Annotated in this window: 111 protein-coding genes (1 of these 111 running past the window's edge); 89 read left to right on the top strand and 22 right to left on the bottom strand. The window is 61.2% G+C overall.

Translation table 11 applies throughout. The annotated features are described in order from the left end of the window. The 6 genes from ACTJK9_RS13345 to phhA form a co-directional block, all read right to left on the bottom strand. On the bottom strand, positions 1 to 462 hold the 5' end (the start) of the coding sequence (locus ACTJK9_RS13345) for an MFS transporter (RefSeq protein ID WP_440814308.1). It extends 726 nt beyond the left edge of the window; 462 of the gene's 1,188 nt are visible here — the first part of the coding sequence; the start codon lies at positions 460 to 462; the stop codon falls past the left edge of the window. Between the two features lie 95 nt (positions 463 to 557). Continuing rightward, positions 558 to 737, bottom strand: coding sequence for a hypothetical protein (locus ACTJK9_RS13340; RefSeq protein WP_011333012.1), 180 nt, complete (start codon positions 735 to 737; stop codon positions 558 to 560). A 73-nt stretch (positions 738 to 810) separates the two neighbouring features. Beyond that, positions 811 to 942, bottom strand: a complete 132-nt coding sequence (locus ACTJK9_RS13335; protein WP_007958347.1) for a hypothetical protein — start codon at positions 940 to 942, stop codon at positions 811 to 813. A gap of 258 nt (positions 943 to 1,200) precedes the next feature. Next, a complete protein-coding gene (locus ACTJK9_RS13330) occupies positions 1,201 to 2,394 on the bottom strand; it encodes an amino acid aminotransferase (RefSeq protein WP_440814264.1) in 1,194 nt (397 codons plus the stop codon). Then, complete coding sequence (locus ACTJK9_RS13325) at positions 2,394 to 2,750, bottom strand: 4a-hydroxytetrahydrobiopterin dehydratase (protein ID WP_166495453.1); 357 nt, start codon at positions 2,748 to 2,750, stop codon at positions 2,394 to 2,396. Before ACTJK9_RS13325 ends, ACTJK9_RS13330 begins: the two co-directional genes overlap by 1 nt. Before the next feature lie 117 nt (positions 2,751 to 2,867). Then, on the bottom strand, positions 2,868 to 3,659 hold the full coding sequence (gene phhA, locus ACTJK9_RS13320) for a phenylalanine 4-monooxygenase (protein ID WP_039765515.1): 792 nt from the start codon (positions 3,657 to 3,659) through the stop codon (positions 2,868 to 2,870). A 280-nt stretch (positions 3,660 to 3,939) separates the two neighbouring features. On the opposite strand from phhA, the gene ACTJK9_RS13315 reads away from it, so the two are divergent. The 54 genes from ACTJK9_RS13315 to flhB all read left to right on the top strand — a co-directional run bounded on the left by ACTJK9_RS13315 (position 3,940) and on the right by flhB (position 64,689). Continuing rightward, complete coding sequence (locus ACTJK9_RS13315; RefSeq protein WP_011333015.1) at positions 3,940 to 5,502, top strand: sigma-54-dependent phenylalanine hydroxylase transcriptional regulator PhhR; 1,563 nt, start codon at positions 3,940 to 3,942, stop codon at positions 5,500 to 5,502. Positions 5,503 to 5,706: 204 nt separating this feature from the next. Then, a complete protein-coding gene (locus ACTJK9_RS13310) occupies positions 5,707 to 6,447 on the top strand; it encodes a flagellar basal body rod protein FlgF (protein ID WP_007958343.1) in 741 nt (246 codons plus the stop codon). Between the two features lie 45 nt (positions 6,448 to 6,492). Then, complete coding sequence (flgG, locus tag ACTJK9_RS13305; RefSeq protein WP_039765524.1) at positions 6,493 to 7,278, top strand: flagellar basal-body rod protein FlgG; 786 nt, start codon at positions 6,493 to 6,495, stop codon at positions 7,276 to 7,278. A 53-nt stretch (positions 7,279 to 7,331) separates the two neighbouring features. Next, entirely contained in the window at positions 7,332 to 8,027 is a 696-nt protein-coding gene (gene flgH / locus ACTJK9_RS13300; RefSeq protein WP_085605729.1) for a flagellar basal body L-ring protein FlgH, read from the top strand. A 27-nt stretch (positions 8,028 to 8,054) separates the two neighbouring features. Then, positions 8,055 to 9,143 carry a flagellar basal body P-ring protein FlgI gene (locus ACTJK9_RS13295; RefSeq protein ID WP_039765528.1) on the top strand — a complete coding sequence of 363 codons (1,089 nt, stop codon included), beginning with the start codon at positions 8,055 to 8,057 and terminating at the stop codon, positions 9,141 to 9,143. An 11-nt stretch (positions 9,144 to 9,154) separates the two neighbouring features. After that, on the top strand, positions 9,155 to 10,447 hold the full coding sequence (gene flgJ, locus ACTJK9_RS13290; protein ID WP_440814260.1) for a flagellar assembly peptidoglycan hydrolase FlgJ: 1,293 nt from the start codon (positions 9,155 to 9,157) through the stop codon (positions 10,445 to 10,447). 21 nt (positions 10,448 to 10,468) lie between these two features. After that, complete coding sequence (flgK, locus tag ACTJK9_RS13285; RefSeq protein ID WP_440814257.1) at positions 10,469 to 12,514, top strand: flagellar hook-associated protein FlgK; 2,046 nt, start codon at positions 10,469 to 10,471, stop codon at positions 12,512 to 12,514. Positions 12,515 to 12,527: 13 nt separating this feature from the next. After that, on the top strand, positions 12,528 to 14,099 hold the full coding sequence (locus tag ACTJK9_RS13280) for a flagellar hook-associated protein 3 (protein ID WP_085611551.1): 1,572 nt from the start codon (positions 12,528 to 12,530) through the stop codon (positions 14,097 to 14,099). A 116-nt stretch (positions 14,100 to 14,215) separates the two neighbouring features. After that, complete coding sequence (locus ACTJK9_RS13275; protein WP_440814253.1) at positions 14,216 to 17,809, top strand: glycosyltransferase; 3,594 nt, start codon at positions 14,216 to 14,218, stop codon at positions 17,807 to 17,809. Positions 17,810 to 18,032: 223 nt separating this feature from the next. Further along, the gene (locus ACTJK9_RS13270) at positions 18,033 to 20,441 is read left to right on the top strand and encodes a calcium-binding protein (protein WP_085611549.1); all 2,409 of its coding nucleotides are present in this window, start codon (positions 18,033 to 18,035) and stop codon (positions 20,439 to 20,441) included. 98 nt (positions 20,442 to 20,539) lie between these two features. After that, on the top strand, positions 20,540 to 22,546 hold the full coding sequence (locus ACTJK9_RS13265) for a calcium-binding protein (RefSeq protein ID WP_085611548.1): 2,007 nt from the start codon (positions 20,540 to 20,542) through the stop codon (positions 22,544 to 22,546). A gap of 247 nt (positions 22,547 to 22,793) precedes the next feature. Next, positions 22,794 to 23,567 (top strand): glucose-1-phosphate cytidylyltransferase, encoded by a 774-nt coding sequence (gene rfbF / locus ACTJK9_RS13260; RefSeq protein ID WP_085611547.1) that lies wholly within the window; start codon positions 22,794 to 22,796, stop codon positions 23,565 to 23,567. Further along, entirely contained in the window at positions 23,549 to 24,631 is a 1,083-nt protein-coding gene (gene rfbG / locus ACTJK9_RS13255; protein WP_440814249.1) for a CDP-glucose 4,6-dehydratase, read from the top strand. The genes rfbF and rfbG overlap by 19 nt, the downstream gene beginning before the upstream one ends. Beyond that, complete coding sequence (gene rfbC, locus ACTJK9_RS13250) at positions 24,628 to 25,188, top strand: dTDP-4-dehydrorhamnose 3,5-epimerase (RefSeq protein ID WP_085611546.1); 561 nt, start codon at positions 24,628 to 24,630, stop codon at positions 25,186 to 25,188. The genes rfbG and rfbC overlap by 4 nt, the downstream gene beginning before the upstream one ends. Continuing rightward, positions 25,185 to 26,411 carry a methyltransferase domain-containing protein gene (locus tag ACTJK9_RS13245; protein WP_440814247.1) on the top strand — a complete coding sequence of 409 codons (1,227 nt, stop codon included), beginning with the start codon at positions 25,185 to 25,187 and terminating at the stop codon, positions 26,409 to 26,411. The genes rfbC and ACTJK9_RS13245 overlap by 4 nt, the downstream gene beginning before the upstream one ends. Next, positions 26,408 to 27,259, top strand: a complete 852-nt coding sequence (locus ACTJK9_RS13240) for an NAD-dependent epimerase/dehydratase family protein (protein WP_440814244.1) — start codon at positions 26,408 to 26,410, stop codon at positions 27,257 to 27,259. Before ACTJK9_RS13245 ends, ACTJK9_RS13240 begins: the two co-directional genes overlap by 4 nt. Continuing rightward, positions 27,256 to 28,329 (top strand): class I SAM-dependent methyltransferase, encoded by a 1,074-nt coding sequence (locus tag ACTJK9_RS13235; RefSeq protein ID WP_085699495.1) that lies wholly within the window; start codon positions 27,256 to 27,258, stop codon positions 28,327 to 28,329. The genes ACTJK9_RS13240 and ACTJK9_RS13235 overlap by 4 nt, the downstream gene beginning before the upstream one ends. Positions 28,330 to 28,346: 17 nt before the next feature. Continuing rightward, entirely contained in the window at positions 28,347 to 29,084 is a 738-nt protein-coding gene (locus tag ACTJK9_RS13230; protein WP_064378606.1) for a cephalosporin hydroxylase family protein, read from the top strand. 55 nt (positions 29,085 to 29,139) lie between these two features. After that, a complete protein-coding gene (locus ACTJK9_RS13225) occupies positions 29,140 to 32,055 on the top strand; it encodes a TIGR00180 family glycosyltransferase (RefSeq protein ID WP_440814240.1) in 2,916 nt (971 codons plus the stop codon). 30 nt (positions 32,056 to 32,085) lie between these two features. Then, positions 32,086 to 33,087, top strand: a complete 1,002-nt coding sequence (pseB, locus tag ACTJK9_RS13220; RefSeq protein WP_007958320.1) for a UDP-N-acetylglucosamine 4,6-dehydratase (inverting) — start codon at positions 32,086 to 32,088, stop codon at positions 33,085 to 33,087. Next, the gene (gene pseC / locus ACTJK9_RS13215; protein ID WP_085611540.1) at positions 33,084 to 34,241 is read left to right on the top strand and encodes a UDP-4-amino-4,6-dideoxy-N-acetyl-beta-L-altrosamine transaminase; all 1,158 of its coding nucleotides are present in this window, start codon (positions 33,084 to 33,086) and stop codon (positions 34,239 to 34,241) included. The genes pseB and pseC overlap by 4 nt, the downstream gene beginning before the upstream one ends. Positions 34,242 to 34,272: 31 nt before the next feature. Then, the gene (locus tag ACTJK9_RS13210; RefSeq protein ID WP_085648532.1) at positions 34,273 to 34,893 is read left to right on the top strand and encodes a pseudaminic acid biosynthesis-associated methylase; all 621 of its coding nucleotides are present in this window, start codon (positions 34,273 to 34,275) and stop codon (positions 34,891 to 34,893) included. Further along, positions 34,890 to 35,585, top strand: a complete 696-nt coding sequence (pseF, locus tag ACTJK9_RS13205; RefSeq protein WP_440814236.1) for a pseudaminic acid cytidylyltransferase — start codon at positions 34,890 to 34,892, stop codon at positions 35,583 to 35,585. The genes ACTJK9_RS13210 and pseF overlap by 4 nt, the downstream gene beginning before the upstream one ends. Continuing rightward, positions 35,582 to 37,084, top strand: coding sequence for a UDP-2,4-diacetamido-2,4,6-trideoxy-beta-L-altropyranose hydrolase (gene pseG, locus ACTJK9_RS13200; protein WP_440814234.1), 1,503 nt, complete (start codon positions 35,582 to 35,584; stop codon positions 37,082 to 37,084). Before pseF ends, pseG begins: the two co-directional genes overlap by 4 nt. Further along, on the top strand, positions 37,081 to 38,133 hold the full coding sequence (gene pseI / locus ACTJK9_RS13195) for a pseudaminic acid synthase (RefSeq protein WP_440814232.1): 1,053 nt from the start codon (positions 37,081 to 37,083) through the stop codon (positions 38,131 to 38,133). The genes pseG and pseI overlap by 4 nt, the downstream gene beginning before the upstream one ends. Positions 38,134 to 38,359: 226 nt before the next feature. Then, positions 38,360 to 39,286, top strand: a complete 927-nt coding sequence (locus tag ACTJK9_RS13190) for a ketoacyl-ACP synthase III (RefSeq protein WP_085611535.1) — start codon at positions 38,360 to 38,362, stop codon at positions 39,284 to 39,286. 86 nt (positions 39,287 to 39,372) lie between these two features. Then, complete coding sequence (locus ACTJK9_RS13185) at positions 39,373 to 40,665, top strand: motility associated factor glycosyltransferase family protein (RefSeq protein ID WP_440814230.1); 1,293 nt, start codon at positions 39,373 to 39,375, stop codon at positions 40,663 to 40,665. After that, positions 40,662 to 40,928, top strand: a complete 267-nt coding sequence (locus tag ACTJK9_RS13180) for a hypothetical protein (RefSeq protein ID WP_440814228.1) — start codon at positions 40,662 to 40,664, stop codon at positions 40,926 to 40,928. The genes ACTJK9_RS13185 and ACTJK9_RS13180 overlap by 4 nt, the downstream gene beginning before the upstream one ends. Before the next feature lie 243 nt (positions 40,929 to 41,171). After that, positions 41,172 to 42,032 carry a flagellin domain-containing protein gene (locus tag ACTJK9_RS13175; RefSeq protein ID WP_007958307.1) on the top strand — a complete coding sequence of 287 codons (861 nt, stop codon included), beginning with the start codon at positions 41,172 to 41,174 and terminating at the stop codon, positions 42,030 to 42,032. A 71-nt stretch (positions 42,033 to 42,103) separates the two neighbouring features. Next, the gene (locus ACTJK9_RS13170) at positions 42,104 to 42,460 is read left to right on the top strand and encodes a flagellar protein FlaG (protein ID WP_085611533.1); all 357 of its coding nucleotides are present in this window, start codon (positions 42,104 to 42,106) and stop codon (positions 42,458 to 42,460) included. Between the two features lie 80 nt (positions 42,461 to 42,540). Then, positions 42,541 to 44,007, top strand: coding sequence for a flagellar filament capping protein FliD (gene fliD / locus ACTJK9_RS13165; protein WP_085611532.1), 1,467 nt, complete (start codon positions 42,541 to 42,543; stop codon positions 44,005 to 44,007). Positions 44,008 to 44,136: 129 nt separating this feature from the next. After that, positions 44,137 to 44,535, top strand: coding sequence for a flagellar export chaperone FliS (fliS, locus tag ACTJK9_RS13160; RefSeq protein WP_007958302.1), 399 nt, complete (start codon positions 44,137 to 44,139; stop codon positions 44,533 to 44,535). 10 nt (positions 44,536 to 44,545) lie between these two features. Beyond that, positions 44,546 to 44,842, top strand: coding sequence for a hypothetical protein (locus ACTJK9_RS13155; RefSeq protein WP_007958300.1), 297 nt, complete (start codon positions 44,546 to 44,548; stop codon positions 44,840 to 44,842). Between the two features lie 172 nt (positions 44,843 to 45,014). After that, the gene (locus tag ACTJK9_RS13150) at positions 45,015 to 46,490 is read left to right on the top strand and encodes a sigma-54 dependent transcriptional regulator (protein ID WP_039765583.1); all 1,476 of its coding nucleotides are present in this window, start codon (positions 45,015 to 45,017) and stop codon (positions 46,488 to 46,490) included. Positions 46,491 to 46,600: 110 nt separating this feature from the next. Then, on the top strand, positions 46,601 to 47,812 hold the full coding sequence (locus ACTJK9_RS13145; RefSeq protein WP_440814224.1) for a sensor histidine kinase: 1,212 nt from the start codon (positions 46,601 to 46,603) through the stop codon (positions 47,810 to 47,812). Between the two features lie 5 nt (positions 47,813 to 47,817). Next, positions 47,818 to 49,209, top strand: coding sequence for a sigma-54-dependent transcriptional regulator (locus ACTJK9_RS13140; protein ID WP_440814221.1), 1,392 nt, complete (start codon positions 47,818 to 47,820; stop codon positions 49,207 to 49,209). A 128-nt stretch (positions 49,210 to 49,337) separates the two neighbouring features. Beyond that, positions 49,338 to 49,667, top strand: a complete 330-nt coding sequence (gene fliE / locus ACTJK9_RS13135; RefSeq protein WP_011333048.1) for a flagellar hook-basal body complex protein FliE — start codon at positions 49,338 to 49,340, stop codon at positions 49,665 to 49,667. A gap of 15 nt (positions 49,668 to 49,682) precedes the next feature. After that, on the top strand, positions 49,683 to 51,470 hold the full coding sequence (fliF, locus tag ACTJK9_RS13130) for a flagellar basal-body MS-ring/collar protein FliF (RefSeq protein WP_007958290.1): 1,788 nt from the start codon (positions 49,683 to 49,685) through the stop codon (positions 51,468 to 51,470). After that, on the top strand, positions 51,463 to 52,482 hold the full coding sequence (gene fliG, locus ACTJK9_RS13125; RefSeq protein WP_007958288.1) for a flagellar motor switch protein FliG: 1,020 nt from the start codon (positions 51,463 to 51,465) through the stop codon (positions 52,480 to 52,482). Before fliF ends, fliG begins: the two co-directional genes overlap by 8 nt. A gap of 4 nt (positions 52,483 to 52,486) precedes the next feature. Then, positions 52,487 to 53,293, top strand: coding sequence for a flagellar assembly protein FliH (gene fliH / locus ACTJK9_RS13120; RefSeq protein ID WP_440814219.1), 807 nt, complete (start codon positions 52,487 to 52,489; stop codon positions 53,291 to 53,293). Beyond that, a complete protein-coding gene (gene fliI / locus ACTJK9_RS13115; protein ID WP_039765593.1) occupies positions 53,283 to 54,641 on the top strand; it encodes a flagellar protein export ATPase FliI in 1,359 nt (452 codons plus the stop codon). The genes fliH and fliI overlap by 11 nt, the downstream gene beginning before the upstream one ends. Before the next feature lie 6 nt (positions 54,642 to 54,647). Continuing rightward, positions 54,648 to 55,097 carry a flagellar export protein FliJ gene (gene fliJ, locus ACTJK9_RS13110; protein WP_011333052.1) on the top strand — a complete coding sequence of 150 codons (450 nt, stop codon included), beginning with the start codon at positions 54,648 to 54,650 and terminating at the stop codon, positions 55,095 to 55,097. A 101-nt stretch (positions 55,098 to 55,198) separates the two neighbouring features. Continuing rightward, on the top strand, positions 55,199 to 55,498 hold the full coding sequence (locus tag ACTJK9_RS13105) for an STAS domain-containing protein (protein WP_011333053.1): 300 nt from the start codon (positions 55,199 to 55,201) through the stop codon (positions 55,496 to 55,498). Positions 55,499 to 55,503: 5 nt separating this feature from the next. After that, positions 55,504 to 57,207, top strand: a complete 1,704-nt coding sequence (locus ACTJK9_RS13100; RefSeq protein ID WP_085611529.1) for an ATP-binding SpoIIE family protein phosphatase — start codon at positions 55,504 to 55,506, stop codon at positions 57,205 to 57,207. A gap of 30 nt (positions 57,208 to 57,237) precedes the next feature. Beyond that, positions 57,238 to 57,585, top strand: coding sequence for an Hpt domain-containing protein (locus ACTJK9_RS13095; protein WP_085611528.1), 348 nt, complete (start codon positions 57,238 to 57,240; stop codon positions 57,583 to 57,585). Between the two features lie 105 nt (positions 57,586 to 57,690). Continuing rightward, complete coding sequence (locus ACTJK9_RS13090; protein ID WP_440814214.1) at positions 57,691 to 59,052, top strand: flagellar hook-length control protein FliK; 1,362 nt, start codon at positions 57,691 to 57,693, stop codon at positions 59,050 to 59,052. A gap of 224 nt (positions 59,053 to 59,276) precedes the next feature. Beyond that, positions 59,277 to 59,780 (top strand): flagellar basal body-associated protein FliL, encoded by a 504-nt coding sequence (fliL, locus tag ACTJK9_RS13085; RefSeq protein ID WP_440814211.1) that lies wholly within the window; start codon positions 59,277 to 59,279, stop codon positions 59,778 to 59,780. A 9-nt stretch (positions 59,781 to 59,789) separates the two neighbouring features. Then, the gene (gene fliM, locus ACTJK9_RS13080) at positions 59,790 to 60,758 is read left to right on the top strand and encodes a flagellar motor switch protein FliM (protein ID WP_003222890.1); all 969 of its coding nucleotides are present in this window, start codon (positions 59,790 to 59,792) and stop codon (positions 60,756 to 60,758) included. Positions 60,759 to 60,815: 57 nt separating this feature from the next. Beyond that, positions 60,816 to 61,274 (top strand): flagellar motor switch protein FliN, encoded by a 459-nt coding sequence (gene fliN, locus ACTJK9_RS13075; protein WP_011333057.1) that lies wholly within the window; start codon positions 60,816 to 60,818, stop codon positions 61,272 to 61,274. After that, the gene (gene fliO, locus ACTJK9_RS13070) at positions 61,275 to 61,733 is read left to right on the top strand and encodes a flagellar biosynthetic protein FliO (RefSeq protein ID WP_007951949.1); all 459 of its coding nucleotides are present in this window, start codon (positions 61,275 to 61,277) and stop codon (positions 61,731 to 61,733) included. Next, complete coding sequence (fliP, locus tag ACTJK9_RS13065; RefSeq protein ID WP_039765605.1) at positions 61,733 to 62,491, top strand: flagellar type III secretion system pore protein FliP; 759 nt, start codon at positions 61,733 to 61,735, stop codon at positions 62,489 to 62,491. Before fliO ends, fliP begins: the two co-directional genes overlap by 1 nt. Continuing rightward, the gene (gene fliQ / locus ACTJK9_RS13060) at positions 62,488 to 62,757 is read left to right on the top strand and encodes a flagellar biosynthesis protein FliQ (protein ID WP_007951951.1); all 270 of its coding nucleotides are present in this window, start codon (positions 62,488 to 62,490) and stop codon (positions 62,755 to 62,757) included. The genes fliP and fliQ overlap by 4 nt, the downstream gene beginning before the upstream one ends. 3 nt (positions 62,758 to 62,760) lie before the next feature. Beyond that, entirely contained in the window at positions 62,761 to 63,546 is a 786-nt protein-coding gene (gene fliR / locus ACTJK9_RS13055; RefSeq protein ID WP_085611525.1) for a flagellar biosynthetic protein FliR, read from the top strand. 3 nt (positions 63,547 to 63,549) lie between these two features. Further along, the gene (gene flhB / locus ACTJK9_RS13050; RefSeq protein ID WP_039765610.1) at positions 63,550 to 64,689 is read left to right on the top strand and encodes a flagellar biosynthesis protein FlhB; all 1,140 of its coding nucleotides are present in this window, start codon (positions 63,550 to 63,552) and stop codon (positions 64,687 to 64,689) included. A 225-nt stretch (positions 64,690 to 64,914) separates the two neighbouring features. Here the strand turns inward: flhB and ACTJK9_RS13045 are convergent, their stop codons facing one another. Then, a complete protein-coding gene (locus tag ACTJK9_RS13045) occupies positions 64,915 to 65,289 on the bottom strand; it encodes a DUF6124 family protein (protein WP_440814207.1) in 375 nt (124 codons plus the stop codon). A 525-nt stretch (positions 65,290 to 65,814) separates the two neighbouring features. Here ACTJK9_RS13045 and ACTJK9_RS13040 point away from each other — a divergent pair. From ACTJK9_RS13040 to ACTJK9_RS12970, 15 genes are all read left to right on the top strand, one after another. Continuing rightward, the gene (locus tag ACTJK9_RS13040; protein WP_440814205.1) at positions 65,815 to 66,483 is read left to right on the top strand and encodes a hypothetical protein; all 669 of its coding nucleotides are present in this window, start codon (positions 65,815 to 65,817) and stop codon (positions 66,481 to 66,483) included. 186 nt (positions 66,484 to 66,669) lie between these two features. Next, entirely contained in the window at positions 66,670 to 68,799 is a 2,130-nt protein-coding gene (gene flhA / locus ACTJK9_RS13035) for a flagellar biosynthesis protein FlhA (protein ID WP_064378626.1), read from the top strand. 11 nt (positions 68,800 to 68,810) lie between these two features. Beyond that, the gene (flhF, locus tag ACTJK9_RS13030; RefSeq protein ID WP_064594406.1) at positions 68,811 to 70,151 is read left to right on the top strand and encodes a flagellar biosynthesis protein FlhF; all 1,341 of its coding nucleotides are present in this window, start codon (positions 68,811 to 68,813) and stop codon (positions 70,149 to 70,151) included. A gap of 113 nt (positions 70,152 to 70,264) precedes the next feature. Then, positions 70,265 to 71,095 (top strand): flagellar synthesis regulator FleN, encoded by an 831-nt coding sequence (gene fleN, locus ACTJK9_RS13025; protein WP_003222917.1) that lies wholly within the window; start codon positions 70,265 to 70,267, stop codon positions 71,093 to 71,095. Next, positions 71,092 to 71,832, top strand: coding sequence for an RNA polymerase sigma factor FliA (gene fliA / locus ACTJK9_RS13020; RefSeq protein ID WP_007951959.1), 741 nt, complete (start codon positions 71,092 to 71,094; stop codon positions 71,830 to 71,832). The genes fleN and fliA overlap by 4 nt, the downstream gene beginning before the upstream one ends. A 167-nt stretch (positions 71,833 to 71,999) precedes the next feature. After that, positions 72,000 to 72,371 carry a chemotaxis response regulator CheY gene (locus ACTJK9_RS13015; protein ID WP_003183998.1) on the top strand — a complete coding sequence of 124 codons (372 nt, stop codon included), beginning with the start codon at positions 72,000 to 72,002 and terminating at the stop codon, positions 72,369 to 72,371. A gap of 18 nt (positions 72,372 to 72,389) precedes the next feature. Further along, positions 72,390 to 73,178, top strand: a complete 789-nt coding sequence (locus ACTJK9_RS13010) for a protein phosphatase CheZ (protein WP_011333071.1) — start codon at positions 72,390 to 72,392, stop codon at positions 73,176 to 73,178. A gap of 54 nt (positions 73,179 to 73,232) precedes the next feature. Beyond that, positions 73,233 to 75,503 (top strand): chemotaxis protein CheA, encoded by a 2,271-nt coding sequence (locus ACTJK9_RS13005; RefSeq protein WP_440814201.1) that lies wholly within the window; start codon positions 73,233 to 73,235, stop codon positions 75,501 to 75,503. A gap of 49 nt (positions 75,504 to 75,552) precedes the next feature. Then, the gene (locus ACTJK9_RS13000) at positions 75,553 to 76,689 is read left to right on the top strand and encodes a protein-glutamate methylesterase/protein-glutamine glutaminase (protein WP_221398982.1); all 1,137 of its coding nucleotides are present in this window, start codon (positions 75,553 to 75,555) and stop codon (positions 76,687 to 76,689) included. Next, a complete protein-coding gene (locus ACTJK9_RS12995) occupies positions 76,689 to 77,429 on the top strand; it encodes a flagellar motor protein (RefSeq protein ID WP_064600715.1) in 741 nt (246 codons plus the stop codon). The genes ACTJK9_RS13000 and ACTJK9_RS12995 overlap by 1 nt, the downstream gene beginning before the upstream one ends. 12 nt (positions 77,430 to 77,441) lie before the next feature. After that, the gene (motD, locus tag ACTJK9_RS12990) at positions 77,442 to 78,332 is read left to right on the top strand and encodes a flagellar motor protein MotD (RefSeq protein ID WP_011333075.1); all 891 of its coding nucleotides are present in this window, start codon (positions 77,442 to 77,444) and stop codon (positions 78,330 to 78,332) included. Between the two features lie 43 nt (positions 78,333 to 78,375). Further along, complete coding sequence (locus ACTJK9_RS12985) at positions 78,376 to 79,164, top strand: ParA family protein (protein ID WP_249484143.1); 789 nt, start codon at positions 78,376 to 78,378, stop codon at positions 79,162 to 79,164. 2 nt (positions 79,165 to 79,166) lie between these two features. After that, positions 79,167 to 80,120, top strand: a complete 954-nt coding sequence (locus tag ACTJK9_RS12980) for a CheW domain-containing protein (protein ID WP_440814198.1) — start codon at positions 79,167 to 79,169, stop codon at positions 80,118 to 80,120. Positions 80,121 to 80,193: 73 nt separating this feature from the next. Then, positions 80,194 to 80,679, top strand: a complete 486-nt coding sequence (locus tag ACTJK9_RS12975; protein ID WP_007959223.1) for a chemotaxis protein CheW — start codon at positions 80,194 to 80,196, stop codon at positions 80,677 to 80,679. Beyond that, positions 80,680 to 81,072 carry a DUF2802 domain-containing protein gene (locus ACTJK9_RS12970; RefSeq protein ID WP_039769738.1) on the top strand — a complete coding sequence of 131 codons (393 nt, stop codon included), beginning with the start codon at positions 80,680 to 80,682 and terminating at the stop codon, positions 81,070 to 81,072. A 123-nt stretch (positions 81,073 to 81,195) separates the two neighbouring features. Here the strand turns inward: ACTJK9_RS12970 and ACTJK9_RS12965 are convergent, their stop codons facing one another. Both ACTJK9_RS12965 and fliK read right to left on the bottom strand, forming a co-directional pair. After that, on the bottom strand, positions 81,196 to 81,525 hold the full coding sequence (locus tag ACTJK9_RS12965) for an EscU/YscU/HrcU family type III secretion system export apparatus switch protein (RefSeq protein ID WP_440814196.1): 330 nt from the start codon (positions 81,523 to 81,525) through the stop codon (positions 81,196 to 81,198). Next, a complete protein-coding gene (gene fliK / locus ACTJK9_RS12960) occupies positions 81,522 to 83,096 on the bottom strand; it encodes a flagellar hook-length control protein FliK (protein ID WP_440814194.1) in 1,575 nt (524 codons plus the stop codon). Before fliK ends, ACTJK9_RS12965 begins: the two co-directional genes overlap by 4 nt. A gap of 197 nt (positions 83,097 to 83,293) precedes the next feature. On the opposite strand from fliK, the gene ccmA reads away from it, so the two are divergent. From ccmA to ACTJK9_RS12900, 12 genes are all read left to right on the top strand, one after another. Then, positions 83,294 to 83,929, top strand: coding sequence for a cytochrome c biogenesis heme-transporting ATPase CcmA (gene ccmA, locus ACTJK9_RS12955; protein WP_440814192.1), 636 nt, complete (start codon positions 83,294 to 83,296; stop codon positions 83,927 to 83,929). After that, positions 83,926 to 84,594, top strand: coding sequence for a heme exporter protein CcmB (gene ccmB / locus ACTJK9_RS12950; RefSeq protein WP_011333083.1), 669 nt, complete (start codon positions 83,926 to 83,928; stop codon positions 84,592 to 84,594). Before ccmA ends, ccmB begins: the two co-directional genes overlap by 4 nt. 78 nt (positions 84,595 to 84,672) lie before the next feature. Beyond that, positions 84,673 to 85,428 (top strand): heme ABC transporter permease, encoded by a 756-nt coding sequence (gene ccmC, locus ACTJK9_RS12945; RefSeq protein WP_039769743.1) that lies wholly within the window; start codon positions 84,673 to 84,675, stop codon positions 85,426 to 85,428. Further along, positions 85,425 to 85,601, top strand: a complete 177-nt coding sequence (ccmD, locus tag ACTJK9_RS12940; RefSeq protein ID WP_011333085.1) for a heme exporter protein CcmD — start codon at positions 85,425 to 85,427, stop codon at positions 85,599 to 85,601. The genes ccmC and ccmD overlap by 4 nt, the downstream gene beginning before the upstream one ends. Next, complete coding sequence (gene ccmE, locus ACTJK9_RS12935) at positions 85,598 to 86,053, top strand: cytochrome c maturation protein CcmE (protein WP_011333086.1); 456 nt, start codon at positions 85,598 to 85,600, stop codon at positions 86,051 to 86,053. Before ccmD ends, ccmE begins: the two co-directional genes overlap by 4 nt. A gap of 3 nt (positions 86,054 to 86,056) precedes the next feature. Next, entirely contained in the window at positions 86,057 to 88,045 is a 1,989-nt protein-coding gene (locus tag ACTJK9_RS12930; protein WP_064594418.1) for a heme lyase CcmF/NrfE family subunit, read from the top strand. After that, a complete protein-coding gene (locus tag ACTJK9_RS12925; protein WP_440814189.1) occupies positions 88,042 to 88,578 on the top strand; it encodes a DsbE family thiol:disulfide interchange protein in 537 nt (178 codons plus the stop codon). Before ACTJK9_RS12930 ends, ACTJK9_RS12925 begins: the two co-directional genes overlap by 4 nt. Then, on the top strand, positions 88,575 to 89,045 hold the full coding sequence (locus ACTJK9_RS12920; RefSeq protein ID WP_011333089.1) for a cytochrome c-type biogenesis protein: 471 nt from the start codon (positions 88,575 to 88,577) through the stop codon (positions 89,043 to 89,045). The genes ACTJK9_RS12925 and ACTJK9_RS12920 overlap by 4 nt, the downstream gene beginning before the upstream one ends. After that, entirely contained in the window at positions 89,042 to 90,244 is a 1,203-nt protein-coding gene (gene ccmI, locus ACTJK9_RS12915) for a c-type cytochrome biogenesis protein CcmI (protein WP_085611513.1), read from the top strand. The genes ACTJK9_RS12920 and ccmI overlap by 4 nt, the downstream gene beginning before the upstream one ends. Before the next feature lie 25 nt (positions 90,245 to 90,269). Then, entirely contained in the window at positions 90,270 to 90,677 is a 408-nt protein-coding gene (locus tag ACTJK9_RS12910) for a hypothetical protein (RefSeq protein ID WP_085611512.1), read from the top strand. A 236-nt stretch (positions 90,678 to 90,913) separates the two neighbouring features. Continuing rightward, entirely contained in the window at positions 90,914 to 91,126 is a 213-nt protein-coding gene (locus ACTJK9_RS12905) for a type II toxin-antitoxin system HicA family toxin (protein ID WP_085611511.1), read from the top strand. After that, positions 91,126 to 91,530 carry a type II toxin-antitoxin system HicB family antitoxin gene (locus tag ACTJK9_RS12900; protein WP_011333093.1) on the top strand — a complete coding sequence of 135 codons (405 nt, stop codon included), beginning with the start codon at positions 91,126 to 91,128 and terminating at the stop codon, positions 91,528 to 91,530. Before ACTJK9_RS12905 ends, ACTJK9_RS12900 begins: the two co-directional genes overlap by 1 nt. A gap of 46 nt (positions 91,531 to 91,576) precedes the next feature. Here ACTJK9_RS12900 and ACTJK9_RS12895 read toward each other — a convergent pair whose 3' ends face one another. Then, the gene (locus ACTJK9_RS12895) at positions 91,577 to 92,764 is read right to left on the bottom strand and encodes an MFS transporter (RefSeq protein WP_039769755.1); all 1,188 of its coding nucleotides are present in this window, start codon (positions 92,762 to 92,764) and stop codon (positions 91,577 to 91,579) included. A gap of 240 nt (positions 92,765 to 93,004) precedes the next feature. On the opposite strand from ACTJK9_RS12895, the gene ACTJK9_RS12890 reads away from it, so the two are divergent. Further along, positions 93,005 to 93,625: a DUF5666 domain-containing protein gene (locus ACTJK9_RS12890; protein ID WP_221398989.1), complete on the top strand. Its 621-nt coding sequence runs from the start codon at positions 93,005 to 93,007 to the stop codon at positions 93,623 to 93,625. A gap of 54 nt (positions 93,626 to 93,679) precedes the next feature. Here ACTJK9_RS12890 and ACTJK9_RS12885 read toward each other — a convergent pair whose 3' ends face one another. From ACTJK9_RS12885 to gcl, 8 genes are all read right to left on the bottom strand, one after another. Next, the gene (locus ACTJK9_RS12885; protein ID WP_085611508.1) at positions 93,680 to 94,678 is read right to left on the bottom strand and encodes a sulfate ABC transporter substrate-binding protein; all 999 of its coding nucleotides are present in this window, start codon (positions 94,676 to 94,678) and stop codon (positions 93,680 to 93,682) included. Positions 94,679 to 94,783: 105 nt separating this feature from the next. Continuing rightward, positions 94,784 to 95,608 (bottom strand): ion transporter, encoded by an 825-nt coding sequence (locus ACTJK9_RS12880; RefSeq protein WP_039769763.1) that lies wholly within the window; start codon positions 95,606 to 95,608, stop codon positions 94,784 to 94,786. A 21-nt stretch (positions 95,609 to 95,629) separates the two neighbouring features. Continuing rightward, a complete protein-coding gene (locus ACTJK9_RS12875) occupies positions 95,630 to 96,544 on the bottom strand; it encodes an urea transporter (RefSeq protein WP_440814182.1) in 915 nt (304 codons plus the stop codon). A gap of 145 nt (positions 96,545 to 96,689) precedes the next feature. After that, positions 96,690 to 98,105: a pyruvate kinase gene (pyk, locus tag ACTJK9_RS12870; RefSeq protein WP_440814180.1), complete on the bottom strand. Its 1,416-nt coding sequence runs from the start codon at positions 98,103 to 98,105 to the stop codon at positions 96,690 to 96,692. Beyond that, a complete protein-coding gene (locus ACTJK9_RS12865) occupies positions 98,102 to 99,376 on the bottom strand; it encodes a glycerate kinase type-2 family protein (protein ID WP_440814178.1) in 1,275 nt (424 codons plus the stop codon). The genes pyk and ACTJK9_RS12865 overlap by 4 nt, the downstream gene beginning before the upstream one ends. A gap of 129 nt (positions 99,377 to 99,505) precedes the next feature. Continuing rightward, entirely contained in the window at positions 99,506 to 100,399 is an 894-nt protein-coding gene (locus tag ACTJK9_RS12860) for a 2-hydroxy-3-oxopropionate reductase (protein ID WP_064594449.1), read from the bottom strand. 43 nt (positions 100,400 to 100,442) lie between these two features. Then, positions 100,443 to 101,225 carry a hydroxypyruvate isomerase gene (gene hyi / locus ACTJK9_RS12855; RefSeq protein WP_011333102.1) on the bottom strand — a complete coding sequence of 261 codons (783 nt, stop codon included), beginning with the start codon at positions 101,223 to 101,225 and terminating at the stop codon, positions 100,443 to 100,445. A 119-nt stretch (positions 101,226 to 101,344) separates the two neighbouring features. Continuing rightward, the gene (gene gcl, locus ACTJK9_RS12850; protein ID WP_440814175.1) at positions 101,345 to 103,120 is read right to left on the bottom strand and encodes a glyoxylate carboligase; all 1,776 of its coding nucleotides are present in this window, start codon (positions 103,118 to 103,120) and stop codon (positions 101,345 to 101,347) included. A gap of 268 nt (positions 103,121 to 103,388) precedes the next feature. On the opposite strand from gcl, the gene ACTJK9_RS12845 reads away from it, so the two are divergent. Continuing rightward, positions 103,389 to 103,829 (top strand): GlcG/HbpS family heme-binding protein, encoded by a 441-nt coding sequence (locus ACTJK9_RS12845; RefSeq protein WP_102686059.1) that lies wholly within the window; start codon positions 103,389 to 103,391, stop codon positions 103,827 to 103,829. Positions 103,830 to 104,027: 198 nt separating this feature from the next. After that, positions 104,028 to 104,486, top strand: a complete 459-nt coding sequence (locus ACTJK9_RS12840) for an REP-associated tyrosine transposase (protein WP_440814306.1) — start codon at positions 104,028 to 104,030, stop codon at positions 104,484 to 104,486. 112 nt (positions 104,487 to 104,598) lie between these two features. Here ACTJK9_RS12840 and ACTJK9_RS12835 read toward each other — a convergent pair whose 3' ends face one another. After that, on the bottom strand, positions 104,599 to 105,204 hold the full coding sequence (locus ACTJK9_RS12835) for a TetR/AcrR family transcriptional regulator (protein WP_007959290.1): 606 nt from the start codon (positions 105,202 to 105,204) through the stop codon (positions 104,599 to 104,601). A gap of 134 nt (positions 105,205 to 105,338) precedes the next feature. Between ACTJK9_RS12835 and ACTJK9_RS12830 the strand changes: the two genes are divergently transcribed. Further along, complete coding sequence (locus tag ACTJK9_RS12830) at positions 105,339 to 106,253, top strand: DUF808 domain-containing protein (RefSeq protein WP_440814171.1); 915 nt, start codon at positions 105,339 to 105,341, stop codon at positions 106,251 to 106,253. 64 nt (positions 106,254 to 106,317) lie between these two features. Here the strand turns inward: ACTJK9_RS12830 and ACTJK9_RS12825 are convergent, their stop codons facing one another. Both ACTJK9_RS12825 and ACTJK9_RS12820 read right to left on the bottom strand, forming a co-directional pair. After that, positions 106,318 to 107,106 (bottom strand): MlaA family lipoprotein, encoded by a 789-nt coding sequence (locus tag ACTJK9_RS12825; RefSeq protein ID WP_007959292.1) that lies wholly within the window; start codon positions 107,104 to 107,106, stop codon positions 106,318 to 106,320. Then, positions 107,099 to 108,397, bottom strand: a complete 1,299-nt coding sequence (locus tag ACTJK9_RS12820) for a serine/threonine protein kinase (RefSeq protein WP_085611502.1) — start codon at positions 108,395 to 108,397, stop codon at positions 107,099 to 107,101. The genes ACTJK9_RS12825 and ACTJK9_RS12820 overlap by 8 nt, the downstream gene beginning before the upstream one ends. 223 nt (positions 108,398 to 108,620) lie before the next feature. Between ACTJK9_RS12820 and ACTJK9_RS12815 the strand changes: the two genes are divergently transcribed. Further along, positions 108,621 to 108,989 (top strand): hypothetical protein, encoded by a 369-nt coding sequence (locus ACTJK9_RS12815; protein ID WP_440814169.1) that lies wholly within the window; start codon positions 108,621 to 108,623, stop codon positions 108,987 to 108,989. A gap of 104 nt (positions 108,990 to 109,093) precedes the next feature. Here ACTJK9_RS12815 and ACTJK9_RS12810 read toward each other — a convergent pair whose 3' ends face one another. Continuing rightward, a complete protein-coding gene (locus ACTJK9_RS12810) occupies positions 109,094 to 110,689 on the bottom strand; it encodes a glycoside hydrolase family 17 protein (RefSeq protein ID WP_440814166.1) in 1,596 nt (531 codons plus the stop codon). A 287-nt stretch (positions 110,690 to 110,976) separates the two neighbouring features. Between ACTJK9_RS12810 and ACTJK9_RS12805 the strand changes: the two genes are divergently transcribed. From ACTJK9_RS12805 to ACTJK9_RS12795, 3 genes are all read left to right on the top strand, one after another. After that, on the top strand, positions 110,977 to 111,828 hold the full coding sequence (locus ACTJK9_RS12805; protein WP_064594471.1) for a glycine betaine ABC transporter substrate-binding protein: 852 nt from the start codon (positions 110,977 to 110,979) through the stop codon (positions 111,826 to 111,828). A gap of 230 nt (positions 111,829 to 112,058) precedes the next feature. After that, complete coding sequence (locus ACTJK9_RS12800; RefSeq protein ID WP_011333111.1) at positions 112,059 to 112,370, top strand: DUF485 domain-containing protein; 312 nt, start codon at positions 112,059 to 112,061, stop codon at positions 112,368 to 112,370. After that, positions 112,367 to 114,025, top strand: coding sequence for a cation acetate symporter (locus ACTJK9_RS12795; protein WP_440814162.1), 1,659 nt, complete (start codon positions 112,367 to 112,369; stop codon positions 114,023 to 114,025). Before ACTJK9_RS12800 ends, ACTJK9_RS12795 begins: the two co-directional genes overlap by 4 nt. Positions 114,026 to 114,318 lie beyond the last annotated feature (293 nt).

Raw genomic sequence — 114,318 nt, 5'->3', positions numbered from 1 at the left:
ACTGGCGATGCCGTTCCACGAGATGACCTTGGCGGTGTTGGCGGCACCGACGCGGCCGATGCCCCAGCCGATCGATCCCGAGCCGACAAGACTTTCCGCGTTGCCCAGCACCAGGCGGCCGACGAACAGGCTGATCAGGCTCAGCAGCGGCAGGTTTGGCGTCCACGCCGAAATCAGCATGAACACACCGCTCAAACCACAACCGGCCAGACCGATCATCACCGCACGTTTGCTGCCCTGGTTGTCGATGATCTTCCCGGCACACGGGCGGCTGAGCAGGGTGGCGAGGTATTGCACGCTGATCACCAGCCCGGCGATGACCGCGCCGAAGCCCAGGTCGCTGTGCACATAACCTGGCAGCACCGCCAACGGAATGCCGATGTTCAGGTAGCCGATGAAGGTGAACAGGACGATGGAAACGACTTGCAGCGTGACCGCCAGGGGGCGCTGGGGTTCTGGCATAGAGGACGACATGAATTACGATCCACGGGAAGAGCAGAATAGATAGGCTGCTCATGATACCGATGCGGACGCGTCCGGGGCGGGGAAAAGTAAAACTATTTGGCCGGGGCGACCAATTGCGTGGTGACCAGGGCGGCCAGCGCGTTTTCTTCGCTGCCGAAACGGGCGAGCAGGGCGGCCTGTTTCTCGGGCGAGAGACGGCTCCAGATCTCGATCATCTTTTCGGTGGCACCGATCAGGGTCTCGGCCTGTTGTTCATCGAATTCTTTGGACATGGCAACTCAGGTTTCAGGCAGTGTGGAAAGCGCATGTTAGCGCTTTCCACACGGTCTGTACGGCGGGTGTTGCTTACTCTTCGCTGTCGGCCGGACGGCTCTCGGCGGCTTCTTTCGGCTCGGGCTGTTGGGCACCGGCTTGTTGCGTGGTCGTCTGCTCAGTTTCGTGCAGGCTTGGGAAGGGGAGATTCGGAATCTCGTGCATGGTTGCGCTCCTCGCTAAGTCTGTTGATAGATCTGGTAGATCCGCGCTTTCAGAAAGCCTGCGCAGGATACAGCAAGAAAAATGACAAACTCATTTTTAAATCCATTTGTTTCGACGGGCGGGATTGTCTAGACAAGTGCGACAGGGTGACGCAGGGCAGATGTGGGAGCGAGCCTGCTCGCGATGAGTGCTTGTCAGTCGACATTTGTGCTGACTGATGCACCGCTATCGCGAGCAGGCTCGCTCCCACAGTTGGGACTATTTGCAGACGTTGGCGATCGCTTCGGCCAGCAGGTCGAGACGCGTCGCATCAATCCCGGCAACGTTGGCCCGGCCCGAGCTGACCATGTACACGCTGTGATGCTCACGCAGGTTCTTCACCTGTTCCGGCGACAGGCCGGTGTAGGAGAACATCCCGCGTTGCACGCCGATGTGCGCAAAACGCTCGCGCAGGCCGTGCGGTTCCAGCGCTTCCACCAGACCGCTGCGCAACTGGGCGATGCGCAGACGCATGGCTTCCACTTCGTCGGCCCAGCGGCGTTTCAGCTCCGGGTCGGCGAGGATCGTGGCGACCACAGCCGCGCCGTGATCCGGCGGCGTCGACCACAGGTTGCGAGCGATGTGCGCCAACTGGCTGCGGATGTCGATGAGTTTGTCAGCGGTTTTCGCGCTGACGATCAACGCACCGGTGCGGTCGCGATATAAACCGAAGTTCTTCGAGCAGGAGCTGGTGATCAGCAGCTCGGGCAACTCGGCGGCGAACAGCCGGGTCGACCATGCATCCTGCTCCAGACCGTCGCCAAAGCCCTGGTAGGCAAAGTCGATCAGCGGCAGCAGGTCACGGCGGCGTACTACCTCCAGCACTCGCTGCCAGTCGTCGTGGCTCAGGTCGAAACCGGTCGGGTTGTGGCAGCACGCGTGCAGCAGCACCACATCACCTTTCGGCACTTCGTTGAGTACGGCGAGCATCGCATCGACGTCGAGGCGGTTATCGCTGCCGACGTACGGGTAATGGCTGATCTTGACCCCGGCGGCCGCGAAAATCGTTTCGTGGATCGGCCAGGTCGGGTTGCTCAGCCATACACCCTTGCCCGGCAGGCATTGGGCGATGAAGTCCGCCGCCAGACGCAGGGCGCCAGTACCGCCCGGCGTTTGGGTGGCGCCGGCGCGTTGCTCGGCGATCAGCTTCGAATCGACGCCAAGCACCAGCTCATTGATCACCTTGCCGAACAGCGGATTGCCGTGGCCACCGATGTAGGTCTTGGTGTCCTGGCTCTCGACCAGACGCGCCTCGGCGATTTTCACCGCCTCGGGGATCGGCGTCAGGACCTGGGCATCCTTGTAGACGCCTACGCCAAGGTCGAACTTGCGCGGGTTGGAATCCTGCGCGTAGGCCTCCATCAGACCGAGGATCGGGTCGCCGGGCACTCGGCCGATGGCGTCGAAGTGCATTACTTGCGTCCTTCTGCGGTCTTGGCCACTTCGTCAGTGCGCGCGGCCATGATGAAGTCGTTGCGATGCAGGCCTTTGATGGAGTGGCTCCACCAGGTCACGGTGACTTTGCCCCACTCGGTCAGCAGGCCCGGGTGGTGACCTTCGGCCTCGGAGATCTCGCCGACGGCGTTGGTGAACGCCAGCGCGTGTTTGAAGTTCTTGAACAGAAAGACTTTTTCCAGCTGCATGATGCTGTCGCGCACTTCGATGTTCCAGTCAGGGATCTGCTTGATCAGGATCGGCAGTTCTTCATCGCTGACTTGTGGGGCATCGGCACGGCAGGCTTCGCAATGGGCTTGGTTCAAAATGGACATGGTTTGATTCCTGAGATCGGATGTCTTTTTTATAAGAGCTGTTACGGTCGTCAATGTCGCCACGCTAAACCAAAGTGGCGACGACGGACAGACTCACTTGTAAGCAAAAGTCGCGGGTCACGCGGCTTTCGGTTTTGGCGGAAACTTCGGTGCGTGCAGACCCAGCTGCATGCCTTGCTTGACCATGGCCATGATGTCTTCGTGGGCCAGGTCGAACAGGCGCTTGAGGTTCGGCAGGACAAAGTACAGCGGCTGCAGGATGTCGATGCGATACGGCGTGCGCATGGCTTCCAGCGGATCGAAGGCCTGATGCTCGGGCTCGTCCGACAGCGAGTAAACAGTTTCTTTTGGCGAGGACAGGATGCCGCCGCCGTAGATGCGTTTGCCTTGCGGGGTGTCGACCAGGCCGAACTCGATGGTCATCCAGTACAGACGCGCCAGATAAACGCGTTCTTCCTTGGTCGCCTGCAGGCCGAGCTTGCCGTAAGTGTGGGTGAATTCGGCAAACCACGGGTTGGTCAGCAGCGGGCAGTGGCCAAAGATCTCGTGGAAAATGTCCGGCTCCTGCAGGTAGTCCAGTTCTTCACGGGTACGAATGAACGTGGCCACCGGAAACTGCTTGCTGGCGAGCAATTCGAAAAAGGTCTGGAAAGGGATCAGCGCGGGAACGCGGGCAACCTGCCAACCGGTGGTCTCGCCGAGCACCTTGTTGATCTCGCCCAGTTGCGGAATGCGGTCATGGGGCAGACCGAGTTTTTCGATACCGTCCAGGTATTCCTGGCACGCACGACCCTCGATCACTTTCATCTGGCGGGTGATCAGCGTGTTCCACACCGCGTGTTCTTCGGCGGGGTAGTCGATAAAACCTTGCGCATCGGGCTCGCGGGCCACGTATTGCGTCTGCTTCATACTGCTCTCCTGCGAGGGGAATTTCGTTCTTGTTATGTCCTGCGATGGACTGAGAAATACCCCGGAACGTTTGTTGTTGCAGCAGGTTGAAGACTGGTTGAGTAGGAAAAGTCTCTTTAATTCGTAAAATTTTCGTTACGCTTCGCGCGATAAGTCGTGTTTACGGTGACTGTCGGGTTTGAAAAGGCCAATGGCTGTCACATAATCTTGACGACTATCTTGCGCGCTGCGCAGAAAATTCCGGCGTCAGACCGGCTCTTCACCTGTTTCGGGCCTTTATATGCGTATCAAAGTCCATTGTCAGAACCGCATCGGCATCCTGCGCGACATTCTCAATCTGTTGGTGGAGTACGGGATCAACGTCGCCCGTGGCGAGGTGGGCGGTGAGCATGGCAACGCGATCTACCTGCATTGCCCGAACCTGATCAACATTCAGTTCCAGGCGCTGCGACCCAAGTTCGAGGCGATTGCCGGGGTGTTCGGCGTCAAGCGGGTAGGGTTGATGCCCAGCGAGCGGCGGCACATGGAGTTGAATGCGCTGCTCGGTGCGCTGGAGTTTCCGGTGCTGTCGATCGACATGGGCGGCTCCATCGTGGCGGCCAACCGGGCGGCGGCGCAGTTGCTCGGGGTGCGGGTGGACGAGGTGCCGGGGATTCCGTTGTCGCGTTACGCCGAGGATTTCGATCTGCCGGAACTGGTGCGCGCCAACAAATCGCGAATCAACGGCATGCGGGTCAAGGTCAAGGGCGACATCTTTCTGGCCGACATCGCGCCGCTGCAATCGGAGCACGACGACAGCGAGGCCATGGCTGGCGCAGTGCTGACGCTGCACCGCGCGGACCGGGTCGGCGAGCGCATCTATAACGTGCGCAAACAAGAGTTGCGTGGCTTCGACAGTATCTTCCAGAGCTCCAAGGTGATGGCAGCGGTGGTGCGTGAAGCGCGACGCATGGCGCCGCTGGATGCGCCGTTGTTGATTGAAGGTGAAACCGGCACCGGCAAGGAATTGCTGGCACGGGCCTGCCATTTGGCGAGCCCGCGCGGTCAGTCACCGTTGATGGCGCTCAACTGCGCGGGGTTGCCGGAGTCGATGGCCGAGACCGAACTGTTCGGCTACGGCCCCGGTGCCTTTGAAGGCGCTCGGGCCGAAGGCAAGCTCGGGCTGCTGGAGCTGACGGCGGGCGGCACGCTGTTCCTCGATGGTGTCGGCGAAATGAGCCCGCGCTTGCAGGTGAAACTGCTGCGATTCCTGCAGGACGGCTGCTTTCGGCGGGTGGGCAGTGATGAAGAGGTTTACCTCGATGTGCGGGTGATCTGCGCAACCCAGGTCGACCTGTCGGAGCTGTGCGCGCGCGGCGAATTTCGCCAGGATCTGTATCACCGCTTGAACGTGCTTTCGCTGCACATCCCGCCACTGCGCGAATGCCTCGACGGTTTGACGCCGCTGGTGGAGCACTTTCTTGATCAGGCCAGTCGGCAGATCGGCTGCCCGCTGCCGAAACTGGCGCCGGCGGCGATGGATCGGCTCAGTCACTACCACTGGCCGGGCAACGTGCGGCAACTGGAGAACGTGCTGTTCCAGGCGGTTTCGCTGTGCGACGGCGGCACGGTCAAGGCCGAGCACATTCGCCTGCCGGATTACGGTGTGCGTCAGCCGCTTGGCGATTTTTCCCTCGAAGGCGGGCTGGACGAGATTGTCGGGCGCTTCGAAAAAGCGGTGCTGGAACGCTTGTATTCCGAACATCCAAGCAGTCGGCAACTGGGCAAGCGGCTTGGGGTTTCCCATACGACCATCGCCAACAAGTTGCGTGAGTACGAAGTCGGCAAGGACGCGTCGGAGTGATCACGGCCGGATCGGGTGTTTGCCGCCAAGCGGCATGACACCGCCGGTTTTTCGTCTTCGATACATTTCCCTTCTCCCCGCAAAATCCCTCAAGTCCTTTGTTTACCGGGTCGTGGGCCGCCAGAAAAAAGTTGGTCTGCAAATTGCTTATGGCTCAGCAGTACAGCGGTGGGCGGCAAACGTCCGGCATGCAGAGGAAAGAGTGTGGACAAGTACCTTTATGTGGCAATGACCGGCGCCAGCCAGAACGCACTGGCGCAAAAGGCTCATGCCAACAACCTGGCGAACATCTCCACCAACGGTTTTCAGCGCGACCTGGAACAGGCGCGTTCGATGCCGGTGTTCGGTGACAGCTTTCCGGCGCGTGCGTTTGCCATGAGCGAACGGCCCGCCACCGACTTCACGCCGGGCTCGCTGGTGCAGACCGGTCGTGACCTCGACGTCGCCGTGTCGGGTAACGGCTGGATCGCCGTGCAGAACCCCAATGGCGGTGAAAGTTACGTGCGCACCGGCAGCCTCAATATCGATGCCCTCGGCGTGTTGCGTGCCGGCAACGGCATGCCGGTCATGGGCAATGGCGGGCCGATCGCCGTGCCACCGGAGCAGCAGGTGGAAGTTGGTGAAGACGGCACCATCAGTATCCGTGCGATGGGCGAGGGGCCGCGCGTCATGGCCGAAGTCGACCGGATCAAGCTGGTCAACCCGGACATCAAGAACATGAACAAGGGCCTGGACGGTTCGATTTACACCAAGGACGGCCAGCCTGCGCCGGCCGATGCCAACGTCAAACTGGTGTCGGGTTTCCTGGAGTCGAGCAACGTCAATGCCGTGGAAGAGATGACGTCGGTGCTGGCCCTGGCCAAGCAGTTCGAACTGCACGTCAAGATGATGAACACCGCCAAAGACGACGACCAGGCCATGGCTCGGGTCTTGCAGATCAGCTAATTATCAGAACGTCGCGCCGTAAAACAGGCGCACGAGGAGAATCGAATGCTTCCGGCTCTATGGGTTGCCAAAACCGGTCTGTCCGCCCAGGACACCAACCTGACCACCATTTCCAACAACCTGGCGAACGTGTCGACCACGGGTTTCAAACGTGACCGCGCCGAATTCCAGGACCTGCTGTACCAGATCAAGCGTCAGCCAGGCGCCCAGTCGACCCAGGACAGCGAACTGCCGTCGGGTCTGCAAGTGGGTACCGGTGTGCGCATCGTCGGCACCCAGAAAAACTTCACCGCCGGCAGCCTGCAAACCACCGAGCAGCCGCTGGACATGGCCATCGACGGTCGCGGTTTCTTCCAGATCCTGCAGCCGGACGGCACCACGTCCTACACCCGTGACGGTACTTTCCACCTCGACTCCAACGGCCAGATCGTCAACGCCAGCGGTTTCGCCCTGGAACCGGCCATCGTCATCCCGAACAACGCCCAGACCTTCACTGTGGGTCGTGACGGCACCGTGTCGATCACCACCGCCGGCAACGCCGCATCGCAAGTGATCGGCAACCTGCAAACCGCCGACTTCATCAACCCGGCCGGTCTGCAAGCGGTGGGCAACAACCTGTTCCTGGAAACCGCCGCTTCCGGTGCGCCGCAAGTCGGTACGCCGGGCCTGAACGGTTTCGGTACCACCCTGCAGAACACCCTGGAAACCTCCAACGTCAGCACCGTGGAAGAGATGGTCAACATGATCACCACCCAGCGCGCGTACGAGATGAACTCCAAGGTGATCTCCACCGCCGACCAAATGCTCTCGTTCGTAACGCAGAATCTGTAATCAAGTCTATGAGGCGGCCATGAGGCTGCCTGCAACACCGTGAGGTAAGGGTCATGAAGCGCTTTGTATCTGTTGTGGCATTGAGCGGGGTCGTCTCGCTCGCGGGCTGCGTCGCTCCGACGCCCAAGCCCAATGATCCTTACTACGCCCCGGTGTTGCCGCGCACACCGTTGCCGTCGGCCGCCAACAACGGCTCGATCTATCAGGCCGGTTTCGAGCAGAACCTGTACAGCGACCGCAAGGCGTTCCGGGTCGGTGACATCATCACCATCACCCTGAACGAGAGAACCCAGGCCAGCAAGAACGCCAACTCTCAGGTGGCCAAGAACAGCAAGACCGGCATCGGCCTGACATCGCTGTTCGGCAGCAGTGCGACCACCAACAACCCGATCGGCAGCAATGACCTGAGCCTGAGCGCCAGCTACGAAGGCGACCGCGCGACCAAAGGTGACAGCAAGGCCGCCCAGGGCAACACCCTGACCGGCTCGATCACCGTGACCGTTGCCGACGTTCTGCCCAACGGCATCATCGCCGTGCGTGGCGAGAAGTGGATGACCCTCAACACCGGCGACGAGCTGGTGCGGATCGCCGGTCTCGTGCGGGCCGATGACATCGCCACCGACAACACCGTGTCCTCGACCCGGGTCGCCGATGCGCGCATCACCTACTCGGGCACCGGTTCGTTCGCCGATGCGAGTCAGCCAGGCTGGTTCGACCGTTTCTTCCTCAGCCCGCTGTTCCCTTTCTAGGTGGCTACGTTGAATTTCAGAAGTCTCATGGTGGCCGCGTTCCTGTTGTCGGCGGCCTTCAATGCACAAGCCGAACGGTTGAAGGACATCGCCAGCATTTCCGGCGTGCGTTCCAACCAGTTGATTGGCTACGGCCTGGTGGTCGGTCTTAACGGCACCGGCGACCAGACCACGCAGACCCCGTTTACCCTGCAGACCTTCAACAACATGCTCTCGCAGTTCGGCATCAAGGTGCCGCCGGGATCGGGCAACGTGCAGCTGAAAAACGTTGCGGCAGTGTCGGTGAGTGCCGATCTGCCGGCGTTCGCCAAACCGGGTCAGCAGGTCGATATCACCGTGTCGTCCATCGGTAACTCCAAGAGCCTGCGCGGCGGCACCCTGTTGCTGACCCCGCTCAAGGGTATCGACGGCAACGTCTACGCCATCGCCCAGGGCAACCTGGTGGTCGGCGGTTTCGATGCTGAAGGTCGTGACGGTTCGAAGATCACCGTCAACGTTCCGTCGGCCGGTCGCATCCCGGGCGGTGCGTCGGTCGAGCGTTCGGTGCCGAGCGGTTTCAACCAGGGCAACAGCCTGACGCTGAACCTCAACCGTTCCGACTTCACCACCGCCAAGCGTATCGTCGACAAGATCAACGACATGCTCGGCCCTGGCGTGGCCCAGGCCATCGACGGCGGTTCGATCCGTGTGACCGCGCCGCTCGATCCGAGCCAGCGTGTCGACTACCTGTCGATCCTGGAGAACCTCGAAGTCGATCCGGGTCAGGCCGTTGCGAAAGTCATCATCAACTCGCGTACCGGCACCATCGTCATCGGCCAGAACGTGAAGGTGTCGCCGGCCGCCGTGACCCACGGCAGCCTGACCGTGACCATCACCGAAGACCCGATCGTCAGCCAGCCGGGCCCGCTGTCCAACGGCCAGACCGCCGTAGTGCCGCGCTCGCGGGTGAATGCCGAACAGGAAGCCAAGCCGATGTTCAAGTTCGGCCCGGGTACCACCCTCGACGAGATCGTCCGTGCGGTGAACCAGGTCGGCGCCGCGCCGGGTGACCTGATGGCCATCCTTGAAGCGCTGAAGCAGGCCGGCGCGTTGCAAGCCGACCTGATCGTGATCTGAGGACGCCGACCATGGATATGCGCAAAAGCGGTCTGGTCAGCAGCAGCGATTCGGGTTCGTACTCCGACCTCAATCGTCTGAACCAGCTCAAGGTCGGCGACAAGAACAGCGATGCGAACATGCGCAAGGTCGCGCAGGAATTCGAATCGCTGTTCCTCGGTGAAATGCTCAAGTCGATGCGTTCGGCCACTGAAGCGCTGGGCCAGGACAACCCGCTCAATACGCCGGCGGCCAAGCAATATCAGGAAATGTACGACCAGCAACTGGCGGTCTCCATGTCCCGCGAGGGCGGGGGTATCGGCCTGGCCGACGTGCTGATGCGCCAGATGTCGAAGAACAAACCGATGGCGCCGGGCGAGGCTGCGGCCGCGTCCGCCGCCAAGCAGGAAGAAGCCAAAGCCAAGGCCGCTGCCGTGGCCACGCCGATTGCCGCCGGCACCGTGGCTACGAATGGTCCGTTGTCGCGACTCAATGGCGAGCGTCCGTTGTGGGCGTCGCGTTCGGTGCATGCGCCGAGCACCGAACTGACCCATCGCAATGACATGGAAATGATCAACCAGCGTCGTCTGGCGTTGCCGCCGAAACTGGCGGATCGCTTGCTCGCAGGTCTGGTGCCGTCAGCCACGCCGGCGGCGACCACTCAACTGCCGCAACGCGCCACGACCGCCGCTGCCACCGGTTCCGGCCCGCTGTACAACGGCGACTGGCTGGACCGCGCCGAGGCAGATAAAGCCTCGGGCGGGCAGATGCAGATTTACGGCCGCGCCATGGCGCAGATCCCGCTGGCACCGGCAAAGAAAGCGTTCGGCAACGCCGACGAATTCGTCAACACCATGCTGCCGATGGCGCAGGAAGCCGCCGCGCGAATTGGCGTCGATCCGCGTTATCTGGTGGCTCAGGCTGCGCTGGAAACCGGCTGGGGCAAATCGGTCATGCGCGCCCAGGACGGTAGCAGCAGTCACAACCTGTTCGGCATCAAGGCGAGCAGCAACTGGAAGGGCGATTCGGCCCGGGCGATCACCAGCGAATTCCGCAACGGGCAGATGGTCAAGGAGACGGCCGAGTTCCGTTCCTACGCCTCGTACAAGGACAGCTTCCACGATCTGGTGACGTTGCTGCAGAGCAATAATCGCTATCAAGATGTGCTGAAGTCGGCCGATAACCCAGAACAGTTTGTACGCGAATTGCAGAAGGCCGGTTACGCGACCGACCCGAACTACGCGACGAAGATTTCGCAGATTGCCAGGCAGATGACGGTCAATCAGAACTACGCTGCGGCCGGCGTTTCAACAACGCCCTTATAAACACAAGGTAAGGTTTGAATCATGAGTTTGCTCAATATCGGGATGTCGGGGTTGGCCGCGAGTTCATCCTCTCTGGCTGTGACGGGTAACAACATTGCCAACGTCGACACCGCCGGTTATTCGCGCCAGCAAACCGTGCAGGGCACCAAGTCCTCGATTCAGTACGGTAACGTGTTCATCGGTACCGGTACGACCCTCGCCGACGTGCGTCGGGTGTACAACTCCTACCTTGAATCGCAGCTGCGTACCGCCACGTCGCTCAATAGCGAAGCCGCCGCTTTCGGTGCGCAGGCCACCGCACTGGACGGCTCGCTGTCCGACACCAACACCGGCCTGACCGGCGTGCTGCAGAAATTCTTCACCTCGATGCAAGGCGTATCGACCTCGGCCACCGACGACACTTCCCGTCAGTCGGTACTGACCGGCGCGCAGGCCCTGACCAGTCGCTTCAACGCGCTGGCCAAGCAGATGAACGATCAGAACGCCACGCTCAATGGCAACCTGTCCGACATGGCGTCCCAGGTGAACAAGCTGGCAACCTCGATTGCCACGCTGAACCAGAAGATCGGCGAGATCTCCACCAGCGGCGGCCAGCCGAACGATCTGCTCGACAGCCGTAACGAAGCCGTGCGTCAGCTCTCCGAGCTGACCGGCGCGCAAGTCGTTGAGCGTGGCACCAGCTTCGACGTCTACATCGGCAGCGGCCAGCCGTTGGTCATCGGCAATACCACCAATACCCTGAGCACCGTGCCGCTCAAGGGTGACCCATCGCGCATGGGCATCCAGATGGATCGTGGTTCGAGCACCATCGACATCACCTCGGCGATGACCGGGGGTGAAATCGGCGGTCTGCTGACTTATCGCAAGGAAGTACTCGATCCTGCACTCAACGAGCTGGGCCGTGTGGCACTGGTCGTTGCCGACCAGATCAACCGCCAGCAAGCCCAGGGCATCGACAAGAACGGTGACTTTGGCGCGGCGATTTTCAACGACATCAACAGTGCCGCCCTGATCAGCCAGCGCAGTATTGCCCAGTCCGGCAACAGCGCAGGTTCGGGCAACCTTGATGTCACCATCAAGGACACCGGCAAGCTGACCACCAGCGACTACCAGGTCACCTTCACCAGCGCGACCAATTACACGGTCAAGCGCTCCGACGGCACCGACATGGGTTCGTTCAGCACCACGACCACGCCGCCTCCGGTAATCGACGGCTTTACCCTGGCCCTGAACGGTGGTGCCCTGAGTGCCGGCGACACGTTCAAGGTCACCCCGACCCGCAACGCGGCGGCCAGCATCCAGACCGTGCTCACCGACCCGAAGAAAATCGCGGCAGCCGCACCGTTGACAGGCGTGGCCAGTGCCAACAACTCAGGCACCTACACTCAGCCGACGCTGACTGACGTCGTCGATATCTACAACCCGGCGTCCCAGGCGGAGCTGCAGAACGCGCTCAAGTATTCGACCCCGGTCAAACTGGTATTCGGTGCCACCACCAGTGGCAGCCAGACTTACAACATGGTTGATGCCAAGGGTGCCACGATCGGTTCCGGCGTCATCGTTCCCGGTCAGGCGAACACCCTGAACCTGAAGATCGGCATGGTCGACTCCACCGGTGCGCCGGTGATGGACACCACGGTCATCCCGAACGTGCAAAAGACCTTCACCGTGCAGACTACCGTGGGCGCGACGCCGAAGTCCGGCGAAACCTTCACCATCAACCTGACCGGCGCAGCTTCTTCGGACAACCGCAACGCCCAGGCACTGGTCGGTTTGCAGACCAAACAGACCGTCGACACCGGCACGGCGAGCAAGGGCATCAGCCTGACCGACGCCTACAACAAACTGGTGACCAACGTCGGTACCCAGGCGGCCCAGAGCAAGTCCGACGGTGCGGCCACCACGGTGATCCTGGATCAGGCCCAGGGTGCGCGGGACTCGCTGTCCCAGGTCAACCTGGATGAAGAGACCGGCAACCTGGTCAAGTATCAGCAGTACTACACAGCGTCTTCGCAGATCATCAAAGCTGCGCAGGAAACCTTCGCCACGCTGATCAACAGCCTTTAAGGAGCCGTAATTCATGCGCATTTCCACCGCCCAGTATTACGCGACACAAGCTGCCCAATATCAGCGCAACTACAGCAAGACGGTCGCGACCGCCAACGAAGCCAGCAGCCTGCAGCGCATCAACACCGCCGCCGACGATCCGATCGGGGCTGGTCGTTTGCTGCGCCTGGGTCAGCAGGCCGCGATGCTCGATCAGTACAAAGGCAACATCGACACCACCAAGAGCTCGCTGACTGTTCAGGAATCTACGCTGACGGCCATCACCGACGCCTTGCAGCGCGCCAAGGAGATCGGGCTGGCAGCCAACAACGGCATCGCCACCGACAAGGACCGCCAGGCTTACGCCGCCGAGCTGAGCCAGATCCAGCAACAAGTGCTGGGCCTGATGAACTCCAAGGACGCCAACGGCAATTACCTGTTTTCCGGTTCGAAAACCGATACCGCGCCGTACTCGCAGAACGCCGATGGCACCTACACCTACAACGGTGACCAGACCCAGATCAACCTGGGCATTGGCGATGGTTTGTCGGTGGCCACTAACACCACCGGTTGGGATGCTTTCCAGCAGACCATCAATACTGCGCGCACCCAGACCAACATGACGGCTCCGGCCGTTGATGACGGTCGCGTTGTGCTGACCAACGGTGTCGTTGGCAGCGCGGCGACTTACAACTCCAAGTTCACGGCCGGCCAGCCGTACACCGTGGACTTCATCAGCAGCACTCAGCTGAAGATTACCGATGCCTTGGGCAACGATGTGACGGCCGAAGCCAGCCAGAACGGTCTGATCAGCAACAGCAACGGCGCGAACCAGACGGTCAGCTTCCGTGGCGTCGACATGAAGTTGAACATCAACCTCAAGGCCGGCGACACCAACCCGGACGCGGTCATTGCCGGCCACAGCTTCCAGCTGTCGGCTTCGCCGGACTCGTTCACCACTTCGCGCAGCCCGGGCAACCCGTCGACCGCGGTCATCACCGGTTCCAGCGTGACCAACCAGGCAGCCTACGACGCGGCCTTCCCGTCGGGCGGCGGCGCAGTCCTGAAGTTCACCAGCGCCACTGCGTTCGACCTGTACGCGGCGCCTGTCACTGCCGACAGCAAGCCGATCTCGTCGGGTACCGTGGCTGGCGGCAACGCCACGGCAGCGGGTGTGACCTTCGCCCTCGGCGGCACGCCCGCGGCCGGTGACCAGTTCTCGATCCAGTCCAACAACCACCAGACCCAGAACGTGCTCGACACCCTGGGCCAGATGGTCACGGCGCTGAACACCCCGATCGACGGTGATCCGGTGGCCAAGCAGAAATTCCAGGGGGCAATGGAGTCGGCACTGGGCAACATCGACAGTGCCGCCAACCAGATCGGCAGTGCGGTGACGTCCATCGGTGCCCGCGGGCAGTCGCTGGATGACCAGAGCACCACCAACCAGAGCCTGCAACTGGCGAACGCCACCACCCAGGGCACGATCCGTGATTCGGATCCGGCCGAAGTGATGACCCGTCTGACCTTGCAGCAGACCATGCTGCAGGCCTCGCAACTGGCGTTCAGCAAAATCTCTCAGTTGGGCCTGTTCAACAAGATCTGATCCTGAACGGGCGCGCAAGCGCCCGTTTGCTCTGACCGCTCTGTATCAATCGTCTTTTTTTGCGGTTTCAAAGGGCTCGCTGTTCCGGGCGGGTTCCCGCCGCTTGCGAGTCCGCCGTGAATTCACTTCCCCTTGTCAGCCTCGTCATTCCTGCCTTCAATCCGCGCTTCTTCGAGCGGACATTGAACAGTGCTGTCAGCCAGACTTACAGCCCTCTGGAAATCATCGTCTGCGATGACAGTCGGGGTTCCGAGATCGAACGCATCGTCGCGTCGGTCATCGAGCAGTCCGGCGTCGAGGTGCGCTACGTGCGCAATCCGCGCACCCTGGGAATGATCGGCAACCTCAAGGCGTGCCTGAGTCAGGCGCAGGGCGAGTTCATCAAGTTCCTGTGCGACGACGATCACTTGTATGCCGACTGCATCCGGCAGCAGGCCCAGGAGATGATGCGTGAAGAGGTCAGGCTGGTACTGGCCCAGCGACTGTTCTGGGATGCGCAGGACATCATCCTGCCCGCGCGCCTGGAAAACACATCGTTGTCGCCGCACAGCGGTCTGTTCAAGGGCGACGATCTGCTGGGCATCTTCGAGAAATTCCCGGTCAACGTCCTCGGTGGATTCACCAACGCACTGTTCCGGCGTGCCGACGTTGAAGAGCTGTTGCCGGCGCTGACTCAGGAAGGTCACTGCTTCGTCGCGTCGCTGGATTTTGCCCTGTACGTCTGCCTGCTGCGGCGCGGCAATCTGGCCGTCTCCAACAACGTGCTCAGCGCCGAGCGGCTCTACCCGGAACGTCTGAGTGCGCAACAGCCGATGAAAGACGCGCTCGAGGTCGAGCGTGAGTGGATGCTGCAGATGCTCAAATCGCGCAGCGGCGAAGCCGCGCCGGCGCCGGGATGGGTTCGCTATGTTCCGCTGAGCAAGGCCGATGAGTCTCCGCGGGTCTGGGAAGAGCTGCCGCTGAGTCGCACCCTGGGCTCCAAACAGAGCCGTCAGGAGTGGAGTGTCGGCATCGACAGCTGGAGTTTTGCCGAGCTCTACGCTCAGTGGCTCAATTGCCGAGTGCTGACTGAAGGTCAGCGCACGTTGCTGCCGGAAACCCTGGCCGGCTGGTCGCATCAACCACGGATCGTGCCGATTGTCATCGACGGGCAGGGCAGTCGTGACAGTGTCGAACGCACACTGGCATCGCTTGCCGCTCAGGATTATCCGCCGGAGCTGATCCTTGTCCTGTCCGCCTCGTGTACCGAAACCGAGCTGGACGGGCGGGTGTTCCGCATGCCTTTGCAAGACGACGGCATGGAGCAGATCAATACGCTGCTGCCGCAACTGGCGGGAGCCGACTGGTTCTACCTGTTGCAGGCGGGTGATCGGCTGGTGGCGCCGGCGTTGCTGGTCATGGCCGAGCGCATCGTGCATTGCCCGTCACTGAAATGTCTGTACAGCGACGAGGGCAGCTTGCGTGACGGGGAGTCGGCAGAACCTGCGTTCAAGCCGGATTTCAACCTCGACCTGATGCGCAGCTACCCTTATGTGGGCCGGGCACTGGCTTTCGAGCGTGAGCGTTTTCTGGCGCTCGGTGGTTTTGCACCTGACTTCGCTCAGCTCGCGCCGCACGATGTGTTGTGGCGTCTGGTCGAGAGCGATAGCACACAGGTTGTCGGCCACATTGCCGAGGTCATGCTGGAGTCGCCTTTCGACCTGTCGAAGTGGCTGGCGGCCCCGGGCGTCCTCGAACAGAATCCGCGCGTGCTTGAAGCGCATCTGCAGCGTCTGGGTCTGGCCCACGACATTCGCCGTGGCAGCTGCGAGCTGCTCAATCGTGTCGACTATCATCACGCCCGGCGTCCGCTGGTGTCGGTCATCATTGTGACCCGGGACCAGACCGCCGCCTTGCAGCGTTGCGTCGAGACGCTGCTGGAAAAAACCGCCTACACCGAGTACGAGCTGCTCCTGGTCGATAACGGCAGCACCAGTGCCGAAGCGCTGGCCTGGCTGGACGGCATGGCGCAACTGGGCAGCGACCGGGTTCGCGTGCTGAGCTTCGCGCAACAGGGCAATGCAGCCGCCACGCACAACTTTGCGGTAGGGCAGGCCCGCGGCGAATACGTGCTGATGCTCAATACCTTTGCGGTGATCACCCAGTCCGACTGGCTGGACGAACTGCTCAATCATGCGCAGCGTCCGGAAGTCGGGGTCGTCGGCGCCAAGTTGTACAATCCGGACGGTTGTGTGCTGCATGCCGGCCTGATTCTGGGCATGCAAGGCGCCGTGGGATTGCCTTTCTATGGTCAGTCGTTGCAGGCGGACGGGTACATGTTCCGCTTGCAGGCGGTGCATGACCTGAGTGCGGTCGGCGGTGATTGCCTGATGATTCGCAAGTCTGTCTACGAAGCTGTCAACGGGCTCGACGAACAGGATCTGGCGCAGGCCCTCAATGTGGCGGATCTGTGTCTGCGCGTCGGCCGGGAAGGTTACCTGGTGGTCTGGACTCCTTATGCCATGCTGGCCCTGGGCGCGCGGCCGACGGCCGAGGCCACGGCAGAAGAAGAGCAACTGCAGATTCAGGAGCACGAAACGTTCTACAAGCGCTGGTTGCCACTGATTGCGCGCGATCCTGCGTTCAACGTCAATCTGGCGGTGCAGGGTGTCGGTGCGACCAGCTTCAGTCTGGAGCCGGGCCTGCGTACCGGCTGGAGTCCGTTTTCGCGCAAACAGTTGCCGAATGTGCTGGCGGTGCCCATCAACGCTTCCGCCATTGGTCACTATCGCATCAGCCAACCGATGATCGAACTGGAGGCGGCCAACCGTGCCGAGGGGCGGATCTGCTACGGTTTGCCTTCGATCATCGACATCGAGCGGCAGGCCCCCGATGTGATCGTATTGCAGGGGCGCTATTCGGAAAGTGCCATCGATGAAATTCCACCGCTGAAAAACTTTTTCAACGCCCGGCGGATCTACGAGCTCGATGACTATGTCATCGATGTCCCTCATCGCAACGCGCACATTCGCAACATGCCGAACAAGCAGGAAATGGAGCGGCTGGTGCGGCGGGCGATCGGTCTGTGCGATCGGGTGGTGGTGTCTACCCAACCGCTGGCCAACGTTCTGTCGGACATGCATCACGACATCCGGGTCGTACCGAACATGTTGTCGCGGCACTTGTGGACCGACTTGCGCAGCCAGCGTCGCACCTCGAAAAAGCCGCGGGTCGGCTGGGGCGGCGGCACCAGCCACCACGGTGATCTGGCGGTGATTGCCGATGTGGTTCGTGAACTGGCAAACGAGGTCGACTGGGTGTTCTTCGGCATGTGCCCGGATGACTTGCGTCCGTACATGCATGAATTCCACGGCGTGATCCCGCTGGATGTGTATCCGGCGAAACTGGCCAGCCTCAACCTCGACCTGGCCCTGGCACCGCTGGAGTTCCACATCTTCAACGACTGCAAGAGCAACCTGCGCCTGCTGGAGTACGGCGCGTGCGGCTACCCGGTGGTCTGCACCGATACCGAGGCCTATCAGGGTTACCTGCCGTGCACCCGGGTCAAGACCAACTCCACCGAGGAGTGGCTGCAAGCGATCCGCATGCACCTGGCTGATCCGGATGCCAGTTACCGCATGGGTGATCAGCTGCGTGAAGTCGTACTGCGCGACTACGTGCTGCGCGGCGACAACCTGCGGTACTGGGAAAACGGCTGGCTGGCGGACTGACCGGCACTGCTGAAAAAAAGGCGACTTTCGAGTCGCCTTTTTTGCGTCTTCAAGATTCTGTTTGTATCGGTGTCGATACTTTTTTCACCGCAGAGCCTCAAGAATCGGAATTTTCCTGTCGATACTTCTCTATTCGCTGACCTCGGACGGTTGCTGCTGGCGTGATCGGCCTGTGCCCGGGAGGCAGGTTTCCGGTTTCAACAACAATGCAAGGAAGAAGCAAATGTCAGTAATCAATGGAACAAGTGACGCGGACATCCTGTTGGGCACCGATGGCAATGACGAACTCTACGGACTGGAGTCGGATGATCAGTTGATGGCGACCGACGGATCGGATCTGCTCGATGGTGGGGAAGGCTTTGATACGGCGGACTACAGCGGGCTTCCTTCGGCGGTAAATGTCGAGATCGGCGCGGGTGCGTCGACTGTCACGGGTGTCGACGGCAAGAGCGATACCTTGCTCAATATCGAAAAAGTCATCGGTACCAATCTAAACGACACCTTCACCGCCAACCTCTCCGGTGTGACGCTGGACGGAGGCTGGGGCGACGATGTGTACATCGTCGGCAGCGAAGGCGTGACCATCCTCGAAGATGACCACGAGGGCTACGGCGGCCACGACGAAGTGCGTACCAGCCTCAATACCATCAAGATTAATGCCTCTATCGAGCAGTTGACCTTCACCGGAACCGGGGATTTCAAGGCCTACGGCAGTGACACCGACAACGAGATCGTCGGTGGCGCCGGCAACGACTGGCTGTGGGGCGGCGACGGGGCCGACCACTTCGTGGGCGGCGATGGTTTCGACACCGTCAGCTACAGCGATAGCCCGGAGGGCGTGAGATTCAATGACTACACCAACTTCGACTGGCTGACCTTCGCTTATGGGGACACCTTCACCGGTATCGAAGCCATTCAGGGCTCGGCCTTTGACGACGTGTTCTATTTCAATCAGCCTGAGGACCAGGCGTTTATCCTCGATGGTGGCGAGGGTTACGACACGGTCAGCTATCAATACTCCTATCCGGTGGATATCGAGATCGGCGGTAACTCCAGGTTGTTGAATATCGAAAAAATCATTGGCTCCGGTTTGGCCGATCACTTCACAGCCAGCATCGGTGGTGTGACTTTGGCGGGTGGCGGGGGGGATGATGTCTACACCATCAATAGTGCCGGCGTAATCATCGAAGAAATCGAGGGTTACTTGGGTGGCACCGATCACGTTTACACCAGCCTGTCGACGATGCATCTGGAGTCGTTCGTTGAAAATCTGACCTACACCGGGACCGGTGATTTCACCGGCTACGGCAACGACACCTGGAACTTCATCGTCGGCGGCAGTGGCAATGACGTGCTGTATGGCGGTGGTAACGGCGACAGCTTTGACGGTGGCGACGGTATCGATGTGCTCAGCTACGGTGACAGCAAAGTTGCCATGACGCTGAACTGGGCGACCCGAGAGTTCTCCGGGATTGCCGAAGGCGATATGTACATGAACATCGAAATCATCCGTGGCAGTGACTTCGGCGACACTTTCTACGCCAGTGGCAGGGTTTGGGAACTCGGCCTGGATGGCGGAGCGGGTCAGGATTTGCTCAGCTACAAATACGCCTACATGCCGATAGTTTTCGACCTCAGTGGTGCTGCCTACCAGCCATGGAATCCCGTACCTGTTTTTAACGGGATCGAGTTGATCGAGGGCAGTCAGTATTTCGATTATTTCATCGGTTCCGCCGGCAATGACACCTTCATCGGTGGGGGTGGTGGGGACGTGGTCGATGGCCGCGATGGTCACGACAGTCTCTGGTATCTCACCAGCGCGACAGCGGTCGAAGTCAACCTGCAAACCGGCATTAACATCGGTGGCGATGCGCAGGATGACCAGTTGACCAATATCGAAGGCGTGATGGGCAGCCATTTCAACGACACGCTGATCGGCAATGAGGTCGACAACTACCTGGAGGGCGGACGCGGCAGCGATCTGATCAATGGCGGTGACGGCAACGACACGCTCTACGGCGGACTGGTGTCGGACATCGGACCGTTCAGCCTTGAAGGCGGGGCCGACGATGCGCAGGCCGATCAGTTATATGGCGGTTTGGGAAATGACGTGATTGTCAGCGCTGAAAACGACCTTGGCACCCAGGCTTTCGGTGAGGCTGGCAACGACACCCTGACCGTGGTCAACGGCGTCGCCGATGGCGGCGTCGGCGACGACGTATTGACTGGCAAGGGCAGCACCTATTCGCTGTTCGGTGGTGAGGGGGACGACCGGTTGATTCTCAACCTTTTCGGCCAGCAAGAGTCCGGTGGCGTTGCTGATGGTGGTGAAGGGGATGACGCCTATGTGGTGAACACCTCTGGCCTGGTGACGATCAAGGATGGTGGCATCAGTCTGAATGACACCCTGATTCTGAACACCATCGCCAACGCCAGCCAATTGAACGTTACCCGCGTCGGCGACGACGTCTATCTCCACAGCGCCAACGACGGCAGCACCGGTGTCCCTGACAACGGCGTGAAGCTGGCGGACTGGTATGCGGGCTTCAACACCATCGAACACATTCAGACTGCCGACGGCCAGACCTACGATCTGGCGACGTCCGGTGATGCGTTCGCGATGTTCGGCTGACAGCAGAACCAGGCAGCTGTAATCGCAATGCGGTTGCAGGTGTGTGCTCTGCGGCCGAGAGGGCGAACCCGGTTTTCAACCACGCAAGGAAGTAGCAAATGTCAGTGTTTTATGGAACGAGTGAAGCCGATGTCATGGGCGGCAGTGAAGGCAATGACGAACTCTACGGACTGGAGTCGGATGATCAGATCTGGGGGACCACGGGGTCCGATCTGCTGGATGGCGGGGAAGGGTTTGATTCGGTGAGTTATCAGCCGATGTCGCAAAGCGTCAGCGTCGATTTCCGCGAGGGACTGGCCACTGTCACCAAGGCGGATGGCTCCGTCGATACCCTGGTCGGCATCGAAAAAGTCATCGGCAGCGCCCACAATGACACCCTCGCCAGTTCGATCGCCGGCGTCACGCTGGCAGGCGATAACGGCGATGATGTGTACATCGTCGGCAGCGAAGGCGTGTCGATTATCGAAGACGAGTACGGCGGTTATGACGAGCTGCGCACCAGCGTCAATACTCAGAAGATGGACCCGTTCCTCGAGAAGATGACCTTCACCGGCACCGGCGACTTCAAGGGCTACGGCAATGCCGGGGCGAACGTGATTATCGCAGGTGCCGGCAATGACGTTCTCTGGGGTGGTGACGGTGGTGACCAGTTCTTTGGCGGTGAGGGATTCGACACCGTCAGCTACACCGACAGCCTTGAAGGCGTCAGTATCGAGCTCTCCAGCATTTGGGGCGCCACCGGCATTGCATGGGGCGATACCTACTCGAGCATCGAGGCCGTGCAGGGTTCGAACTTCAACGACGTGATCTTCGCCGGCGCAAGCGCGATGGCCATGGACGGTGCCGATGGCTTTGACGCCGTCGATTACAGCCCTTCCAACGATGCGGTCAGCATCGAGTTTCGTGATGGCAAGGGCTTCGGTTCCGGCGGTTACGCCGAGGGCGACACCTTGATCAATGTAGAAAAGGTTGTGGGGACGAACCTGGACGATCACTTCACCGCCAACTCCGGTGGCGTGACCTTCGAAGGTGGCTGGGGCAGCGACGTCTACACGATCAACAGCGAGGGGGTGACCATCATCGAGTCAGACTCAGGCATGGGTTATGACGAGCTGTACACCAGCCTGTCGGTCATGAAGATGGACCCGTTCATCGAGAAAATGACCTACACCGGCACGGCCGATTTCACCGGTTATGGCAACGATTCCGACAACCACATCTTCGGCGGCAGCGGCAATGACCTGTTCTACGGTGGCGCCGGGCGGGATGTCTTCATCGGTGGCGCGGGAACGGACATCGTCAGCTATGACGACAGCGATACGGGTGTGGTGGTCAATCTGTGGAGGATTGGCCAGAACGGTACAGCTGAAGGGGACATGTATTACGACGTCGAAGGTCTGCGCGGCAGTCGTTTCAATGACGTGATGGATGCCGGCCGCGAGGACGCGATCCTGGAAGGTGGAAGCGGCGACGATGTGATCAACGGCAACGATGGCAACGATCACCTCTACGGCGGACTGAAATCCGGTCTCGACGGAGATGTCGCGCAGGCCGACATGCTGTCTGGCGGCTCGGGCGATGATGTTATCGTCAGCGCTGTGAATGACCTGGGTACAGTGGCCCACGGTGACCAGGGCAGTGACACCATCACGGTTCACAACGGCAGTGCCTTTGGTGATGACGGTTTTGATGTGCTCACCGGTACCGGCAACCATTATCTGTTGTCCGGTGGCAGCGGCAGCGACGTGCTGAACCTCAATCTCCCGGGGCAATCGGGCACTGGCGGCATCGCACTGGGCGGTATGGGTGACGATACCTACATCGTGAACACCACCGGGCTGGTATCGATTCAGGACGAGGGCTGGGATATCAATGACACCCTGATCCTGAACACCCTCGCCAATATCAGCCAGTTGAACGTCACCCGCATCGGTGACGACGCCTATCTGCATAGCGCCAATGACGGCAGCACTGGCGTTCCTGACAGCGGCGTGAAGCTGCAGGGCTGGTACGCCGGTTTCAACAACATCGAACACCTGCAGACCGCTGACGGCCAGGTCTACGATCTGCCGGCGACTGTCGACGGATTTGCGATGTTTGGCTGATCCATTCGCGTCATTGACGTAATGCGGTGAAAGGGATGAATCCGGCAACGGATTCATCCCTTTTTTCATGCCCGGATTTTCCCGCCGACGCCGGGCCTGTGGAGCTGGCGCGTTTCCTGCAAGTCCCCCTCAAATCGCCATAAAACGAGCGCTCGCGGTCATTCACCTGCGCCCGGACTGGCAAAGGTTCAGCCGCAAAGGCCTGCAACAGCGAGGCCAAGCCCTGTGACGTAGAAGAGGGGAGACGATGAAGGCAGTTATTTTGGCGGGTGGCCTCGGCACGCGCATCAGTGAAGAGTCGCACCTCAAGCCCAAGCCAATGATCGAGATCGGCGGCAAGCCAATTCTCTGGCACATCATGAAGCAGTATTCCGCCCACGGAATCCACGACTTCGTGATCTGCCTCGGCTACAAGGGCTACGCGATCAAGGACTTCTTCGCCAACTACTTCCTGCACACCTCCGACGTCACGTTCGACATGCGCAACAACCGCATGGACGTTCACCAGAACTACAGCGAGCCGTGGAGCGTCACCCTGATCGACACCGGCGAGGAAACCATGACCGGCGGCCGTCTGCTGCGTGCCGGCCGTTACCTCAAGGATGAAGAGGCGTTCTGCTTCACCTACGGCGACGGCGTCTCCGACATCAACATTGCTCAACTGGTCGACTACCACAAGGCTCATGGCCGTCTGGCGACCGTCACCGCCGTGCAGCCGCCGGGCCGCTACGGCGCCCTTGAGCGGCATGGCGATCAGGTCCTTGGCTTCACCGAAAAACCGCGCGGCGACGGTGGCTGGATCAATGGCGGCTTCTTCGTGCTGTCGCCCAAAGTGCTGTCGTACATCGCTGGCGACGAAACCACCTGGGAAGCGGAGCCGCTGGCTCGCCTGGCCCAGGACGAACAACTGAAAGCCTTCGAGCATGAAGGCTTCTGGCATCCGATGGACACCCTGCGCGACAAGAACCACCTCGAAGCGCTGTGGCAGAGCGGGGAGGCCCCATGGAAGCAATGGGACTGAGTCCGGAATTCTGGCGCGGCAAGCGGGTTCTGGTCACCGGTCACACCGGTTTCAAGGGCAGCTGGCTGACCCTGTGGCTGCAAAGCCTCGGTGCGCAAGTCAGCGGTTTTTCCCTCGACCCGTCGACCGAGCCAAGCCTGTTCGAACTGGCGCGTGTGAGCGAAGGCATCAACGACCAGCGCGGCGACCTGCGTGACCTCGGCGCCTTGCTCGAGATCATCGCCGACACCGAGCCGGAGATCGTCCTGCACCTGGCGGCCCAGCCGCTGGTGCGCGAAGGTTATCGCGATCCGCTCGGCACTTATTCCAGCAACGTCATGGGCACCCTCAACCTGCTCGAAGCGATTCGTCAGGTTGGTTGCGTGCGGGCCTGCGTGCTGGTGACCACCGACAAGGTCTACGCCAACAAGGAATGGCTGTGGCCCTACCGCGAGGACGAAGCCCTCGGTGGCCACGATCCTTACAGCAGCAGCAAGGCCTGCTGCGAGTTGCTGGCGCAGTCTTACGCGGCATCGTTCTTCCCGGCCGACAAGTACGCCGAGCACGGTCTGGCCCTGGCCACCGCGCGCGCCGGCAACGTGTTGGGCGGCGGTGATTTCGCCCCAGAACGCCTGATTCCCGATGTCCTGAAAGCCTGGTCGGCAGACGAGCCGGTGACCCTGCGTTACCCGCAAGCCGTGCGCCCGTGGCAGCACGCGCTGGAGCCGCTGGCCGGCTACCTGCAATTGGCCGCCGGGCTCTACGAACAAGGCCCGGAATACGCCGGAGCGTGGAACTTCGGCCCGGGTGAAGCGGACATGTGCAGCGTCGGCGAAGTGGTCGAACTGCTCTCCAACCGCTGGCCTCAGGCCCGTGGCCTGCGCCTCGAAAAGAGCGACCTGCACGAAGCCGGTCGGCTGCGCCTGGACAGCAGCCGCGCCCGTCAGGTGCTCGGCTGGCAACCGCGCTGGACGTTGCAGCAATGCCTGACCCAGACCCTCGACTGGCACTTGGCGTGGCAGAACGGCGACGACATGCGCACCGTGACCCTCGGCCAACTGAACCTGTACCGGGGCGCGCTGTGAGCGAGTTTTCCTTGAAACCGTTGCCGCTGGCCGGGTTGTTCAGCGTCCAGCACAGACGCTTCGAAGATCAGCGCGGGCACTTCGCCCGGCTGTTCTGCGAAGGCAGCCTGAAAGCGTTCGGCAGCGAATTCCACATCCGCCAGATCAACCATTCCTGCACCCGCGAGAAGGGCAGCGTGCGCGGTCTGCATTACCAGAATGCCAATGCGCCGGAAGCCAAGTTGATCACCTGCCTGCGCGGTGAAGTGTGGGACGTGGCGGTAGACCTGCGCCCGGACTCGGAAACTTTCCTGCACTGGCACGCCGAGCACCTGAAGGCCGGCGACGGACGCAGCCTGCTGATTCCGGCCGGCTTCGCCCACGGTTTCCAGACCCTCACCGAAGACGCCGAGCTGCTTTACCTGCACAGCGCTGATTACGCGCCGGAGCACGAGGGCGGTCTGTCGGTGAACGATCCACGGCTGGCGATTGCCTGGCCGTTGCCTGTCAATAATTTGTCAGCGCGTGATTCCAGCCATCCCGCGCTCGATCAACACTTTGCTGGAGTGCGTCTATGAACTGCCGTGGGTGCGCTGCACCGCTGAGCCTGCCGCTGATCGATCTCGGCACCTCGCCACCGTCCAACGCCTACGTGCATGCCGATCGGCTGGAGCAGGCCGAACAATGGGTACCGCTGAAGGTCGCCGTGTGCGAGCAATGCTGGCTGGTGCAGACCGAGGATTACACCTCTGCCGACAGCCTGTTCGACGCCGAGTACGCCTACTTCAGTTCGTTCTCCAGTACCTGGCTGGCTCACGCCGAGCGCTACGTGGCCGAGATGGTCGAGCGCTTCGGCCTGACCGCCGACAGCCGCATGGTGGAGGTCGCCGCCAACGACGGCTACCTGCTGCAATACGTGGCCGGTCGAGGCATCCAGTGCCTGGGCGTCGAGCCGACCCGCAGCACCGCGCAGGCAGCACGGGAAAAAGGTCTGGAGATTCGTGAACTGTTCTTCGGTCGCGACACCGCCGCCCAGCTGAAAAGCGAAGGCTGGGCCGCCGACCTGATGGCCGCCAACAACGTGCTTGCTCACGTGCCGGATATCAACGATTTCCTCGGCGGTTTCGCAACGCTGCTGAAGCCGACCGGCGTCGCCACCTTCGAATTCCCGCAACTGCTGACGCTGATGGCCGGCGCGCAGTTCGACACGCTGTATCACGAACACTATTCGTACCTGTCGTTGACCGCCGTGCAGACGCTGTGCGAGCGCAATGGTCTGGAAGTGTTCGACGTCAGCCAGCTGACCACCCATGGCGGATCGCTGCGGGTGTTCGTCCAACGCAAGGACGGCGAACGCCGCGCCGTGCAGCCTGCCGTGCAGCAGCAGTTGCAGGCCGAGCTCGACGCCGGGGTGAAAACCACCGGGTACTACGCGACGCTGGCGCCGGCTGCTGAGCGCATCAAGCATGACCTGCTGCGTTTCCTGTTGCAGGCCAAGGCCGACGGCAAACGTGTGGTCGGCTACGGCGCCGCTGCCAAGGGCAACACCTTGCTCAACTACGCCGGGGTCAAACCGGATCTGCTGGCCTGGGTCGCCGATGCCAACCCGCACAAGCAGGGCAAGTTTCTGCCGGGCAGCCGTATCCCGATTGTCGCGCCGGCGCAGATCGATATCGAGAAACCGGATTACGTGCTGGTGCTGCCATGGAACCTGCTGCATGAAGTCAGTCAGCAACTGGTTCAGGTGCGTCAGTGGGACGGTCGCTTCGTGATCGCCGTGCCTGAGTTGAGCGTGCTGTGAAGGTGCTGGTTACCGGGGCCACCGGCTTCGTCGGTCGTCATCTGGTCGCGGCGTTGCTGGCCCGTGGCTGCACGGTGCGGGCGGTTGCGCGCGATGTGCAGAAAGCTGCGGACATGCCGTGGATCAAAGACGTCGAGTTCGTGAGCGCGGATATTCACGCGGCGGATCTGAATGTCGCGGCGCTGACCAAGGGCGTCGATGCACTCGCGCACCTGGCCTGGCCGGGGTTGCCGAACTATCGGGCGCTGTTCCATTTCGAGCACAACCTGATGGCCGACTATCGCTTCATCAAAGGCGCGGTAGAGGCGGGCGTGAAGCAGGTGCTGGTGACCGGCACTTGCTTCGAGTACGGCATGCAGAGCGGCCCGTTGAGCGAAAAGAACGACGCGCAGCCGGCCAATCCTTACGGTCTGGCCAAGCACACGCTGCACCGGTTTTTGCAGAATCTGCAGCAGGAGCATTCGTTCACCCTGCAATGGGCACGGCTGTTCTACCTGCACGGTGAAGGGCAGAACCCCAACAGTCTGTTGGCGGCGCTGGACCGGGCAATCGACGCCGGCGATACGACGTTCAACATGTCGGCGGGTGAACAGTTGCGGGACTTCCTGGCGATTGAAACGGCTACCGCGTACCTCGCCGCGATCCTGCACAAACGCGACTTCGACGGCACGATCAACTGCGCCAGCGGCCAGCCGGTTTCGGTGCGGGCACTGGTCGAACAGCACGTGCGTGAACGCGGCGCGACCATCGGCCTGAACCTCGGCCATTACCCGTATCCGACCCACGAACCGCTGGCGTTCTGGGCGGTGACCGAGCGCTTGCAACAGTTATTGGGAGAGCCGCAATGAGGCACGAGTTGTATCGGGTCACCGACCTGCCGGTGCTGCAGAACCGCACCTTTGCCGATCCCGAATCGGCAAAGGCGTCGGCCAGCGCCGACATGTTGCTGGTGCAGGATGAGCGCAGCGGTCTGATCTTCAATGCGGCGTTCGACGCCGACAAGCTCAGCTACGACGCCGACTACCAGAACGAGCAGGCGCATTCCGGTCAGTTCCAGAAGCACTTGAGCGATGTCGAAGGCATCATTGCCCGGCACTTCAAGGGTCAGGAACTGATCGAAGTCGGCTGCGGCAAAGGCTATTTCCTGGAGCTGCTCAAGGGCCTGGGTTATCGCATCACCGGCATCGACCCGGCCTACGAAGGCGAGAACGCCGACGTGATCAAGGCCCCGTTCACCCGAGGCCTGGGCCTGGAGGCGGACGCCATCGTGCTGCGTCATGTGCTGGAACACATTCAGGATCCGCTGAGCTTTCTGGCAGTGATCGCCGAAGCCAATCAGGGTGGCGGGCAGATCTACATCGAAGTGCCGTGCTTCGACTGGATCCTCGAACACCGCGCCTGGTTCGATCTGTTCTACGAGCACGTCAATTACTTCCGTCTCGATGACCTGCGCCGGATGTTCGGCACCGTGCACGAGGCCGGTCACCTGTTCGGTGGCCAATACCTGTACATCGTCGCTGACCTTGCCACGTTGCGCCTGACCCCGGAACAACCGGTGCCACGCCTGGCGTTGCCGGACGATTTCACCGCCAGCCTCGAGCGCGCGGTGCAGATCATCCAGGGCGCACCCGAGCAGGGTTCGGCGATCTGGGGCGCCTCGTCCAAAGGCGTGATCTATTCGCTGTTCCTGCAACGCGCCGGCGTGGCGGTGGATCGCGTGGTCGATATCAACCCGGCCAAACAGGGGCGTTACCTGCCCCTGAGCGGCGCCCGGGTGTCCTCGCCGCAAGAGGCGATGGACGCCTTGCCCGAGGGCGCCAACCTGTTTGTGATGAATTCCAATTACCTCGAAGAGATCAAGCGGATGACCGGTGGACGTTACGTCTATCACGCCGTCGACAGCGCTTCGTTCCAGTGACCCTTGAGATTTTGAAAATGACCGACAACAGCATCAACAAAGCTTTTGAAGCCGAATGCCGCGAGCAGATCGCCCAACAGGGTGACGACCAGAAACTCACCGGCCTGGCCCGCGATTTCTTCAACGAATCGGCCAAGCACAAGTACAGCTACCACTTCTCGTGGATGGGCCGTCCGATCATCCAGCTGCCGCAAGACATGATGGCCATGCAGGAAATCATCTGGCAGGTGAAACCGGATCTGGTCATCGAGTGCGGCATCGCCCACGGCGGTTCGATCATCTACTACGCCTCCCTGCTGGAACTGCAAGGTCACGGCGAAGTGCTGGGCATCGATCTGGACATCCGTGCGCACAACCGCGAAGCCATCGAAAGCCACCCGATGAGCAAGCGCATCAAGATGATCGAAGGTTCGAGCATCGACCCGGCCATCGCCGCCCAGGTTCGCGCTGCCGCCGAAGGCAAGAAAGTCATTCTGGTGCTCGATTCCAACCACACCCACGACCACGTGCTCGAAGAGCTGCGCCTCTACGCGCCACTGGTTTCGGTCGACAGCTACTGCGTGGTGATGGACACCGTGGTTGAAGACATGCCGGCCGATTTCTTCCCGGATCGTCCATGGGGTCCGGGCGATAACCCGAAGACCGCCGTGTGGAAATACCTGGAAGAGAACAAGGATTTCGAGATCGATGTGCAGTTGCAGAACAAGCTGTTGATCACCGTGGCGCCGGACGGCTATCTGCGTCGCGTTCGTTAATTCGCAACATCACCAAAGCGTTGTCTCGGCGAGTCGCCGGTTGTGGAGAGAAGTTATGCAAGGCAAGTTCGGTTCTGAATTGACGCTACCGCTCAGCGAGCTGTTGACCGTGGTGCTGATTACGCACAATCGTCCGGCGTTCCTGCGTCGGGCGGTGAAGTATTACAGCAGCCTGCCCTGCAGAATCATGGTGCTGGACTCCACGGCCGAGCGGCCGGAAGGCGACTTCTCCGCAGTTGATTACCACCACGTGCCGCAGTTCGCCTACTGGGGCATGCAGGCCAAGCTGGCCTATGGCGTGGAGCAACTGACCACGCCGTACATGGTGCTGGCGGCCGACGACGACTTCATCCTGCACGATTCGCTGGCCGAGTCGGTGGGCTTCCTGCAGGCGAATCCGGATTACGGCATGTGCCACGGTTACTGCATGATGTACCTGACGCTGGGCGGTGGCGTGAGCTACTACCGCCGCGACAAGAAAGTGCAGGAAGACTATGCGTCCGAACGGGCGCAGGACCGCGTCGTCGACTACATGAGTCAGTACATCCCGCCGTTCTACGCGGTCACCCGTACCGACCTGATGAAAACCTGGCATTCGGCATTGCCGCCGGGCACCAGTTTCCAGTGGCAGGAAATCGGCCATGTATATTTCCTGCTGGCCAGTGCCAAGGCGCGAATCCTGCCGATCCCGTATGTGGTTCGTGAGATCAACTATGGCAACTCTGAGCACAGCACAGAGGTCTACCACTCGCTGACCTATATCGATGCGAAATCCGTGGCCGAACGCGAAGCCTTCGCCGAGTTCCTCGCGGGTCTGCCAACCGGTATCAAAGACTTGAACGCAGAGCAGGGCAAGGCGTTTGCCCTGCAAAGTTTCGAGGCGATGGTCGACAGTCTGCAAAGCGGCCGCGCCCTGACGGCGGAGTTGATTATCCAGTCGACCTGGAACCAGGAGCTCAAGCGGCCGGACCGCCGCTTCGGCCCCCTGCAGTACGTCGAAATGCCGTTCTACAACCAGGCATTCTTCGATCGTCTGGAGCAGTTCGAATTCATGCTGCACGCGATGCCGGCCGGGCGCATTCAACTGGAAAAACTCGAGGGTGTGTGGACGCGTCAGGCGCACCTGATCCAGGCGCGCAACAACGATACCCCGGCCAGCGTGCTCGACCGTCTGTGGCAGGCCCATGATCTCAATGCGTTCAACCGCACCGTAGCCAAGCGCCTGGCCGAGCAACTGGAGCTGTCTGGCGAAAGTGAGGAAGCGCTGAAGATGCGTGACTGGATCGCACGTCTGGAAACGCTGACCGTCGCCGATCACCATCAGGTGTTCGACCAGATGCAATCCGGGCGTCTGCTCAAGTGGCTGGAGTCGCGTCAAGCCGATGCGGTGCAGATCGGGTCGATTGCCGAACATCTGGCCGTGAACGGTGGTGGTCCGCAATTCGGCATTTTCCTGCTGGATATGGATGACGACATCGACAAGTTGCAGGTCAGCCTCGACAGCCTGCTCGAAGGTCAATGCAAGGCGTTTCGCATTGTCGTGTTCACCACCGGTGAAGCACCGGCGGCGACCACTGCGCAGAACACGCTGCACTTTGTCCGCGTGACTCCCGACAATCTGGTCGACAAGCTCAACCAGAGTGCTCGTCAGTCGCCTTGCGACTGGTTGCTTCTGGCTGAGGCGGGGGATGAGTTCACTGCCGGCGGCCTGTTGCGCGCCAGCCTGGAGCTGATGAACGCTGGCGGTATCAGCGCCGTTTCCACGGACGAGATTCAGCGCCGGGAAAACGGTGCGCTGATGGATGTGTTCCGTCCGGGCTTCAATCTCGACCTGTTGTTGAGCCTGCCGGGCCTGATGGCACGGCACTGGCTGATCCGGCGTGAAGTGTTGCTGGAAGTTGACGGGTACCGCGCCGATTTCAGCAAGGCGCTGGAGTTCGATCTGCTGTTGCGCATCATTGAACAGGGTGGCCTGAACAGCCTGGCGCACCTCGATGAGCCGCTGCTGATCACTCAGGCGCCGGAGCTTGAAGAGAATCCGCATGAGCGTCTGGCATTGCTGCGTCATCTGGGCAATCGCGGTTACAAGGCCAAGGTCACGTCGGCGGTGCCGGGGGTCTACCAGATCGATTATCACCATAGTGATCGCCCTCTGGTTTCGATCGTTATCCCGGCCGGGGACGATCTGTCTGCTCTGCAACGCTGCCTGGAAGGCGTGCTGTTGCGCACCCGCTATCACAAGTACGAAATCCTGATTGCAACCACGGCTTCGCAATCGGCCGAGGTCAATGACTGGCTCGGGACTTATCAGCATCCGAAAGTCAGCGTGCTGCGCGCCGATCAATCGCTCAGCACGGCCGCGCTGTGCAACGCGGCCAGCCAGCAGGCTCAAGGCGAGTTTCTGGTGCTGTTGGCGGCGGACGCGGAAGTGGTCAATCCGAACTGGCTCGACTCGCTGCTCAACCATGCAATGCGTCCGGAAATCGGTGTGGTCGGTCCCAAACTGGTCGACCGCGACGGCAAGGTCAGCCAGGCCGGTCTGATCCTGGGCATGAACGGTGGTGTCGGCTCGGCATTCGTCGGCGAGAAACACGACGCCGAAGGCTATCTGTACCGGTTGTCCGTGGACCAGAACTACTCGGCGGTTTCCAGCGTTTGCCTGATGGTGCGCAAAGAATTGTTCGAGGCGTTGGGCGGTCTGGACGACAGCACGTTCGCTGCCGGCTTCAGCGATGTCGACCTGTGCCTGAAGGCCGGTCAGGCCGGCTACCTGACTGTCTGGACGCCATCGGTGCAAGTCATCCATCAGGGCGATATCGCCCAGGCTGATCAGGCACTGGCTGCATTGCAGGAAAAATGGGCGGCGGCGTTCGCCCAGGATCAGGCGTACAACGCCAACCTGAGCCTGACTGGCAAAGGCTTTGTGCTGAACGACAGCGCTTCGCTGAACTGGGCGCAATTGATCGCCTAGGCCTGGCGTACAAGGAACGGAACTCAAGACATGTTCAACGGTAAATCGATTTTCATCTCCGGTGGCACCGGCTCGTTCGGGCGCAAGTTCATCGCGCGCCTGCTCGAGCAATACCAGCCCAAGCGCGTGGTGGTGTTCTCCCGGGATGAGCTCAAGCAATACGAAATGCAGCAGACGTTCAACGCGCCGTGCATGCGTTACTTCCTCGGTGACGTGCGCGACGCCGATCGCCTGCGTCAGGCCATGCGCGGCATCGATTACGTGGTGCATGCCGCGGCGTTGAAACAGGTGCCGGCGGCGGAATACAACCCGACCGAATGCATCCGCACCAACGTCAACGGCGCGGAAAACATCATCGCGGCTGCCATCGACAACGGCGTGAAGAAAGTCGTCGCGCTGTCCACCGACAAGGCCGCGAGCCCGATCAACCTGTACGGCGCCACCAAGTTGCTGTCGGACAAGTTGTTCGTCGCGGCCAACAATATCGCCGGTGAGCAACAAACGCGTTTTGCCGTGGTGCGCTACGGCAACGTCGCCGGTTCGCGCGGGTCAGTGGTGCCGTTTTTCAGCAAACTGATCGCCGACGGTGCGACTGAACTGCCGATCACCGACGAGCGCATGACCCGTTTCTGGATCACCCTCGATCACGGCGTGCAGTTCGTGCTCGACAGCTTTGCGCGGATGCACGGCGGTGAAGTGTTCGTGCCGAAGATCCCGTCGATCCGCGTGGTCGATCTCGCGCGGGGAATGGCCGAACACCTGCCGCACAAGAACGTCGGCATTCGTCCGGGCGAGAAGCTGCACGAATTGATGGTGCCGCTGGACGATGCGCGGATGACCCTGGAGTTCGCCGATCACTACACCATCCAGCCGTCGATCCGTTTCACCAGCGTCGACGTGGATTTCGCCGAGGACAAACTCGGTGAGCGTGGGGTGCCGGTCGGCGAAGACTTCGAGTACCGCTCCGACACCAACCCGCACTTCCTTTCGGTGGGGCAGATCGCCGAGCTGCACGCGAAGCTGTCGGTATGATTCCGTACGGTCGGCAAAGCCTCGACCAGGCGGACATCGACGCGGTCGTCGAGGTGTTGCAGTCCGACTGGTTGACCCAGGGGCCGACCATCGAACGCTTCGAGCAGGCGATGGCCGAGCGTTGCCAGGCCGATTTCGCCGTGGCGGTGTGCAACGCCACGGCGGCGCTGCACATTGCCTGTCTCGCGGCGGGGCTCGGCGCGGGCGACCGCTTGTGGACCACGCCGAACACCTTTCTCGCGTCGGCCAACTGCGGCCGTTATTGCGGTGCCGACGTTGACTTCGTCGACATCGACCCGCTGACCTGGAACCTCGATGCTGAAGTTCTGGCGAGCAAACTTGATGCTGCCGAGCGCGACGGCACCTTGCCCAAAGTACTGGTGGCGGTCGCGTTCTCCGGGCAGAGCTGCGACATGCGGCGAATTGCCGAACTGGCCGAGCGCTACAACTTCACCGTGATCGAAGACGCTTCCCACGCGGTCGGCGCCCGTTACGCTGGGCGCCCGGTGGGTTGCGGTGAATTTGCCGCGATGACCGTGTTCAGCTTCCACCCGGTGAAGATCATCACCAGCGGCGAAGGCGGCATGGTGCTGACCAATCGCCCGGAACTGGCCGAGCGCCTGCAACGCCTGCGCAGCCACGGCATGACCCGCGATCCGCAGCAGATGACCGAACCCAGCCACGGCCCGTGGTACTACCAGCAGGTCGAGTTGGGATTCAATTACCGGATCACCGATCTGCAAGCCGCGCTGGGCCTGTCACAGCTGAGCAAACTGGACGAGTTCATCGCCCGTCGCCGGGAGCTGGCCGCGCGTTACGACCGTCTGCTGGCGTACTTGCCGGTCACCGTGCCGAGCCTCCAGCCGGAGGCCGAATCGGCCTGGCATCTTTACGTGGTGCGTTTGCAGACCGAGCGCATCAGCCTCAGTCACCGTCAGGTGTTCGAAGGCTTGCGCGCCGCCGGCATCGGCGTGAACCTGCACTACATTCCGCTGCATCTGCAGCCGTACTATCGTGATCTGGGTTTTGCCGAGGGCGACTTTCCCGAAGCCGAGCGTTATTACGCCGAAGCGATCAGCCTGCCGCTGTTCCCGTTGCTGAGCGATCAGCAGCAGGACTACGTGGTCGAACAATTGCGTCGGTTGACTGAATGATTGCCGCCGTGGCGGTGGATGGAAAACGGTAATGCGTGATCTGAGCGAGCAGGAACAATTCTGGCAGGGCGAATTCGGCAATCAGTACGTTGAGCGCAACGTCGGCCAGCCACTGGTGGCGGCCAATCTGGCGTTGTTCGCCAAGGCGCTGACTCGGGCCGGGCGGATCGACAGCCTGCTGGAGCTGGGCACCAACGCCGGCAACAACTTGCAGGCGCTGCGTCAGCTGTTGCCCCGCTGCGAGCTGTTCGGGGTCGAAATCAATGCCAGTGCCTGTGCCCAGGCGCGTGCGCTGGAGATTGCGAACATCTGGCACGGTTCGCTGTTCGACTTTCCCCGTGAACGCCAATACGACCTGACCCTGAGCAAAGGCGTGCTGATCCATCTGGCGCCGGAACTACTGGCGACGGCGTATGCGCAGTTGTATGCGTTGAGTTCGCGCTACATCCTGATCGCCGAGTACTACAATCCGTCGCCAGTGGAAGTGTCCTATCGCGGCAATAGCGGCAAGCTGTTCAAGCGTGATTTCGCCGGGGAAATGCTCGATCGCTATCCCGATCTGCAACTGCTGGATTACGGCTTCGGTTATCACCGCGATCCGCAATTTCCGGTGGACGACATCACCTGGTTCCTGCTGGAAAAACGTCCTTGAACAACGTCGCAATCATCCCGGCCCGCGGGGGCAGCAAACGCATCCCGCGCAAGAATCTCAAGCCGTTCGACGGTGTGCCGATGATTGTCCGTTCGATTCGTACGGCCCTCGATTCAGGCTTGTTCGAGCAGGTGGTGGTCAGCACCGACGACGCAGAGATCGCAGACGTGGCGCGAGCCAACGGTGCTCACGTGCCGTTCATGCGTCCGGCGGAACTGGCCGATGATTTCACCGGCACTGCGGCAGTGATCGTGCATGCCTTGCAGCAACTGCCGGCCTTCGAATACGCCTGCTGTGTGTACGCTACGGCGCCGCTGTTACAGGCGCGGTTTCTGCGTCAGGGCCTGGAGTTGCTGGCGCAGCATCCGGACAAGTCCTTTGCTTTTTCAGTCACCGATTTCGGCTTTCCGGTGCAGCGCGCCCTGACCCTGGACGGGCAGGGCGCACTGACGGCGTTGTACCCCGAGTTTCGTAATACCCGTTCGCAGGATCTGCCGGCTGCCTTTCAGGATGCCGGCCAGTTCTATTGGGGCCGCCGCGAGGCGTGGCTGGGTGGAGAGGTGCTGTATTCGCCGGCCAGTCTGCCGGTGATCCTGCCCCGGTATCTGGTGCAGGACATCGATACCGTCGAAGACTGGAAGCGTGCCGAATACCTTTACTCCGCGCTCAAGGCTGGTGGAGAGCTGCAATGAGAGTGCTGATCCGCGCCGACGCCTCGCCGACCATCGGCAGCGGCCACATCGCCCGGTGCATGACACTGGCGCGAGTACTGCGCACGCAAGGCAGTCATGTCGCGTTTGCCTGCCGTCGTTTGCCGGGGCATCGGCTCGATGCGTTGCAGAGCGAAGGCTTCGAGACCTTCGCGTTGCCGGATCGCTATGTGGATGAAGATCCCGATCAGGCCATCGAGTCGATGCTGCCGTGGCAGGCGGATATCGATGCACTGGCGGCGCAACTGGAAGGGCAGCCCGGATTTGACTGGGTCATCGCCGACCATTACGGCCTCGACCATCACTGGCAGACCGCAGCTCGTCGCTTCGCACCACGGATCGCCGCCGTCGATGATCTGGCGACCCGTCGCTACAGCGTGGATCTGTTGCTCAATCAGAACCTCTCCGGGCTCAGCGAAAATTATCAGCCGCTGCTGCCGGCCGGTTGCCGAACACTGCTCGGCCCGCGCTTCGCCATGCTGCGCGAAGAGTTCAGTGCCCCGGCCATCGAGATCAAACCGGTGGCGCGCCGGGTGCTGGTGAATTTCGGCGGCTTCGATGCGGCGCGCCAGACTCATCACGCGATGCTGGCGCTGGCGGATTTTTCGGCGCTTGAAGTGGATTTCGTCGCCGGTGCCGACAACCCGGCCTGGGCAGAGATGCAGGCACTGGCCGAAACGCGGCCGCACTGGCGGCTGCACAGTTTCGTCAGTGATTTTCATCGGCGCATGACCGAGGCCGACCTGTTTATCGGCGCCGGCGGTGGCACCAGTTGGGAACGCGCGGCCCTGGGCCTGCCGACGATCTGCATTGCGGTGTCGAACAACCAACAGGCCAACGGCGAAGCGATGGCGGCGGCCGGGGCACATGTGTTCATGGGCGCTCGGGAGCAGGTCAGTGTCGAACAACTGCGCGATGCCATCGGCTTTGTCGTGGGCAACTGTTATCTGCGCCAGAGCCTGGCCGAGCGTTCACGGCAACTGGTCGATGGACGCGGCGCGCTGCGGGTGGCGGCGGCACTGGCCGGCGCGGTGCTCAAATTGCGTCCGGCGACGTCGGATGACGCGCAGTTGCTGTTCGACGGACGCAATGCCGAGGCGGTGCGCCGCTGGTCGCTGGACAGCGGGGCGATTGATTGGACGCAACATGTGAACTGGCTGGGCGCGAGTCTGCGCAATCCTCAGCGGTTGCTGCTGGTGGCCGAGGCAGATGACGGCCCGGTTGGTGTCCTGCGCTACGATCTGCGCGGCTTCGAGGCAGAGGTTTCGCTGTATTTGCTTGAGGGGCGTTTCGGCCTCGGCTGGGGCAGGGCGCTGCTGGCGCAGGGTGAAGTCTTCGTGGCTGCGCACTGGCCGCAAATGACCGCCATCACCGCCCAGGTGTTGCCGGCCAATCAGCCCTCGATGAATGTTTTCCGTGACGCCGGGTTCACTCAGAGTGCCTGCGCGTTCACCAAGGTTTTGAAGGAATCCCGTCAATGAGCAGTTTCAAGATCGGCAACCGCCAGATCGGTGCCGATGCGCCGCCGTTCATCATCGCTGAAATGAGCGGCAACCATAACCAGTCGCTGGACGTCGCCTTGCAGATTGTCGAAGCGGCGGCCAAGGCCGGTGCACACGCCTTGAAGCTGCAAACCTACACCGCCGAAACCATGACCCTGGATCTGGCCGAAGGCGAATTTTTCATCAAGGATCCGAACAGTCTGTGGGCGGGCACCTCGCTTTATGACCTGTATGAAAAGGCCCACACGCCCTGGGAGTGGCATGCGCCGATCTTCGCCCGGGCCAAGGAGTTGGGCATGCTCGCGTTTTCGACACCGTTCGACGACAGTGCCGTGGACTTCCTTGAAAGCCTCGATGTGCCGGCCTACAAGATCGCCAGTTTCGAAAACACCGATCTGCCGTTGATCCGCCGTGTCGCAGCGACTGGCAAACCGCTGATCATTTCCACCGGCATGGCCAGCATCGCCGAACTCGACGAAACCGTGCGCGCCGCCCGTGAGGCGGGATGCAAGGATCTGGTGCTGCTCAAGTGCACCAGCACCTACCCGGCGACCCCGATCAACAGCAATGTGCGTACGATCCCGCATCTGCGTGAGCTGTTCGGTTGTGAGGTCGGTCTGTCAGACCACTCGATGGGCGTCGGCGTGTCGGTGGCGGCGGTGGCGCTGGGCGCGACGGTGGTGGAAAAACACTTCACCCTCGACCGTTCTGCCGGTGGGGTGGACGCCAGTTTCTCGCTGGAACCGGCGGAACTGGCCAGTCTGGTGGTCGAGACCGAGCGCGCCTGGCAGGCCATGGGCCAGGTGCATTACGGCGTGACCGAGGCTGAGCAAAAGTCGCTGGTTTACCGTCGGTCGCTGTACGTCACGGCCGATATGGCGGCCGGTGAGCCCTTCACGGCGGCCAATGTACGTGCCATTCGTCCCGGTCTCGGTCTGCCGCCCAAGCACACCGATGCCGTCCTCGGGCGCCGTGCGCGCCAGCCGATCAAACGCGGTACGCCGCTGAACTGGTCATTGGTCGAATGACCCGATCTGTCATCGATTCGGCAAAATAGCGTGACCTGCGAGTCATAACGCGCATCTTCACTGTATTGTAATGAAGGGGGAGATGGCGCCTGGCCCGTTTTCGGTTCCAGTGATAGCCCTTTGCGCTCCCCGTGGCTGCCCGTTGTGGCGGCCGTTTTCTGTTTGTCGGCGCCCCTCGAATCCTTGCGAGCGGTGGTATTGGGCTGTTTATTATTGGGAAGCCGTAATGATTGGCATAAAAAGCATTGCGAGCTACGTTCCTGTAGCCGGCGTGGACAATTACGCACAAGGTGCAAAATTCGAGAAGGATGAAGAATTCATCCTCGGCAAGATCGGTTCGGCCTTCCTTCCACGCAAAGACGCGGAACAGGAAACCTCCGATCTGTGCGTTGAAGCGGCCAATGCGCTGTTTGCCAACAACCCTGAACTGAAACGTGAATCCATTGATGCGCTGATCGTCGTCACCCAGAACGGTGACGAAGAAGGCCTGCCGCACACCGCGGCCATCGTCCAGGACAAACTCGGCCTGCCGACCAATGTCGCGGCGTTCGATATTTCCCTGGGCTGCTCCGGTTACGTCTACGGCATCTATGCGATCAAAGGCTTCATGGAAGCCGCCGGCCTGAAGAATGGTCTGTTGATCACCGCCGACCCGTATTCGAAGATCGTCGATCCGGAAGACCGCAACACCACCATGCTGTTCGGCGATGCCGCCACTGCCACCTGGATGGGCGAAGACCCTGTCTGGGCGCTGGGCAAGGCCAAGTTCGGCACCGACGGTTCCGGCGCACCGCACCTGAAAGTCACCGATGGCGTGTTCTTCATGAACGGCCGTCAGGTGTTCAACTTCGCACTGCTCAAGGTGCCTGCGCATCTGCACGAACTGCTCGACGATTCCGGTCTGAAGGCCGATGACATCGATGCCTTCTGCATTCACCAGGGCAGTGCGGCGATTGTCGACGCCGTGGCGCGGCGGTTCGAAGGCGAGCCGGAGAAGTTCATCAAGGACATGGTCGAGACCGGCAACACCGTGTCGTCCAGTGTGCCGCTGCTGCTGGAAAAACACGTGATGGATTCCGACTGGAACCGCATCGCGATCAGTGGTTTCGGCGTCGGTCTGTCGTGGGGTTCGGCGATTATTTATCGTCCTTGAATCGGTTAAAAACGGCGGATACAAAAATAGCGTTCAAGGGTTAACCTTGAACGCTATTTTTTTGCCTGAAAGGAGTGCGAGGCGCCATGAGTGAGTTTTTCCAGGCCAATGCTGAAGTCGTCGAGCGACGCTGGCCGGCGCTGTTCGCACGATTGCTGAACGAAGACAGTTCGGCGATCGAGGCTGAGCTGACGCAGGGGCTGGGCTCGACGCTGAGCATTGGCGGCATTCAGCTCACCAGCCGGCATGACCGTGTCCGCGAGGCGCAGATTCAGGCTGCCAGCCTGCCGGCGGACAAGCCGCAACTGCATGTCTACGGCACCGGCCTCGGGGACTTGCCCACGGTGCTGCTGGAACGCACCGGGTTCGAGCGCCTGTATGTGCACATCCTCAACGGCGCGTTGTTTGCCCTGGTGCTGCAATTGATCGATCAACGGGAGTGGTTGCAGGACAAGCGGGTTGAATTGCTCTACGCCGGCGACCTGCCCGACATCTGCACGCCGTTTTTCGCATTGCCTGCCGAGATGTTGCTGGCCGATGACTACAACGCGAAGATCCGCGATCGGCTGGTCAGCGAAGTGCACCTGAGCTTCAACAATCGTGAATTCGATCCGCAGTCACCGTTCATTCAACAGCGTCTGCAGGACTGCTTGCCGGTACTGCTGGCTGACGATGATGTGGCAACGCTGTTCGGCACCTGTGCCGGTCGGGAGATCTATGTGATCGGCACCGGCCCGACGCTGGAACAGCATTTCGAACGTCTGGCCGCGATCCGCGAGCGGGCCGGGCGTCCGTTGATCATTTGTGTCGATACCGCGTACCGGCCGCTGCGCGAGCACGGGATCGTGCCCGACTATGTGGTGAGTATCGATCAGCGCATCAGCTTCCGGCATTTGCCATTTGAGGAATCCGACGGCATCCCGCTGGTGTATCTGCCCATGAGTGACCCCGAGGTGCTGAGGGCCTGGAAGGGCAAGCGTTATGGCGGTTACTCGGCCAGTCCGGTCTATGCGGCATTGCGTGAACAGCACCCGAGGGCGCTGCTGCATGTGGGTGGCAGTGTGATTCACCCGGCCGTGGACCTGGCGGTGAAGATGGGCGCTGCACGCATCACGCTGTTCGGTGCCGATTTTGCCTTTCCGATGAACAAGACCCATGCCGGCTGGAATGACGGTGACCTGGGGCCGTCGGTGAATCAGGCGCGGCACTGGGTGCGTGACGGGTATGGCCAGCGTGTCAGTACCCAGCTTAATTTTCGCGGTTATCTGTGTGTGCTGGAGCGCTATATCGCCAGTCAGCCGCAGGTGGCGTTTTTCAACAGCAGCCGCGCGGGGGCACAGATTGCCGGGACGGGTTTCAATCAGGAGTTCGTGCAATGACTGCACTGCAATCATGGGTAGATGAATGCCACCAGTGCGCCGGGCTGTTCCGCCTGGGGCGTGATGTCGAGGCCTCGTTGACCATGGTCGATGTGTTCGAGGGCGCGCAGCAGTTATTGCTGACGGCAGGCGCACCGACGCAGCAAGTCTGGGCGCAGTTGCTCACGCAAATGCTCGAGTGCCAGGAGCGTCAGGACTGGTTGGGACTTGCCGATTTCATGGAGTACGAGTTGATTCAATTGCTGGAGGAACCGTCTGCCTGAAGAGGAGCGAAGGCGCTGGCTCGCAGGTTTGCGCCACGGACGGTTTTATGACGTCATTTTTTCGAAGGTAAAGTGCTGCTAAGTCTTTGTTTTCTAGGGGGTGGCAGGGTGATGGCAAATTTTTTCAAAAAAGCCCTCAAGCAACCTGCAAACCCGACGATAACTATTACGAAGGTTCTCTAGGCCATACCCGGCGGTTGCCAGGGCCGGAAGCCGCAGTACCCAACCAACGAGGAATTCGTCATGGCTTTAACAGTAAACACCAACACCACGTCGTTGAACGTTCAGAAAAACCTGAACCGCGCTTCCGACGCTCTGTCGACTTCGATGCAGCGCCTGTCTTCCGGCCTGAAAATCAACAGCGCTAAAGACGACGCCGCTGGCCTGCAGATCTCCAACCGTATGTCTTCCCAGATCCGCGGTAACACCCAGGCAATCCAGAACGCCAACGACGGTATCTCCGTTGCCCAGACCGCTGAAGGCGCTCTGCAAGCTTCGACCGACATTCTGCAGCGTATGCGTGAACTGGCTGTTAAAGCACGTAACGGTACCAACGGCACTGCTGACCAGACCGCTACCAACGCTGAATTCGCTCAGATGTCCGACGAGATCACCCGTATCTCGGCTGCTACCAACCTGAACGGCAAAAACCTGCTGGACGGTTCGGCTGGTACTGTGACCCTGCAAGTGGGCGCGAACACCGGTTCGGCTAACCACATCGACCTGGTACTGAGCTCCAAGTTCGACGCCGTCAGCCTGTCCGTAGGTAGCGGTACTGTAGTTCTGACCGGTACTACCGGTACTGGCGCTGGTTCTGCTTCGCAGAACATCGACAACGCGATCACTGCAATCGACGCCGCTATCGCTGCAATCGGTGCAACTCGTGCCAGCCTGGGTGCTTCGCAAAACCGTCTGACCAGCACCATCCAGAACCTGCAGAACATCACCGAGAACACCACTGCTGCACAAGGTCGCGTACAAGATACCGACTTCGCCGCAGAGACTGCTAACCTGACCAAGCAGCAAACCCTGCAACAGGCTTCGACCTCTGTTCTGGCTCAAGCCAACCAACTGCCTTCCGCTGTACTGAAGCTGCTTCAGTAATTTCGGAATGAGTTTTGGCGGGGGAGTGCGCTTGCGTGCTCTCTCGCTTTTTACGTTATGAGGTGATGAGCATGGACATGAGCGTCAAGCTTAACGTGTCTTATCCGGCTCCCAAGCCAGCCAATACCGTTGCCGACAAGCCGTCGGAAACCAAGCCTCAGACCGTTGATGCTGTTCCTGCCTCGAAAAAGAGTCAGGAGTCAGATGAGACCAAGCTGAAGCTGGCGGTGCAGGAGATCGAGAAGTTCGTTCAGTCGATCAAGCGCAATCTGGAGTTCTCGATTGACGAGCATTCCGGCAAGGTCATCGTCAAGGTGATCGCAAGCGAGACGGGCGAGGTCGTACGACAGATCCCTTCCGCAGAGGCCCTCAAGCTGGCAGACAGCCTCGCCAACGCAAGTCACGTGTTGTTCGACGCCAAAGTCTGATAGCTGGCATGAATAATGTTTGAAGTTCTTTAGATGCAGGTAATGGTCAAAAGACTGGCAACAACCCAAGGGAGATGCACATGGCAAGTCCAATTTTACCGGGTTCTGGCCTGGGTTCCGGCCTGGACATCGGTGCGATCGTTACTGCGCTGGTCAACGCCGACAAGTCGCCGAAGCAGACGCAGATCGACAATGCGACGAAAACCAACACGCTGAAGATTTCCGGTGTAGGTACGCTGAAGAGTGCGCTGACGGCATTCCAGACCGCGATGACCAATCTGGGCAGCAAGACCAATCCTGCATTTGCCGGTTACACCGCCACATCGAGTACACCTGCGGTTTTGGGTGTGACTTCGGATAACACTGCAGTTTCCGGTACTTACAGTGTTGTCGTGAGTAAGCTGGCCACCGGTTCGAAAGTTGCCAGTGCATCCTTTGCCGGCGGTGCGGCCAGTGCCATTCCGAGTGGTACCCTGAAAATCAGTCAGAATGGCACTGATTACAATGTCACGATCCCGGCCAATGCGACCTTGCAGAGCACTCGTGACGCCATTAACACGGCACAGGGCTCCAACGGTATTTCCGCCAACATCGTCACCGACAGTACTGGCGCTTCGCGGCTGGTGATCAGCTCCAGCAAGACCGGTTCGGGTTCCGACCTTTCCGTCAGCGGTATTGCCGGTCTGGAAATCGATGGCACCCAGGTGATGGGCGCCACTCCGGCGGCAGGTGCGTCCGGATCGGTCGGCGGCCTCGCTCAGGATGCCTCGCTGACCATTGACGGTCTGGCGGTAACCAGCAAGAGCAACACGGTAACCGGTGCAATCAGTGGTCTGACATTGAACCTCCTGACTGTTCCGGCGATACCCGGGACGCCTGTCACGGTGACTGTCGATACCAACACCAAGGGCTTGCAGACCTCGGTTCAGGCATTCGTTGATGCCTACAATACCTTGAAGAGCACCATTGACACCTTGTCCAAGGCAACACCGGATGAGGATGGCAAGCTGACCGTTCAGGCGGCCTTCACCGGTGACTCCCTGCCGCGTTCGTTGATCGCCGATATCCGTGCGCAGCTGACAGCTCCGGGTGCAGCTGCTGCGGGGAGTCCTATGGCCTATCTGTCGCAGCTGGGTGTGATGACCGACAAGCTCACCGGCAACCTGTCGCTCGATACGACGGCTTTCAACAAGGCCATGTCCACGCCGGGCATGACCGGTCAGGTCCAGCAGATGTTTACTGGTACCAACGACACCAACGGTCTGTTGGCGCGTATGAGCAAGGCGGTGGATCCGTACCTGAAGCCTCCTGCCGGTAGTCTGCCTACTGCTACAGGTTTGCTTGATCAGCGCATGGCCATCCTGAACAACAACACCAAGAGCCTGACCAGTCAGCAACTGGCGCTCGATCTGCGTGTTGCCAACCTGACCAAGACGTTGACTGCAAAATACAACGCCATGGACTTGCTGGTAGGTCAGATGAAGTCTACGGCGAGCAACATCACGTCTTTCTTCGCCTCGCTCAACGCTCAGCAATCCGCGAAGTAACATGCAAGAGCGACAAAAACCCGGCTACGCTTTTGAGCGTGCGCCGGGTTTTTGTCTTGTGGTCTAAAGTTTTTCGACTCGCTGGCGATACACTGTTCATACGAGTCATTGTGGCAAATGAGGTAGAACATGAATCCGATGTTAGCCCTTCGGCAATACCAGAAAGTAGGCGCGCACGCTCAGACGTCTGAAGCGAGCCCTCATCGCCTGGTGCAAATGCTGATGGAAGGCGGCCTGGACCGTATCGCTCAGGCCAAAGGTGCGATCGAGCGCAAGGATATTCCTGCCAAGTGCACGTCGATCAGCAAGGCCATCGGCATCGTCAGCGGACTGCGCGAAGGCCTGGATCTGGAAAATTCCGCGGATACGCTGGCTGATCTGGATGGTCTTTACATCTACATGATGAAGCGTCTCGCCGAGGCGAACATCAGCAGCGATCCGCGCATTCTTGATGAGGTTGCCGGCTTGCTGAGCACCGTCAAGGAAGGCTGGGATGCGATCGCACCTGCGCCCGCTCCGCAGTTCTGAGGAGATCACCATGAGTCTTGTTTTGCAGCGAATTGAAGAAACCCGAGCAGCCTTGGTCGGAGCCCTGGCCGAGCGCAACTGGGAGGCGATCGGTCAACTGGATCTGGATTGCCGTTCCTGCATGGAAGATGTATTGAGTGAAGCCTCGGTGGACGAGGTCGCCTTGCGCGATAACCTTGAAGAGTTGCTGCATGTCTACAAGCAGCTTCTGGAAGTGGCGATGGGTGAGCGTCAGGCGATAGTCGACGAGATGTCGCAGATCACCCAAGCGCAGAACGCGGCAAAGGTTTACCATCTGTTTGGTTAATTAACCCCCAGTTAATCCAGACATGTGCGCCATAAATTTGACTGTGCACGGTTTTTTGACTTAACTAGTGGCTGTTTTCAGATTTCAGGCGTCTACAGGCACAAGGTGTCCTGCAAGCGTCTCGCTTGCCCCTCATTTTGGGCATTGAGTTGACTAGGGAAGTTGCTATTGCATGTGGCGTGAAACCAAAATTCTGCTGATCGATGACGATAGCGTCCGCCGCCGCGACCTGGCGGTGATCTTAAATTTTCTTGGCGAAGAAAATTTACCCTGCGGAAGCCATGACTGGCAGCAGGCAGTCGGCTCTTTGTCGTCTAGTCGTGAGGTCATTTGCGTACTGATCGGGACGGTTAATGCTCCTGGTGCGCTTTTGGGCTTGCTAAAGACACTCTCAACCTGGGATGAGTTCCTTCCGGTTTTGCTGATGGGCGATAATTCTTCGGTGGACCTGCCCGAAGACCAACGCCGCCGGGTGCTTTCGACCCTCGAAATGCCACCGAGCTACAGCAAACTGCTGGACTCCCTGCACCGTGCCCAGGTCTATCGCGAGATGTACGACCAGGCCCGTGAGCGTGGTCGGCATCGCGAACCCAACCTGTTCCGCAGCCTGGTCGGCACCAGCCGCGCGATCCAGCACGTGCGTCAGATGATGCAGCAAGTGGCCGACACCGACGCCAGCGTTCTGATCCTCGGCGAGTCCGGTACCGGCAAGGAAGTGGTCGCACGCAACCTGCATTACCACTCCAAGCGCCGCGACGCGCCGTTCGTGCCGGTCAACTGTGGGGCGATCCCGGCCGAGTTGCTGGAAAGCGAACTGTTCGGCCACGAGAAGGGTGCCTTCACCGGCGCGATCACCAGCCGTGCCGGCCGCTTCGAGCTGGCCAACGGCGGTACGCTGTTCCTCGACGAAATCGGCGACATGCCGCTGCCGATGCAGGTCAAGCTGCTGCGCGTGCTGCAGGAGCGCACCTTCGAGCGCGTGGGCAGCAACAAGACCCAGAGCGTCGACGTACGCATCATCGCCGCGACCCACAAGAATCTCGAAAGCATGATCGAGATCGGCACCTTCCGCGAAGACCTTTACTATCGCCTGAACGTGTTCCCGATCGAGATGGCGCCGCTGCGTGAGCGCGTCGAAGATATTCCGCTGCTGATGAACGAGCTGATCTCGCGCATGGAGCACGAGAAGCGCGGTTCGATCCGCTTCAACTCCGCCGCGATCATGTCCCTGTGCCGTCACGGCTGGCCGGGCAACGTCCGCGAACTGGCCAACCTGGTGGAGCGCATGGCGATCATGCATCCGTACGGGGTGATCGGCGTGGTCGAGTTGCCGAAGAAATTCCGCTACGTCGACGACGAAGACGAGCAGATGGTCGACAGCCTGCGCAGCGACCTGGAAGAGCGCGTGGCGATCAACGGCCATACGCCGGACTTCAGCGCCAACGCCCTGTTGCCGCCGGAAGGTCTCGACCTGAAGGACTACCTCGGTGGTCTGGAGCAGGGCCTGATCCAGCAGGCGCTGGACGATGCCAATGGCATCGTGGCGCGTGCTGCCGAGCGTCTGCGCATTCGCCGCACCACGCTGGTGGAGAAGATGCGCAAGTACGGCATGAGCCGTCGTGAAGGTGATGAACAGGCGGATGATTGACGCCTGTTTTTCAACTGCTTCATTTATAAGTGGTTTTTTTTAGGCACGGGTATTGCTATGTCCCTCGCAACGTTCCGTTTAACTGACGGTCAGCCAAGCGAGAAAGCACAATGCCCCAAGCCTCCCAGATGTCTTCTGTTCCCGAGTCCTCGGGGCAACTGCCGTCCGTAGAGCAGGCGAGCCGCCAGGGGCTTGAGCAGGCATTCGCCCTGTTCAACCAGATGTCCAGCCAGTTGACCGACTCCTACAGCATGCTCGAAGCCCGGGTCACCGAGCTCAAGGGCGAGCTGGCCGTGGTCAGTGCCCAGCGCATGCAGGAACTGGCGGAAAAAGAACGCCTGGCCAACCGTCTGCAAAACCTCCTCGACCTGTTGCCCGGTGGCGTCATCGTCATCGACGGTCACGGCATTGTGTGCGAGGCCAATCCTGCCGCTATCGAATTGCTTGGCCTGCCGCTGGAAGGCGAGCTGTGGCGCCACGTCATCACCCGTTGCTTCGCGCCCCGTGAAGATGACGGTCACGAAATTTCCTTGAAAAACGGTCGACGCCTGTCGATTGCCACCCGCTCGCTGGATGCCGAGCCCGGGCAGTTGGTGCTGCTCAACGACCTGACTGAAACCCGTCACTTGCAGGATCAGCTGGCGCGCCACGAGCGCCTGTCGTCCCTGGGGCGGATGGTCGCGTCCCTGGCTCACCAGATCCGCACACCGTTGTCTGCCGCGTTGCTGTACGCCAGTCATTTGACCGAGCAGGAACTGCCGGTCGCGACCCAGCAGCGTTTTGCCGGTCGCCTCAAGGAGCGTCTGCATGAGCTGGAGCATCAGGTGCGCGACATGCTGGTCTTCGCCCGTGGCGAGCTGCCGCTGACCGACCGTGTCACGCCGAATGCCTTGATGCTGTCGTTGCAGGCCGCGGCGCTGACCCATGTGCAGGATCTGCCGATCCGCTGGCAATGCGACAGCCATGCCGGCGAGTTGCTGTGCAATCGCGACACGCTGGTCGGGGCGCTGCTCAATCTGATTGAAAACGCCATTCAGGCGAGTGCCGGTGAGGTGCGTCTGAAGGTGCATTGCTATACCCGCGACAACACCTTGCGTTTGTGTGTCAGCGACAGCGGCAGCGGTATTGATGCGGCGGTGCTGGCGCGGCTGGGCGAGCCGTTTTTCACCACCAAAGTCACCGGGACCGGCCTGGGCCTGACCGTGGTCAAGGCCGTGGCGCGTGCGCATCAGGGAGAATTGCAGCTGCGTTCGCGGGTCGGGCGCGGTACGTGCGCGCAGGTCATCCTGCCGTTGTTTTCTGCTGTTCAGGGAGCTGAGTGAAGGTCATGGGCATCAAGGTTCTGCTGGTCGAGGACGACCGCTCGTTGCGTGAAGCGCTGGCCGATACGCTGCTGCTGGCCGGTCACGACTATCACGCAGTGGGTTCGGCCGAAGAGGCGCTGAGCGCCGTCGAGCGCGAAGCGTTCAGTCTGGTGGTCAGCGACGTCAACATGCCGGGCATGGACGGCCATCAATTGCTCGGCCTGCTGCGCGCGCGACAGCCGCAATTGCCGGTGCTTCTGATGACCGCCCATGGTGCGGTCGAGCGCGCGGTCGATGCGATGCGTCAAGGCGCGGCGGATTATCTGGTCAAGCCGTTCGAACCCAAGGCTCTGCTGGATCTGGTAGCCCGTCACGCCTTGGGCAGCCTTGGCGTCAGTGATGCCGAAGGCCCGGTCGCGGTCGAGCCTGCCAGTGCGCAATTGCTGGATCTGGCAGCGCGGGTCGCGCGCAGTGATTCTACCGTGCTGATTTCCGGCGAGTCCGGTACTGGCAAGGAAGTATTGGCGCGTTACATCCACCAGCAATCCCATCGCGCCAGTCAGCCGTTCATTGCGATCAACTGTGCGGCGATCCCGGACAACATGCTCGAAGCCACCCTGTTCGGTCACGAAAAAGGCTCGTTCACCGGCGCCATTGCGGCCCAGGCCGGCAAGTTCGAACAGGCGGACGGCGGCACCATTCTGCTCGATGAAATTTCCGAAATGCCCCTCGGCCTGCAAGCCAAACTGCTGCGGGTGTTGCAGGAGCGGGAAGTGGAGCGGGTCGGCGCCCGCAAGCCGATCACCCTGGATATCCGCGTGGTAGCGACCACCAACCGTGATCTGGCCGGCGAAGTGGCGGCGGGGCGCTTCCGTGAAGACCTCTATTATCGTCTGTCGGTATTTCCGCTGGCCTGGCGTCCGCTGCGCGAGCGCACCGCCGATATCCTGCCGCTGGCCGAGCGTCTGTTGGCCAAACACGTCAATAAAATGAAGCATGCGATGGCGAAGTTCTCGCCCGAGGCGCAAGCGTGCCTGATCGGTTATCCGTGGCCGGGCAATGTGCGCGAGCTGGATAACGCGATCCAGCGGGCCTTGATTCTGCAGCAGGGCGGCTTGATCCAGCCACAGGATTTCTGCCTCTCCGGGCCTGCGTTATTCGCGCCATTGCCGGCGGCCGTTCCGGTTGCGCCGGTCATTCGTGAAGTCGAAATCGAGGCGGATTCGGCCGGTGCACTGGGCGATGACCTGCGTCGCCGCGAGTTTCAGATGATCATCGACACCCTGCGTACCGAGCGCGGCCGGCGCAAGGAAGCCGCGGAAAAACTCGGCATCAGCCCGCGCACCCTGCGTTACAAACTGGCGCAAATGCGCGATGCGGGCATGGATGTCGAAGGCTACCTGTTCGCCACCTGACGGGTGGCGCAAACGTTTGAAACGGCTTTTATGAAAGCGGTGCCCATGAGCTGGCACCGTTGTTGCTAACACCTGAGTACCCGCCGAGTGAGTGTCAAAAAATTGCGGGCCGCCCAAGAGAGTAGACCATGAGCCAAGGTATTGAATTTAATCGGTTGATGATGGACATGAAGGCCATGCAAATGGACGCCATGTCGAAGCCGAAATCGACTTCCGCTGTCCCGGAAGTGGCAGGCAGCAACTTTTCCGACATGCTCGGTCAAGCCATCAACAAAGTGAACGATACCCAGCAGGCGTCGAGCCAATTGGCCAACGCGTTCGAGATCGGCAAGAGCGGCGTCGATCTAACGGACGTGATGATTGCCTCGCAGAAAGCCAGCGTATCGTTCCAGGCCCTGACCCAGGTGCGCAACAAGCTGGTTCAGGCTTATCAAGACATCATGCAGATGCCGGTTTAAGGACGAGATTGAGTCATGGCAGAAGCAGTCGCCGATAACGTTCCGGCCAAGGCCACCCCGATAGACGGCAAACCGCCGCTGTTCGGCCTGTCCTTCCTGGAAAACCTCTCCGAGATGACCGTGCTGCGTCAGGTGGGCCTGTTGGTCGGCCTGGCCGCGAGCGTGGCGATTGGCTTTGCCGTGGTGCTGTGGTCGCAGCAACCGGACTACCGGCCTCTGTACGGCAGCCTTGCCGGCATGGACGCCAAGCAGGTCATGGACACCCTGGCCTCCGCCGACATTCCCTACACCGTCGAACCGAATTCCGGCGCCTTGCTGGTCAAGGCCGATGACCTGTCCCGTGCGCGGCTCAAGCTCGCGGCCGCTGGTGTCACTCCCAGCGACGGCAACATCGGTTTTGAAATCCTCGACAAGGAACAGGGTCTGGGCACCAGCCAGTTCATGGAAGCGACCCGTTATCGTCGCGGCCTCGAAGGCGAACTGGCCCGCACCATCTCCAGCCTGAACAACGTCAAGGGCGCGCGCGTTCACCTGGCGATCCCGAAAAGCTCGGTGTTCGTGCGTGACGAACGCAAGCCAAGCGCTTCGGTACTGGTCGAGCTGTACTCCGGTCGTTCGCTGGAGCCAGGCCAAGTGGTTGCCATCATCAACCTGGTGGCGACCTCCGTTCCCGAGCTGAGCAAGTCGCAGATCACCGTCGTCGACCAGAAGGGCAACCTGCTGTCGGATCAGGCGGAAAACTCCGAAATGACCATGGCCGGCAAGCAGTTCGACTACAGCCGCCGCATGGAAAGCATGCTCACCCAGCGCGTGCACAACATTCTGCAACCGGTACTGGGCAACGATCGCTACAAGGCTGAAGTCTCGGCCGACGTCGATTTCAGTGCCGTCGAGTCGACTGCCGAGCAGTTCAACCCGGATCAACCGGCCCTGCGCAGCGAACAGTCGGTCAACGAACAACGCACTGCCAGCAATGGCCCGCAAGGTGTGCCGGGTGCCTTGAGCAACCAGCCACCTTCGCCGGCTTCGGCGCCGCAGACCACCGGTGGTGCAGCCGCCCCGGCGAGCATGGTGCAGCCAGGCCAGCCACTGGTTGATGCCAACGGTCAGCAGATCATGGACCCGGCCACCGGCCAGCCGATGCTCGCGCCGTATCCGGCGGACAAGCGTCAACAATCCACCAAGAACTTCGAGCTCGACCGCTCCATCAGCCACACCAAACAGCAGCAGGGTCGCCTGAATCGCCTGTCGGTGTCGGTGGTGGTGGACGATCAGGTCAAGATCAACCCGGCCAATGGTGAAACCACCCGTGCGCCGTGGAGCGCCGACGAATTGGCGCGCTTCACCCGTCTGGTACAGGACGCCGTCGGCTTCGACGCCAGCCGTGGCGACAGCGTCAGCGTGATCAACATGCCGTTCTCCGCCGAGCGCGGCGAAGTGATCGCTGACATTCCGTTCTACTCCCAGCCATGGTTCTGGGACATCGTCAAACAAGTGCTGGGCGTGTTGTTCATCCTGGTGCTGGTGTTCGGCGTGCTGCGTCCGGTGCTCAACAACATCACCGGTGGCGGCAAAAGCAAGGAGTTGGCCGGTCTGGGCGGCGACATGGAACTCGGTGGCATGGGCGGTCTGGATGGTGAACTGTCCAACGATCGCGTCAGCCTCGGCGGCCCGACCAGCATCCTGCTGCCGAGCCCGAGCGAGGGTTATGACGCTCAGTTGAACGCAATCAAGAGTCTGGTGGCAGAAGACCCGGGTCGTGTGGCCCAGGTCGTGAAAGAGTGGATTAACGCAGATGAGTGATAACCGAGCCGCCGTCGCCAAACTGTCCCGGGTCGATAAAGCCGCGATTCTGCTGCTGTCCCTGGGTTCGACCGATGCCGCACAAGTGCTGCGCCACATGGGCCCCAAAGAGGTCCAGCGAGTTGGCGTGGCCATGGCCCAGATGGGCAACGTCCACCGTGAGCAGGTCGAGCAGGTCATGAGCGAGTTCGTCGACATCGTCGGCGACCAGACCAGCCTGGGCGTCGGCTCCGACGACTACGTGCGCAAAATGCTCACCCAGGCCCTGGGTGAAGACAAGGCCAACGGCCTGATCGACCGCATTCTGCTGGGCGGTAACACCAGTGGTCTCGACAGCCTGAAATGGATGGAGCCGCGCGCCGTTGCCGACGTGATCCGTTACGAACACCCGCAGATCCAGGCGATCGTGGTCGCGTACCTCGATCCGGATCAGGCCGGTGAAGTGCTGGGCAACTTCGACCACAAGGTACGTCTGGACATCATCCTGCGCGTCTCGTCGTTGAACACCGTGCAGCCGGCCGCGCTGAAAGAATTGAACCAGATCCTCGAGAAGCAGTTCTCCGGCAACTCGAACGCCTCGCGCACCACCCTGGGTGGTATCAAGCGGGCGGCGGACATCATGAACTTCCTCGACAGCTCGATCGAAGGCCAGCTCATGGACTCGATCCGCGAAGTCGACGAAGACCTGTCCGGTCAGATCGAAGACCTTATGTTCGTGTTCAACAACCTGGCCGATGTCGACGACCGCGGTATCCAGGCGCTGCTGCGCGAAGTCTCTTCCGATGTGCTGGTGCTGGCCCTCAAGGGGTCGGACGAAGGCGTCAAGGAGAAGATCTTCAAGAACATGTCCAAGCGTGCCGCCGAACTGCTGCGCGACGACCTCGAGGCCAAGGGCCCGGTGCGCGTCAGCGACGTGGAGACCGCGCAGAAGGAAATCCTCACCATCGCCCGCCGTATGGCCGAAGCCGGAGAAATCGTGCTCGGTGGCAAGGGCGGCGAGGAAATGATCTAAGCCCATGGACAAGCATGACGACGATGTGACGGACCTGATCCGTGCCCGGGACGTCCGCGGTTTCGAAACCTGGGCAATCCCGAGCTTCGATCCGCCGGCACCGGACCCCGAGCCGGAACCGGAGCCCGAACCGCCGGAAATGGAAGAAGTGCCGCTGGAAGAAGTCCAGCCACTGACGCTGGAAGAACTCGAAAGCATCCGTCAGGAGGCCTACAACGAGGGCTTCGCCATCGGTGAAAAGGAAGGCTTTCACAGCGCCACCCTCAAGGTGCGCCAGGAAGCCGAAGTGGTCCTGTCGGCCAAGGTCGACAGCCTTGAGCAATTGATGGCGCACCTGTTTGAGCCCATCGCCGAGCAAGACACCCAGATCGAAAAGTCGCTGGTCGACCTCGTGCAGCACATCGCCCGTCAGGTGATTCAGCGCGAACTGGCCATCGACTCGACGCAGATCGAACACGTCATGCGCGACGCGCTCAAGCTGTTGCCGCTGGGCGTGGGCAATGTGCGGCTGTACGTCAATCCGCAGGATTTCGAACAGGTCAAAGCCCTGCGCGAACGTCATGAGGAAACCTGGCGCATCGTCGAGGACGAAACCTTGCTGCCGGGCGGTTGCCGGGTCGAGACCGACCACAGCCGGATCGACGCCAGTATCGAAACCCGCGTCAGCCAGGTCATGGCCAAGCTGTTCGACCAGTTGCACGAGCAGGCCCTGCACCCGGCCGCGCCGGACCTGAGCCTGGACTTGCCGGAAACGCCGAAACCGGCACCTGTCACTGACGAGCCGCTCGCGGACGCCCCCGATGCGCCTTGAACGCACCAGTTTCGCCAAGCGCCTGAGCACTTACGCCGAAGCCACCGAAATCGCCGGTGCGCCGATCCTCGAAGGGCGCCTGCTGCGCATGGTCGGCCTGACGCTCGAAGCTGAAGGCCTGCGCGCCGCCATGGGCACCCGCTGCATGGTGATCAACGACGACACCTATCACCCGTCCCAGGTGGAAGCCGAAGTCATGGGCTTCTCCGGCAGCAAGGTGTTCCTGATGCCGGTCGGCAGTGTGGCCGGCATTGCCCCGGGCGCCCGCGTGGTGCCGCTGGCCGACACCGGTCGCTTGCCGATGGGCATGAGCATGCTCGGTCGCGTGCTGGACGGTGCCGGACGTGCGCTGGACGGCAAGGGTGGCATGAAGGCCGAAGACTGGGTGCCGATGGACGGCCCGACGATCAACCCGCTCAACCGAGACCCGATCAGCGAACCGCTGGACGTCGGCATCCGTAGTATCAACGGATTGTTGACGGTCGGTCGCGGTCAGCGTCTGGGCCTGTTCGCCGGTACCGGTGTCGGTAAGTCGGTGTTGCTGGGCATGATGACCCGCTTCACCGAGGCCGACATTATCGTCGTCGGCCTGATCGGTGAGCGGGGTCGGGAAGTTAAAGAGTTCATCGAGCACATCCTCGGTGAAGAAGGCCTCAAGCGTTCCGTGGTGGTGGCGTCGCCGGCGGACGATGCGCCGCTGATGCGTCTGCGCGCGGCGATGTACTGCACGCGGATCGCCGAGTATTTCCGCGACAAGGGCAAGAACGTCCTGTTGCTGATGGATTCCCTGACCCGTTTCGCCCAGGCCCAGCGGGAAATTGCCCTGGCCATCGGTGAGCCGCCGGCGACCAAGGGCTATCCGCCGTCGGTATTCGCCAAACTGCCGAAACTGGTGGAGCGCGCCGGTAACGCGGAGAAGGGCGGTGGTTCGATCACAGCGTTCTATACCGTGCTGTCCGAGGGCGATGACCAGCAGGACCCGATTGCCGACTCCGCGCGGGGTGTACTTGACGGGCACATCGTGCTGTCCCGGCGGCTGGCTGAGGAAGGGCATTACCCGGCCATCGATATCGAAGCCTCGATCAGCCGGGTGATGCCGGCAGTCGTGGCGCCGGAACACATGCAGCGCGCGCAATACTTCAAGCAGCTGTGGTCGCGCTATCAACAGAGCCGCGACCTGATCAGCGTCGGCGCCTATGTCGCTGGTGGTGACCGCGAGACGGACCTTGCCATCAATCTGCAACCGCAACTGGTCAGATACCTGCGTCAGGGGCTCAACGACAAAATCAGCCTGGGTGAAAGCGAGGCGTACCTCGAAACGATTTTCGCCCCGGCGGCCGGCGGGTAACCGGTCATGGCCCTGAGTCGAGCCGCGCGTCTGGCGCCGGTGGTGGACATGGCCGAGAAGGCCGAGAAAACCGCCGTGCAACGCCTGGGCTACTTTCAGGGGCAGGTGAAAGTCGCCGAGAGCAAACTCGCCGACCTCAACGCCTTTCGTCTGGATTATTCGCAGCAGTGGATCGTGCGCGGCAGCACCGGCGTGACCGGCCAATGGCTGCTGGGTTTTCAGGGCTTCCTGGCGCAACTCGACACCGCCGTCGATCAGCAGCGCCAGAGCCTGCAATGGCACCAGAACAACCTGGACAAGGCCCGTGACGCCTGGCAACAGGCATTCGCCCGGGTCGAAGGTTTGCGCAAACTTGTACAACGCTATCGCGATGAAGCCCAGCGCGCTGAAGACAAGCGCGAACAGAAGCTGCTGGACGAGTTGTCCCAGCGTTTGCCGCGTCATGAGGCGTTTTGACGAGCCGATCTCTGACAGATCCCGACGCTATCGCGCCTTGCCCATGGCCCCTCCAAGTGCTAAACCTTGTACAAGTTCGTCAATGACAAGGAAGCCAGTACATGTCAGTCGTTACAGAAGTCTCTGCGGACAAGAAAAAACTGACGATTTCGGTCAAGGGGCGATTCGATTTCGCCAAGCATCAGGAATTTCGCCAATCCTACGAAAAAGAGCAGCCCGAATCGGTGATTGTCGACCTCAAGGAGGCGACCTATCTCGACAGTTCGGCGCTCGGCATGCTGCTTCTGCTGCGTGATCACGTCGGCGGTGACGACTCGGAAATTCGCGTGGTCAACAGCAGTTCCGACGTGAAAAAAATCCTCGCCATCTCCAACTTCGACAAATTGTTCGACATCAGTTGACGGCCATGCAGCCGCTAGAGCCGCTGACGATCCTGATCGCCGAAGACAGCGCCGCCGACCGGTTGTTGTTGTCGACCATCGTCCGTCGCCAGGGGCACGAGGTGCTGACGGCCACCCACGGTGCGGAGGCGGTCGAGACATTCATCCGGCAAAAACCGCATCTGGTGTTAATGGACGCCATGATGCCCGTCATGGATGGGTTCGAAGCTGCACGGCAGATCAAGAAGCTGGCGGGTGAAAACCTGGTGCCGATCATCTTCCTCACCTCGCTGACGGAAAGTGAAGCCCTGGCCCGTTGTCTTGAAGCCGGCGGTGACGACTTTCTGGCGAAGCCGTACAACCAGGTGATCCTCGCCGCCAAAATCAAGGCGATGGATCGCTTGCGACGTTTACAGGCCACGGTTCTTCAGCAGCGCGACCTGATCGCCAAGCACCACGACTATCTGCTCAACGAGCAACGGGTCGCCAAGGCCGTGTTCGACAAGGTCGCGCATTCTGGTTGCCTGAGCGCACCGAACATCCGTTACCTGCAATCACCCTATGCGCTGTTCAACGGCGATCTGCTGTTGGCCGCGTACACCCCGGCCGGCGACATGCATGTGTTGCTTGGCGACTTCACCGGGCATGGCTTGCCGGCGGCGGTCGGCGCCATGCCGCTTGCCGAGGTGTTCTATGGCATGACCGCCAAGGGTTACGGTCTGGCCGAGACCCTGCGGGAAATGAACGCCAAGCTCAAGCGCATCCTGCCGGTGGATATGTTCTGTTGCGCGACGCTGTTGTGCCTGAGTTTTCAGCGACGCTCGGTGGAGGTCTGGAACGGCGGCATGCCGGACGGCTATCTGCATTGCCTCGCCACCGGGGAGCGCACGCCGCTGGCGGCACGCCACCTGCCGCTGGGGGTGCTCAGCCCGCAGACTTTCGATGACCGCACCGAAGTTCACCCGATGGCGGTGGGCGACCGCGTGTTCCTGCTCTCGGACGGGGTCATCGACACCTGCGATGCCAACGATCAGTTGTTTGGTGTCGAGCGCCTGCACAAGGTGTTCGCTGCCAATCGCCAGCCGGATCGGCTGTTCGAGGACATCGAGCAGGCGTTGCAGGACTTTCGCGGTGAGGCCCGGGACGATGTGAGCATGGTCGAGGTCAGCCTGCTGGAGGCCGAGCAGATCAATCCATCGGCGCCGGTGTATTCCGACAGTGGCCAGTCCTGTCCGCTGGACTGGTCGGTGAGCTTCGAATTTCGCGGTGCCACGCTCAAGCGTTTCAATCCGCTGCCTTACCTGTTGCAGTTGCTGCTTGAGGTGCATGGCTTGCGGGCGCAGAGTGGCGCACTGTACAGCGTGCTGGCCGAGCTTTATTCCAATGCGCTGGAGCATGGTGTACTGGGCCTGGACTCGAGCCTCAAGCGCGATGCCTCGGGTTTCGCCCATTATTACGAGCAGCGCAATGCGCGACTTGAGGCCCTGCAGGACGGTTACGTGCGCGTGCATTTGCAGGTGCGGCCGGAAGGCGAGGGCGGTTGTCTGGTGGTGCGGGTCGAAGACAGCGGTCAGGGATTTGACGTCGCGCGCGTGATGGAGCGGCCGCTCGACGAAGTCCGTCTGTCAGGGCGCGGTGTCAGTCTGATCCGCCAATTGAGCAAAAATCCAAGCTGGTCAGACGATGGTCGCAGTGCCCGCGTGGAATTTTTCTGGGAGGCTCTGGCATAATCCGCGCATTCTTGATCAAGGAGTGAACAAGTGGCTGATACACAGGTGGACCACAAAGCGCTGAGCGCGCTGCGGGAAGTGATGGAAGACAGCTATCCGGAACTGCTGGATACCTTTCTCGCCGATTCCGAAAATCGCCTGCGGGAGTTGCAGCAGACTGCCGATGCCGACGCATTGTCTCGCGTTGCGCACAGCTTCAAGGGCAGCAGCAGCAACATGGGGGCGACCCGTCTTGCGGTGCTGTGCCAGGAGCTGGAACAGCATGCCAAAGACAAAAGCCCTTCTGAAATCATCAAGCTGGTCGCCGATATTCATCGCGAATTCGACGATGTGCGGCCCGTATATGTCGCCGAGCGGCAGCGCTCGCTGACGCACTGATTCTGCCGTCGGGCGGTTTTGCAGGTTTCCTGGCGAAACTGGCCCGGCACTTGCAGTCATCTATCCCAACTGTACCTACGATCCCAGTGCAGCGGAGACCGTGCCATGCCTGCAAGCCCCAACATTCTTCTTCAGACCGCCGCCCAGGCCAAGGCGCAAGCTGCCTCGGCCAAGTCATCGGCAGTGGCCGCAGAGCCCGGGGACAAGGCCTCCAGCTTCGCTCAGGTGTTCGCCGATCAAGGCCCGAACAAGCCCTCGGTGACCGTCGACAATTCGGTCAAGCCTGCCCGTGACAAGGTTGCCGACAACAGCGGCAAGAAAGACCTCGGCAAGGATCAGTCTGCCGCCCCGACGCCGGCGGTTGCCGATAGCGGCAAAGCCTTGCCCGCCGACAAACCGGCGACGGCGGCAACGGACGACAAGACCACGGCCGATGACGAAACGGCTGAAACAGCGCCGGCCCCCGTTGCCGAAACGGCGCCGGTGGACCCGGCACTGGTGGCGGCGGTGGAGCCCGTCGTCACGGCACCGGTGGTGGACACGCCGGTCGTCGAGACAGCTGCGCAACCGGAAACCGACAAACCTGCCGTGGCGGCATTGCCGGGTATGGTCAAGGATCCGGCGCCGGCCACTGACCCGGCCTTCGACCCCGAGGCGGATCCGCTGGATTCGCTTCCCGCCGTGCGCCTGGCGATGGAGCAGAGCGGTCACATTTCCGCTTCCAGCCAGTCCCAGCCCAAGGCCACCCCGGCCCAGGCTCAGGCCGACGGTGAATTGACCTCGGCGCAGAATTTCGCTGCCGGCATGGCCAGCATGCTGGATGTGCAGGCGGACAAGGACAGCACCAGTCAGGGCGGTGAAAAGGCGTTCAGCGGTTTGATCGATGACGGCCTGAAAGATCTGAAGACCGCCACCAGCGACACCCGCGTGGATGATTTCGCCAACCGTCTGGCGGCACTGACCCAGGCTGCCACACCGAAAACCGCCAATGCGGTGCCGGTGAACCAGCCGATCGCCATGCACCAGAACGGCTGGACCGAAGAAGTAGTCAACCGGGTCATGTACCTGTCGAGCAACAACCTGAAGGCCGCCGACATCCAGTTGCAGCCAGCCGAGCTTGGGCGTCTGGATATCCGGGTGAACATGGTGCCGGACCAGCAGACCCAGGTGACCTTCATGAGCGCGCATCCGAGCGTGCGTGAAGCCCTCGACGGTCAGATGCACCGCCTGCGCGACATGTTCAACCAGCAAGGCATGGGGCAGGTCGATGTCAACGTTTCCGACCAGAACCGTGGCTGGCAGGGCCAGGGTCAGGAACAGGCGCAGCAGGGGCAGAGTGGTCGCACCAGCGCTGCCGGCGGTCGCCTGGATTCGACTGAAGAAGAGTTGACGCCGACTGCTGTGGCTGAATCCGCTGTTCAGACCACTAGCGTGATAGGCAGCAGTGCCGTCGACTACTACGCCTGACACGACGCTGTACTCCTGTGGGGGCGGGCTTGCTCGCGAAATCGGTAAGACAAACAACACATCTGTTGAATGTTGAACCGCATTCGCGAGCAAGTCGAATCGTCGCACCGCCGCTCCCACATTGGTTTGTGGTGCTCTCCACGATGCTCCGACACTTCTGGCATAACACTTGCTCTTGCCTTGCCGTGCGACTGTGAAAACCCGATTAGTGACGGATTATTGGCATGGCGAAGAGCGAAGCTGCAGCAGTAAAAGACCCCGCAACCAAAGGCAAACTCAAGCTGATCATCATGATCGTGTTGGGTCTGTTGCTGGCCATCGGTACGTCCGTGGGGGCGACGTGGTTCTTCATGCACAGTGCCCAGAGCAAGCCTGCGGCGGCCGCCGAAGCGGCCCCGGTCGGCAAGCAGGCGGCGATTTTCGAGCCGATGGCGCCGGCCTTCGTGGCCAACTACAACCAGAACGGCCGTCAGCGCTACATGCAGGTGAGCATCACCATGCTGGCGCGCAATCAGGCGGATCTGGAAGCGCTCAAAGTGCACATGCCGGTGATCCGCAACAACCTGGTGATGCTCTTCTCCGGTCAGGATTTCGCCACGCTGGCGACCCCGGTCGGTCAAGAGATGTTGCGCCAGAAGGCCACAGCCAGCGTCCAGGAAGTGGCGCAGAAAGAGCTGGGCAAAGTGGTGATCGAACAGTTGCTTTTCACTAATTTCGTACTGCAGTAGGAACACGACATGGCCGTGCAGGATCTGCTGTCCCAGGATGAAATCGACGCGCTGTTGCATGGTGTCGACGATGGTCTGGTACAGACCGATAACGCTGCCGAACCCGGCAGTGTCAAAAGCTACGACCTGACCAGCCAGGATCGCATCGTCCGTGGACGCATGCCGACTCTGGAAATGATCAACGAGCGTTTTGCCCGCTACACCCGCATCAGCATGTTCAACATGCTGCGCCGCTCGGCGGACGTTGCCGTCGGTGGCGTACAGGTGATGAAGTTCGGCGAATACGTGCACTCGCTGTACGTGCCGACCAGCCTCAACCTGGTCAAGATCAAACCCCTGCGCGGCACCGCGCTGTTCATCCTCGACGCCAAACTGGTGTTCAAACTGGTGGACAACTTCTTCGGCGGCGACGGCCGTCACGCCAAGATCGAAGGGCGTGAATTCACCCCGACCGAGCTGCGCGTGGTGCGCATGGTGCTGGAGCAGGCGTTCGTCGACTTGAAGGAAGCCTGGCAGGCGATCATGGAAGTCAACTTCGAGTACATCAACTCGGAAGTGAACCCGGCCATGGCCAACATCGTCGGCCCGAGCGAAGCGATCGTGGTTTCCACGTTCCACATCGAACTCGACGGCGGTGGCGGCGATCTGCACGTGACCATGCCGTACTCGATGATTGAGCCGGTGCGCGAAATGCTCGACGCCGGTTTCCAGTCGGACCTCGACGACCAGGACGAACGCTGGGTCAATGCCCTGCGCCAGGACGTGCTCGACGTCGACGTGCCGATCGGTGCCACCGTGGCCCGCCGCCAGTTGAAGCTGCGCGACATCCTGCACATGCAGCCGGGTGACGTGATTCCGGTCGAGATGCCGGAAGACATGATCATGCGCGCCAACGGCGTGCCGGCCTTCAAGGTCAAGATGGGCTCGCACAAAGGCAACCTTGCGTTGCAGGTGATCGAGCCGATCGAGCGCCGCTGAAGCGGCGCCCTCACTCCCTGATTCTTTTACCGGTTTTTTGCCCGCCGAGGACAAATGATGAACGACGATATGAACACGCAGGACGATCAGGCACTGGCCGATGAATGGGCTGCCGCCCTGGAAGAAACCGGTGAAGCCGGGCAGGCCGACATCGACGCGCTGCTGGCCGCCGACGCAGGTACTTCGAGCTCCAACCGTCTGCCGATGGAAGAGTTCGGCAGCGTGCCGAAGAACAACGACCCGGTGACCCTCGACGGTCCGAACCTGGACGTGATCCTCGACATTCCGGTGTCGATCTCGATGGAAGTGGGCAGCACCGACATCAACATCCGCAACCTGCTGCAACTCAACCAGGGTTCGGTGATCGAGCTTGATCGTCTGGCCGGCGAGCCGCTGGACGTGCTGGTCAACGGCACCCTGATCGCTCACGGTGAAGTGGTGGTGGTCAACGAAAAGTTCGGCATCCGTCTGACCGACGTGATCAGCCCGAGCGAACGCATCAAGAAGCTGCGCTGAGTGAAAAAGGTTCTGGGGGCTTTGTTCGGCCTGGCACTGGCGTTGCCGTTCAGCGTGCTGGCGGCCGAGCCGGTGGCGACCACGGCAGCGGCGGCTGCGCCAGCCGTCAACAGCGGCGTGGCGGGGCAGTTGACGCAGCTGGTGCTGGGGCTGTTGCTGGTGCTGGGGTTGATCTTCTTCCTCGCCTGGCTGTTGCGCCGGGTGCAGCAGGCAGGTCCCGCCGGCAAGGGCCAGGTGATCGAGTTGATCGGTTCCCGCGCGCTCGGGCCGCGTGACCGTCTGATGCTGGTGCAGGTCGGTAACGAGCAGATTCTGCTCGGCCTCAGCCCCGGAACCATCACTGCGTTGCACGTGCTCAAAGAGCCGGTCGAGGTGCCGAGCACCGCCGACAAAGCGACTCCGGAATTTGCCCAGCATCTGTTGAAGATCCTCGGCAAGGATCAGAAGGATAAGAAGTAATGGGTGCGTTGCGCATCGTCTTGACCCTGGCGTTGATGTTGGCCGCGCCGCTGGCATTCGCCGCCGATCCGTTGTCGATCCCGGCGATCACCCTGGGCACCAACGCCGAGGGCGCGCAGGAGTACTCGGTCAGCCTGCAGATCCTGCTGATCATGACGGCGCTGAGCTTCATTCCGGCGGCCGTCATCCTGATGACCAGTTTCACCCGGATCATCATCGTCTTCTCGATCCTGCGTCAGGCCCTGGGCCTGCAGCAGACACCGTCGAACCAGATCCTCACCGGCATGGCGCTGTTCCTGACGCTATTCATCATGGCGCCAGTGTTTGATCGCGTGAACAACGATGCCTTGCAGCCGTACCTCGCGGAAAAGCTGACGGCCCAGCAGGCAGTGGAAAAGGCTCAGGTGCCGATCAAGGACTTCATGCTCGCCCAGACCCGCTCCAGCGACCTGGAGCTGTTCATGCGCCTGTCCAAACGCACCGACATCGCGACGCCGGATGCTGCGCCGCTGACCATTCTGGTGCCGGCCTTCGTGACGTCTGAGCTGAAGACCGCGTTCCAGATCGGCTTCATGATCTTCATCCCGTTCCTGATCATCGACCTGGTGGTCGCGAGCGTGCTGATGGCGATGGGTATGATGATGCTGTCGCCGCTGATCATCTCGCTGCCGTTCAAAATCATGCTGTTCGTGCTGGTGGATGGCTGGGCGCTGATCATCGGCACCCTGGCCAGCAGTTTCGGAGGTGTATCGCCATGACGCCAGAAGTAGCGGTCGACATCTTTCGCGAGGCCCTGTGGCTGACCACCATGATGGTGGCGATCCTGGTGGTGCCGAGCCTGTTGGTGGGCCTGCTGGTGTCGATGTTCCAGGCCGCCACCCAGATCAACGAACAGACCCTGAGCTTCCTGCCGCGTCTGCTGGTGATGCTGGTGACGCTGATCGTCGCCGGCCCGTGGCTGGTGCAGACGTTCATGGAATACATCACTCAGCTGTACAAAAACATTCCGATGGTCATCGGCTAAGCCATGCAATCGCTGCTTCAGCTGACCGATACCCAGATCAGTACCTGGGTGGCGACGTTCATGCTGCCGCTGTTTCGCGTCGCCTCGATGTTGATGGTGATGCCGGTCTTCGGAACCACGCTGGTGCCCCGGCGGATCCGTCTGTACTTCGCTTTTGCGATCACCGTGGTGATCACGCCCAACCTGCCGCCGATGCCGGCGGTCAGCCCTCTGGACCTCAGCGGTCTGCTGCTGATCGCCGAGCAGATTCTGGTCGGTGCAGTGCTGGGTTTCTCTCTGCAATTGTTCTTTCAGGCCTTCGTGGTGGCCGGGCAGATCGTCGCGATCCAGATGGGCATGGGCTTCGCGTCGATGATTGACCCTACCAACGGCGTGTCGGTGGCGGTGATCGGGCAGTTCTTCACGATGCTGGTGACCTTGCTGTTCCTGTCGATGAACGGGCACCTGGTGGTGTTCGAAGTGCTCACGGAAAGCTTCACCACGCTGCCGGTCGGCGGCGGGCTGATGACCACGCATTACTGGGAGCTGGCCGGCAAGCTCGGCTGGGTGCTGGGCGCCGCGTTGTTGCTGGTGCTGCCGGCAGTCACCGCGCTGCTGGTGGTCAACATCGCCTTTGGCGTGATGACCCGCGCTGCGCCACAGCTGAACATTTTCTCCATCGGCTTTCCGCTGACCCTGGTGCTCGGCCTGTTCATCGTCTGGGTCGGGCTGGCGGACATTCTCAATCAGTATCAACCGCTGGCCACCGAGGCCTTGCAGTTTTTACGCGAACTGGCAAAGGCGCGCTGAGTCATGGCTGAGAGCGAAAGCGGTCAGGACAAAACAGAAGACCCCACGGAGAAGCGCAAAAAGGACTCCCGGGAAAAGGGTGAGATTGCCCGTTCCAAGGAGCTCAACACCCTGGCGATCATGCTCGCCGGCTCTGCCGCACTGCTGATCTTTGGCGGGATGCTGGCGCAGGATTTGATGGACCTGATGCGCCAGAACTTCACGCTGTCGCGGGAAGTGATCATGGACGAGCGCTCCATGGCGACGTTCCTGATGAGCAGCGGATTGCAGGCGTTGCTGGCGATTCAGCCGATCATGATCACCCTGTTGCTGGCCGCTTTCCTCGGGCCGATCGCGCTGGGCGGCTGGCTGTTCGCCGCCGGTTCGCTGGCCCCCAAGTTCAGCCGGATGAACCCGGCGGCGGGCCTCAAGCGGATGTTCTCGATGAAGGCTGTGGTCGAACTGCTCAAGGCGCTGGCCAAGTTTCTCATCACCTTGGGCGTGGCGCTGGTGGTGCTCAATGCGGACATCGACGACCTGCTGCGCATCGCTCACGAGCCGCTGGACCGGGCGATCATTCACAGCTTGCAACTGGTGGGCTGGAGTTCCCTGTGGCTGGCCTGCGGGTTGATCATCATCGCCGCCGTCGACGTGCCCGTGCAGATCTGGGAGAGCATCAAAAAGCTCAAGATGACCAAGCAGGAAGTGCGCGACGAGCACAAGGACCAGGAAGGTCGGCCAGAGGTCAAACAACGCATTCGCCAGCTCCAGCGCGAGATGTCGCAGCGCCGGATGATGGCGGCGATCCCGGATGCCGACGTGGTCATCACCAACCCGACCCACTACGCGGTGGCGCTCAAGTACGACGCCGAGAAGGGCGGGGCGCCAATGCTGCTGGCCAAGGGCAGCGACTTCCTGGCGCTGAAGATCCGCGAAATCGCCGTGGCCAACAACGTCATGCTCCTCGAATCGCCAGCCTTGGCGCGTTCCATCTACTACTCCACGGAGCTGGAAGAAGAAATCCCCGGTGGCCTGTACCTGGCGGTCGCTCAGGTCCTGGCCTACGTCTACCAGATCCGCCAGCACCGCGCGGGCAAGGGCAAATTCCCGGAACCGCTCAAGGACGATCTGCCGATCCCGCCGGATCTGCGGCGCGATTCCTGATTGTGATGAAGCAAAAAAAACCGCCTCCGGTTGAAACTGGTGGCGGTTTTTTCATGCCTGATGACCTGTGTTGCTTGTGCGGTCGCTTTCGCGGGCAAGTCGAATCGTCGCACCGCCGCTCCCACAGTGATTTGTGGTGTGCTCATATTTTCCGAGCGACGCCAAACCTGTGGGAGCGGTCTTGCCCGCGAAGGCGTCAATCGCCACGGCACATCTATCAAGCCTTTACGCGGAAGTCTGCGACGGCGGTATCTCCAGATTATCCAGCACCCGATTCACTGCCAGCTCCCCGAGCATGATCAGTTGCCCAATCCCCACCAGCGTCCTGCGCTGCGAGGCGGGCATGAGGTGGGTGAAGTCATTGACGATGGTTCTGGCTGAAGCCAGGGTTTCGCAGGCATCGGCCAGCAGTTCTTCGTTTTTGAAGTCCGCGGTGACGGCGTACATTCTGCGGGTCTTGCGCGGTGGTGGCGTGTAGCCGGGCGGGCAGAGATAGTGATCGAGGGCGCGGTCGGCGGCTTCGTGAAGCTTTCTGGAATCGGCGGATTCGTAGGGCGAGGCGGGATCGGTTTCGGGTGGGTTGGGTGTGGGTTTGATCATGGTGAAGCTCCTTTGGGTGGAGCCGCCAAATCGAGTCGCTAAACAGGAAGGGTGGCGGCTGTACGCAGGTTAGCGAACCGGTCAAAGGCACCCGGCAGACCGCAAGGGTCTCCCGCATACAGCCACCATAACGAAATTGCAGACATACGGATCCGCAACGAAGCCAGGAACGCTGGTGCACCTTTAAATTGAGCCGAGTCGCTAAACCCGATCGCTGATTCGTCAGCGACCGATCCACAATAGAACCCGACCCCAAGGCGCACAAGCCGGCGGATTCTGGCGTAGCTGTAGGCAATGGCGCAAGGATTCGTGGCCTCGGAGGCGTGTCTTGAGGTGTCTTTTAAACGCCAGAGTTTAAAAGACAATGGGTGCCGTCGGTCTGAAACGTCCCGCGACCTGTTAGTTCTGACAGTAGACGCGTGTTGTGCCCGGGCGCCTTATAAATCCGGAATTCACGCCGTTGCCTATTCGCACTCCGCGAACGCAGTGGTTGATAACTCATTCACTTGAAATCGGGGATAGAACATGACAAGGCGCGTTTACCGAAAACTGCCGGGCATGGAGATGGAGTTCGTTTCAGGGAAACTGGAAAGGGACGCAGGCGAGCGGGCCATCTTCTATGAGGCGACGTTCGACCTGAAGCTGGACTTTCTCAACTTTCTGGTCATGGCTAATCAGTTCATTGCGAATTATCTGGATAAGCCCATCAATGCGATTCGGCCTGAACTGGCCGGGTTTGCGTATCACTACTCCTACAACTACTTCTTTGGTGCGGCCGGTAATATCAGCGATAACCCGTCGTTGTTCGCTCTCTTCACCGACCCTGGTTACTACATGGACCAATGGGCGAGTGATGGCGGGCCCGTAGAGCAACGATATGGAAAACCCTCGTTCACGGTGGTCGGCAACCAATTGCGCATCACGACGCGGCAGTACTTTCGGCTGGATGCGGGGGCTCCTCCGATTGAAATCAGCGACCTGCCATTCATGCGTTTCGAATGGGCATTGAATCTGATGGAAGGTCATGCGAAGTCCACTGATGTCGCGCCTGTCACCATGGTGGTACTGATGTATACGGAGGAGGACGTTGTCGATGTTGGTGGTCACAGCGTGTTCAGGGGCGCGCGCTATCTGGATAATGCAGCCCTCTCTTTCGGACCGATCACTTCGGCGCACATTCTGGTAGCCAGTTGACTATCGGGAATTCATCTCAGTGAACATCGCTGAACAGGGGCGGGCGCACGACGTGCGTGCCGCCCCTTTGTGCATTCATCACCCCTCTGTTTCAAGCCTTGGCAAAAGTTGGAAGGCTTCTTGCAGTAGCCGCCGTGCGCCTGCTTCGGGCGTCAAAAGTTTGCTTTAAAGGAACGGGGAAAACCGGTGGATCGCTCTCAGTTATTCAACACTGCTCGCTCGAATGTTGCCGACCTCAGTCGAGGCAATCTGGGTGTGCCGCTGTTGCTGCTGGTGATGCTGGCGATGATGATGTTGCCGGTGCCGCCGTTCCTGCTCGACGTGTTCTTCACCTTCAACATTGCCCTGTCGATCGTCGTGCTGCTGGTCTGCGTGTACGCCTTGCGGCCGCTGGATTTTGCGGTGTTTCCGACGATCCTGCTGGTAGCGACGCTGTTGCGACTGGCGCTGAACGTGGCGTCGACGCGGGTGGTGATGCTCCACGGTCAGGACGGCCACGCCGCTGCCGGTAAGGTGATTCAGGCCTTCGGTGAGGTGGTGATCGGCGGTAACTACGTGGTCGGTATCGTGGTCTTCGCGATCTTGATGATCATCAACTTCGTCGTGGTGACCAAGGGTGCGGGCCGGATCTCCGAGGTCAGCGCGCGTTTCACCCTCGACGCGATGCCCGGCAAGCAAATGGCGATCGACGCCGACCTCAACGCCGGTCTGATCGATCAGGCCCAAGCCAAGGCCCGTCGTCAGGAAGTGGCCCAGGAGGCAGAGTTCTACGGTTCGATGGACGGTGCCAGCAAGTTCGTGCGCGGTGACGCCATCGCCGGCCTGCTGATTCTGTTCATCAACCTCATCGGCGGCATGGCCGTCGGTATCTTCCAGCACAACATGACTTTCGCCGACGCCGGCAAGGTTTACGCCTTGCTGACCATCGGTGACGGTTTAGTGGCGCAATTGCCATCACTGTTGTTATCTACAGCGGCGGCGATCATGGTGACCCGTGCTTCCGGCTCGGAAGACATGGGCAAGCAGATCAATCGCCAGATGTTCGCCTCGCCCAAAGCGCTGGCGGTGGCTGCCGGTCTGATGGCGGTCATGGGCCTGGTGCCGGGCATGCCGCACTTCTCGTTCCTGACCATGGCTGCACTGGCGGCCGGTGGCGCTTACCTGTTCTGGAAGAAGCAGAACGTGGCCAAGGTCATCGCGCTGGAAGAGGTCAAGCGCCAGCAGGAACTGCTGCCGTCGCCGGCCCGCGCCATGGAAACCAAGGAGCTGGGCTGGGACGACGTGACTCCGATCGACATGATCGGCCTGGAAGTCGGCTACCGCCTGATTCCGTTGGTGGACCGCAACCAGGGCGGGCAATTGCTGGCGCGGATCAAGGGCGTGCGCAAGAAGCTCTCGCAGGATCTGGGCTTTTTGATGCCGACCGTGCACATCCGCGACAACCTCGACCTGGCGCCGAGCGCCTATCGCCTGACCCTGATGGGCGTGATCCTGGCCGAAGCCGAGATCTACCCGGATCGCGAACTTGCGATCAACCCGGGTCAGGTCTACGGCTCGCTCAACGGCATTACCGCCAAAGATCCGGCTTTCGGCCTGGAGGCGGTGTGGATCGAAGTCAGCCAGCGCGCGCAGGCGCAATCGCTCGGTTACACCGTGGTCGATGCCAGCACCGTGGTTGCGACTCACTTGAACCAGATTCTGTACAAGCACTCCAGCGAGCTGATCGGCCACGAAGAAGTGCAGCAATTGATGCAATTGCTGGCCAAGAGCTCGCCGAAACTGGCTGAAGAGCTGGTGCCGGGCGTGGTCACGCTGTCGCAGTTGCTCAAGGTATTGCAGGCGTTGCTGGCCGAACACGTGCCGGTGCGCGATATCCGCAGCATTGCCGAAGCCATCGCCAACAATGCCGCCAAGAGTCAAGATACCGCCGCTTTGGTGGCCGCTGTGCGGGTCGGCGTATCTCGCGCCATCGTCCAAAGCATTGTAGGGACTGAGTCGGAGCTGCCAGTTATCACGCTGGAGCCAAGGTTGGAACAAATATTGCTCAATAGTCTGCAGAAGGCAGGACAAGGCTCGGAAGAGGGCGTTCTGCTGGAGCCGAGCATGGCCGAGAAGCTGCAGCGTTCGCTGATCGAAGCGGCGCAGCGCCAGGAAATGCAAGGTCAGCCGGTGATCCTGTTGGTAGCAGGCCCGGTACGCGCGATGCTCTCGCGCTTCGGTCGCCTGGCAGTTCCCGGACTGCACGTGCTGGCCTACCAGGAAATTCCGGACAACAAGCAAGTGACCATCGTTGCGACAGTAGGGCCCAACGGCTGAGGTAGTGGTTTATGCAAGTTAAGCGTTTTTTCGCCGCCGATATGCGTCAGGCCATGAAGCTGGTTCGTGATGAGCTGGGCGCTGATGCCGCCATCATTGGCAACCGCCGCATCGCCGGCGGCGTCGAGCTGACGGCGGCGCTCGATTACAAACTGTCGGCGCTGGCCCCGCGCGTTCCGAACATGGAACTCGAGGATGAGCTGCGCAAGACCCAGTCGCGCATCGTCACCGCCCAGGCCGAACTGAGCCTGCGTGGCGAAGCCGACGGCAACACCAATCGCCAGTTGTTCGCCGGGCTGCCGTTGACGGCCGGCCTGCCGCTGACCGCTGCTGAACCCCTGACCGAACCCACTTACGAGGCGCCGGCCCGCCCAGCCCCGGCGCCTGCACCGGCCGCCGCTGGCGTCGACCCGCGTGCACTGGACTCGATGCGCTTCGAGCTCAACAGCCTGCGCGAACTGATGGAAGTGCAACTCGGCACCCTGGCCTGGAACCAGCTGCAAGGCAGCCGTCCGGCTCAGGCCAATCTGTACCGTCGTCTGCAACGCATCGGTTTGTCCGGCCCGTTGTCCCGCGATCTGCTGTCGATGATCACCGAGATCGACGAACCGCGTCAGGCCTGGCGCATGTTGCTGGCGCACCTGGCACGAATGATTGCCGTACCGGAAGTCGAGCCGTTGGAAGAGGGTGGGGTGATTGCCATGGTCGGCCCGGCCGGCATGGGCAAGACCACCACCCTGGCCAAACTGGCCGCCCGCTACGTGCTCAAGTACGGCGCGCAGAACATCGCGCTGGTGAGCATGGACAGTTTCCGTATCGGCGCGCAGGAGCAGCTCAAGACTCTGGGCCGCATCCTTAACGTTTCGGTGACCCACGTCGATCCGGGCCAGTCCCTGGTGCAGGCGCTGGATCCACTGCTGCGCAAACGCGTGGTGCTGATCGATACCGCCGGCCTGCAAGCCAGCGATCCGGCGCTGCGCATGCAGCTGGAAAGCCTGGCCGGTCGTGGCATTCGGTCGAAAAATTATCTGGTGCTGGCAACCACCAGCCAGAAACAGGTTCTAACCGCCGCGTATCACAGTTACAAGCGTTGCGGGCTCGCCGGCTGCATCCTGACTAAACTGGATGAGACGGCCAGTCTTGGCGAAGTGCTGAGCCTGGCGATCAGTCACGAACTGCCGGTCGCCTACCTGACCGATGGGCCGCGTATTCCGGATGATCTGCATCTGCCGCGCCGTCATCAACTGGTCAGCCGCGCCGTCAGTGTGCAAATGCAGGAAGAACCCAGCGAAGAAGCCATGGCTGACATGTTCGCTGATATCTACCACAGTCCGACCAAGCAGGTTGGCTGAGGTAATGAACCGTTTTTGTACCTACATCGATGGTCTGCCATGCATTGTTCCGGTTGTGAACGCGCAGCCAGTAATGTGGCCTCCGTCTATGCAAGACAAGGTAAAGAAATAACATGGGCAGCATGCATCCCGTACAGGTGATCGCGGTGACCGGCGGCAAAGGTGGCGTCGGCAAGACTAATGTGTCAGTGAACTTGTCCCTGGCGCTGGCAGAGCTTGGCCGTCGGGTCATGCTGCTGGACGCCGACCTGGGGCTGGCGAACGTCGACGTTCTGCTGGGCCTCACCCCCAAACGCACTCTGGCCGACGTGATCGAAGGCCGCTGCGAGCTGCGCGACGTGCTGTTGCAGGGCCCCGGCGGGATCCGCATCGTGCCGGCCGCTTCCGGCACCCAGAGCATGGTTCACCTGAGCCCGGCCCAGCATGCCGGCCTGATCCAGGCGTTCAGCGACATCGGCGACAACCTCGACGTGCTGGTGATCGACACCGCTGCGGGTATCGGTGACTCGGTAGTCAGTTTCGTTCGCGCAGCCCAGGAAGTGTTGCTGGTGGTCTGCGACGAGCCGACCTCGATCACCGACGCTTACGCGCTGATCAAACTGCTCAACCGCGACTACGGCATGAACCGCTTCCGCGTCCTGGCCAACATGGCCCAGAGCCCGCAGGAAGGTCGCAACCTGTTCGCCAAGTTGACCAAGGTCACGGATCGCTTCCTCGACGTCGCCCTACAATACGTCGGCGCGGTGCCGTACGACGAAAGCGTGCGCAAGGCGGTGCAGAAGCAGCGTGCGGTCTATGAAGCCTTCCCGCGTTCCAAGTGCGCGCTGGCGTTCAAGGCGATCGCACAGAAGGTCGACACCTGGCCGCTGCCCGCCAACCCGCGCGGCCACCTCGAATTTTTCGTCGAGCGCCTCGTGCAGCAAACGGCAGGACCTGTGCTATGACCGCCAGCGGTATGAACCTTTACAAAAAGTCGGCGCGTGACGCGCAGTACGAGCTGATCGAGCGTTACGCGCCACTGGTCAAACGCATCGCCTATCACTTGCTGGCGCGATTGCCGGCCAGTGTGCAGGTCGAAGACCTGATCCAGGCCGGGATGATCGGCCTGCTCGAAGTCTCGACCAAATACGACGCCAGCAAGGGCGCCAGTTTTGAAACGTACGCGGGCATCCGGATCCGCGGTGCGATGCTCGATGAAGTCCGAAAAGGGGATTGGGCACCGCGCTCGGTTCACCGCAACACCCGTATGGTCAGCGACGCAATTCGCTCGATTGAAGCTAAAACCGGCCGTGACGCTAAAGATCACGAAGTTGCGGCCGAACTCCAATTGAGTCTCGACGATTACTACGGGATTTTGAACGACACCCTGGGCAGCCGGCTGTTCAGTTTCGACGACCTGTTGCAGGACGGCGAACACGAAGGGCTGCACGAGGATGGCGCCAGTGCTCATCTGGAGCCGTCGCGCGATCTGGAAGACGAACGTTTCCAGGCCGCGCTGGCGGACGCGATTGCCAATTTGCCGGAGCGTGAGCGACTGGTGTTGGCGCTGTACTACGACGAAGAGCTGAACCTCAAGGAGATCGGTGAAGTCCTTGGCGTCAGTGAATCGCGGGTCAGCCAGTTACACAGCCAGTGCGCGGCCCGCTTGCGGGGGCGTTTGGGGGAGTGGCGAGCGCGCTGAAGGCAGTGTGGGGACACTGCGAACGAGGCTGGTGCGGTGGTGAACGGCACCGGTCTCGATCTGTTGTGCTCCAGACAGTCATCGAGTGTTTTGCCGGATTGATTGAAATGGCGCGTCCAGGTGCTGGGCGCGTTTAAGACTGCTTGGAGGTCGAATTGAACAAAGACATGAAAATCCTCATCGTTGATGACTTCTCAACGATGCGGCGGATCATCAAGAACCTGTTGCGTGATCTGGGGTTCACCAACACCGTTGAAGCCGACGATGGCACCACTGCCATTCCGGTGCTCAACAGCGGCAGCATCGACTTTCTGGTGACCGACTGGAACATGCCCGGCATGACCGGTATCGACCTGCTGCGCCACGTGCGCGCCGATGAAAAGCTCAAGCACCTGCCGGTGCTGATGGTGACCGCTGAAGCCAAGCGCGAGCAGATCATCGAGGCGGCCCAGGCCGGCGTGAACGGCTATGTGGTCAAACCTTTCACGGCCCAGGCGTTGAAAGAAAAAATCGAGAAGATTTTCGAACGCATCGGCTGATGAACGCGCGGGGGAGCTATGGAGCATAACGAATCTTCACAGGGCGATTTTGAGTCGACCCTGAAAAAACACGCGGTCGAACTGGTCGAAAGCCTTGAAAAAGGCAAGTTCGGCGACGCGGTGCAACTGATCCATGAGCTCAATCAGACCCGTGACCGTGGCCTGTACCAGGAAGTGGGCAAGCTCACACGTGAACTGCACAGTGCGATCGTCAATTTCCAGATCGATCCGCACATGCCGCAGGCTGAGGAAGTGTCGCAGATTACCGACGCTACCGAGCGCCTGGGCTACGTGGTCAAACTGACCGAAGCTGCCGCCAACCGCACCATGGATCTGGTGGAAAGCGCGACCCCTGTGGTCAATGGCCTGGCTGACGAAGCCCAGGCCTTGAGCGCCGATTGGGGCCGTTTCATGCGTCGTGAGGTCGGGGCTGAAGAGTTCCGTGAACTGGCGCGCCGGGTCGACGGTTTTCTGGCACGCAGCAGCGCGGACAACCGCGCGGTGTCGAGCAATCTGAATGACATTCTGCTCGCCCAGGATTACCAGGACCTCACCGGCCAGGTGATCAAGCGCGTGACCCAATTGGTCACCGAAGTCGAAAGCAACCTGCTCAAGCTCGTGCTCATGGCCAGCCAGGTGGACCGCTTTGCGGGCATCGAACATGACCGTGCGGCGATGCTTGCTGAAAAAGATCCACAAAAACATCTCTCGCAGGGTGAAGGTCCGCAGATTCATGCCGATAAACGAGAAGACGTTGTGTCCGGTCAGGACGATGTGGACGATTTGTTATCCAGCCTTGGATTCTAGAGTTTTGGAATTATAGGTTTTTTGGGTTTTTAGACCTGTAGGAGCACCCCATTAATGAGCTTCGGCGCCGATGAAGAGATCCTTCAGGATTTCCTGGTTGAGGCCGGCGAGATTCTTGAGCAACTGTCCGAACAACTGGTCGAGCTGGAAAGCCGCCCGGATGACGCAGATCTGCTCAACGCAATTTTTCGCGGTTTCCACACTGTAAAAGGGGGCGCCGGCTTCCTTCAGCTCAACGAGCTGGTGGAGTGCTGTCACATCGCCGAAAACGTGTTCGACATCCTGCGCAAGGGTGAACGACGCGTCGATGCAGAACTGATGGACGTGGTGCTCGAAGCGCTGGACGCGGTGAACAGCATGTTCAGCGAAGTCCGCGATCGCAGCCCGATCACCGCCGCCACCCCGGAACTGCTGGCTGCCCTGGCGCGTCTGGCCGAACCGCAATCGGCGGATGAAGCCCCGGCTTCGCCGGTTGCCGAGATGATCGAAGAGCTGGTCGTCGAAGGCGATTCGGGCGACATCACCGATAACGAATTTGAACAGTTGCTGGACTCGCTGAACGCCGTCAAGGCCGAAGCCGAAGCCCCGGCGGCTGCCGCTGCGCCTGCTTCCACCGAAGCGGCCAGCGATGAAATCACCGACGCCGAGTTCGAGTCGCTGCTCGACCAGTTGCATGGCAAAGGCCAGTTCGCGGCCGACGCCGTAGCTCCGGCGGCCGCTGCACCTGCTGCCCCGGCGGCGGGCGACAGCTCGGATATTACCGACGACGAATTCGAAGCCTTGCTCGATCAGTTGCACGGCAAGGGCAACTTTGCCGTCGATGCGCTGGAGTCGGCGATTGCTTCGGTGCCTGCGCCGGCTGCTCCGGCAGCCGCTGCGGCCGGTAGCGATCTGATCAGCGACCACGAGTTCGAATCGCTGCTCGACGATCTGCACGGCAAAGGCAAGTTCACTGACGTTGCCACCGGTGCCGTCGTGACTGCCGGCAATGCTTCGGCGGTTGCAACGCCTGCTGCGAAGGCCCCGGCCGCTGCGGCAAAACCCGCCGCGAAAGCACCTGAGCCTAAAGCCGAACCGGCCAAACCGGCTGCCGCCGCAGCACCGGCTCCGGCCCGTGCCCCCGCGACGCCGCCACCGGAAAAACCGACGACTGAAGCCGAGACCACCGTGCGTGTGGACACCGCACGTCTCGACGAAATCATGAACATGGTCGGCGAGCTGGTGCTGGTGCGTAACCGTCTGGTGCGCCTGGGCCTGAACAGCGGTGACGAGTCTATGCAGAAGGCCGTGTCGAACCTCGACGTGGTCACCGCCGACTTGCAGACCGCGGTGATGAAGACCCGGATGCAGCCGATCAAGAAAGTCTTCGGCCGCTTCCCGCGTCTGGTTCGCGACCTGGCACGCCAGCTCAAGAAAGAGATCAACCTGGAACTGGTGGGCGAAGAGACCGACCTCGACAAGAACCTCGTCGAGGCATTGGCCGACCCGCTGGTCCACTTGGTGCGCAACGCCGTCGACCACGGCATCGAGTCGCCGGAAGAACGCGAAGCCTCGGGCAAGGCCCGTGGCGGCAAGGTGATCCTGGCGGCCGAGCAGGAAGGCGACCACATCCTGCTGTCGATCTCCGACGACGGCAAAGGCATGGACCCGAACGTCCTGCGCGCCATCGCCGTGAAACGCGGTGTGATGGACAAGGATGCCGCCGATCGTCTGAGCGACACCGAGTGCTACAACCTGATTTTCGCCCCGGGTTTCTCGACCAAGACCGAGATCTCCGACGTGTCCGGCCGCGGTGTCGGCATGGACGTGGTGAAGACCAAGATTTCCCAGCTCAACGGTTCGATCAACATCTACTCGACCAAGGGCCAGGGCTCGAAGATCGTCATCAAGGTGCCGCTGACGCTGGCGATCATGCCGACCCTGATGGTGATGCTCGGCAACCAGGCATTCGCGTTCCCGCTGGTGAACGTCAACGAAATCTTCCACCTCGACCTGTCGACCACCAACGTGGTGGATGGTCAGGAAGTGGTGATCGTGCGGGACAAGGCGCTGCCATTGTTCTACCTCAAGCGCTGGCTGGTCAGCTCCGCCGCTCACGAAGAGCAGCGCGAAGGCCATGTGGTGATCCTTTCGGTGGGCACCCAGCGGATCGGCTTCGTCGTCGATCAACTGGTCGGCCAGGAAGAAGTGGTCATCAAGCCATTGGGCAAGATGCTCCAGGGAACTCCAGGCATGTCCGGCGCCACCATCACCGGTGACGGCCGCATTGCACTGATTCTCGATGTTCCGAGCATGCTCAAGCGTTACGCCGCACGGCGTATTTGAATCCGGGGTGGCGGGGCGACAACGTCCCGCCGCACCTAATGGAGTGTTTATGGCAGTCAAAGTCCTGGTGGTGGACGATTCGGGTTTTTTCCGCCGCCGCGTCTCGGAAATTCTTTCAGCGGATCCGAGCATCCAGGTTGTCGGCACGGCAACCAACGGTAAAGAGGCGATCGATCAGGCCCTGGCCCTCAAGCCGGACGTGATCACCATGGACTACGAGATGCCGATGATGGATGGCATCACGGCCGTGCGGCACATCATGCAGCGCTGCCCGACGCCGGTGTTGATGTTCTCCTCGCTGACGCACGAAGGCGCCCGGGTGACCCTGGATGCGCTGGATGCCGGCGCGGTGGATTTCCTGCCGAAGAATTTCGAAGACATCTCCCGCAACCCGGAGAAGGTCAAGCAACTGCTGTGCGAGAAGGTTCACAGCATCTCGCGCAGCAACCGTCGTTTCAGTGCCTACAGTGCGCCGGCGCCTGCCGCTGCACCGACGCCTGCGCCGGCTGCTCCTGCACCGTCGAGCTTCAGCAGTCACAGCAGCGCTCCGGCCCGTCCGGCACCTGCGCCGGCACCGACTCGCGCGCCAGCGGCCAGCGCTTCGTCGCCGGCCCCGAAACGCAAGAACTACAAACTCGTCGCCATCGGTACATCGACCGGCGGCCCGGTCGCGCTGCAACGGGTTCTGACCCAGTTGCCGGCCAGCTTCCCGGCGCCGATCGTGCTGATCCAGCACATGCCGGCGGCCTTCACCAAGGCCTTCGCCGAGCGTCTGGACAAGCTGTGCCGCATCAGCGTCAAGGAAGCCGAGGATGGCGACATCCTGCGTCCGGGCCTGGCGCTGCTGGCACCGGGTGGCAAGCAGATGATGATCGACGGCCGTGGCGCGGTGAAAATCCTGCCGGGCGACGAACGTCTGAACTACAAGCCGTGCGTGGACATCACTTTCGGTTCCGCAGCCAAATCCTACAGTGACAAAGTTCTGGCGGTGGTACTGACCGGCATGGGCGCCGACGGCCGTGAAGGTGCACGACTGCTCAAGCAGGGCGGCAGCACGGTCTGGGCTCAGGACGAAGCCAGTTGCGTGATCTACGGCATGCCGATGGCCATCGTCAAAGCTGACCTCGCCGACGCGGTGTACAGTCTGGACGATATCGGCAAGCACATCGTCGAGGCATGCGTCTGATGGATGTTCTAAGCCTTATCGGGATCATCATGGCGTTCGTCGCCATCATCGGCGGCAACTACCTGGAAGGTGGTCACCTCGGCGCGCTGGCCAACGGCCCGGCGGCGCTGATCGTGCTCGGTGGCACCGTCGGTGCCGCGCTGCTGCAATCGCCGATGAGCGCGTTCAAGCGCGCCATGCAGATTCTGGCCTGGATCTTTTTCCCGCCGCGGGTGGACCTGGCCGGCGGCATCGACCGCGTAGTCAACTGGAGCCTCACCGCCCGCAAGGAAGGCCTGCTGGGTCTGGAAGGCGTGGCGGATGCCGAGCCCGACGCCTACTCGCGCAAGGGCCTGCAACTGCTGGTCGACGGCGCCGAGCCGGAAGCGATCCGCAGCATCCTCGAAGTGGATTTCTACACTCAGGAAGCCCGCGATGTCGAAGCGGCCAAAGTGTTTGAAAGCATGGGCGGCTACGCGCCGACCATCGGCATCATCGGTGCGGTAATGGGCCTGATCCACGTGATGGGCAATCTGGCCGATCCGTCGCAACTGGGTAACGGGATTGCGGTGGCGTTCGTCGCCACCATCTACGGTGTGGCCAGTGCCAACCTGATCCTGTTGCCCGTTGCCGCCAAGCTCAAGTCAATCGCGTTGCGACAGTCGCGTTATCGCGAAATGTTGTTGGAAGGTATTTTGTCGATCGCTGAAGGTGAAAACCCACGCTCCATCGAGTTGAAGCTTCAGGGCTTCATGGATTAAGGGACTGACCTCATGGCACGTCGTCGCCAGCATGAAGAGCACGTAAACCATGAACGCTGGCTGGTTTCCTACGCCGACTTCATCACCTTGCTCTTTGCCTTTTTCGTGGTGATGTACTCCATCTCGTCGATCAACGAAGGCAAATACAAGATCATCTCCGAAGCGCTGATCGGGGTCTTCACCGACTCCGACCGCGCGCTCAAGCCGATTCCGATCGGTGAAGAACGACCGAAGACCGTGACCCCGGCCAAGCCGCTGGTCAAGGACGCCGAACAGGTCGATGCCGGTATCGCCGGAGCCAGCGATCCGCTGAAAAGCATCGCCGATGACATCAGCGCTGCGTTCGGCGACCTGATCTCCTCGAACCAGATGACCGTGCGCGGCAACGAGCTGTGGGTCGAGATCGAACTCAACTCCAGCCTGTTGTTCGGCAGTGGTGATGCGATGCCGAGCGACATCGCGTTCAACATCATCGACAAGGTCGCGGCGATCCTCAAACCGTTCGACAACCCGATTCACGTCGAAGGCTTCACCGACGATCAACCGATCCGCACCGCGCAGTACCCGACCAACTGGGAGCTGTCCTCGGCGCGTTCGGCGAGCATCGTGCGCATGCTGGCGATGCAGGGTGTGAATCCTGGCCGCCTGGCCTCGGTGGGCTACGGCGAATTCCAGCCGGTGGCCAACAACGCCACCGCTGAAGGCCGGGCGAAAAACCGTCGTGTGGTGCTGGTGGTGTCGCGCAATCTCGATGTGCGCCGCAGCCTCACCGGCACCGGAACCGCTCATGCGCAACCGGATGCCGCGTTGAAGCGTGCTGGCACACAAACTGCACCGACCCCGGTCAAGACGCCGGGACGCGAGAGTGCCGTCAATTCTCCGTCGCCCGCATTAATACGCTGAACCATGTCTCGGCCGAGTATCCCGGCCGGGAGGAACGATCCGAATGAGAGTCTGGGCAGTCGCCAATCAAAAGGGTGGTGTTGGTAAAACCACTTCTTCCATCGCTTTAGCCGGTTTGCTGGCAGAGGCGGGCAAGCGCGTGGTCGTGGTCGATCTCGATCCGCACGGCTCGATGACCAGCTATTTCGGTTACGACCCCGACAGCCTGGAACACAGCAACTACGACCTGTTTCTGCACAAGGGCGGCGTGCCGCAAGGCCTGCCGGGCCAGCTGCTGTTGTCGACCAGCGATGAACGCATTTCCCTGTTGCCGTCGAGCACCGCGCTGGCCACCCTCGAGCGCCAGTCGCCAGGGCAGAGTGGCCTGGGTCTGGTGATCGCCAAGAGTCTGGCGCAGCTGTGGCAGGACTTCGATTACGCGATCATCGACAGCCCGCCATTGCTCGGCGTGCTGATGGTCAACGCGCTGGCCGCCAGTCAGCAACTGGTGATCCCGGTGCAGACCGAGCACCTGGCCGTCAAAGGCCTGGAGCGCATGGTCAACACCCTGGCGATGATCAACCGCTCACGCAAACAGGCGCTGCCGTTCAGCATCGTGCCGACCCTGTTCGACCGCCGCACCCAGGCGTCGATGGGCACCTTGCGCGTGCTGCGCGACAAATTCCCCGAGGAGATCTGGCAGGGTTACATCCCGGTCGATACCCGTCTGCGTGACGCCAGTCGTGCCGGTGTCACCCCTTCGCAGTTCGACGGCAAGAGCCGTGGCGTGCTGGCCTACCGCGCGCTGCTCAAGCATCTGCTGGCGCAGCAACTCGTTCCGCAGGTGGCTTGAGCATGAATCGGCCGATCAAGCTGACGTCGAAGCCGCAACTGGCGCTGCAGTCCTATCTGGACGGCTTGCTGCAGGAAGTGACGGACGAGGTCGAGCAGGAAATCGCAGCGCCGGTCGAGGTGGTCGAGACCGCTGCGGCGCTCGATGAATTCCAGGCTGCCGTGCTCGAAGAGCAGGCCCGGGATGCGCAAAAAGCCGCCCGGCCGGTGGCCCCGGTTGCAGCGCCTGCCGCTGTAGTAGCGAAGGCAACTGCGACGTTGATCAAAGAGCCTGAGCCGGTGCGCGTGGTATCGACCCTGGCACCGCTGCTGCAAACCCAACTTCTGCAAACGCCTCCGGCTCCCGTAGTACCAGAGCCGGAACCTGAAGCGCCTGCGCCAGCCCCGGTCGAACCAACCCTGGTTGCGCCGCTGGTGGAAGTGCATCTGCCACCCAGCAACACGCCGCCACCGGTGGAAACCGACGGCCGTCCGGCCTGGGCTTCGGAAGCGTTCGAATGCCTGCTGTTCGACGTCGCCGGGCTGACGCTGGCGGTGCCGCTGGTGTGTCTGGGCTCGATCTATTCGCTGGCCGGCCATGAGCTGACGCCGCTGTTCGGTCAGCCGGAATGGTTCCTCGGGATCCTGCCGAGCCAGGCCGGCAACCTGAAAGTGCTGGACACCGCACGCTGGGTCATGCCGGATCGCTATCGCGACGATTTCCGTCAGGGCCTGCAATACGTGATTTCGGTGCAGGGTTACGAGTGGGGCCTGGCGGTGCATCAGGTCAGTCGCTCGTTGCGTCTGGACCCGAATGAAATCAAATGGAGAAGTCACCGAGGTCAGCGGCCATGGCTCGCCGGCACGGTGATTGAACACATGTGCGCCTTGCTCGATGTTTCCGCGCTGGCCGAGTTGATCGCCAGCGGTGGGGCAAAGCACATGTCCGGCAGTAAGCCGAACCACAAACCGACATAAAGACAGTACCGGCATTCAAATGCCGGCGAACGAAACACACACCGCCAGGCGCGGTTTTTCGAGGGGCTAGGGTATGAACGACAAGGCTACGGCGGCAAAGGGTTCCGAAGATCCGATCCTGCAATGGGTGACCTTCAAGCTGGACAACGAAACCTACGGCATCAACGTGATGCGCGTTCAGGAAGTCCTGCGCTACACCGAGATCGCTCCGGTTCCGGGCGCGCCAAGCTACGTGCTGGGCATCATCAACCTGCGCGGCAACGTGGTGACCGTGATCGATACCCGTCAGCGCTTCGGCCTGATGAGCGGTGAGATCAGCGACAACACCCGTATCGTCATCATCGAAGCCGACAAGCAGGTCGTCGGCATCATGGTCGACAGCGTGGCTGAAGTGGTTTACCTGCGTCAGTCGGAAATCGAGACCGCACCGAACGTCGGTAACGAAGAGTCGGCCAAGTTCATCCAGGGCGTGTGCAACAAGAACAACGAGTTGCTGATCCTGGTCGAGCTGGACAAGATGATGAGCGAAGAAGAGTGGTCGGAACTGGAGAACATCTGATTGATTCTCGAGGTAGCGGTCATTGTCCTGTTCCTGTTCTGGGCAGGCACGCTGGCGATGTTTCTGGCGTACATCAAGGCGCAGCGGGTCATCGCTGCGCAACAGGCCCAGGGCGATGCGCTGCGTGATCAGCGCATCAGGGACCTGGCCAAACGTGTCGACGATTACCAGAACGGCAACGTGCGCATGGGCGAAGCCCTGCACGAGCTGCGCGCGGTGGTCAGTCCGATCCCGGACAAACTCTCCCAGCTCGAACAGCGCGATCCTTCCAGCCTGTCATTCGCCCAGGCGGCGAAACTGGTGGGGATGGGCGCGAGTGTCGATGAGCTGACCCAGTCCTGCGGGTTGACCCAGGCTGAGGCGGAGTTGATGCGCAAGCTGCACAAGAACTGATTTTTGCGTTGAGGCTGATGGCCTATTCGCGAGCAAGCCCGCTCCCACATTTGGCTGGATTCCTTCAATAGGATCGAGGACAAATGTGGGAGCGGGCTTGCTCGCGAAGGGGTCTTTAAAACCTCAGTAATCGTCGCCGCGCTCGGTGATGTCTTTCTCGACCATTGGTGCATCCGGGTCGTGTCCGGCCGGGAACTTGCCCTTGAGGTTCCAGGCGAAAGCGATGATCTCCGCGATCGTGCGGTACAGCTCTTCGGGGATGCTGTCGCCCAGTTCCATTCGCGCCAGCATTTTCACCAGTTCGGCGTTTTCGTAGATCGGCACTTCATAATCGCGGGCGATCCGCAGGATTTCTTCGGCCAGTTCTTCGTCGCCCTTGGCGGTAAGGGTCGGGGCGTGGCTGCCGTCGTATTTGAGGGCGATGGCCTGGCGTGGAGCGGTGGTGTCATTCATGCGGTTTCGTCGACCCAGCGGTGTTCGAGGCGGGTTTGGATGCCTTGCGGCGGGGTGCCGAGGTGGCAGTCGAGGTCGCCGACGTTCAGCCCGGAATCCAGCAGGCGCTGACGCAGGGCGGTCAGATTGCTTTCGATCAGGCTCGCGGTGTACGGCCGCTCGGCCCACAACTGGCTGGACAGGCTGCCGCTGATCAATTGCGCCTGAATCTGCATCGGCCCCAGCGGTTCCATGTCGAACGCCAGATCGACGCGCCACAGTTGTTGTTTCGGCTCGCGCTCATCGCGGCGCTGCTCGTTCGCTTGCTGTTTCTCCGGCGCTTCCTCGCGCTGGAACTTGACCTGCAATGGCACGATGTCCTGCAGGTTGCGCATCGGGATTTCCAGTTGCCAGGTGCTGAGCAGGCGACCGTCGTCGGTGACGCCGGTCTGCTCCAGGCTCGACAGCTGATGACTTTGCAGGCGCGACACGGCGGCTGCGGCGAGGCGCAGCAAATGTTCCAGATCGCCTTCGCCCTCCAGACTTTGCAGCAACCGGTCGGGCAGGGGGAAACTGCTCGGCACCGGTTTCGCGCTGACCTGACCGAGCATGCCGAGGGCGTTGCGCACGAAGCTCGGCAATGCCTGAGCCAGAGTATTGGCGGCGATGATCGCGTTCAGATTGGTGTTGCCGGGCAGGCCGGGGGTGAGCTGGGCGATCAGCTTGAGCAGATCGGCTTTCATGTCCGGGGCGAGCGTCGGGTTTTGCCCGGTCAGCAGTTTGGTCTCAAGGAACACGCCGCTGTTGGCCAGCGCCTGGGCCAGACCCTTTGGAGTGCTCAGTTGCTGCACATCTGGCAGGTTGGCGAGCAGTTTGTCCACGGCGGCGCGCAAATCCTGGGACGTCTGATCGGTGGCGGGGGGCAGGCTCTGGAGCATTTTCAGCAAGCCGTCGAGGGAGCCCTGACGGCTTTGCTGGCTGACCAGCTGCTGGCTGACCGCCAGTTGTTCCTGGCGATTGCTCAGCGGCAGGAACTTCAGGGTCTGCGAGTCCTGCACCAGCGCCGAGAGCAGGGTGCCGATGCGCAGCGGTTGCGGGCTGTCGATGCTCAGTGTGCTGCCGCTCAACGCCGTGTTGAGCAGGCTGACCATCGAGCGGTACACCGTCGGCTGCCCCGGCACCTGCGGCAAGGCCTGAGCCGTCAGCACCTTGCCTTGCAGCAGCGTGCCAACCGGCAATTGCGCGGTGTCGATGCGGGTGAGGGTGGCGACGCTGCTGGCGATGGCCTGTTGCACGGTGATCGCCAGATTGCCCGCCGACGGCTGGGTGATCGCCAGGCTGGTTCCCTGGGGCAGCGGCAGATTGCTGGTCGCCTGCACGGTGGTCTGACGGCCGCTGTCCAGCGTCACCTTGAGCAGCAACTGGAAGGTCTGATCCGCCTGCTTGAGCGACAACACCTCGGCTTTGGCGCTCTGGCCGGCGGCAATCAGCCCGTCGACCGGCGTCAGCAACTTCAGCAGCTCACCCACCTGCGGGCGAACGGTCGCCGGGGTGGTGGGCGGGAGCGGGAGGATGTTCATTTCGCCTGTCATACGCGGACACAACCTGAGGAAAATGCACTCGGGAGAGCGGGGGACGCCATGTATAATGCCGCCCGTCCTTCCATTCGTTCAAAAAACATAGCAATTGTTTGACGCAGCTCTCTGGATTGAGCCGTCATTGCATTTATGCTGCAACTCTTTAACGGCCGCGCCAGAGCCGACTTGAACCGTATAAGGCCCGTGAACCCTTGACCAGTCCTGTCCTGCAAACCGTTGCCCTCGCGTGTGAACGTGATCTCAGACTGCTCTTCGACAATCTCGAATTGAAACTGGCCAGTGGCGATATGGTGCAGATCAGCGGCCCCAACGGCAGCGGCAAGACCAGCCTGCTGCGTTTGCTGGCGGGTCTGATGCAGCCGACCGACGGTCAGGTGCTGCTCAACGGCAAGCCGCTGGGCGAGCAACGCAGCGAGCTGGCGCGCAACCTGTTGTGGATCGGCCACGCCGCCGGGATCAAGGACTTGCTCACCCCGGAAGAAAACCTCGCCTGGCTCTGCGCCCTGCATCAACCCGCCGAACGCGACGCGATCTGGCAGGCCCTGGCGGCGGTTGGATTGCGCGGTTTCGAGGATGTTCCCTGCCACAGTCTGTCCGCCGGCCAGCAGCGCCGCGTGGCGCTGGCGCGGTTGTATCTGGACAGCCCGCCGTTGTGGATTCTCGACGAACCGTTCACCGCCCTCGACAAGCAGGGCGTGGCGCAGCTTGAAGAACACCTGGCCGGGCACTGCGAACGGGGCGGCCTGGTGGTGCTCACCACGCACCACACGCTGAGCCGGATGCCAGCCGGTTATCGCGACATTGATCTGGGGAATTGGGCGGTATGAGTGTGTTCGGCCTGCTGGTTGCCCGTGAATCCCGACTGCTGTTCCGCCGCCCGGCGGAGCTGGCCAATCCGCTGATTTTCTTTGCCATCGTCATCGCGCTGTTCCCGCTGGCCGTCGGCCCGGAAACTCAAGTATTGCAAAACTTGTCCCCGGGGTTAGTCTGGGTGGCGGCACTCTTGTCGGTTCTGCTCTCGCTGGACGGGCTGTTCCGCAGTGATTTCGAAGATGGCTCCCTTGAACAGTGGGTCCTTTCGCCGCACCCCCTGCCACTTCTGGTATTGGCCAAGGTGCTGGCACACTGGCTTTTTTCCGGGCTGGCACTGGTTTTGCTCTCGCCGTTACTGGCGTTGATGCTCGGGTTGCCGGCTGCGTGTCTGCCGGTATTGCTGCTTTCGTTGCTGCTGGGAACACCGGTGCTGAGCTTGCTCGGCGCGGTGGGCGCGGCGCTGACGGTCGGTCTGAAACGCGGAGGCCTGTTGCTGGCGCTGCTGATTCTGCCGTTGTACATCCCGGTGTTGATCCTCGGCAGTGGCGCCTTGCAGGCGGCGTTGCAGGGCATGCCGGCGCTTGGTTATCTGTTGTGGCTTGGCAGCCTGACCGCCCTGGCGATAACCCTGACACCTTTTGCAATAGCGGCTGGCCTGAAGATCAGCGTCGGCGAATAATGAGGTCTGGTTAAAATTTAACCAGCAAAGACCCTGAGACTGCTCACACCGATGAGCGGCACCCGTGATGGAAACAGTATGAACTGGACCTGGTTTCACAAGCTCGGCTCGCCCAAGTGGTTCTACGGCATCAGCAGCAAGTTTTTGCCGTGGTTGAGCCTCGCCGCGTTGTTGCTGATCTGCGTTGGCGTCATCTGGGGCCTGGCCTTCGCGCCGCCGGACTATCAGCAAGGCAACAGCTTTCGCATCATCTATATCCACGTTCCCGCCGCGATGCTCGCCCAGTCGATCTACGTGATGCTGGCGGTGTGCGGCGTGGTCGGGCTGGTGTGGAAGATGAAACTGGCCGACGTCGCCCTGCAATGCGCCGCGCCGATCGGTGCCTGGATGACCGCCGTGGCGCTGGTCACCGGGGCGATCTGGGGCAAGCCGACGTGGGGTTCGTGGTGGGTCTGGGACGCGCGCCTGACCTCGATGTTGATTCTGCTGTTCCTGTACTTCGGCGTGATCGCCCTGGGCAACGCCATCAGCAATCGCGACAGCGCCGCCAAGGCCTGCGCGGTGCTGGCCATCGTCGGCGTGATCAACATTCCGATCATCAAATACTCGGTGGAGTGGTGGAACACCCTGCACCAGGGCGCGACCTTCACCCTCACCGAAAAACCGGCGATGCCCGTCGAGATGTGGCTGCCGCTGCTGCTGACGGTGCTGGGTTTCTACTGTTTCTTCGGCGCGGTGCTGTTGTTGCGCATGCGCCTTGAAGTGCTCAAGCGCGAAGCCCGCGCCAGTTGGGTGAAAGAAGAAGTGCAGAACAGCCTGGAGGCCGCTCGATGAGTTTCGCGTCATTTGGCGACTTCCTCGCCATGGGCCATCACGGCCTGTATGTCTGGTCGGCCTACGGCATCTGTCTGGCGGTACTGATCCTCAACGTAGCGGCGCCGATTGCGGCCCGCAAGCGTTATCTGCAACAAGAGGCGCGTCGTCTGCGCCGGGAGAACGGCAAGTGAATCCGCTGCGTAAAAAGCGTCTGATCATCATCCTGGCAATTCTGGTCGGGGTCGGCGCTGCCGTCGGCCTGGCCCTGAGCGCCCTGCAGCAGAACATCAACCTGTTTTACACGCCGACCCAGATCGCCAACGGCGAAGCGCCGCAGGACACCCGCATCCGCGCCGGCGGCATGGTCGAGAAGGGCTCGCTGCAACGCTCCACGGATTCGCTGGACGTCAAATTCGTGGTCACCGACTTCAACAAGTCCGTGACCATCACCTATCGCGGGATCCTGCCGGACCTGTTCCGCGAAGGGCAGGGCATCGTCGCGCTGGGCAAGCTCAACGCCGACGGCGTGGTGGTTGCCGATGAAGTGCTGGCCAAGCACGACGAGAAATACATGCCGCCGGAAGTGACCAAAGCCCTGAAGGACAGCGGTCAATCCGCGCCAACCCCTGCGAAGGAGGGTTGATCGATGACATCCAGCATTTTCATTCCCGAACTCGGCCATCTGGCCATGATCCTGGCGCTGTGTTTCGCGCTGGTGCAGGCGGTGGTGCCGTTGCTCGGTGCCTGGCGCGGCGACCGTCTGTGGATGGGCCTGGCGCAGCCAGCGGCGTGGGGGCAGTTCGCGTTTTTGCTGTTCGCCTTCGGTTGCCTGACCTATGCGTTCATGACCGACGACTTCTCCGTGGCCTACGTCGCGATGAACTCCAACAGCGCGCTGCCGTGGTACTACAAGTTCAGCGCGGTGTGGGGCGCCCACGAAGGGTCGCTGCTGCTGTGGGCGTTGATCCTCGGCGGTTGGACCTTCGCGGTGTCGGTGTTCTCCCGGCAACTGCCGCAAGTCATGCTCGCTCGTGTGCTGGCGGTGATGGGCATGATCAGCACCGGTTTTCTGCTGTTCCTGATCCTCACCTCGAACCCGTTTTCGCGGATCCTGCCGCAGATCCCGGCCGATGGTCGTGACCTCAATCCATTGCTGCAGGACATCGGTTTGATCGTGCATCCGCCGATGCTCTACATGGGTTACGTCGGTTTCTCGGTTGCGTTTGCTTTCGCCATCGCCGCATTGCTCGGCGGTCGTCTCGATGCTGCCTGGGCACGCTGGTCGCGTCCGTGGACCATCGTCGCGTGGGCCTTCCTCGGCATCGGCATCACCCTCGGTTCGTGGTGGGCCTATTACGAACTCGGCTGGGGCGGCTGGTGGTTCTGGGACCCGGTGGAAAACGCCTCGTTCATGCCATGGCTGGTGGGCACGGCGCTGATTCACTCGCTGGCGGTCACCGAGAAACGTGGCGTGTTCAAGAGCTGGACGGTGTTGCTGGCAATTGCCGCATTCTCCCTGAGCCTGCTCGGCACGTTCCTTGTGCGTTCCGGCGTGCTGACCTCGGTGCACGCGTTCGCCTCCGATCCTGAGCGTGGCGTGTTCATCCTGATTTTCCTGCTGTTCGTGGTCGGTGGTTCGCTGACGCTGTTTGCCTTGCGTGCGCCGGTGGTCAAGAGCCAGGTCGGTTTCAATCTGTGGTCGCGGGAAACCCTGCTGCTGGGCAATAACCTGGTGCTGGTGGTAGCAGCGTCGATGATCCTGCTCGGCACGCTGTATCCGCTGATCCTCGATGCGATCAGCGGCGCCAAACTGTCGGTCGGCCCGCCGTACTTCAACGCATTGTTCATTCCGTTGATGGCGCTGTTGATGCTGGTGATGGCGGTCGGAGTGATCGTGCGCTGGAAAGACACCCCGGTGAAATGGCTGGTCAGCATGCTGACGCCGGTGCTGCTGGGCAGTGTTGCGCTGGCGGTGGTGGCCGGTGTCGCCTACGGCGATTTCAACTGGGCCGTCATCGCGACGTTCCTGCTCGCGGCCTGGGTGTTGCTGGCCGGTGTGCGCGATATCTTCGACAAGACCCGCCACAAAGGTCTGATCAAAGGCCTGCCGACCCTGACCCGCAGCTACTGGGGCATGCAGATCGCCCACCTCGGGATCGCCGTCTGTGCGCTGGGCGTGGTGTTGTCGAGCCAGAACAGTGCCGAACGTGACCTGCGCCTGGCACCGGGCGAGTCGATGGATCTGGCCGGTTATCAGTTCGTGTTTGAAGGCGCCAAGCACTTCGAAGGCCCGAACTTCACTTCCGACAAGGGCACCGTTCGGGTGATCCGCAACGGTCAGGAAATCAGCGTGCTGCACCCGGAAAAACGCCTGTACACCGTGCAGAACTCGGTGATGACCGAGGCCGGGATCGACGCCGGTTTCACCCGCGACCTCTACGTCGCACTGGGCGAACCGCTGGGCGATGGCGCCTGGGCGGTGCGGGTGCATGTGAAACCGTTCGTGCGCTGGATCTGGTTCGGCGGTCTGCTGACCGGTTTCGGTGGTCTGCTGGCGGCGCTGGATCGGCGTTATCGAGTGAAGGTCAAAGCCCGCGTGCGTGAAGCGCTGGGCATGGAAGGAGCCGCTGCATGAGACGTTGGTTGATGCTGGTGCCATTGGCGATTTTCCTGCTGGTGGCCGTATTCCTTTATCGCGGTCTGTACCTGGATCCGGCGGAGCTGCCGTCGGCGATGATCGGCAAGCCGTTCCCGGAGTTTTCCCTGCCGGCAGTGCAGGGCGACAAGACCCTGACCCGCGCTGACATTCTCGGCAAACCGGCACTGGTCAACGTCTGGGGCACCTGGTGCATTTCCTGCCGGGTCGAGCACCCGGTGCTGAACAAGCTCGCTGAGCGCGGCGTGGTGATCTACGGCATCAACTACAAGGACACCAACGTCGATGCGTTGAAGTGGCTGGCCGAGTTCCACAATCCGTATCAGCTGGACATCCGTGACGACGAAGGCTCCCTGGGCCTGAACCTGGGTGTCTACGGTGCGCCGGAAACCTTCTTCATCGACGCCAAGGGCATCATCCGCGACAAGTACGTCGGGGTGATCGACGAGCAGGTCTGGCGGGAAAAACTGGCGGCCAAGTATCAGGCGCTGGTCGACGAGGCCAAGCCATGAAGCGCTTTTTAGCTGCCATGGTGTTGGGCTTGAGCCTGGCCGGGGTGGCCCACGCGGCCATCGACACTTACGAGTTTGCCAAAGAAGGCGATCGCGAGCGTTTTCGCGAACTGACCAAGGAACTGCGCTGCCCCAAGTGCCAGAACCAGGACATCGCCGACTCCAACGCGCCGATTGCCGCTGACCTGCGCAAAGAGATTTTCCGCATGCTCGGCGAAGGCAAGGACAATCAGCAGATCATCGACTTCATGGTCGACCGCTACGGTGATTTCGTCCGCTACAAACCGGCGCTCAATGCCAAGACCGCTTTGCTCTGGTTCGGCCCGGCCGGCCTGTTGCTGGGTGGGTTCGTGGTGATTGCCGTGATCGTCCGCCGCCGTCGCGGGCAACGCGCCGAGACGCCGCAATCGCTGTCCCCTGAAGAGCGTCAGCGCCTCGACCAACTGTTGGATAAAAACCAAGAATGATTGATTTCTGGCTTGCCGCAGGGCTGTTGCTTCTGGTCGCCCTGAGTTTTCTGCTGATCCCCGTCCTGCGCGAACGTCGCGCCCAGCGTGAAGAGGATCGAACCGCTCTCAACGTCGCGCTTTATCAGGAACGCGTCGCCGAGCTGCAATCGCAGCAGGCCGAAGGCGTGCTCGACGCCGCGCAAATGGACAGCGGCCGTGCCGAAGCGGCCCGGGAACTGCTGGCGGACACCGAAGGTGTGGCGCCGGCGCGGGTTTCGCGTTTGGGCAAGCCGTTGCCATTGCTGGCAGCCGTGCTGGTGCCGGTGTTGGGGCTCGGTCTGTATTTGCATTTTGGCGCGAGCGACAAGGTCGAACTGACCCGGGAATTCGCCCAGGCGCCGCAGTCGATGGAAGAGATGACTCAGCGTCTGGAGCGCGCAGTCGCTGCGCAGCCGGATTCGGCTGAAGGCGTGTACTTCCTCGGCCGCACCTACATGGCCCAGGATCGTCCGGCGGACGCGGCGAAGATGTTCGAGCGCGCGGTCAATCTTGCCGGTCGTCAGCCGGAACTGCTCGGCCAGTGGGCGCAGGCCCAATATTTCGCCGACAACAAGAAATGGTCGGACAAGGTTCAGGCTCTGACCGATGAAGCGCTGAAAGCCGATCCGAAAGAAGTCACCAGTCTCGGCCTGCTGGGCATCGCCGCATTCGAAGGCGAGCGTTATCAGGAGGCCATCGACTACTGGAACCGTCTGCTGGCGCAACTGCCGCCACAGGACAAATCCCGCGAGGCCCTGCAAGGCGGCATCACCCGCGCTACCGAAAAACTGCAAGCCAGCGGCGGCAAGGTCGCCCAGGCACCGGCGGCAAAAGCGGCGGCGCTGTTGAAAGTGCGTGTGGATCTGGCCAGCGAGCTCAAAGCCAAGGTGCAACCGGGCGACAGCGTGTTCATTTTTGCCCGTGCGGTTTCCGGCCCTCCAGCGCCGCTGGCAGCCAAGCGCCTGACCGTCGCCGATCTGCCGGTCACCGTGGAACTGGGCGATGCCGACGCGATGATGCCGCAATTGAAACTGTCGAACTTCCCCGAAGTCCAACTGGTTGCGCGCGTCTCCCGTGCCGGTCAGCCGACCGCCGGGGAGTGGGTCGGTCGCAGCGGGCCTCTGGCCAGCAGCACCACCGCGCCGCAGACACTGACCATCGACAGCCCGGACAAATAGCCGGAACCCACAGGAAAGCACCGCCATGAACGCCATCGCCCGAATCACAGTCCTCACACTGGCCCTGGGCTTGAGCGCATGTGCGGTGCAACGACCGGAGCCGACCACCAGGCTGCCGCCGATCCCGCCGTCACAACCCAGCCCGACCCCGTCGACCAGCCCGACGCCGAGCAAACCGGGCATCCCGGCCAAACCCGCCAAACCTGTCCCGCGCACCTCCGCCAGCTTCGCCCCGCCACCGGGCGGCAACAGCCACTGGGACCAGAAACTGGGCGTTTACGTGCTCGACGACCAGACCAACACCTTCTACCGTCAGCGCACCTACTACCGCTGGAACAACGGCTGGAGCCGCTCGATCAGCCCCAACGGCCCGTGGGAAGAAACCAACATCCATGGCGTACCGGCGGGACTGGGCAAGCAGTTCGGGGAGTAATGAAAAACGGCGATCTCTGGATCGCCGTTTTGCTGTCTGGGGTGATGAGCAATGCCTCACTCGTATCCTGTCATCAACGCCTGAGCTTGCTTTGCGAGAAGCGCCAATGCCAGCTCGCTGGGGCAGTGCATCAATCACATGCTGCAAAACAACCGAACGTCGTCCTGCTAATTTCTGTGCTTGAGTAAAGATAACTCTAGGGTTACTTTTGTTAAGCCGAAGCAAGGAGGCGGTTGGTGCAGAGCAGGTTATTGATCAAGGAGCTGGAGGAGGCAGGCTGGACGCTGGACCGGATAACCGGCAGCCACCACATCTTCACGCACCGTTACAACCCATACACGATCCCCGTCCCGCATCCGAAAAAGGATTTGCCGGTCGGGACGGTCAAGAGCATCAGGAGGCGTGCCGGGTTGTACAACCCGCCAGCCAGTTACAGAGGAGATCCGTAATGCAATACCCAATCTGCATCGAGTGGGGTGACGAGAACACCGCCATCGGGATTCAGATCCCCGATATTCCCGGCGCGATTACTGCCGGAGATACGTTTGAGGATGCCTACAACGCGGCCGTCGAGATTGCCCACATCATGCTGCAGGAGATCGCCGCGGATGGTGATTCGATTCCGATGCCGACTTCGGCGGCCACCCATCGCAACAACCCGGAGTTTGCCGACATGGGCTGGGGCATGCTCGAACTGGACATCTCGCCGTACATGGGCAAGACCGAAAAGGTCAACGTGACGTTGCCGGGCTATGTCATCCAGCGCATTGACCGCTATGTGCGTGAACACAATGTCAAAAGCCGCTCCTCTTTTCTGGCGGATGCCGCCATGGAAAAACTGGTCCGGCATTGAACCTCGAGCCCTGTCGGATCAGCGATCCGACAGGGCTTTTCAGATGCTAGGCCGTTGCCAGAACAGGCTTTTGCGAAGCACTCAAGAACCGCACCAGCGCCAGCAGCGGGAACGCGCTGCCAACGATCACGATCCACAACCAGCCGCCATGTTCGTACACCGCACTCGCCACCGACGAGCCGAAGGCGCCACCGACGAAGATGCTGGTCATGTACAGCGCGTTCAGGCGGCCGCGGCTTTTGGCGTCAAGGGAGTAGACCGCGCGCTGGCCGAGCACCATGTTCATCTGTACGCAGAAGTCGAGCACCACGCCGGTCACGGCCAGGCCGATCACGCTGTAGGCCGGGTGGATGAAGGCCGGCAGGAAGCTCAGGCTGGCGAACAGCATGGCCAGCAACGAGGCGATGCGGGTGTGGCCGGCATCGGCCAGGCGTCCGCTGATCGGCGCGGCAATGGCACCGATCGCGCCGACCAGAGCGAAGATCGCGATTTCACTCTGGGACAGGCCATGGTTGCGCGCCAGTTCCAGCGGCACGGCGGTCCAGAACAGGCTGAACGTGGCGAACATGCAGGCCTGGTAAAACGCCCGCTGACGCAGCACCGGTTGTTTGCGCAGCAGCGTCCACAACGAACCCAGCAACTGGCCGTAGGACGCGCTGTGATCCGGTTGGCGCTTGGGCACGGTCAGCGCCAGCACTACGCTGATCGCCGCCATCAAGGCTGCGGCGATCATGAACATCGCCCGCCAGCCGAGGTGGTCGGCGACCACGCTGGACACCGGACGCGCGAGCAGAATTCCCAGCAGCAAACCGCCCATGATCCCGCCGACCACCCGGCCACGGGATTCCTCGGGCGCCAGGTGCGCCGCCAATGGAATCAGCACCTGTACCGATACCGAGCTGAAACCCACCAGCAACGAAATCAGCAGGAATACATTCGGCTGATCGGTAAACGCCGCGCCGAGCAGGCTGGCAATTGCCACCACAGTGGTGATGATCATCAACCGGCGGTTTTCCAGCAGATCCGCCAGTGGCACCAGGAAGAACAGGCCCAGCGCATAGCCGATCTGGGTCAGCGACACGATGAAACTGGCCATGGTGTCGGTCAGGCCGATGTCTGGCGCGATCAGGCCGATGATCGGCTGGGCGTAGTAGATGTTGGCAACGATGGCGCCGCAGCAGAAAGCGAACAGCAGCACCATGCCTCGGGTCATTGTGTGAGTTGTGGCGGTCATAGGGTTTCTCGATCCAGCGAAAAGGAATGCGGTGAGGCTAAGGGACGGGCCGAGCCGGCAGTAGAGGCTTCTGATCGATATCAGTTATTCCGTTGCGGAACAGGTGGCGCCGAACAATCCTTGTTCATCGGCGAACCTTGCGTTCGACCGTTGAGCGTCGATGATACATTCACTTACATCTTGTTCGATAGCGTGCTTATGTTGTGATCGGGTTTCAGCGTTCATCAACGGAGGATTGCGATGTTTCGTCAGTTGCTTCGCCACACCACAACGATTGCCCTGATCAGTCTGCTCGGCGCCACTGCCGCACAGGCCGCCGAAGCGCCCGGCATGCGCATGGGCGTGCGCGGCGAGATCACCGGGGTCAGTGCCGACTCGCTCAAGGTCCACGTCAACACGGGTGAAAACGTGGTGGTCCAGTTGACCCCGGACACCAAGGTCCGCGCGGTCACCCTGGCCAATATCGAAGACATCAAGCCCGGCAGCTACATCGGCTCGGCCGCCATTCCCCAGGAGGATGGCACGCTCAAGGCGCTGGAGGTTCACGTGTTCCCGCCGGAGCTGGCCGGCAGCGGCGATGGTCATCGGCCGTTCGACCTGGCCAAGGGCAGCAGCATGACCAATGGCAGCGTCGGCGATCTGGTGGTGAGCAACGGCCGGGTGCTGACCGTCAACTACAAGGGCGGCCAGCAGAAGATCCTGGTGCCGGAGGACGTGCCGATCGTCAACCTGACGCCGGGCGATCGCAGCCTGCTCAAGGTCGGGGTGAAGATCGTCACCTTCGTGACCCAGAGCGCGGACGGCACGCTGACCGCGCAATCGATCTCGGCGGGCAAGGATGGCGTCAAGCCGCCGATGTAAACGCTCACAAAAAAGGCGACCTCTGCAGGTCGCCTTTTCATGTCAGCTCACGCCTTACTGGCCGTTGTAGATCTGGTCGAAGACTCCGCCATCGTTGAAGTGGGTCTTCTGCACGGTGCGCCAGTCGCCGAAGGTCCTCTCGACCGACAGGAAGTCGACTTTCGGGAAGCGATCGGTGTACTTGGCCAGTACCGCTGGGTCACGTGGACGCAGGTAGTTGGCGGCCGCGATTTCCTGACCTTGCGGCGACCACAGGAATTTCAGGTATTCCTCGGCAGCGGCGCGGGAGCCTTTCTTCTCGACCACTTTGTCGACCACCGACACCGGCGGCTCGGCTTCGGCGGAGACGCTTGGGTAGATGACTTCGAACTGGTCGCGGCCGAACTCGCGGGCGATCATTTCGGCTTCGTTTTCGAAGGTCACCAGCACGTCGCCGATCTGGTTGGTCATGAACGTGGTGGTCGCGGCGCGGCCACCGGTATCCAGCACTGGCGCCTGTTTGAACAGCTTGCCGACGAAGTCTTTCGCCTTGTTCTCGTCGCCGCCGTTTTTCAGCACGTAGCCCCAGGCCGACAGGTAGGTGTAGCGGCCGTTGCCCGAGGTTTTCGGGTTCGGCACGATCACTTGCACGCCGTCCTTGAGCAGGTCCGGCCAGTCTTTCAGGGCTTTCGGGTTGCCCTTGCGGACGATGAACACGGTGGCCGAGGTGAACGGCGCGCTATTGTTCGGCAGACGGGTGACCCAGTCTTTCGGCACCAGTTGGCCGTTGTCGGCCAGGGCGTTGATGTCGGTGGCCATGTTCATGGTGATGACGTCAGCCGGCAGGCCGTCGATCACCGAACGGGCTTGCTTGCTCGAACCGCCGAAAGACATCTGCACGGTGATGTCTTCCTTGTGCTCGGCTTGCCAGTGTTTCTGGAACGCAGCGTTGTAGTCCTTGTAGAAATCGCGCATCACGTCGTAGGACACGTTGAGCAGGGTCGGTGCGGCCTGAGCCACGCTGCCGAAGGCAAGACCTGCGGCGAGAAGTGAGGCGCCAAAGAGTTTTTTCACTGCGCATTCCTTGTTCTGTGGGGGTGTTTTTGACAAAGATAAGGCCATTTGCCAGCGACTATAGCGGGGCGCGCATAGTCGCTTAAAGATTAAAAAGAACTTTGCTTATTCCATTTTCTTGAATAACGGATTACCGCATCGCGAACAGAATGCGGCGCCGCTTTCATGGCTCTTTTTCTGGCAAACCGGGCAGTCGTGTTGCAACTGTTCACCACGCATCGCATTGGCCAGTTCGGCGGTGAAGATCCCGGTGGGTACCGCGATGATCGAGTAACCAGTGATCATCACCAGCGACGAAATCACCTGGCCCAACGGAGTCTTCGGCACGATGTCGCCGAAGCCGACGGTGGTCAGGGTCACGATAGCCCAATAGATGCCCTTGGGAATGCTGGTGAAGCCGTGTTCCGGGCCTTCTATTACGTACATCAACGTGCCGAACACGGTTACGAGTGTGCAGACGCTCACCAGAAACACCACGATCTTCTGCTTGCTGCCACGCAGCGCCGACATCAGGTAGTTGGCTTGCTTGAGGTACGGACTGAGTTTGAGGACGCGGAAAATTCGCAGCATCCGGATGATCCGGATAATCAGCAAGTACTGCGCATCGCTGTAGTACAGCGCGAGGATGCCCGGCACAATCGCCAGCAGATCCACCAATCCGTAAAAACTGAAGGCATAGCGCAACGGTTTGGGCGAGCAGTACAGACGCAGAATGTACTCGCCGGCAAAGATGATGGTGAACCCCCACTCGATATACGCCAGCACATCGGCGTAATTGCGGTGAACGCTGTCGATGCTGTCGAGCATCACGATCACCAGGCTGGCGAGAATGATCAACAGCAGGATGCCGTCGAAACGTCGCCCGGCGGGGGTGTCGCTCTGGAAAATCATGACGTAAAGCTGTTCACGCCAGTGCTGGTTACTGTCCATGGATCACGCCTGAATCAAAGATCAGCGCAGCCTAGGTTGATTCTCCCCGCGAGCGCAAGGCGCGCCGCTGATCTGCGGTTGTTGCATCAGGCGAATGCCGGTGCGCAGCAGCCAGCAAGCAAGAATGAACGGTGCCGTGAGGGTTGCCAGACCCAGGGCACTGAACAGCGGCGCCAACAGCAGCGCCAGGCCGATGCCGAACAGCGGCAGCCACGGTTGCTGGCGCTGGGTGCTGAAGGCGAGGGCGGCGAGGACTGCGTTGTAACCACCCAGGCCCAGCAACGCGACCTGATTGTCGTGGTGCAACAGGCTGGAGCCCAGACCGATGACCGAAGCCAGCAACGCCCAGGCAAAGGCCCGGCGATCGGCGATCAGCAAACCGGCGGCGATCAAACCACCGGCCAACGGATGGTCGAGGAACATCACCTGACCGAAGCCTTTCAGGGCGGCACCGAGCAGGTTCACGGTGTTCAGTTCAAGCGCCGGTGCGGCGGACAAAGGCTCGGCGAAACACAGGAACATCCAACTCAGCAACACGAACGGGGCGGTGTAGGCGGGCAGGTATTCGGTGAGGCGTGCGCGTTTGAGCCACTGCTGCGTGATCATCGCGCTCAGCCCACCGGCCGCCAGAATCAGCGGCGGCAGCATCGGCGACCAGGGGAAATACAGGCTCAGCAACAGGCCGACCAACACGCCGTTGTAGCTGAACAGTCCGGCCTGGCGATCCGCCTTGGCGTAGTTGCGCCGTTGCGCGGTGAGCAATCCGGCGACCGCGCCCAGCAGCGCACCGGCGAACAGCACCGGCGCGGTGAATAGAATGGCCAAAAGGCACAGCAGGCCACACAGCGGATGACGCTGGAGGAAGATTTGACTGAAGCCGTTGAGCAAAGCCTCGGCCCAGTCAGGGCAGTGGGTGTTGAAATGATTGGCAGGCATGTCTGGAGAATCTGGGCAGTAGGAAAATCAAAGGGTCTTGCTTGAAGCTGTGGCGAGGGAGCTCATGCCCGGTGAATGCGGTGTCTCTTGTGGAAACCGTCATGCCGGGCGTCGGGAGCACGCTCCCTCGCCACACAGGTGTTGCTTAAATCAATGTTTCGATCCGCAGCGAATTGGTCGACCCCGGCTGCCCGAACGGCACACCCGCGGTGATCAGCAACGTATCGCCACGCTCGGCCATTCCTTGCGCCTGAGCGATTTCCAACGCGGTCGAGCACACCTCATCCACCTGACGCAGGCGATCATTGACCACCGAATGAATGCCCCACGCCACGCTGAGGCGGCGGGCGGTCTGCAGGTTCGGCGTCAGGTTGAGGATCGGCGCTTTCGGCCGCTCCCGCGCCGTACGCAGACTCGATGCACCGGACTCGCTGTAGTTGACCAGCACCGCCACCGGCAGCACGTTGCTGATCCGGCGGATCGCGCAGCTGATCGCATCGGACACGGTCGCTTCGGCTTTCGGCCGGCTGACGTCGAGTTGGGTCTGGTAGTCCGGACCGTTCTCCACCTGGCGGATGATCTTGCTCATCATCTGCACGGCCTCCAGCGGGTATTCGCCGGACGCGGTTTCCGCCGACAGCATCACCGCATCGGCGCCTTCGGCCACGGCGTTGGCCACGTCGGTGACTTCGGCGCGGGTCGGTGCCGGGGAGAAGCGCATCGACTCGAGCATCTGCGTCGCCACCACCACCGGTTTGCCGAGGTGGCGGCAGGTGGTGATGATGTTTTTCTGGATCTGCGGCACGCTTTCGGCCGGCACTTCCACGCCCAGGTCACCGCGAGCCACCATGATCGCGTCGCTCAGTTCGGCGATCTCGCGCAGTTGCTCGACCGCCGACGGCTTCTCGATTTTCGCCATCAGGAACGCCTTGTCGCCGATCAGCGCGCGGGCCTCGATGATGTCTTGCGGACGCTGCACGAACGACAGCGCGACCCAGTCCACACCCAGCTCCAGACCGAAGCTCAGGTCGCGGCGATCCTTGGTGGTCAGCGGGCTCAGGTCGAGCACCGCTTGCGGCACGTTCACGCCTTTGCGATCCGACAGTTCGCCGCCATTGAGCACGGTGGTGTCGATCGCGTCGGAGTATTTGCTGACGACCCGCAGACGCAGTTTGCCGTCATCGAGCAGCAGATCCATCCCGGCTTCCAGTGCCGCAATGATCTCCGGATGCGGCAGGTTCACTCGGCGCTCATCGCCCGGCGTTGCGTCCAGATCGAGGCGGAAGGCCTGACCGCGATGCAACTGAACCTTGCCGTCAGCGAACTTGCCGACCCGCAGTTTCGGCCCTTGCAGGTCCATCAGGATCCCGAGCGGGTAGTTGAGCTGGCGCTCGACTTCGCGGATCCACTGATAGCGCTTGGCGTGGTCGGCGTGATCGCCGTGGCTGAAGTTGAGGCGGAAGATGTTGACCCCGGCCTCGACCAGCTCGCGGATGTCTTCGATGCCGTCGACGGCAGGCCCGAGGGTGGCGAGGATTTTGACCTTTTTATCAGGCGTCATGATTTAGAGCTCTCGAGGATCAGGATGGCGCGGAAGTCGTTGACGTTGGTGCGGGTCGGTTCGGTGACGATCAGCGCATCGAGCGCCTCGAAGTAGCCGTAACCGTTATTGTTATCCAGCTCGTCGCTGGCGCTCAGGCCCAGGGCGGCGGCACGGGCATAGCTGTCCGGGGTCATGATCGCGCCGGCGTTGTCTTCCGAGCCGTCGATGCCGTCGGTGTCGCCGGCCAGCGCATAGACGCCGGGCTGGCCCTTGAGGCTGTCGGTGAGGCTGAGGAGGAATTCGGCGTTGCGTCCGCCCCGGCCATTGCCGCGCACGGTCACGGTGGTTTCGCCACCGGAGAGGATCACGCACGGCGCTGCCAGTGGCTGGCCGTGATGGATGATCTGGCGCGCGATGCCGGCGTGGACTTTTGCCACTTCGCGGGATTCGCCTTCCAGGTCGCCGAGGATCAGTGTGCTGAAACCGGCCTGACGGCATTTCACCGCTGCGGCATCCAGCGATTGCTGAGGGCGGGCGATCAACTGGAAGTGACTGCGGGCCAGGCTCGGATCGCCGGGTTTGACGGTTTCCGATTCCGGGCTTTGCAGCCAGCTGCGCACCGACGCCGGAATCTCGATGCCGTAGCGCTTGATGATGGCCAGCGCTTCGGCGCTGGTGCTCGGGTCGGCCACGGTCGGGCCGGAGGCGATGACCGTGGCAAGATCGCCCGGTACATCGGAAATCGCGTAGGTGTAAACAGTCGCCGGCCAGCAGGCCTTGCCCAGGCGTCCGCCCTTGATCGCCGAGAGGTGCTTGCGCACGCAGTTCATCTCGCCGATGGTCGCGCCGGATTTGAGCAGGGCTTTGTTGATCGATTGCTTGTCGGCCAGGGTGATGCCCTCGGCCGGCAGCGCCAGCAGGGCAGAGCCGCCACCGGACAACAGGAAAATCACGCGGTCGTCTTCGCTCAGGTTGCTGACCAGTTCCAGCACGCGTTTGGCCACGGCCAGACCGGCAGCGTCCGGCACTGGGTGCGCGGCTTCGACCACCTCTATTTTTTCGCACGGGGCGCCGTGACCGTAGCGGGTCACCACAAGGCCCGAGACTTCACCTTCCCAGCAGCGCTCGACCACTTGCGCCATGGCAGCGGCAGCCTTGCCGGCGCCGATGACGATTACGCGACCGGTGCGATCGGCCGGCAGATGCGCTTCGAGGACCTGGTTCGGATGGGCCGCGTCGATGGCTGTGGCAAACAGCTCGCGCAGCAGTTGTTGCGGATCGACCGACATGGCGGGCTCCCGGAATTCTTGTTATTCGAAAGGGCAACTCAGATCCATTGTGGGAGCGGGCTTGCTCGCGAATGCGGTGGGTCAGTCAATCTCCATGNGCCCGCCCCTACATGGAAAGTGGGGCAGGGCTTACTTCTTGTCGCGAATCGAGAAGTTGGCCATGTGTTCCAGGCCCTTGATCAGCGCCGAGTGGTCCCAGTTGCTGCCACCGATGGCCGCGCAGGTGCTGAACACTTGCTGGGCGTTGGCGGTGTTCGGCAGGTTGATGTTCAGCTCCTTGGCGCCTTGCAGGGCCAGGTTCAGGTCCTTCTGGTGCAGGCTGATGCGGAAGCCCGGATCGAAGGTGCCCTTGATCATGCGCTCGCCGTGCACTTCGAGGATCTTCGAGGAGGCGAAGCCACCCATCAGCGCTTCACGCACCTTGGCTGGATCGGCACCGTTTTTCGAAGCGAACAGCAGGGCTTCGGCCACGGCCTGAATGTTCAGGGCAACGATGATCTGGTTCGCCACCTTGGCCGTCTGACCGTCGCCATTGCCGCCGACCAGGGTGATGTTCTTGCCCATGGCCTGGAACAGCGGCAGTGCGCGTTCGAAGGCATCGGCGTCGCCACCGACCATGATGCTCAGGGTCGCGGCCTTGGCACCGACTTCACCACCGGACACCGGGGCGTCGAGGTATTGCGCGCCTTTCTCGTTGATCTTTGCCGCGAAAGCCTTGGTGGCGGTCGGCGAGATCGAACTCATGTCGATCACGACTTTGCCTTTGCCGATACCGGCCGCGACGCCGTCGGCGCGGAACAGCACGTCGTCGACCTGGGGGGTATCCGGCACCATCACGATAATGAATTCAGCTTCCTGGGCCACTTCGCGTGGGTTGGCCAGGGCGACGGCGCCAGCGGCGACCAGGTCGGCAGGGGCGGCGTCGTGGTGCGCCGACAGGAACAGGCTGTGACCGGCTTTCTGCAGGTTCGCCGCCATTGGGTGGCCCATGATGCCGGTGCCGATGAATCCGATTTTAGCCATGAGAAAATCCTCTTGTTTTTGTCTTGCTCAAGCAAATAGGGGGTCAGATCGCGTTGTGGGTCTTCAGCCAGCCGAGGCCTGCTTCAGTGGTAGTCAGCGGTTTGTACTCGCAGCCGACCCAGCCCTGATAACCGATGCGATCGAGGTGTTCGAACAGGAAGCGGTAGTTGATCTCGCCGGTGCCCGGCTCGTTGCGGCCCGGGTTGTCGGCCAGCTGCACATGGTTGATCTCGGCCAGGTGCGATTGCAGGGTGCGGGCCAGATCGCCTTCCATGATTTGCATGTGATAGATGTCGTATTGCAGGAACAGATTGGCGCTGCCGACCTGCTCGCGGATCGACAGGGCCTGTGCCGTGTTGTTCAGGTAGAAGCCCGGGATGTCGCGTGTGTTGATCGCTTCCATCACCAGTTTGATGCCGACGGCTTGCAGCTTGTCGGCGGCGTACTTGAGGTTGGCGACGAAGGTCTTTTCAACGGTGGCATCGTCCACGCCCTGCGGACGGATACCGGCCAGGCAGTTGACCTGGGTGTTGCCCAGCACCTGGGCGTAAGCGATGGCCAGGTCGACCCCGGCGCGGAACTCTTCGACCCGGTCCGGCAGGCACGCGATACCGCGCTCGCCCTTGGCCCAGTCACCGGCCGGCAGGTTGAACAGCACTTGGGTCAGACCGTTGGCGTCGAGCCTTGCCTTGATTTCGGCAGAGCTGAAATCGTACGGGAACAGGTACTCGACACCGCTGAAGCCCGCCTTGGCGGCGGCGTCGAAACGGGCAAGGAAATCCTGTTCGGTGAACAGCATGGACAGGTTGGCTGCGAAACGCGGCATGGTGGTCTCCTAAAACAGTTTTGACACGGTTGGTCAGACTGAACGCGATCAAGTCCCCTCTCCTGGGGGAGAGGGACATGTAGCCACCCTCTCCCGGAGGGAGAGGGAGCCGGTTACGGTCAGTCGAGCAACGAAATCGCCGTTGGCGCATCGTTGCCGACCAGCGCCAGGTCTTCGAATTCGTTGACGGCGTTGATCTCGGTCCCCATGGAGATGTTGGTCACACGCTCCAGAATGATCTCGACGATCACCGGCACCTTGAACTCTTCGATCAGCTCTTCGGCCTTGCGCAGGGCAGGGGCGATGTCAGCCGGTTCGAACACACGCAGTGCCTTGCAGCCCAGGCCTTCGGCGACTGCGACGTGGTCGACACCATAACCGTTGAGTTCCGGCGCGTTCAGGTTATCGAAGGACAGCTGCACGCAGTAGTCCATATCGAACCCGCGCTGGGCCTGACGGATCAGTCCCAGGTACGAGTTGTTCACCACGACGTGGATGTACGGCAGTTTGAACTGAGCGCCGACCGCCAGTTCTTCGATCATGAACTGGAAGTCATAGTCCCCCGACAGGGCCACGACTTTACGGTTCGGATCGGCCTTCACCACGCCCAGCGCTGCCGGAATGGTCCAGCCCAACGGGCCGGCCTGGCCGCAGTTGATCCAGTGACGCGGCTTGTAGACGTGCAGGAACTGCGCGCCGGCAATCTGCGACAGACCGATGGTGCTGACGTAGCAGGTGTCCTTGCCGAACACCTGGTTCATTTCTTCGTAGACGCGCTGCGGCTTGACCGGCACGTTGTCGAAGTGGGTCTTGCGGTGCAGGCTGGCCTTGCGCTGCTGGCAATCCTGCAGCCAGGCAGAGCGGTTTTTCAGCTTGCCGGCGGCTTGCCATTCACGGGCGACTTCGATGAACACGGTCAGCGCGGCGGCAGCGTCGGAAACGATGCCCAGGTCCGGGGTGAACACGCGGCCGATCTGGGTCGGTTCGATGTCGACGTGAATGAACTTGCGGCCTTCGGTGTAGACGTCGACCGAGCCGGTGTGACGGTTCGCCCAGCGGTTGCCGACGCCCAGTACCACGTCGGACTTGAGCAGGGTGGCGTTGCCGTAACGGTGCGAAGTCTGCAGACCGACCATGCCGACCATCAGCGGGTGATCGTCCGGAATGGTGCCCCAGCCCATCAGGGTCGGGATCACTGGAATGCCGGTCAGCTCGGCGAACTCGACCAGCAACTCGCTGGCGTCGGCGTTGATGATGCCGCCGCCGGCCACCAGCAATGGACGCTCGGCCTGATCCAGCATTGCCAGGGCTTTTTCGACTTGCACGCGGGTCGCGCTCGGCTTGGCCAGCGGCAGTGGCTGGTAGGCGTCGATGTCGAATTCGATTTCGGCCATCTGCACATCGAACGGCAGGTCGATCAGCACCGGGCCTGGACGGCCGGAGCGCATTTCGTAGAAGGCTTTCTGGAACGCATAAGGCACCTGGCCCGGCTCCAGAACGGTGGTCGCCCACTTGGTCACCGGCTTGACGATGCTGGTGATGTCGACGGCCTGGAAGTCTTCCTTGTGCATACGGGCGCGGGGTGCCTGCCCGGTGATGCAGAGGATCGGGATCGAGTCCGCGGAGGCGCTGTACAGACCGGTGACCATGTCAGTACCGGCCGGGCCGGAAGTACCGATGCACACGCCGATGTTGCCGGCCTTGGTGCGGGTGTAGCCCTCGGCCATGTGCGAGGCGCCTTCAACGTGGCGAGCGAGGACGTGATCGATGCCACCGACTTTCTGCAGGGCGGAGTACAGCGGGTTGATTGCAGCGCCCGGAATGCCAAAAGCGGTATCAACCCCTTCACGGCGCATCACCAGAACGGCGGCTTTGATTGCTCTCATTTTGCTCATGGTTTTGTGCCTCTTTACGTTTTGTAATTGTATACAAGTGGCTTTGCGCAGAGTGTATTCACGGCAGACGGCGCAGGTCAATCCATTTTCTCAAGCGCCTGTTTCATTCGTCGGAAGCCTGTTCTGCTGTGGCTTTTCGTCGCATGGAGCGCTTTTCGGGAATTATTGTATACAAAAAAATAATTCATTGTGTTCTATTTGTTGCATCGGGCTGCGGCACAAACGCGCAGCCCAACGACTTTCCCAATAACAAAATGAGGACGGCACCATGAGCGCTTTAACCTTGAAAGTCGCAGTCAAGCTGGTCAACGAAGCCATCAATGCAGGGCGGGCCATTTCCGCCGCGCCGCTGACCATCGCGGTACTGGATACCGGCGGCCATCTGGTCACCTTGCAGCGCGAAGACGGCGCCAGCCTGCTGCGCCCGAACATCGCCATCGGCAAAGCCTGGGGCGCCATCGCCCTGGGCAAGGGCTCACGCCTGCTGGCGCTGGACGCGCAACAACGCCCGGCGTTCATCGCCGCACTCAACAGCATGGGGCAGGGCAGCGTCGTGCCGGCACCGGGCGGTGTGTTGATACGTGATCAGGCGGGGAACGTGCTGGGTGCGATCGGCATCAGCGGCGATCTGTCGGACATCGATGAGCAGGTGGCGATCAAGGCCGTGGAGGCCCTGGACCTGCGGGCGGATGCGGGGGGGGCTGCGTGATTTGCGGCGTTTGAACTGACGCCATCGCGAGCAGGCTCACGGTGACCTCATTTGTACTGAAGGAACTCGGTCGAATGTGGGAGCAGGCTTGCTCGCGAAGGCGATTTTCCAGACACATCCAGCTAAAAATCCTGCCTTCAATGTTCGATGTTCCGGGCTAGCCTTTTCATGAAGTCAATCATGAGAAAAGGCAAAGGAATGCCGGAACTGTCTGCATCACACCGACTGAGAGTCGGACGCTTTTCCGAACAAAACCACATCTATCTCCTGACAGCCAATACTCATAAGCGCGAGCCTGTCTTCAAGGATTACGCCTTGGGAAGACTAGTTGTTCATCAGTTCAGGCATGCACAAGAAAAGGGGGGTGTCGACTCATTGGCCTGGGTCGTCATGCCGGATCACTTCCACTGGCTGGTGCAATTGCAGAAAGGTTCGCTGGGGCAGTGGATGTGCCAGGTCAAATCCTTGAGTGCTAGATCAGTCAATTCAGCGACTGGCAGGAGGGGTAGCCTGTGGCAGCCAAGCTTCCATGATCATTCGCTTCGGCAGGAAGAAAGTCTGGTTAGAGTGGCGCGGTATGTCGTGGCCAACCCGTTGCGGGCTGGACTGGTGGAAAAGCTTGGTGACTATCCGCTGTGGGATGCGATCTGGGTCTGACCGTGAGACCGAGTTGCTACATTCGCGAGCAAGCCCGCTCCCACATTTGATTTGTGGTGCTCATAGATCAAATGTGGGAACAGGCTTGCCAGCGAAGCAGTCAGTGCGGACTTCAGTCCGGCTCGCAGCCCTTGAGCACCAACCGGATGATGGTTTGTGCTGCGGCTTCATAGTCGGCTTCGTCGAGCTTGTCCTTGCCGGTGACGGCGGAGATCTGCCAGTCGAAGTCGGCGTAGGTCTGGGTCGCGGCCCAGATGCTGAACATCAGGTGGTTGGGGTCGATCGGGGCGATCTGGCCGCGGTCGATCCAGGTCTGGATGCAGTCGATGTTGTGCTTGGCCTGGCCGTTGAGCTGCTCGACCAGGTCGGCGCTCAGGTGCGGGGCGCCGTGCATGATTTCGCTGGCGAACACCTTGGAGGCGAAGGGCAGGTCGCGGGAGATGCGGATCTTCGAGCGGATGTAGCCGCTCAGCACTTCGCTCGGTACGCCGTCCGGATTGAACGGGGTCGAGGCCTGCAGGATCGGCACGATGATACTTTCCAGCACCTCGCGGTAGAGGTTTTCCTTGGACTTGAAGTAGTAATAGACGTTGGGCTTGGGCAGTCCTGCCTTGGCGGCGATGTCGCTGGTTTTGGTCGCAGCGAAGCCCTTGTCGGCAAACTCTTCACTGGCTGCACGCAGGATCAGTTCTTTGTTGCGCTCGCGGATTGTGCTCATAAACCCGGTGGTTCCTTGCCTGTTCTGGCGGTTGCGCATGGTAGCACCGGCCTCGCGCGGCGCTCAACAATGCCCCGTGTGGCCCGCAGTCGCGGTATGCTGCGCGGCATTATTCACATAAGGAAACATGATTCATGGCAGGAAGCAGTTTGCTGGTGCTGATCGACGACATCGCTACCGTTCTGGACGACGTTGCGTTGATGACCAAAATGGCTGCCAAGAAGACCGCCGGCGTGCTCGGCGACGACTTGGCGCTCAACGCCCAGCAAGTCTCCGGCGTACGCGCGGAGCGGGAAATTCCGGTGGTCTGGGCGGTGGCCAAGGGCTCGTTCGTCAACAAACTGATCCTGGTGCCCTCGGCGCTGGCGATCAGTGCGTTCGTGCCGTGGCTGGTGACGCCGCTGCTGATGGTCGGCGGCGCCTACCTGTGTTTCGAGGGTTTCGAAAAGCTCGCGCACAAGTTCCTGCACAGCAAGGCCGAAGACGAGGCCGAGCATGCGCAACTGGTCGACGCCGTGGCCGATCCTGCCACCGATCTGGTCGCGTACGAGAAGGATAAGATCAAGGGCGCGATCCGCACCGACTTCATCCTCTCGGCGGAAATTATCGCCATCACCCTCGGCACCGTGGCCGATGCTTCGCTGACCCAGCAAGTGATCGTGATGTCGGGCATCGCCATTGTCATGACCGTGGGCGTTTACGGATTGGTGGCCGGTATCGTCAAACTCGATGACCTCGGTCTGTGGCTGACTCAGAAACCCGGGCAGATGGCCAAAAGTATCGGCAACGGCATCCTGCACGCTGCGCCGTACATGATGAAAAGCCTGTCGGTAATCGGCACGGCGGCGATGTTCCTGGTCGGTGGCGGCATCCTGACCCACGGCGTGCCGGTGGTGCATCACTGGATCGAAAGCGTCGGCGCAGCGGCCGGTGGCGCCGGGTTTGTGGTGCCGATGCTGTTGAACGGCGTAGCGGGGATCATCGCGGGTGCAGTGGTGCTGGCGGGCGTGTCCGTGATCGGCAAAATCTGGAAATCGCTGAGGGGTTGAATCCTGAGGCAAACAAAAAGGCCATTCGACTCGCATCGAATGGCCTTTTTTGTGGCCGGCGTTTTTACTCGGCGATCTGCAACTTGCGCGACTCGGTGTAGACGTAGCGCACCTTTTCGTACTCGAACGGCGAGTTCAGCTGACCATAGCGGAAGCTGGTCTGGTAGCGCTTGTCGACGCCACGCAGTACCCACACTTCCGGGTGGTTGGAGCTGACTTCCGAGACGTTGAGGAAGTTGATCGCGGACTCGGCGGTGTAGTCCACGGCAAGGCCTGCAGTATCACGCAGGTTCGACGGGCCGAGAATCGGCAGCACGAAGTAAGCACCACCCGGTACGCCGTAGAAGCCCAGGGTCTGGCCGAAGTCTTCGCTCTGGCGCGGCAGGCCCATGGCGGTAGCCGGGTCCCAGAGTCCGGCGATGCCGATGGTGGTGTTGAGCAGCAGGCGCGCGGTGGTTTCCATCGAGCGCTTGCCCTTGAACTGCAACAGGCTGTTGACCAGGTTCGGCACGTCGCCAATGTTGTTGAAGAAGTTGCTCACGCCGGTGCGCACGAAGCTCGGGGTGATGTAGCGATAGCCATCGACCACCGGCAGGAACACCCATTGGTCGAAGCGGTAGTTGAAGTGGTAGACGCGGCGGTTCCACTCTTCCAGCGGGTCATAGACGTTCAGCGCGCTGAGGGTCGAGCGCTCGAACTCGCGCTGATCCAGCCCCGGGTTGAACTTGAGTTTGGACAGCGGCTCCTTGAAACCGTCGCTGTCGATGACCACCGGTGCATTGGCTTTGCTGTTGTCGGCCTGGGCCATACCTGCACTGAGGAGCGCTGCAATCAGCAGGAGATATTTAGCCACGGAAGAACTCCAGCATGGCGTCGCTGTTGACGCGGTAATTAAGGTTGCCGCAATGGCCGCCCAGCGGGTAAACGGTCAGGCGATCGCCGAAGGTCCGGCGCAGGAAACCGAGGTCGCCCGGGCCGAGGATCACGTCGTCGGCGTTGTGCATGACGGCGATTTTCGGGCTGTCGTGCAGGTAATCCTTCAACGCATACAGGCTGACCTGATCGATTAGTTGCAGCAGGCTGCCGCCGTCGGTGCGGGCGCGCCACATCGGGATCACCTGTTCGGTGAGGTAGCAGTCGAAGTCGCATTGCAGCGCACGCTTGAGGAACGGCGTGAGGCTGGTGCCTTCGGTGATCGGGAATTTCGGCGGGGTGATCAGGCCGCGACGGTTGATCAGGTCCGAAGTGAACGCAATATCGGCTGCCGAGAAGCGGAACGAGGTGCCGATCAGCATCGCCATTTGCTCGTTGCTCAGGTGCTGCTTGGACTGCTGGAAGTCGTAAAGCAGCGCATCGTTGAGGTCGATGTAGCCCTTCTGCTGGAAGTAGCGGGTCAGTTTGTTCAGTACCAGTTCATAGAACGTGGTGCTGTTGTTGATGCCCTTGACCTCGGTCTGCACCAGCTTGTCGAGGTTGGTGATCGAGGTGTAAAGGTTGACCGGCGGATTCAGCAGCAGGACTTTCTTGAAGTTGAAGCTGCGACGGGTTTCATCCAGATGGGCGACGAATGCCGCGTCCAGTGCGCCGAGGCTGTAGCCGCTGAGGTAGTAGTCGGTGACCGGCAGTTTCGGGTTCTGCGCCCGTACGGCCTGCATCACCCGGTACATGTCTTCGGCGTCTTCCTTGGTCACGCCGGGGGTGGCGAAACGCGAGGCGGCGCTCATGAAGTCGAAGCTGGTCGGCGAGGACAACTGCACCACGTGGTAGCCAGCCTTGTAATAAAGCTTCTTCAGGTACTCGTTGAGCGTGCTGTCGTAGCGCGCGCCGGTGCCGGCGATCAGGAAGATCAGCGGCGCGGCCTTGTCCTGAGTGGCGATGCGGTAGGTGAGTTTTTTCACCGGCCAGAAATTGTCCGGCAGGATGAATTCCCGCTCGGGGCGCAGGGTGACGCTGCGATCGGCCTGATCGATGTCGTCGTCCAGTGGCAGTTCCGGGCGCAAGTCCGGCGGCGTGGTGGCGATGGTCGCCTCGAACGGGTTGGTCAGGGGATAGCCATAGCTGGCGGCGTCGATATCCACCGCCAGCGCGGACGCACTCAGAATAAGGCCGCCAAACAGGGCGGCGAAGCGCAAGGAACGGAGCATGACTGGATCCCTTAGAGGAAGGTGCCGAATGAAGTTCGCAGGCTATGACCACCGGGTTTGCGTCAAAGTGCCATGCCACGGCACCAAACTGACAGAATTCGGAGTAATAGTAGCCGGACGATACACTTTGCAAGGAAGGAATGACCAGTTAAGAGTTGTTAGTCCTTGCGTATGCGCGGCGGCAGATTAAGCTGACCGCCGATTTCGTCGATTGGAGTGTTCCATGTCCCGCCGCTTGCCCGTGATTCTGCTGCTCGTTCTGTTGCCGTTGTGGCTGGCTGTCAGTTATGGCGCGCGTTATGGCTTCATGGAGGACGCGCAGTGGGTGGGCATCTGCGTGGATGAGGCGAGTCGCTGGGAATGCTCGGTGCGCTCCAACCTGGGCCTGATGATTCATTTCCAGCTGCTGGGCTGGGCGGCGGTCGCTGCAGCCGTGCTCGGTTTTGTCGTGCCGGTCCGGGCAGGGTGGTGGCTGGCGGTGCTGGCGCTGGTGTTCGGGTTGCCGGCGCTGGCGCTGTACAACACGACGCTGGCGGTGTTCGCGGTGGTGATTGCCGGGTTGCGACTGGTTAGAGAGTCTCGCGGCGTCTGACAGTCAGCCATCGCTGGCAAGCCAGCTCCCACACTTGATCCATGTAGATGCAGAACCTGTGGCAGCTGGCTTGCCAGCGAAGAGGCCGGTTCAGCCTTTGAAGATCAGCCCTTGCGAACCCGCAGGCAGCGCCACAACGCAGCCACCATCAACACGCTGACCAGCGCCCAGCCCCACGCCTGCTGATTCTGCAATCCTTCACGGAACAGCTGCGGCGCAATGCCCGCGCCGATGATGAAGGTCAGCAGGGCGATCTCCCGACGGGCCACGGGCACCGGGCGGCACAGGTAAACCAGCGCCGGCAGAATGAAGGCCACGCTCTGAAAACTGCGATAACGCGGATCGAACACCAGCTCGAGCATCATCACGGCAGCGGCGAAACCGGCTGCCGCCACCAGCCAGCCGGCCCGTCGCTCGAAAGCGTTGAACGCCTGTTCACGCCAGCCATTGCGGGCGCTCAAGGTCAGTGCGGCGTGGGCCAGCACCAACAGATTCAGGATCGTCAGCAAGCCGACCCACAGCCATTCGCTGGCAAACCGCGTGGTCACCCGCGCCAGATCGCCCCAGGCGCCGATGGAGCAGGCGGCGAGGGCGCCGAGCAACGGCAGGATCAGTGCCGAACGCGTCGTACGAACCCGACCGCCCAGCAGCAAGGTGCCGAGGAAGATCACTCCGCCGACCGCCAGCCACTGCGACCAGTACGGCACATTCGACACCGGCCCGGCCAACACGCCTTTGTCCTGGCGATCCGCATCGAACAGCCCCCAGTAACCACCGACCGCGCCTTCGCTGCCGCGCTTCCACGGCTGATCAAACGCTTCGATCAGGTTGTAACGCCAGCCTTCCTGTTCGGCGAGGGTGACAAAACCACGAATGAACTTGGCCTCGTTGACCCGGCTCGGCAGCGCGGTCTCCCGCTGGCGGCCTTCGCTCGGCCAGCCGGTTTCGCCAATCATCACGTCTTTGGGTGCGAACTTGTTGCCGAACACCTGACGTACTTGCGCTACATGATGCAGTGCGGCGTCGATGTTCGACGGATCGTCTTCCCAGTACGGCAGCAAATGAATGGTCAGGAAATCTACCGCCGGCGCGACTTCCGGGTGCTTGAGCCAGAACTCCCAGACATCCGCGTAGGTGACAGGTTGCTTGATATGGCTCTTGACCTTGTTGATCAGCTTCGCCAGTTGCGCGCCGGTGACTTCCTTGCGCAGCAAGGCTTCGTTGCCGACGATCACCGCGCTGACCACGTCCGGGTTGGCATTGGCCGAGGCGATCAGCAAGTCGACTTCCTTCTCGGTGTCGACCGGATTGCTGTTGACCCACGCGCCGATCATCAACTTCAAACCATGTTTGCGCGCCAGATCCGGCAGCGCTTCGAGGCCGGTCATGGAATAGGTGCGGATGCATTCGAAGCGGGTGGCAAGCAGGGCGAGGTCGGCGTCCATGCGCTCCGGACGCAGTTTGAACGGCACATCGAACGGCGACTGGTCTTTATCGAACGGGGTGTAGGAGGCGCATTGCAACTTGTGGGTCGGGGTGGCGACGTCCGGCAGGATCACCGGTTTGCCGAGGCCGTACCAGAAGCCGCACAGGGCAAGCAGCCCGAGCAGGCAGGCGAACAGATAGGGAAGAAAGGGGAAACGGGAAGTCGCGGACATGGTCAGGCCGAGTGGCTGCAAAGCGACGCATGTTACCTGCATTTATAAGCAGGTTGGTGACCCGCATGATTTTGACATGCAAAGTTCGGGCGGATTGTCTGGCGCCAAATATCCGGACGCAGTTAATGGCTTTCTGATGTCGTTTCTCGTTGCTTCGAGGTCGCTGGCAGAGCAGGTCTTAACGGGCGTCAGGTTGATGATCGGACTCATCAGTACTCCGCTGATGATCTAGCGAGTTTGCGGTCAGGCGTGATGGGGGCGCTGTGCACCATAACAATACGTTGACGATGCCCGGCATCCGTCGGGCGCAGCATTTCGGGGAAGTAACGATGAAGATGCGACGACTTTTAGGCGCAGGTGCGGCTCTGGTGCTTGCGATGGGCTCCACTTTCGCCAGCGCTGAGAAACAGACCCTGAACATCGGTTACGTTGACGGCTGGTCCGACAGCGTCGCGACCACCCACGTGGCGGCCGAAGTGATCAAGCAGAAACTTGGCTACGACGTGAAACTGCAGGCCGTCGCCACCGGCATCATGTGGCAGGGCGTTGCCACCGGCAAACTCGACGCCATGCTCTCGGCCTGGCTGCCCGTGACGCACGGCGAATACTGGACCAAGAACAAGGATCAGGTCGTCGATTACGGCCCGAACTTCAAGGACGCGAAAATCGGTCTGATCGTGCCGGAGTACGTCAAGGCCAAGACCATCGAAGACCTGAAAACCGACGACTCCTTCAAGAAACGCATCGTCGGCATCGACGCCGGTTCAGGCGTGATGCTCAAGACCGATCAGGCGATCAAGGATTACGACCTGACCGGCTATCAACTCAAGGCCAGCTCCGGCGCCGGCATGATTGCCGAGCTGACCCGCGCCGAGAAGAAAAACGAATCCATCGCCGTTACCGGCTGGGTGCCGCACTGGATGTTTGCCAAGTGGAAACTGCGCTTCCTCGACGACCCGAAAGGCGTGTACGGCGCGGCTGAAACCGTGAACAGCATCGGCAGTAAGGAACTGGCGACCAAGGCGCCGGAAGTGGCCAAGTTCCTGAAGAACTTCCAGTGGGCTTCGAAAGACGAAATCGGCGAAGTCATGCTGGCGATTCAGGACGGTGCAAAACCTGACGCAGCGGCCAAGGATTGGGTTGCCAAGCACCCTGAGCGTGTTGCCGACTGGACCAAGTGATTTAAGCCGAAGCGTCTAATCTGCGCTTCCCAGGGCCGCCCGACATGACAGTCGGGCGGCCTTTTTTGTTTGTCCTCTATTAATAGGCAGGGGTGGCGGTTTTCGGCTGGTCTGGAAATTGGCAAAAACGTCATGGCGTTCTACTACTAAGGTCGTCTGGAACCCGGCTCGCAGCCGCATACAGTGGATACGTTCCAAAAATAAAAATCTGTGCTGCGAGGATAAAAACAATGAACGACAGCATTTACCTCTCGATTCAGAACAGCCCGCGCTTCAAGGAGCTGGTCAAGAAAAGAGAAAGGTTCGCCTGGATACTCTCGGCGATCATGCTCGGGCTCTACTCCGGCTTCATCCTTCTGATCGCGTACGGGCCGCAAGTGCTCGGGACGAAAATCAGCCCCGAATCATCCATCACCTGGGGTATCCCGATCGGTGTCGGACTGATTGTCTCGGCCTTCATCCTGACCGGCATTTACGTGCGCCGCGCCAATGGCGAGTTCGACGACCTGAACAACGCGATTCTCAAGGAGGCTCAGCAATGATCCGGCGTCTAATGGCTCTTTTGAGCATCGCAGCGTTTGCTCCAGCCGTCTGGGCCGCTGACGCCCTGACCGGCGAAGTCCACAAACAACCGCTCAACGTTTCCGCGATCGTCATGTTCGTGGCGTTCGTTGGCGCGACCCTGTGCATCACTTACTGGGCGTCCAAGCGCAACAACTCGGCGGCCGACTACTATGCGGCGGGCGGCAAGATCACCGGGTTCCAGAACGGTCTGGCGATTGCCGGTGACTACATGTCGGCGGCGTCCTTCCTGGGGATTTCCGCGCTGGTGTTCACCTCCGGCTACGACGGCCTGATCTACTCGATCGGCTTCCTGGTGGGCTGGCCGATCATTCTGTTCCTGATCGCCGAGCGCCTGCGTAACCTGGGCAAATACACCTTTGCCGACGTGGCGTCCTACCGTCTCGGGCAAACCCAGATCCGCACGCTGTCTGCCTGCGGTTCGCTGGTGGTGGTGGCGTTCTACCTGATCGCGCAAATGGTCGGTGCCGGCAAGCTGATCCAGCTGCTGTTCGGTCTCGACTACCACGTTGCGGTGATCCTGGTCGGTATCCTGATGTGCATGTACGTGCTGTTCGGCGGCATGCTGGCGACCACCTGGGTGCAGATCATCAAGGCGGTGCTGTTGCTGTCCGGTGCCTCGTTCATGGCGCTGATGGTGATGAAGCACGTCAACTTCGACTTCAACACCCTGTTCTCCGAAGCCATCAAGGTCCACGCCAAGGGCGAAGCGATCATGAGCCCGGGCGGCTTGGTAAAAGACCCGATCTCGGCGTTCTCCCTGGGTCTGGCACTGATGTTCGGTACCGCCGGCCTGCCGCACATCCTGATGCGCTTCTTCACTGTCAGCGACGCGAAAGAAGCCCGCAAGAGCGTGCTGTACGCGACCGGTTTCATTGGCTACTTCTACATCCTGACCTTCATCATCGGCTTCGGCGCGATCCTGCTGGTCAGCACCAACCCGGCCTTTAAAGATGCAGCGGGCGCTCTGCTCGGCGGCAACAACATGGCGGCGGTGCACCTGGCCAACGCCGTGGGCGGCAGCGTGTTCCTCGGCTTCATCTCGGCGGTGGCGTTCGCGACCATTCTGGCAGTAGTGGCCGGCCTGACCCTGGCCGGTGCTTCAGCGGTGTCTCACGACCTGTATGCCAGCGTTATCAAGAAGGGCAAGGCCAACGAGAAGGATGAAATCCGCGTTTCGAAGATCACCACCATCGCACTGGGCGTTCTGGCCATCGGCCTGGGCATCCTGTTCGAAAGCCAGAACATTGCGTTCATGGTTGGTCTGGCGTTCTCCATCGCGGCGAGCTGCAACTTCCCGGTACTGCTGCTTTCGATGTACTGGAAGAAACTGACCACCCGTGGCGCCATGATTGGCGGCTGGCTGGGTCTGGTGAGTGCGGTGGGTCTGATGATTCTTGGCCCGACCATCTGGGTGCAGATTCTGCATCATGAGAAGGCGATTTTCCCTTACGAGTATCCTGCGTTGTTCTCGATGATCATTGCGTTTATCGGGATCTGGTTCTTCTCGATCACCGATAAGTCGGTGGCGGCAGAGAACGAGCGTGCGGCGTTCTTCCCGCAGTTTGTGCGTTCGCAGACTGGGTTGGGGGCTAGTGGGGCGGTTTCGCACTGAGGTTTTTGTGTAGGTTAGGTTGAATGGAAATGCCCTGATCGAGAGATTGGGGCATTTTTTTGTGGGCGGTTATCGGATGTTCTTGGGGGTTGGGTGTATATCCGTTGCTGCGGTAACGGCTTCTTGGGGTTCCGCCCTTACGGCGGGTCACTTTTTCCAAACGCCCGGAATGCCGGCCCAGAAAAAAGTAACCAAAAAGGCTTTACCCTGACGTTCGGCCCTCGCTGTGGCTCGGGTTCCTTCGCTCCGGGATCGATCCGGGGGCATCGCCTACGGTTTGCTTCGCTGCACCT

This window comes from Pseudomonas sp. 22082 (genome assembly GCF_052046055.1).
GTDB classification, from domain to species: Bacteria; Pseudomonadota; Gammaproteobacteria; order Pseudomonadales; family Pseudomonadaceae; genus Aquipseudomonas; species Aquipseudomonas pharyngis.
Note: the sequence above shows the minus strand (reverse complement) of the source record. Positions and strands in the feature narration are given on the sequence as shown.

Coding starts and splice junctions, on each gene's coding strand:
- ACTJK9_RS13340 (WP_011333012.1), bottom strand. CDS start 737: ATGTCCAAAGAATTCGATGAACAACAGGCCGAGACCCTGATCGGTGCC.
- ACTJK9_RS13335 (WP_007958347.1), bottom strand. CDS start 942: ATGCACGAGATTCCGAATCTCCCCTTCCCAAGCCTGCACGAAACTGAG.
- ACTJK9_RS13330 (WP_440814264.1), bottom strand. CDS start 2,394: ATGCACTTCGACGCCATCGGCCGAGTGCCCGGCGACCCGATCCTCGGT.
- ACTJK9_RS13325 (WP_166495453.1), bottom strand. CDS start 2,750: ATGTCCATTTTGAACCAAGCCCATTGCGAAGCCTGCCGTGCCGATGCC.
- phhA (WP_039765515.1), bottom strand. CDS start 3,659: ATGAAGCAGACGCAATACGTGGCCCGCGAGCCCGATGCGCAAGGTTTT.
- ACTJK9_RS13315 (WP_011333015.1), top strand. CDS start 3,940: ATGCGTATCAAAGTCCATTGTCAGAACCGCATCGGCATCCTGCGCGAC.
- flgG (WP_039765524.1), top strand. CDS start 6,493: ATGCTTCCGGCTCTATGGGTTGCCAAAACCGGTCTGTCCGCCCAGGAC.
- flgH (WP_085605729.1), top strand. CDS start 7,332: ATGAAGCGCTTTGTATCTGTTGTGGCATTGAGCGGGGTCGTCTCGCTC.
- ACTJK9_RS13295 (WP_039765528.1), top strand. CDS start 8,055: ATGGTGGCCGCGTTCCTGTTGTCGGCGGCCTTCAATGCACAAGCCGAA.
- flgJ (WP_440814260.1), top strand. CDS start 9,155: ATGGATATGCGCAAAAGCGGTCTGGTCAGCAGCAGCGATTCGGGTTCG.
- flgK (WP_440814257.1), top strand. CDS start 10,469: ATGAGTTTGCTCAATATCGGGATGTCGGGGTTGGCCGCGAGTTCATCC.
- ACTJK9_RS13280 (WP_085611551.1), top strand. CDS start 12,528: ATGCGCATTTCCACCGCCCAGTATTACGCGACACAAGCTGCCCAATAT.
- ACTJK9_RS13270 (WP_085611549.1), top strand. CDS start 18,033: ATGTCAGTAATCAATGGAACAAGTGACGCGGACATCCTGTTGGGCACC.
- ACTJK9_RS13265 (WP_085611548.1), top strand. CDS start 20,540: ATGTCAGTGTTTTATGGAACGAGTGAAGCCGATGTCATGGGCGGCAGT.
- rfbF (WP_085611547.1), top strand. CDS start 22,794: ATGAAGGCAGTTATTTTGGCGGGTGGCCTCGGCACGCGCATCAGTGAA.
- rfbG (WP_440814249.1), top strand. CDS start 23,549: ATGGAAGCAATGGGACTGAGTCCGGAATTCTGGCGCGGCAAGCGGGTT.
- ACTJK9_RS13245 (WP_440814247.1), top strand. CDS start 25,185: ATGAACTGCCGTGGGTGCGCTGCACCGCTGAGCCTGCCGCTGATCGAT.
- ACTJK9_RS13235 (WP_085699495.1), top strand. CDS start 27,256: ATGAGGCACGAGTTGTATCGGGTCACCGACCTGCCGGTGCTGCAGAAC.
- ACTJK9_RS13230 (WP_064378606.1), top strand. CDS start 28,347: ATGACCGACAACAGCATCAACAAAGCTTTTGAAGCCGAATGCCGCGAG.
- ACTJK9_RS13225 (WP_440814240.1), top strand. CDS start 29,140: ATGCAAGGCAAGTTCGGTTCTGAATTGACGCTACCGCTCAGCGAGCTG.
- pseB (WP_007958320.1), top strand. CDS start 32,086: ATGTTCAACGGTAAATCGATTTTCATCTCCGGTGGCACCGGCTCGTTC.
- pseC (WP_085611540.1), top strand. CDS start 33,084: ATGATTCCGTACGGTCGGCAAAGCCTCGACCAGGCGGACATCGACGCG.
- ACTJK9_RS13210 (WP_085648532.1), top strand. CDS start 34,273: ATGCGTGATCTGAGCGAGCAGGAACAATTCTGGCAGGGCGAATTCGGC.
- pseG (WP_440814234.1), top strand. CDS start 35,582: ATGAGAGTGCTGATCCGCGCCGACGCCTCGCCGACCATCGGCAGCGGC.
- pseI (WP_440814232.1), top strand. CDS start 37,081: ATGAGCAGTTTCAAGATCGGCAACCGCCAGATCGGTGCCGATGCGCCG.
- ACTJK9_RS13190 (WP_085611535.1), top strand. CDS start 38,360: ATGATTGGCATAAAAAGCATTGCGAGCTACGTTCCTGTAGCCGGCGTG.
- ACTJK9_RS13185 (WP_440814230.1), top strand. CDS start 39,373: ATGAGTGAGTTTTTCCAGGCCAATGCTGAAGTCGTCGAGCGACGCTGG.
- ACTJK9_RS13180 (WP_440814228.1), top strand. CDS start 40,662: ATGACTGCACTGCAATCATGGGTAGATGAATGCCACCAGTGCGCCGGG.
- ACTJK9_RS13175 (WP_007958307.1), top strand. CDS start 41,172: ATGGCTTTAACAGTAAACACCAACACCACGTCGTTGAACGTTCAGAAA.
- ACTJK9_RS13170 (WP_085611533.1), top strand. CDS start 42,104: ATGGACATGAGCGTCAAGCTTAACGTGTCTTATCCGGCTCCCAAGCCA.
- fliD (WP_085611532.1), top strand. CDS start 42,541: ATGGCAAGTCCAATTTTACCGGGTTCTGGCCTGGGTTCCGGCCTGGAC.
- fliS (WP_007958302.1), top strand. CDS start 44,137: ATGAATCCGATGTTAGCCCTTCGGCAATACCAGAAAGTAGGCGCGCAC.
- ACTJK9_RS13155 (WP_007958300.1), top strand. CDS start 44,546: ATGAGTCTTGTTTTGCAGCGAATTGAAGAAACCCGAGCAGCCTTGGTC.
- ACTJK9_RS13150 (WP_039765583.1), top strand. CDS start 45,015: ATGTGGCGTGAAACCAAAATTCTGCTGATCGATGACGATAGCGTCCGC.
- ACTJK9_RS13145 (WP_440814224.1), top strand. CDS start 46,601: ATGCCCCAAGCCTCCCAGATGTCTTCTGTTCCCGAGTCCTCGGGGCAA.
- ACTJK9_RS13140 (WP_440814221.1), top strand. CDS start 47,818: ATGGGCATCAAGGTTCTGCTGGTCGAGGACGACCGCTCGTTGCGTGAA.
- fliE (WP_011333048.1), top strand. CDS start 49,338: ATGAGCCAAGGTATTGAATTTAATCGGTTGATGATGGACATGAAGGCC.
- fliF (WP_007958290.1), top strand. CDS start 49,683: ATGGCAGAAGCAGTCGCCGATAACGTTCCGGCCAAGGCCACCCCGATA.
- fliG (WP_007958288.1), top strand. CDS start 51,463: ATGAGTGATAACCGAGCCGCCGTCGCCAAACTGTCCCGGGTCGATAAA.
- fliH (WP_440814219.1), top strand. CDS start 52,487: ATGGACAAGCATGACGACGATGTGACGGACCTGATCCGTGCCCGGGAC.
- fliI (WP_039765593.1), top strand. CDS start 53,283: ATGCGCCTTGAACGCACCAGTTTCGCCAAGCGCCTGAGCACTTACGCC.
- fliJ (WP_011333052.1), top strand. CDS start 54,648: ATGGCCCTGAGTCGAGCCGCGCGTCTGGCGCCGGTGGTGGACATGGCC.
- ACTJK9_RS13105 (WP_011333053.1), top strand. CDS start 55,199: ATGTCAGTCGTTACAGAAGTCTCTGCGGACAAGAAAAAACTGACGATT.
- ACTJK9_RS13100 (WP_085611529.1), top strand. CDS start 55,504: ATGCAGCCGCTAGAGCCGCTGACGATCCTGATCGCCGAAGACAGCGCC.
- ACTJK9_RS13090 (WP_440814214.1), top strand. CDS start 57,691: ATGCCTGCAAGCCCCAACATTCTTCTTCAGACCGCCGCCCAGGCCAAG.
- fliL (WP_440814211.1), top strand. CDS start 59,277: ATGGCGAAGAGCGAAGCTGCAGCAGTAAAAGACCCCGCAACCAAAGGC.
- fliM (WP_003222890.1), top strand. CDS start 59,790: ATGGCCGTGCAGGATCTGCTGTCCCAGGATGAAATCGACGCGCTGTTG.
- fliN (WP_011333057.1), top strand. CDS start 60,816: ATGAACGACGATATGAACACGCAGGACGATCAGGCACTGGCCGATGAA.
- fliP (WP_039765605.1), top strand. CDS start 61,733: ATGGGTGCGTTGCGCATCGTCTTGACCCTGGCGTTGATGTTGGCCGCG.
- fliQ (WP_007951951.1), top strand. CDS start 62,488: ATGACGCCAGAAGTAGCGGTCGACATCTTTCGCGAGGCCCTGTGGCTG.
- fliR (WP_085611525.1), top strand. CDS start 62,761: ATGCAATCGCTGCTTCAGCTGACCGATACCCAGATCAGTACCTGGGTG.
- flhB (WP_039765610.1), top strand. CDS start 63,550: ATGGCTGAGAGCGAAAGCGGTCAGGACAAAACAGAAGACCCCACGGAG.
- ACTJK9_RS13045 (WP_440814207.1), bottom strand. CDS start 65,289: ATGATCAAACCCACACCCAACCCACCCGAAACCGATCCCGCCTCGCCC.
- ACTJK9_RS13040 (WP_440814205.1), top strand. CDS start 65,815: ATGACAAGGCGCGTTTACCGAAAACTGCCGGGCATGGAGATGGAGTTC.
- flhF (WP_064594406.1), top strand. CDS start 68,811: ATGCAAGTTAAGCGTTTTTTCGCCGCCGATATGCGTCAGGCCATGAAG.
- fleN (WP_003222917.1), top strand. CDS start 70,265: ATGGGCAGCATGCATCCCGTACAGGTGATCGCGGTGACCGGCGGCAAA.
- fliA (WP_007951959.1), top strand. CDS start 71,092: ATGACCGCCAGCGGTATGAACCTTTACAAAAAGTCGGCGCGTGACGCG.
- ACTJK9_RS13015 (WP_003183998.1), top strand. CDS start 72,000: ATGAAAATCCTCATCGTTGATGACTTCTCAACGATGCGGCGGATCATC.
- ACTJK9_RS13010 (WP_011333071.1), top strand. CDS start 72,390: ATGGAGCATAACGAATCTTCACAGGGCGATTTTGAGTCGACCCTGAAA.
- ACTJK9_RS13005 (WP_440814201.1), top strand. CDS start 73,233: ATGAGCTTCGGCGCCGATGAAGAGATCCTTCAGGATTTCCTGGTTGAG.
- ACTJK9_RS13000 (WP_221398982.1), top strand. CDS start 75,553: ATGGCAGTCAAAGTCCTGGTGGTGGACGATTCGGGTTTTTTCCGCCGC.
- ACTJK9_RS12995 (WP_064600715.1), top strand. CDS start 76,689: ATGGATGTTCTAAGCCTTATCGGGATCATCATGGCGTTCGTCGCCATC.
- motD (WP_011333075.1), top strand. CDS start 77,442: ATGGCACGTCGTCGCCAGCATGAAGAGCACGTAAACCATGAACGCTGG.
- ACTJK9_RS12985 (WP_249484143.1), top strand. CDS start 78,376: ATGAGAGTCTGGGCAGTCGCCAATCAAAAGGGTGGTGTTGGTAAAACC.
- ACTJK9_RS12980 (WP_440814198.1), top strand. CDS start 79,167: ATGAATCGGCCGATCAAGCTGACGTCGAAGCCGCAACTGGCGCTGCAG.
- ACTJK9_RS12975 (WP_007959223.1), top strand. CDS start 80,194: ATGAACGACAAGGCTACGGCGGCAAAGGGTTCCGAAGATCCGATCCTG.
- ACTJK9_RS12965 (WP_440814196.1), bottom strand. CDS start 81,525: ATGAATGACACCACCGCTCCACGCCAGGCCATCGCCCTCAAATACGAC.
- fliK (WP_440814194.1), bottom strand. CDS start 83,096: ATGACAGGCGAAATGAACATCCTCCCGCTCCCGCCCACCACCCCGGCG.
- ccmB (WP_011333083.1), top strand. CDS start 83,926: ATGAGTGTGTTCGGCCTGCTGGTTGCCCGTGAATCCCGACTGCTGTTC.
- ccmC (WP_039769743.1), top strand. CDS start 84,673: ATGAACTGGACCTGGTTTCACAAGCTCGGCTCGCCCAAGTGGTTCTAC.
- ccmD (WP_011333085.1), top strand. CDS start 85,425: ATGAGTTTCGCGTCATTTGGCGACTTCCTCGCCATGGGCCATCACGGC.
- ACTJK9_RS12930 (WP_064594418.1), top strand. CDS start 86,057: ATGACATCCAGCATTTTCATTCCCGAACTCGGCCATCTGGCCATGATC.
- ACTJK9_RS12925 (WP_440814189.1), top strand. CDS start 88,042: ATGAGACGTTGGTTGATGCTGGTGCCATTGGCGATTTTCCTGCTGGTG.
- ACTJK9_RS12920 (WP_011333089.1), top strand. CDS start 88,575: ATGAAGCGCTTTTTAGCTGCCATGGTGTTGGGCTTGAGCCTGGCCGGG.
- ccmI (WP_085611513.1), top strand. CDS start 89,042: ATGATTGATTTCTGGCTTGCCGCAGGGCTGTTGCTTCTGGTCGCCCTG.
- ACTJK9_RS12910 (WP_085611512.1), top strand. CDS start 90,270: ATGAACGCCATCGCCCGAATCACAGTCCTCACACTGGCCCTGGGCTTG.
- ACTJK9_RS12900 (WP_011333093.1), top strand. CDS start 91,126: ATGCAATACCCAATCTGCATCGAGTGGGGTGACGAGAACACCGCCATC.
- ACTJK9_RS12895 (WP_039769755.1), bottom strand. CDS start 92,764: ATGACCGCCACAACTCACACAATGACCCGAGGCATGGTGCTGCTGTTC.
- ACTJK9_RS12890 (WP_221398989.1), top strand. CDS start 93,005: ATGTTTCGTCAGTTGCTTCGCCACACCACAACGATTGCCCTGATCAGT.
- ACTJK9_RS12880 (WP_039769763.1), bottom strand. CDS start 95,608: ATGGACAGTAACCAGCACTGGCGTGAACAGCTTTACGTCATGATTTTC.
- ACTJK9_RS12875 (WP_440814182.1), bottom strand. CDS start 96,544: ATGCCTGCCAATCATTTCAACACCCACTGCCCTGACTGGGCCGAGGCT.
- pyk (WP_440814180.1), bottom strand. CDS start 98,105: ATGACGCCTGATAAAAAGGTCAAAATCCTCGCCACCCTCGGGCCTGCC.
- ACTJK9_RS12865 (WP_440814178.1), bottom strand. CDS start 99,376: ATGTCGGTCGATCCGCAACAACTGCTGCGCGAGCTGTTTGCCACAGCC.
- ACTJK9_RS12860 (WP_064594449.1), bottom strand. CDS start 100,399: ATGGCTAAAATCGGATTCATCGGCACCGGCATCATGGGCCACCCAATG.
- hyi (WP_011333102.1), bottom strand. CDS start 101,225: ATGCCGCGTTTCGCAGCCAACCTGTCCATGCTGTTCACCGAACAGGAT.
- gcl (WP_440814175.1), bottom strand. CDS start 103,120: ATGAGCAAAATGAGAGCAATCAAAGCCGCCGTTCTGGTGATGCGCCGT.
- ACTJK9_RS12845 (WP_102686059.1), top strand. CDS start 103,389: ATGAGCGCTTTAACCTTGAAAGTCGCAGTCAAGCTGGTCAACGAAGCC.
- ACTJK9_RS12840 (WP_440814306.1), top strand. CDS start 104,028: ATGCCGGAACTGTCTGCATCACACCGACTGAGAGTCGGACGCTTTTCC.
- ACTJK9_RS12835 (WP_007959290.1), bottom strand. CDS start 105,204: ATGAGCACAATCCGCGAGCGCAACAAAGAACTGATCCTGCGTGCAGCC.
- ACTJK9_RS12830 (WP_440814171.1), top strand. CDS start 105,339: ATGGCAGGAAGCAGTTTGCTGGTGCTGATCGACGACATCGCTACCGTT.
- ACTJK9_RS12820 (WP_085611502.1), bottom strand. CDS start 108,397: ATGCTCCGTTCCTTGCGCTTCGCCGCCCTGTTTGGCGGCCTTATTCTG.
- ACTJK9_RS12815 (WP_440814169.1), top strand. CDS start 108,621: ATGTCCCGCCGCTTGCCCGTGATTCTGCTGCTCGTTCTGTTGCCGTTG.
- ACTJK9_RS12810 (WP_440814166.1), bottom strand. CDS start 110,689: ATGCAGGTAACATGCGTCGCTTTGCAGCCACTCGGCCTGACCATGTCC.
- ACTJK9_RS12805 (WP_064594471.1), top strand. CDS start 110,977: ATGAAGATGCGACGACTTTTAGGCGCAGGTGCGGCTCTGGTGCTTGCG.
- ACTJK9_RS12800 (WP_011333111.1), top strand. CDS start 112,059: ATGAACGACAGCATTTACCTCTCGATTCAGAACAGCCCGCGCTTCAAG.
- ACTJK9_RS12795 (WP_440814162.1), top strand. CDS start 112,367: ATGATCCGGCGTCTAATGGCTCTTTTGAGCATCGCAGCGTTTGCTCCA.